This is a genomic window from Lysobacter sp. SCRH-1R (genome assembly GCF_057747855.1).
The window spans coordinates 1,873,485-1,988,827 of sequence record NZ_CM173227.1 but is presented as its reverse complement, the minus strand read 5'-3'; the positions used below and the strand labels follow the sequence as shown (position 1 = coordinate 1,988,827).

Here is a 115,343-nt window from a genome sequence, read left to right as displayed (position 1 = left end):
TGCCTGGGCTCGACCGGCTGGATGATCAAGAACGCGGGCTACCCGATGTACGCGATGGCGAAATCCGCCGTGCACGGACTGGTGAACGGACTGGCGCGCGAACTCGGCCGCGACCGCATCCGCATCAACGCGCTCGTGCCGGGCTGGGTGATCACCGAGAAGCAGCAGCGCCTGTGGCTCGACGCCGAAGGCGAGGCGCAGATCGCGCGTTCGCAATGCCTGCCGGGCCACCTGAAGGCGGAGGACCTGGCGCGCATGGCGCTGTTCCTCGCCGCCGACGACAGCCGCATGTGCACCGGCCAGGACTTCATCGTCGACGGAGGCTGGGTTTGAACAGCGGCGTCCGCGTCGCGGTGCAGACGGGCAACCGGCTCGGCGAAGGCGTCGTGTGGTGCGACCGCGCGCAGGCGCTGTACTGGACCGACATCCACGCCTCGATGCTGTGGCGCTACGTGCCCGCCGACGGGACGGTGCGCAGCTGGCCGATGCCGGAGCGCCTGGCGTCGTTCGCGTTGTGCGTCGCCGATGGCTGGCTGCTGCTCGCACTGGCCTCGCGGCTTGCGTTCTTCAATACGGTCAGCGGCGAGGTCCGCGACATCCGCACGCTTCCCATCGCACCGGACACGCGCGCGAACGACGGCGCCTGCGACCGCCAGGGACGTTTCGTCTTCGGCACCTTGCACGAACCCGCGCAGGGGCCGAAGCAGGCGGTCGGTACGTTCCTGCGACTCGACGCGGACCTTCAGCTGCACGAGTTGCCGCTGCCGCGCGTCGCGATCGCCAACTCGGTCGCCTTCAGTCCCGACGGCGCCACGATGTACTTCTGCGATTCGCTGCAGAAGAAGATCCTGCGCTGCGAGTATGGCGATGAGGTCGGCAGCGTCTCGACCTTCGTCGATCTCACCGCGCTGGAAGGCGGCGAGCCCGACGGCTCGTGCGTCGACCGCGAAGGCGGCGTGTGGAACGCGCAATGGGGCGCGTCGCGCGTCGTGCGCTATCGCACCGATGGCGTGGAGGATCGCGTCGTCGCGATGCCCACCGTGCAGCCCACGCGCCCCGCGTTCGGCGGCCCGGCACTGTCCACGCTGTACGTCACCAGTGCGCACGACGGCCTGACCGACGTTGCGCGCTCCATCGATCGCCATGCCGGCGACGTGTTCGCGTTCGAGCCCGGCCTCAAAGGCCTGCGCGAGCCGCGTTTCGCCGGCGACCCCGATGCCGCGCCGCGTCGCTGACGCCGCGCCCCACCCTGCGGAGATTTAGCGGATGAGCCTTTCCCCCCTCGACGTCGGCATCGTGCTGGCCTACCTCGCAGGCATCTTCGTGCTGGCGCAGTGGGTCTCGCGCGAGAAAGGCGGGCACCAGAAGTCGGCGCAGGACTACTTCCTCGCCAGCCGCGCCCTGCCCTGGTGGGCGATCGGCGCGTCGCTGATCGCGGCGAACATTTCCGCCGAACAGATCATCGGCATGTCCGGCTCGGGCTATGCGATCGGCCTTGCCATCGCGTCGTACGAATGGATGGGCGCGGTGACGCTGCTGATCGTCGGCAAGTGGTTCCTGCCGATCTTCCTGCGCAACCAGGTCACGACGATGCCGCAGTTCCTGGAGGAACGGTACGGCAACCGCATCCGCACGCTGATGGCGGTGTTCTGGCTGGGGCTGTACGTGTTCGTGAACCTGACCTCGATCCTGTGGCTGGGTTCGATCGCGGTGTCGCAGGTCGCCGGCCTCGACCAGACGGTGGCGCTGGTGCTGCTGGGCCTGTTCGCCCTCGCCTACCAGCTGTATGGCGGACTCAAGGCCGTGGCGCTGACCGACATCGTGCAGGTCACGCTGCTGGTGCTGGGCGGATTGCTGGTCACCGGCATCACGCTCGGGCAGATCGGCAACGGCAGCATCGTCGCGGGCTTCCACACGCTGTGGACCACGCATCCGGCGAAGTTCGAGATGATCCTCGACCCGTCCAACCCCTTCTACAAGGACCTGCCGGGCCTGTCGGTGCTGCTGGGCGGCTTGTGGATCGCGAACCTGAGCTACTGGGGCTTCAACCAGTACATCATCCAGCGTGCGCTGGCGGCCAAGGACATCCGCGAGGCGCAGAAGGGCGTGGTGTTCGCCGCGTTCCTGAAGCTGCTGATGCCGGTGATCGTGGTGCTGCCGGGCATCGCCGCGGTGATGCTGGCGCCGTCGCTGGAACGCCCCGACGCGGCGTATCCCACGATGATGCGCCTGCTGCCCAGCGGCGTGCTGGGGCTGGTGTTCGCCGCGCTGGTGGCGGCGATCGTCGCCTCGCTCGCATCGAAGATCAATTCGGTCGCGACGATCTTCACCCTCGACTTCTACGCCAAGCGCAACACGGACGCGTCGCAGCCGAAGCTGGTGCGCGTGGGCCGCATCACCGCCGCCGTGTCGATCATCGTCGCCGTGCTCACCGCGCGTCCGCTGCTGGGCAGCTTCGACCAGGGCTTCCAGTACATCCAGGAGTTCACCGGCTTCTTCACGCCGGGCATCGTGGTGATCTTCCTGCAGGGCCTGTTCTGGAAGCGCGCGAACGAGGCCGGCGCGCTCGCCGCCGCGATCGGCTCGTTCGTGCTGTCGCTGGTGTTGAAGCTGTGGTGGCCGGACCTGCCCTTCATGGACCGCATCGGCATCGTGTTCCTGCTGTCGTTCGTGCTGGCGACGGTGGTCGCGCTGATGACGCCCGCCAGCGGCGCGCGCGACCGCATCCGCACCGACGACGTGAGCTATGCGTCGGCGCCGTCGTTCAACGTCGCGTCGCTCGCGGTGCTGGCGATCCTCGTCGCGCTGTACGCGACGTTCTGGTGATCATGATGATGCGCACGCTGCACCGAACCCTGCTGGCACTCGCCGTCCTCGCCTTCGCGCCCTGCGCGACGGCGACGGTGAAGTGGACCGACACCGCCACCGTCGCCGAAAGCAGGGCTGCATGGGGCCGGCTCGCACGCCTTCACGACGGCCGCTGGCTCGCGGTGACCACGCGCTTCCACGACGATGCGCCGAGCACGCTGGCGATCTCCGTGAGCGACGCGCGCGGTCGCGAATGGACGCCGCTGTCGAGCGTCGCCGAGCCGGGCCGGAAGATCGACAACGGCGAGCTGTTCGTGCTGCCGGGCGGGCGCGTGCTGCTCGGCATGCGTTCGCTGATCGACGGCGAGTCGTACCGCCTCAACGTGCACGCCAGCGACGACGGCGGCCGGACCTGGCGTTTCCTGAGCACGATCGACCGCAACGAAGACCCGCGCGGACGCAAAGATCGCGGCGTGTGGGAGCCGGTGTTCACGCAGCTCGCGGACGGCACGCTGTCGGTGCTGTACGCCGACGAGACGCTCGCCGACGGCACGCCGTCGTACAACCAGGTCGTGTCGCAGCGGCTCTCGCGCGATGGCGGCAGGACCTGGGGCGCGAAGTCGATCCTCGTGAAGGAACCCGGCGGTGGCAAGCTGCGTCCCGGCATGCCGGTGATGTCGCGAATGCGGGACGGCCGCTACCTGCTCGTGTTCGAGACCTGTGGCGACGACCCACAATGCCCCGTGTCGACGAAGACGTCGAAGGACGGCGTCACCTGGCCCGAAGGCCTGGGCACGCCGCTCGCCGGCCAGCGTTGCGGCCCGCAGCTGACGACCACCACGCGCGGCACCGTGTTCGTCACCTCGTGCCAGAACGAAGTCACCTTCAGCGACGACGATGGCGCGACCTGGCAGCGCGTGACGCAGCCCGCCTGGCCGTTCGGCTTCCGTCATACGTGGCCGGCGGTGTACCAGTTCGGTCCGGACGAGATCGGCGTGATCAACGGCGTGCCCGGCGGCGGCGTGAAGATCCGCTTCGGCACGTTCTGATGGCGCGGCCCGGCGATGCAGCCGGGCCGGCTGAACGGATCGGCCCTCCACACGCGACAATCCGCTCCAGGCGGCCGATAATGCGCGCCCTGCCACGCGCGTTCGCGACGGCAGCACGGAGATCCCCACGCGTCATGTGATCGCACGACCCCTTTCGCAGAACCCGTAGCCGGTCGACGCGCCCGCGTCCACCGCCGTTCTGATCGCCGCGCGGAACCGTCCGCCGGCCGATGGAGGTCGCCCATGACGCACGCGCACGTTCGCGTTTCCAATCTCTGCTTCGCCTGGCCGGATGGCACGCCGGTCTTCGACCATCTCGCTTTCACGCTCGGCGCCGGGCGAACCGGCCTGGTCGCGCCCAATGGCGCGGGCAAGAGCACGCTGCTGCGCCTGCTCGCGGGCGAGCTCGCGCCCGCGTCGGGCACGATCGAGCTGTCCGGCACCGTCGGTCATCTGCCGCAGCAACTGGTGCATTCCGGCGAACTGCGCGTGTGCGAGGTGCTGGGCGTGGCGAAGCGGCTCGACGCGCTCGCCGCGATCGCTTCTGGTTCCGTGGAGCCGCAGCTGTTCGACATCGTCGGCGACGACTGGGATCTGGAGGAGCGCACGCGCACATCGCTGGCGCGACTCGGGCTCGATCACCTCTCGCTCGATCGCCGCCTGCACACGCTCAGCGGCGGCGAGACGATGGCGCTCGCGCTGGCCGCACAACAGTTGCGCGCGCCGCGCATCCTGCTGCTGGACGAGCCGTCGAACCATCTCGATGCACGGGCGCGCGAACGCCTGTACCAGGCGATCGAGGCGTGGGACGGGTGCCTGATCGTGGCCAGCCACGATCGCGAACTGCTGGAACGCATGGACCGCATCGCCGCGCTGGAGACGTCGGAGCTGTCGTTGTACGGCGGCGGCTTCGGTTTCTACGACGAGGCCGTGCGCGGGGAAGCCGAAGCGGCACAACGCGACGTGCGCCAGCTTCGCCAGGCAGTGAAGCGCGAACAGCGCGAACGCCAGCAGGCGCGCGAGCGCAACGAACGACGCACCGCCAATGCGAACCGCAACGCGCCCGATGCGGGACTCGCGCGCATCGTCGCGGGCAATCGCAAGCGTGCCGCGCAGGTATCGGCCGCGCGCTCCGACGAAATCCACGCGGACCGCATGGCGGATGCCGGCGAACGCCTCGCGACGGCGCGACGTTCGCTGCGCGAGGAACCGGATCTTTCCATCGAGCTTCCCGCCACGCAGGTTCCGTCCACGCGCCTGATGTTCTCCGGGCAGGGATTGCAGGTGATGCACGACGGCCGTGCGCTGTTCGCCGGCGACGGCATCGATCTGCATATCCGCGGTCCCGAGCGCATCGCCATCGAAGGGGCGAACGGCTCGGGAAAGACGACGCTCGCGCGGCTGATCAGCGGCGACCTCGCGCCGCACGCCGGCCGCGTGCGACGCGGCGAAGGGCGCGTCGCGCTGCTTTCGCAACGGCTGGAGGCGCTGGATGCGTTCGATGGCGCGGGCACGCTGAGCGCCTGCTTCGCCGCATGCACGCCGCAGCTGGGCGAAGTCGAACGCGCGAACCTGCTCGCGCGGTGGCTGTTCCGTGGCGCGCAGATGCACCTGCCCATCGCCGCGCTGTCGGGCGGACAACGGTTGCGCGCCTCGCTCGCCTGCCTGCTGCACGCCTCGCCCGCGCCGCAGTTGCTGGTACTCGACGAGCCGACGAACAACCTCGACCTGTGGGCTTCACGCGAGCTCGAACGCGCGTTGCGGGGCTATCGCGGCGCGCTGGTGGTGATCAGCCATGACGCGGCGTTCCTGGAGGCGTTGGGGCTTACGCGGCGACTGGTGTTGCGCGATGGGGTGCTGGTGGCGTGATGCCGGTGTGCCCGGAGGTTGCGGGCCTGGGTCCCGGCCTTCGCCGGGACGACGGGTGGCTGATGCGTTGAGGTGATGGCGCGCGGATCAGCGATCCGCGCCCGGCGCCCTCACCGCTTCCAGCTTCACTTCGACGCGACGGTTCGGCAGCAGGCACTCGTGCAGCGCGGCCCGGTCGCGGAGGCCTTCGCACGACTGCACCTGCTCGGTGTCGCCCCGGTATTCATAGGCGATCAGCGCCGGATCCACGCCCTGCCCGACCAGATACGCCTTCACCGTTTCGGCACGGTCGCGCGACAGCGACTGGTTGTAGTCGTAGCCGCGACCCTGCATGCGATCGGCGTGGCCGACCAGGCGCACGGCAGCGATCGACAGGCCTTCCTCGCGCACGCGCCCGAGCGCGCGATCGACGGTGCCGAGCGAATGCTCGCGCGCGTCGGCCAGGCCGCGACGGTCGAACTCGAACAGCACGTTCGCCGTCAGCTGCACCGGACCCGCCGGCGCGACGCCGCCGCAGGTGCGCGCCATCGCCTCGGCATCGGCCACCCTGTCCTCGGCGATCTGGATGTACGGTTTCGCGTGGCGCCACTGCTGCTGGTTGTATTCGTTGCCGGCGTGGACGAGTTCGACTTCGCCGCACGCCACCGCCTGCTGCGCGCACGCGAAACCCGGGGTGCCGTGGATCGCGCCCAGGCGCTTCCACAGGTCCTCGCGCACGCGCGCGGCGCCGTTCACCAGCGGCGTTCCGGTCGGGATCGGCGACACGCCCTGCTCCATCGCGACGATCAGCTTCTCCGACTCGGCCAATGCTTCCTGCGGGAAATCGCTGCGATCGTTGCGCGTGTACTCGTGGAACGACACGTCGAGCCAGCACTGCGCCTTCGACAGTGCATAGTCGCGCACGGGACGCCCCGCGTCGTTGAGCGCCTGGATGCGGTCCTGCGTCTGCTGGTAGGTCGTGTGGTCGCTGTAGATCGCCTCGTCGCTGATGCGCGCCTGCTGCGGCGTCAGTTCGGCGGCGTGCGCCAGGCCCGTGAGCGCGAGCGTCAGCGCGGCCACGGTGAGTGCGTTGGTGTGCTGGGTCATGGCCTTCATCTCAATGCTGGGGTTCGCGGTAACGGCGGTCCTCGCGGCGGAACAGGTCCTCGTCGAACTTGAACCGCAGGCGCAGGAACAGGCCTTCCTGTGTGTATTCGTATCCGCTCAGATCGTCGTCGCCGCGGAAGCCGGTCCAGTTGTAGCCGGCCGACAGCCACAGGTTCTGGCGCAGCAGGCGACCGACTTCGAAGCCGGCGGCGTACTGGTTCGCGCCGTCCTGCCCGCGGAACGACGCGGCGAGCACGCCGACGTCCCACTTCTCGGTGATGTCGTACACCGCGCGGCCGGAGACGAGCACGCCGCGGAAACGGCTTTCCACGCGCTGGCCGTCGGCGTAGATGAACTCGTCGCGCTGCCACTTCGCGGCGACGCGGCCGGTCAGCCACCACGGACGCGACGGATGCCAGTCCGCATGCGTGCTGACGATGTGCGCCGCCACGCGCAGGTCCTGCCCGCCGTCACCCGAACTCGCGCTGCCGGTCACCAGCCCGCTTTCGTCCTTCTCCAGCTTGTACTCGTAGCGGGCGAGCGCGTTGACGCGGTTGCGATCGGTATCGCGATACGCCACGCCGAGCTGGAACCGGTCCTGCAACACATCGCCACGCGCGGCGTAATCCGTGCGCAGCAGGTAATTGCGGGCGAGCAGCGTCCAGTCGCGATTGAGCTTGCGCGCGGCCATCAGCTGCACCAGCGTGGTGTCGAAACGCTCGTCGGTGTCGGTTTCGCGGACGTCGCCGGAGATGCGGTACTCCACGCGCGCCGCACCGCGCCACAGCGGATTAGCGCTGTAATCCAGCGCGAACGCCAGGCCGGTCGCGTCGCCGGTCTGCCCGTCGTAGACCTTCACGTGTTCGGCCGAACTGCTCAGGCGCAGGCCTTCGCGGATGTCCCACTGGTTGCGGATGCCCGACGCGGCCTGCAGGTCGCGGCCGGAGATCGCATCGCGCATGCGGTATTCGGTGAACGCCTGCGTGTCCCGCAGGTAGCTGCTGTCCACGCCGAGCACCAGCGCATCGCTTTCGCCATGCGCCTGCGCGATGCCGTACTCGCTGGTCAGGCCGGTCTGCTTCTCGTAGCGGCCATACAGTCGCGTGCGTTCGCGCCACTGGTAATCGGCGCCGAGCGCGACGCGGTTGCGATCCTCGCCGCGCACGTCCTGCTCGGCTTCGCCGCCGATGACGATGCGGTCGGTGATCTTGTAACCGGCACCGAGGCGCACCGTGTCCGACGACAGTTCCGTGCCCACCGGCAGGTCGCTCGTCGGCACCGTGCCGTTGCTGCGGATCACCGGCAGGCCGCTCAGCGGATCCAGCGGCTGCTGGCCGTAACCGAGCGCACCGCCTCCCGCGCCGGTCGCATAACCGCCGCTCAGTCCGCCGGTGTCGCCGAACGGCATCTGGCTCGACCACGTCGAATACGCGCCCACGGTTTCACGGATCGCGCGATAACCGCCGTCCAGCGTGAGCCGTTCGGTCGCCTGGTAGCGCACGCCGGCGCCGGCCGCATCGCGTTCGCCGCCGTCGGGGTTGCGGTCCTCGCTGCGCAGCGCCTCGACGTACAGCTCGGTGCGCTCGCCCGCGCGGTACGTCGCCTCGGCGTTGTATTCGCCACGGCCGCCGTACAAGGGCGATGCCGCATTGTTGAACGCCGGATCGGTCTGCGCCGCGAACACGCGCGCGTCGAACGGCTCGCCCGTGTGCGCGAACTCCAGGCGGTACGCATCGCCTTCGACCTCACCGCTCAGGTCCTGCAGCGCGGGCGTCGAGTACTGGTTGATCGGGTTGGTGTTGACGTCGCTGCGCGTACGCGCGGCTTCCAGCGCAAGATACGTGTTCTTGCCCAGGCGGACGCCGACGTTCGCGCTGCCCATCTCGAACGACGCGAATGGATTGCGGTCGTCGACGTAGCTGCCGCCGATCTCGAAGCGGTCGGTGATGCGGACCTGCCCGTCGGCGCCGACGACCCAGAACTTCTCCGTGCCCTGGTCGAGCTCGTACGTCACGCGCAGCGACACCGGATTGAGCCCGCTGTCGAACGACGGCAGGAACTGGTTGAGCAGGATGCGTCCGGAGAACGGCTCGAAGCTGTAATCGACCAAACGCGCGAGCGGACGCACGGAAACGATGCGCGAAGGCTGGTTGCGATCGCGCACGATCACCTCCACGCGCTCGCTGCCTTCCAGCACGGCGTTGTTGCTCAGGCCGTACGGGCCGCTGCCCTGGCTCGGCAACTCGTCGATGACCTGGCGCAGCGAGTCCTCGATCGCGAACACGTTGGTGCGCGCGCGATCGTTCTCGTAGTGCCAGCCCAGGCCGGTGGCCGTGCGGTTGTACGTGCCCAGGCTGCGTTGCGGGATCGCACCGCCGCGCGTGCCCACGCCGGTCGTGTTGGCCAGGCCGTCGCCGGTCTGGAAATCGCCGTACAGCAGGTAGCTGCGCTTGTTGTCGATGCGCACGTACAGGCGCTCGGCCGAGCGCGCATCGAAGCCGCGCAGCGACGAATCGCCGTACACCGGATAGAACTCCTCCGGATCGATGTCGCGCAGCAGGCGGCCACGCACGTCCTTGTCCGAATCGTAGGCCGCGGTGAGCAGGTACTCGCCCTTGATACGACCCTTGACGAAGAACGCGGTGCGCGCGGCGGCGTTCGCCTTGCCGTTGTTGAACTGCTTTTCCCAGCGGCGGATGTCGCGCTCGAAACCGTCGTCGCTGCGCACCGGATCGATGACGCTGTTGCGGTCGCGCTTGAAGTTGACGATGCCTTCGATCAGGCCCGTCGCGATCATCTCGCGCATTTCCGGGAGGAAGCTCACCACGCCTTCGGCCGTTTCGCCGCCGGCGGTGATGCGCAGCAGCACGTCCTGCGGATCGTGTGGCGCGAGCAGGTCGAACTCGGCGACGCCGTCGACCACGCGCAGCTGCACGCCGGGCGTCGCGCGGTCGGCGTCCAGGTGCGCGGGACCGAGTTCATCGGTGCGCGCGCCGGGCAGCTTCACGCGTCCGCCGGAATGTTCGATCGTCGCGAAGCTTTCGCCATGCAGCGGTTCGCCGCCGTTGCCACGGATGCGCACGGTGACGTGCACCGGCGACTGGCCGTCGGCCGGCACGCCGTCGCGATCGAGCTCCACTTCGACCAGCGCGGCTTGCGCGTTGACGGCGTAATCGACGTCACCGGACGCGACGGCGGTGACGCGCGGCGGCGCATCGGTGGCCTGCGGCGCGCGCGGATACAGCGCTTCGGCTTCGCCCAGCACCGGCGTGAAGCGGCCCGGCTGCCCGACGGTCTGGGCGAAGGCCGGCAACGCCAGCAGCGCGCAGGCGAGCGTGGTCATGCGCAGCTTCGGTGCGCGCGGATGTTGCATGCGTGCACGGCTCATGGCTGCGCCTCCGGGTTGCGCGCGTCACTCGTGGTCGATGGCTCCGTCGATCGCGGCTCGACGATGCGCGGCGTCTGCTTCGACGAATCCGTGCCCTGTTGCGGCCAGCGCGGCGACTTGCTGTCGAAACGCAGCGGCTTCTGGTCGGTTTCGGTTTCCGGCGCGCGCACCTCCCCCTGCGTGCGACGTGCCTTCACCTGTTCGAGCACCGGGTTGGAGCAGCTGCCCTCGATGAAGTCGGCGCGATGCAGCTCGCCGTTCTTCAGGTCGATGAAAAGGCTGTCCGCGTCGCCGAGGTTGCGGTTGCTGCTGGTGGTCAGGCGCGAGCCGACCGGCAAGGTCGAGCCGTCGACCTTGAGCGTGTGGCTCTTCGGCGGCAGGCCGCAGTAGCTGTACTTGCCTTCCGAATCCGACACCATCCAGGTGCCGTCCTCGAAGTACATGCGCACGCCCGGCACGCCCAGTTCCTCGCGGTCCTGCACGTGGTTGTTGTTGCAGTCCACGAACACCTTGCCGAGCACGCAGCCTTCTTCGGTGAACACGCCGCCGGTGACGCGCACGCGGTACTCGGCGCGGTTCGATGCCACGGCGCCCGCGCGCGGCTGCAGCGAGTTCGCATCGACGCAACCGCCGGCGATGTTGCAGCCGTGCGCCTGCGCGCGGTTGATGCCGTCGCCCTGCTGGCTGCCGACGCCAACGCGCACGCGGTAGTTCAGGACGATCTGCTCGCCCAGGCGGATGCCGCCGGCCTGGAACGACAGCAGCGGGCCGGGCTTGCCGAGCGGTTCGGGGATCGCCGCCGCGTTCGCGCGCGCCGTGCCTTCGATGTAGGTGAAGCCCGGCGGCAGGCGGTCGAGCACGTTCACCGACGCCAGCGCGTTGCCCGCGGTCTGGCGGATGGTGATCGTGTACAGCAGCGTGTCGCCGACCTCGACCGTCTGGCGGTCGCCGGTCTTGCTGATCGCCAGGCCCGGCGCGACGGCCGGATCGAGCGGGATGTGGTTGTGGATGATCCCCGCGGTGCCGGAACCGCCGACCAGCGTCAGGTAGTAACGCGTCGCATCGCCCACCGCGCCCGACGGCGGCGTGGACTGCGGCTGCACCGGGTACGTGGTGCCCACCCCGCCCGGCGGCGCGAGCGTGCCCGACTGCGGCGCGATCATCTGCGACTGGAAGGTGTAGCCCGACGGCGGCGTGACGGTGAGGCGGAATTCGCAGCTCGCCGGCGCGGCCGGGCCGAACAGGAACTGGTAGAAGCCGTCGTTTCCGACGGTCATCGAGACGCGGTTGCCTTCGACCTCGTACCCGCCCGCGGCCACGTTGAGCAGCGCGGTTTCGGGATCGAACGCCGGGCACACGCCCGCCGGTTCCAGCGTCACCACCGAGTTCGGCACCGGATCGCGCGTCACCGCGTCGTAGACGACGCCGCTCGGATCGATCGGCAGGCTCTGCTGCGGCAGGTTCTCGCCGGAGACCAGCACCACCTCCAGCTGGCTCACGCCGCCGGCGGTGTTGCGGCACGAGGACGCGTGATGGTTCGCCAGCGCGCCGGCGGTGTCGCACTTGGCGACCGGGCCGCGCGCGGTTTCGCCGGTGACGGGGAAGCCCCACAGCGCGCCGGAATCCGGATCGCGGAAGCGCACGTTCCAGCGCACGCCCGGCACGAGGTCGGCCACGCGATAGCTGCCGTCGGCGGCGGTGGTGGTCGTGGCGACGACGCGACCGCTCGCCGGATCGACGACTTCCACCGTCCAGCCCTTCAGGCGGCGATCGCCGCCGTCGAGCCGCACGTCGTCATCGCCGATGTCGAACCACACCGTGCCCGACAGCGAGGCCGCGGCCTGCACCGGCGTTTCGATGCGGCAGGCGTTCTGCGAGATCGCCGGATCGCACACCGGCAGCTTCGAACCGTCGCCTTCGAACGCCGCGCGCTCGGCGGCGGTCGGCACGTGCTGCGCGTCCTCGCCACCGCCCTGCACGATCACCGCGTTGCGGATCGGCGAGGCCGCCGCCGCGCTGGCGGAGACCTTCACCGGCACGGTGATCGCGTCGCCCAGCGTCGCGCCCGAGGCGATCGGCGCGCGGTTCACGCAGCGCAGGCGCGATTCGCCCGCCTTGCCCGTGCACGTCCAGCCGTTGCCCGTCGGCGTCGCCGACAGTGTCACGCCGGTCGGCAGGCGATCCTCGACCGCGTATTCGCCGACGGTCGTCTTCGGGCCGATGTTGCGGACGCGGATCGAGTACGTCGCGGTGTTGTTGACCGTGAAGCGCTCGGGCGTGGCGGACTTGGTGACGACCAGGTCGGGCGAATCGGCGACTTCGCCGAAGTTGTTTTCGATGGAATCCTGACCGGCGGCGACGGCAATGGCCGAGATCGCGGACGGCACGACGGTCTTCGCCGTCGCCGTGCCCACGCTCGCGCCATTGATCGTGCCCGCGGTGGTGATGCCGTTGGTGCTGCCCGGCGGCTGCGTCGGTTCGGTCACCACGTACGTGCCCGGGCGCAGGTTGGGGAACGCGTAGCGGCCGTCGGCGTCGGTGGCGACGGTGACGTTCACGGCGTTGCCGAGTTCGTCCGTGCCGGTCAGCACGAGGTCGATGCCGGCGATGCCGACTTCGTCCGCGGCGTCGATCACGCCGTTGTCGTTGTTGTCGTAGAACACGCGGCCGGCGATGGACGCGCCGCGCTGCACCGGCGTTTCGATGCGGCACGCGTTGTGCGCGATGGCCGGATCGCACACCGGCAGCGTGTCGACGTTGCCAGCGAACGCGTCCTCCTCGGCCTGCGTCGGCACGCGCGCCGGCGTCTCGCCACCGCCGCGCACGATCACCGCGTTGACGATCGGCGACGCGGCGGCTGCGGCGGCGGACACCTCAACCGGCACCGCGATGTCGGCCGGATGCGTGGTGCCCTGCGCGAGGACTACCGTGCTGGTGCAGCGGAAGCGGTTCGCGCCGACGGCACCAACGCAGGTCCAACCCGTGCCTTCCGGCGTGGCGGCGAGCGTCACGCCGGTCGGCAGGCGGTCCTCGACCTCGTACTCGCCGGCGGTCGGCGCGTTGCCGGCGTTGCGCACGCGAACGGTGTAGGCGCTTTCGGTGCCGACGGTGAACGTGCCCGGCGTCGCCGACTTGCTCACGCGCAGGTCCGGCGAATCGGCGATCTCGCCGAAGTTGTTCTCGACCGAACTCTGTTCCGGCGCGAGCACGATGCCGGCGATCGCCGACGGCACGACCGTGCGACCGGTCGCCGTGCCCATCGGCACGCCGCCGATGTTGCCCGGCGTGGTGAGGCCGTTGGTGGTGTTCGCCGGCTGCGTCGGCTCGGTCACCGTGTACGTGCCGGGGCGCACGTCGAGGAAGGCGTACGCGCCGTTCGCGTCGGTGACCGTGGTCAGGCTGACCGGACGGCCGTCGTCGGCGTTGCCGGTGAGCGTGATGGTCACGCCCGCGATGCCGGTTTCGCCCGCATCGATGCGGCCGTCGTCGTCGTGGTCGTGGTACACGCGACCGCTGACGGAGGCCGGCTGGATCTCGCCGAAGTTGTAGCCGGTCGCGGCCTGGTTCACGCCCAGCGCGATGGCGTTGATGGTCGAGGGCACGACCGCCGGTGCGCTCGGCGTACCGGCCGCGGAACCTGCGACCGTGCGGCCGTTGAGCGTGCCGGTCGGCTGCGTGGGTTCGGTGACGGTGTAGTTGCCCGCGACGAGACCGGTGAACGAATACGTGCCGTCCGGACCGGTGGTCGTGGTGAGGTTCACCGGCGCGCCGGTCTGGTCGGTGCCGGTGAGCACGACCGACACGTTCGCGATGCCGGTTTCGCCCGCGTCGACGACGCCGTCGTTATCGACGTCCAGCCACACGCGGCCGGCGATGGACGCGCCGTTCGCCGCTTCGCCGAAGTTGAACTCGGTGCCGCTGGCGCCGGAGGACAGATCGATCTGCGCGATGCGGTCGGTGGTCGGCGCATCGGGCGCGACGCCGGTGCCGACGACGCAGCCGCTGGTGCAGGCCGCGCCGTTGATCAGGCCCGGATTCACCGCGCCCGGACGGTTGACGAAGCTGCCCGCCGGCAGCGGCTCGCGCAGCGTGTAGGGGATGGTCGGGTCGAGGTCGGTGAACTGGTAGAAGCCCGACGCGTTGGTGGTCCGGGTCGCGATCACCGCGCCCGTCGTCGCGTCGAGCAGCTCGACGGTCGCGCCGGCGATCGGCGCGTCCACGCCGGGATTGCGCACGTCGTCGAAGTTGTCGTCGGAGTAGACGAAGCCGGACAGGCTCGGTCGGCGCACTTCCGGGAAGTGGTAGCGCTGGCCCGTGTCCTCCGCGCCCACCACCACGGCGGTGTAGGCCGAGTTCGGCGCGCCGGCGTCGTAGGTGCCGCCCAGCGACGGCGCGCTGGCGCCCGACGCCGGCGGATTCACCGGGCCGTTGACGTAACCGGTCGGCTGCGTCTGGGTGATGGTGTAGCCGGTCGCATTCGACGGCGCGAGATTGGCGAAGCGGTAGTTGCCGCTGGCGTCGGTCGTGGTCGTGCGGTTGACCGCGTTGCCGTAGGCATCGGTGCCGGTGAGGCGGATGGTCACGTTCGCCACGCGCGGTTCGCCGGTGGCGGCCTGCGGCGTGCCGCCGTTGGTGCCGTCGCGCTGGCGGTCCTCGAACACGGTGCCGGCGAGCGAGGAACTGGTGATGTCCAGCCGCACGGTCACACTGTCGTTGGACGGATCCGGATCGACCTGCTCGCTGTCCACGCTCGCGCGGTTGTTGCTGGTGTTGCCCGCGGGCACGTTGTCCCAGCGCGCCGGCACGAGGATGCGCACCCGGCCGGCTTCGGACGGATCGAAGGTGACGTCGCCCAGGTTGCAGGTCACCACGTTGCCCGACCGCGTGCACTGGCCGGTGCCGTTGGGCTCCTGGCCACCGGCGTTGACGCCGCGCTTGCGCCAGGTGATCGGACCGGTGATTGCCACGCCGGCCGGCAGCGTATCGGTGACGACCGTGCCGGTGCCGTTCAACGGATTGGAGCCGCCACGGTCCAGCGACAGGCTCGAACCCGGGCCCTCGTTCACCACGTCGATGACGTAGAAGAACGGCTGCAGGATCGACACCTTCGTCACCGTCGCGGGCAGCGGGACGTTCGGGTCCTGGTCGGCGGCGAGCACCATCGTCTTGCTCACGGCGACGTCGGCGCGCGAGCGGATCGAGGTGTTCTCGCCCTCGCTGTTGTTGCCCGGCTGCGTGTCGGCTTCGTCGGAGCTGGCGACGGCGACGCTGGTGATGGTGTCACCGGTGGCGCCCGGCGGCGTGTCGTAGCGGAAGCGCAGGAAGACCGTGCTGGTCTGGCCCACGCCGACCACGCCGTCGAGGTTGGTGCCGAAGCCGGCGCCCGGCATCACGCAGTCCAGTTCCAGCGGCGCGCCCGTGGTCGGATTGCTGCCGCCGACGACACTGCAGCGCGACGGAGATTCGATCGCGCCATCGGGCGTGAGCGAGGTGCCGAGGAACGTGACCGTGCGCCCCGGCAACGGCGTGATCGTCTCGCGGATGCGCACGTTGTTGGCGACCGACGGACCCTGGTTGGTCACGCTCGTGCGATAGCTGATGACGTTCGCCGACGGCGTGTTCGGGTCGTAACCCAGCGGGTCCTGCCCGCTGGGGCCGAAGCCGGTGTCGACCTGGTTGGTCAGCAGGTCCACCGCGTTCGCCTGGAAGGTGAGCGTGGCGGTCTTCTCGTCGTCGGCGGCGGTGTCGACGGCGTTGTAGTCGAATTCGCCCAGGCCGTCGGTGCCGGTCGACGCGCCGGTGAAGGTGAAATCGGCGACGTTGTCGAAACGACGGCCCGCGCTGCCGCCCGCCTGGTTGTTCGGACGGATGGTGATGGTGACGCTTTCGCCGACGCCGCTGCCCATGTCGAGCGCGGGGCACGTCACGGTGACGGTGCCCGACGAGCCGGACGTCGAATACGAATCGCCGCCCGCCGCGCCGACCACGTTCACGCCCGGTCCGGCCGCGACGGAACACGCGGTTTCGCCGTTGCCACCGGTGGTGCGGTGCGCGCCGATCATCACGAAGCCGGCGTCGTTCGCCGCCAGCGTGAACACGTCGCGGAACACCACGCCCACCGCGGTGGACGGACCCTGGTTGTCGTAGTCGATGCGGTAGACGCTCTCCACGCCTTCGCGGCCGAGCGCGCCGCTGGTGATTTCCTTCTCCAGCGTTCGCACGTTCGCCATGCGCGGGATGCGGACCCAGTCGGACGCCGAGTTGTTGGTCGTGTCGACCTCGCCCACCGCGCCCTCGATGGCCGCGTCCACGCCCACGCCGGCCCGGCCGCAGCGGATGCCGCTGAGCGTGCCGCCCGCGCAGGTCGTCGGGCCCTGGTTCGCGCTGTCGTTGAGCGGACCGGTCACGTGCACGACCAGCGCGACCGACGCACCGGGCACCAGCACGGTGTTGTTCGAACGGCACTGCACGCTGCCATTGCCATCGACGTTGCAGTTCCAGCCGGACGGCGCATCGACGCTCGCGCTGGAGGTGCCGGAGATGAAACCCGGAATCTGGTCGTTGACGACCACGCCGGCGGTCCCGTTCGGGCCGTCGTTGGTGACGGTGAGCGTGAAGTCCACGCCGGTGTAGCCCAGCGGCAGCGTGTTGTCGGTGTTGCCCAGGCCGTTGGTCTGCCTGGTGATGCGAAGGTCGGCGCGTTCGGCGGTCGTGCGCACGCCGGCGCCGGTGCAGTCGTTGGCGGTGTTGCCGTCGACGTCGATGCCGTTGCCGGTCAGCGGTTCGGCCGTGCCGCCGCTGCCGCCGGTGCACGCGTTGTTGATCAGGTCGCCCGCGGCACGCGCGCGCGTGACGATGGTGAGCGCGGGCGCGAGCGGATTGCCGCCGCCGTCGGCGACGGCCAGCGGCAACGTCCCCGGATCGAGCGAGCACAGCACGGTCTGCCGCGTCGACACTCCGGTGTACGGCGGCGCGGTACAGGTCCACGGGCCGCTGGAGGACAGGAACTCCTCGCCCGCCGCGAGTTGATCGGCGACCTGCACCTGTCCCGTCGCCGGACGCGGGCCGAGGTTGCGCACGCGGATCGTCGAGGTCATGCGGCTGTCGCTGTCGTCGCCGCTGCCGCTCCACGTGGTGACGATGCCCGGCGACTTGGTCTTGCTCGCCAGTTCCAGGTCCGCGCCGTCGGCGAGCACGGTGAAGGTCACGCTGTCGGTGTTGTTGGCCGCCACCGGATCGGCGGTGCCGCTGGCGATCGTCGCGGTGTTGGTCTGGTCGCCGCTGCTGCCCTGCCCGGTCGACGGCACCATCGCCTCGATGGTGAAGGTGTCGCTTTCGCCGGCGGCATAGCTGCCCGCATGCGTGCAGGTGCGCGCGGTCTGGTCGACGGTCGTGGTGCAGGTCCAGCCGGCGGGCTGGGTGCCGCCGGTGATCAGGAACCCCGCCGGCATCGTGTCGGTGAGGCTCACGTCCGCCGCGACGCTCGGGCCGCGGTTGAGCGCGGTGAGGGTGAAGGTGATCGGCTGTCCGCCGGTCGCCGGCGTCGGCGATGCGGACTTGGTGATCTCCATGTCCGCGCCCGGCACGACGGTCGCGCCGACGTCGTCGGTGTTGTTGGCGATGATCGGATCGGGCGTGGCGCCCGCGTGCACCGCCGCGCTGTTGACGACGGTGCCGCCGGCGGCGGTCACGCGCGCGCGGAACTGGTAGCTCGCGCTCGCGCCGACCGCCAGCGTGCCGGGATGGGTCGCGTTCGCGCCGTCGAAGTTCCAGCCCGAACCGGTCGCCGGGCCGACGAAGGTCGCGCCGCTGGGCAGCGTGTCGACCACGTTGAAGCCGCTGCTCGCGCTGGGACCGTTGTTGCGCACGGTCAGCGTGTAGGTGATCAGCGCGCCGGCCACGACCGGATCGACGTCGGCGGTCTTGGTCAGCTGCAGATCGCCCGCCGTGGTGAGCGTGGTGGTCTGGCTTTCGCGGTTGTTGTCGACGTTGGTGTCGCTGATGAAGGGCGCGCCGAGCTCCGGCACCTTCACCGACGCCGGCGGCGCCTCGCCGCTGCCGACCGCGCCGTCGATCGAGATCGTCCCGACCGGCATGCCCTGCGTGCTCACCTGCAGCTGGAAGCTCACCGCGTTGCCGCCGCCGAGCGTGCCGAGCACGTCGCCGTGGCTGCACACCACGCGCGTGGCCTCGCCCGCATCGACCGAGCAGAACGCCGGCAGGTTCACCGCCGTGCTTCCGGCCGGCAGGTCGAACACGCTGCGCACGTTGCTGGCGGTGTCGCCGGCGATGTTCTCCAGCGTGACGCTGTAGTTCACCACGCTGCCGGCCGGCGAAGGATCGGAACCGTCGTCGGAGAGGTTCGTCAGCTGCAGGTCGACCGCCCACGCCAGCGGCGACCACGACGCGAGCAGCGCCGCGCAGGCCAGTGCGCGCATGAAACGGCGCGTACGGCCGCGCGCACTCGTCGCGTCGGCTTTTTCGAGCGTGCACAACCTCTCCCCGCGCGCGAAGCGGCGGGCGGAACGGACCGGATCCATGCGTAATCCCCTGGTTTGTCGCAGCGCCGGCATTCGGCCGGCCTGTCTGCTCAGCTCACGGCGTGGCCATGCGGCGGCCCGGTGAACGGGCGCGTTCGCTGCAAGGGATGTGCCAGGAAAAGCGGATCTGGAACGCGACGCGAGGTCGCCATGCAGGCATGGCCGACTCCGCCGGTCGCTGAGCGGGCGGCACTGTAACTGTGACGCAGCGCACGCTCAATGACGAAATCTTTTCGAATCTATCGAATTCTTCCGAACCGACAGATCGCGCCAAGCGTGCGGCCGGTCGTGCGGCCGTCGCGTCCGGATCAGCCGATGAAGTCAGGCCGGGTCGACCTGGAACACGTATCCGCTGCGATACAGCGTGCGCAGCGGCAGGCGATGCCCGGCCTGCGCCACCTTCTTGCGCAGCCGGTGCACGAGCATGTCGAGCCGTTGCGGATCGATCTCCTCGCCCGTGCGGTCGAAGCGTTCCAGCAGCGTTTCGCGCGAGACCACGCTGCCGGGCGATTCCATCACGACCTCCAGCAGCAGGCGTTCCTGCGCGCTGAGTTCGACGATGCCGCCGCGCGGCGTGCACAGCGACCAGCCGTCGGCGGTCAGGCGCCACGCGATCGTGGGCGCCACCGGTTTCATGCGCCGCACGACGCTGCGCAGCGTGGCTTCGAGCACGTGCAGGTCGACCGGCTTGGACAGGAACGCATCGGCGCCTTCCGACAGGCTCTGCGCGTGGTCGGCCGGCAGCATGCGCGCGGTGAGCACCACCACGCCAATGCCCGAACTTTCTCGCAGGCGCCGCAGCACCGACATGCCGCTCTCGCGCGGCAGGCCGAGGTCGAGCACGACCAGGTCGAACGCGGTGTGGGTGCTGGCGAGCCAGAAGGCTTCGGCGCTCGCGCAGGCGCTCACCTCGAAGCCGGCGTCGCGCAGGCCGTCGGCCAGTTCCTCGAGCAGGTCCGGGTCGTCTTCGACCAGCGCCACCCGGAGGTTGGCGAGTTCGCGCGGGGCCGTGTCGATGGCGGCAGAACGGTTGGGCATGCGCTCCATGTTACGACCGGAGCCGGCAAGGCGGTCTTTGCCGATTGTGCGGGTTGGATGTGGTATCGATAGCGCCACGGTCCGATGAGGGGTGCCGCGCGGGACGAACCGCAGGCGGCCATCGGACCTCCTTCCGTGCACGTACCGTCATCCATGTCCTCGCGTCTGCTGTTGACGTTGCTCCTTGCGCTGGCCGCGTGCGCGTGGCCGGCGGGCGCGCGTGCGCAGGCGCATGCTTCCGGCGGGATCGACCTGGCGCCGTACGCCTCCCACCTTGCCGATCCCACCGGCCGGCTCACGTACGACGCGGTACGGCGCATGCCGGCCGAGGCGTTCTCCGGCGGCGGCCCGTTCGAACGCGCGACCTACCGCGACGGCGCGGTGTGGGTGCGCATCGCGCTGCCGGACGACCTCGCGCCGGGCACGTGGTGGTTCGTGCCCTGCCCCGCGCGGATCGGTTCGGTGCGGCTGTACGCGGACGGCATCGGCGACGAGGGCCGCGAGCTCGGCGCGTCGACGCCGTTCGTCGAGCGCGACGTTGCGTTCCGCAAGCCGGTGTTCGCGCTGGACGTGCGCGACGACGATGCGCGACCGCGCGTGCTGTTCGTGCGCGTCGCGAGCCAGGGGGCGATCCTGGTCACGCCGCAGCTGTGGCGGCCCGAGGCCTTCGCCGCGATGGCCGGGCGCGAGTACGCGATCTGGGGCCTGTACTTCGGCGCGCTCGGGCTGCTGGTGCTGCTGAACGTGTATTTCTGGTTCGACCTGCGCCGGTCGCTGTACCTGTACTGCGCGATGTACCTGTCGCTGTTCCTGGCGCTGTTGCTGCTGCTGGAAGGCTTCGCCGCGCAGTGGTGGTTCCGCGGCCAGCCGGGCAGCGTCGTGTACCTCACGCGCGCGCTCGCGCTGGTGACGATGGGCTACACGCTGTGGTTCGGCGTGCAGCTGATCGAGATCGGCCGCCGCCTGCCCTGGGCGTACGCGCTGGCCTGCGCGCTGTCGCTCGCGCTGGTGTCGGGCACGGTGCTGCTGCTGTTCCTGCCCGATGGTGTGGTACTGGTCGCGATGCTCTGGCTGCGCGTGCTGTGGCAGCCGGTGTTCGCGTGCCTGCTGGTCATGCAGTGGCGCGCGCGGCCGGACCTGCGCTGGGTCGTCATCGCCTTCGCGGTGCAGGTGGCCGGTTCGTCCGCCGCGATGAGCCACACGCTCGGGCTGCTGCCGAGCAACGAATGGACGCGCCACAGCCTGGATTTCATCGGCCTGGTGCACATGGTCATGCTGAGCGTCGCGCTGATGTCGCGCCTGCGCGATTCCGAGCGCCGCGCGCTGGAGATGTCGATCCGCGCCGAGGCCCGCCTCGACCAGAAGGTGTCCGAACGCACCGCCGAACTCGCGTCGATCAACCGCCTCCTGGAAACCGAGATCGCCGAACGCCGCGCGGCGCAGGCCGAACTCGACGCGGCGCTGCGCTCCGAGCGGACGACGCACGAGACGCAGCGCGAGTTCGTCGCGATGGTCTCGCACGAATTCCGTACGCCGCTGTCGATCATCAAGGCGGTCGCACAGCGCCTGCGCACGCATTCCTCGCTGGCCGGGGCGGACCTTCAGCAGCGGCTCGCTCGCCTGGATCGCGCGACGCAACGCATGACGGCGATGATCGAAACCTACCTCGCCGACGATCGCATGCGCGAACCGGAAGCCGCGCGCGCCGCCACGCGCTTCGCGCCGCGCACGCTGATCTCCGCGGCGGCCGAACTGCATTCGGCGATGGACGAGCGCCTGGACGCGGTCTGCCACGTCGAACTGCCGGTGGTCGAAGGCGACCTGCCGCTGCTGACCATCGCGCTGTCGAACCTGATCGACAACGCGCTGAAGTACTCGCCGCTGGAAACCACCGTACGGGTGCGCGCGTACCACGCGGGCGACCAGGTGCGCATCGATGTCGGCGATCGCGGCGGCGGCGTCCCCGAGGCCGACCGCGAGCGCATCTTCCAGCGCTACGTGCGCGGCTCCGACGGCAGCGGCCGACCCGGCGCGGGCCTCGGCCTGCATCTGGCGCGCGAGATCGCCCGCCGCAACGGCGGCGACCTGGTGCTCGCCGACGCGGGGCCGGAGGGATCGACGTTCTCGCTGCGGATCCCGTGCGCCGCGCCGCTCGCGGAGGAGGCGCCGGTGCGGGTGCCGGAGCGCGGGGACGAGGTGGTGGCCTGAAGAAGTCGGGATTCGGGATTCGGGACTGACAGGAGCGCGCCCGCATCGCCCGTCGCACACCCGCGAGCGCCTAGAATGCGCGCTCCGCTTTTCCCGCAAGGTATCCCCGCACATGGCGCTCAAGGCGACCGTGGTCAAGGCCGAGCTCCAGCTCAGCGACCTCGACCGGCATCACTACGCGACCTACCCGCTCACCCTCGCCCAGCATCCGTCCGAGACGGACGAGCGGCTGATGGTGCGCGTGGTCGCCTTCGCGCTGTTCGCCAGCGAACGGCTGGAGTTCGGCAAGGGCCTGAGCACCGACGACGAACCCGATCTGTGGCGCCGCGACTACACCGGCGACATCGAGCTGTGGATCGATCTCGGGCAACCCGACGAATCGCGCATCCGCAAGGCGTGCGGACGCGCGCGGCAGGTCGTGGTGGTCAATTACGGCGGACGCGCCGCCGACCTGTGGTGGGACAGGCACGCCTCCGCGCTGGCGCGGCTGGACAACCTCACCGTCATCGACGTCGACGCCGCATCGGTCGAGGCGCTCGGCGCGATGATCGAGCGCAGCATGCGCTTCAACGCGATCGTGCAGGACGGCGAGCTGCAGCTGATGGGCGACCGCGCCTCGGTCGCGCTGCGTCCCCGCACGCGCATGGCGCCGGCCGCGCACGCGGCCTGAGATGGCCCGTCCGGCATGAACGCGCATTTCGACGTGATGATCGTCGGCGGCGGCGCCGCCGGGCTGATGTGCGCGCTGACCGCCGGCCAGCGCGGCAGGCGCGTGCTGGTGGTCGAACACGCCAACCGCGTCGGCAAGAAGATCCTGATGTCGGGCGGCGGTCGCTGCAATTTCACCAACACCGGCGCCACGCCGGCGAACTACCTGTCGGCCAACCCGCATTTCTGCAAGTCGGCGCTGGCGCGCTACACGCCGTGGCATTTCATCGACATGGTCGAACGCCACGGCATCGCGTACCACGAGAAGGAACTCGGGCAGCTGTTCTGCGACGAATCGTCCAAGCTGATCGTGAAGATGTTGCTGGACGAATGCGCGCAGGCAGGCGTGCGCGTCGAGACCGGTTGCAGCATCGAGAAGCTCGCACACGGCGACAGTGACGACGCGCGCTTCCGCCTGCACACCACGCGCGGCAACTTCGCGGCGCCCGCGCTGGTGGTGGCGAGCGGCGGGTTGTCGATCCCGAGCATGGGCGCGAGCGGTTTCGGTTACGACCTCGCACGCCGCTTCGGCCACGCCGTGCTGCCCACGCGCGCGGGACTCGTGCCGCTCACCCTGAGCGGAAAGCACCAGGAACGCCTGGCGGACCTGAGCGGCGTCGCGCTGCCGGTGACGGCGCGCTGCAACGGCGCGGCTTTCAGCAACTACATGCTGGTGACGCATCGCGGCGTCAGCGGTCCGGCGATCCTGCAGATCTCCTCGTACTGGCAACCCGGCGACGACCTGCGCCTGGACCTGCTCCCCGGCCGCGACGCGCTGGAAACCCTGCAGCAATGGCAGCGCGAACGGCCCGCCGCCGAACTCAAGACGCTGCTCGGCGAGGCGATGCCGAAGCGTTTCGCGCAGCGGCTGTGCGAGCACTGGCTGCCCAATCGTCCGATGAAGCAGTACAACGTGCCGCAACTGCGCGAGATCGCGCAGGTGCTGGGCGACTGGGCGCTGGTCGCCAGCGGCACCGAGGGCTATCGCACGGCCGAAGTGACGCTCGGCGGCGTCGACACCGACGAACTCTCGTCCAGCACGATGCAGTCCCGGCGCGTGCCGGGGCTGTATTTCATCGGCGAGGTCATCGACGTCACCGGCTGGCTCGGCGGCTACAACTTCCAGTGGGCGTGGGCGTCGGGGCATGCGGCGGGGAATGCGGTGTAACGACATCGCCGCCGTCGCCGCGCGCCCTCAGCGCATCGCATCGCCAAGCAACGCCTCTGCGCTCTGTATGCCGGACAGGATCGCGGACGGCACGCCATAGCCCGGAAACGTGGTCTGTCCGCCCAGGTACAGGCCACCGATCCGCGTGCGATGCGGGAAGAACCGGTTGGGCGCGACACCCGGCGCGATACCGTAGAGGGCGCCTTCGTACAGGTTCCGCCCGCGCGCGAAATCCCGTGGGTCGAGCACGCGGGTGGTGTCGATGGACAAGCCCGGCAATCGCCGCTGCAACGCTTCGAGATACCGGCCGACCACCGCGTCGGTCATCGCCCTGTCCCACTCCGATGCACGCCGGATACCGTTAGCGGGCGCATACAGTTCGATGATCTGACGCCCCGATGGAGCGAGTTCGGGAAGCACCTGCGTCGGCCGCGTGTACGAGAGCCATTGCGGCGTTGCGGCCCCGAGCACGTGCATCGCGCCCTGTTCGCGCATCGACGGGACGTGATTGACGATGAAGGCGTCCGGCGCATGCAGGCCCGAGCAGCCGAGCTGGATCGACACGGCCCGATGCGACAACGGTGCCGCTTCGGCCTTCGCCACCAGCGAGCGAGGAACCGCATCCGCCGGCAGCAGGCGTTCGAGCACATCGAAGCCGGCGCATGTCGCCACGACGTGGGACGTCCGGATGCGTTCTCCGTCGGCGAGGACGACGCCGCGCACCTGTCCGTGCTCCACCGTGATCTCGCGCACCCACGTGCCGGAACGCACGGGAATCGAGCGGCGGCGAAGCTTGCGCTCCAGCGCGGCGGAGATCGCGCCCATGCCGCCGCGCGGCAGGTGGAAGCCTTCCTCCAGCAGCGCCAGCAGTCCGATGATCTGCGTCGAAGGCAGGCGTTCCGGCGGCAGCCCGGTGTACAGCAGCGTGGACGCGACCGCGGCCCGCAGGTCGTCGTCGGAAAAGTACGACGCGATGAGATCGCCAGCATGCCCGCCCATGCGCGGCAGGTATCGCCAGAGCCTCGCAAGCGTGCGCAGCAGCGAAGGCTCTTCGGGCAGCACGTCGGCGACCAGCGTCCGGTAGATCGGACCCCACTGCTCGCGCAGCCTGCGCAGGCCGTCGCGGAGTTCGCGCGTCCGCGGCCCATCGCGCACGCCGTCGACGAACGAGTCCTCCACCGTCCACAGGTGCACCGCCGTTCCGTTCTCCAGGCAGGCGACATGCGGCCGTTCGATCGCGGCGAGCGCAACCTCGTCGTCGAACTCGAGCCCAAGCCGCTGGAACGCCGCACGCAGCAGTGAAGGCACGGCGACGTAGACCGCGCCGTTGTTGAACGTGTAACCGTTCGCGTTCGTGGTCGAACAGCATCCGCCGGTGGCGTCCTGCGCCTCCAGCACGATCACGTCCCTGCCCCGGCGTGCGATGGCGAGCGCCGCCGCCATTCCCGACAGCCCCGCCCCGATGACGATCACCGGAAGTCCTTCTGGATTGCGCATGGATCGGCCCGTTGTGAAATTGGACATTGTCCATTATTGTACGCCGTACAAATTCAGTGCAAGACACACATGACCGGCAACGACCGACCCGCCCGCAAACGCAGGCAGACCCGCGACCACATCGCCAGCACCGCGCACGCGCTGTTCGAACGCGACGGATACGAGGCCGTCACCATGGAGCAGATCGCCGCGCAGGCGGACGTCGCGCGCGGCACGCTCTACAACCACTTCCCGGTGAAGGAAGCGGTGCTCGTGCACTGGATGCATGGGCAACTGGGCGCCGATCTCCACTCGGTGCTGCAGGATGTCCTGAGCCGGCGCTCCTTCGTCTCACGCGTGGCGACGCTGCTGGAGGCGTCGGCGCAATGGTGGGAAGCGCATCGGCAGTACGCGGCGCCGTACATCCGTCATCGGTTCCAGCAGGTGCGCGACGGCGCGGACGAACAGCACGCGTCCGGCATGATTCCCCTGTACGTGCAGCTGGTGACGCACGCGCAGGAGACCGGCGAACTCAAGGCCGACGTGCCCGCCGAACGCCTTGCGGTGTACCTGCATTTCCTCTATCTGTGCGCCGTCATGACATGGCTGGGCAAGGCGGACGTCGCGCTGGCCGACGAGTTCTCGCACGCGCTGGACTTCTTCATGCAGGGCGCGGCCCACGACGGCCCGGCGGCGAGACGCCCCCGGGCACGCACGCACCGTTCCCCAACCACCCCCACCTGATCGCGAACAGGAGCGACATGATCCATCCCCAGACATTGCTGATCCGCGACGAGCGCCCGGACGACGCCGCCGCGATCGCGCAAGTGACGCGCACCGCGTTCGCTACCGCCGAGCACTCCAGCGGCACGGAGGAATTCATCATCGCGGCCCTGCGTTCGGCCGGACAGCTGTCGCTGTCGCTCGTCGCGCAGATGGACGGTGGCATCGTCGGCCACGTCGCGATCTCGCCCGTGGAAATCTCCGACGGCGCCCGCGACTGGTACGGACTGGGCCCGGTATCGGTGCTGCCGGACTGCCAGGGCACCGGCGTGGGCAGCCGGCTGATTCGCGCGTCGCTGGATCGCCTGCGCGCGTCCGGCGCGCGCGGATGTGTCGTGCTCGGCGAACCGTCCTACTACGGCCGCTTCGGCTTCTCGGCGCACTCCGCGCTCACCCTCGCGGACGTACCGCCCGCCTACTTCCAGGCGCTCGGCTTCGAAGGCCCGGTGCCCGCGGGAACGGTCCGGTATCACGCGTCGTTCGAAGCGACGTCGTAATCCACGCGAACCAGCCGCACCGGGATGACGTCGTGCATCGAAGCGTCATCCCGGCTGCGACCTTTGCCGGTCACGACATGCGGATCGCTCAGCCGCCTTCCGGCGCGCGGAACGTGACCTTTCCATCCGCGTCGAGGACTTCGATCCTCGCCTGCCCCTTGCGATCGACCATGAGCCGGATGCGGTCGCGCCCCTGCGGATCGGCCATCAGGATCTGCGCGTCCTCGTTCTGGTTCTGGATGGCGATGCGCGTGTGCGCCACCTTCCCCGCCGCGATCGGGTCCAGGTTCGCCGGCGGACGCGCGTTGATCGCCAGTCCGGCGAGTGCGTCGCTGCCGTCCGGGCTGATGCGGGTGAGAAGCCCGATCGCGTCGTAGTTCGGGTAATCGAACGCCATCACGTTCATCTTGCCGAAACTCGCATCGCTGGCCGCGACGCCGCCGACTTCGTTCCCCTTGGAGTCGTAGAGCACCAGCCCCGCCGGCGCCATCGCACGCGGGAGCTCGCGTCCTTCGACCTTGGGCAGGGGGAAGCGCTCGGCATTGGAAATCACCATGCGTTTGACGCCGGTCGGATCGACGATGTTGATCCGTTCGACGGTGATCTCCGCGTCCGGATCCGGCGTCTTAGCCGCGGTCAATGCCAGCGCGGCCAGCGCGAGCGTGGTCGCCCCGGCGTACAGCTTGAGGATGCGCACATCGCGCACCAGCCGGGCGTTTACGGCAGTTCCTTCCTGAGTCGTAGTCATGCATCCATCCTTTGGTCACATCACTGGGCGCATGGCGGCGACGACTGCCATGCCGTGGGACTGCGATCGTCTGGTGCAACGGACGCGCGGCGGGCGATGCCCGCTCACGTCCGGAGCGGACATTAGCATTGCGCGAGGGTGGCCCGGGCGGTCCGCGAACGCCCCCTCAACGCTCGATCGCCCCGATGTCCGGGAAGGCGCCCTTCACGCGCGGGAATCCCGGCCCACGCTGGTCGTACGCGCGGCTGAGGAAATTGTTGCCGTGATCGATCGCTGGACTGCCGGACAGCAGCATGTGCGTGCGCGACGGACCGCCGTTGCTGCTCAGCGGCGCCAGGCGCGGATCGGCGGTGATCGTGTCGGCGGGCACGGCGACGTTCGCGCGGACGATCAGGTTGTCGGCGCCGAGGATCGCCGGCGCATCCATGCCCACGTCGTAGCCCACCCCGTTCGTGCAGGGGTTGTTCGCCACGATCGTGCTGTACAGCGTCAGCGTATCGGCCCAGAGCGCGCCGCGCTCCTCGCACGGCGGCGTGGGCGGATCGTCGCCCCATTTCGCGATGTTGAAGGCGATGGTGCTGTTGTTGATCCGCGCATCGCCCTCGATGTAGGCGGCGCTGGCGATCACGGCTTCGTTCCCCGAGAAGGTGCTGTCGACGATCGTGCGCGCGCCGACGCCATCGGCATACAGCCCGCCGCCGAGCGGCCATTGCGACCACGGCGGATCCTGATGGAGGCGATTGTTCGAGAACGTGGATTTGTTGACGAGCAGGTCGCCTGTTTCGAGCAGCAGGCCGCCGCCTTCCCTGCCGCCGTCGTTGTCGCGGATGGTCGAGTAGGTCACGCTCGCGCCCTGCCCCGCGCGCACGCCGCCGCCGTAGAAGGCGTAGTTGTCGAAGACGTGGCTGTACAGCAGCGTCACGCGGCCTTCCGCATCGATGCCGCCACCGGTCGAGTTCGACGTGGCGACGTTCAGGAACACCGAACTGTGCGTCACCGTCACGTTGCCGAGCGCGTTGATGCCGCCGCCGGCCGCCGCCGGCGAATCTAGCCAGCCGCCGGCCGCGTTGCGGCAATGGTGGATGCGGGTCAGGTGCAGTTCGACGTTGCCGTCCGAGGCGATGCATCCGCCCCGGCTCACCTCGCCCGGAACGGGATCGAGATCGCCCCACGCGACGGTGAGGTCCTGGAGGCGCAACGTCCCCGTGCCGGTGTGCCGGAGCACGCGCGACGACTGGCGCGCATCGAGCGTCATCGCATCGCGGCTGCGGCCGATCAGGGTGAGGCTGTTCTGCGCGATCGCGATCTCGCCGCTGGTCAGCGCGATGCGCGTGCACGCCAGCGAACGCAGGTCGATGACGTCGCCGCTCAGCGCGCCGGCGATGACGCCGCGCAGGCTGCCGGCGCCGCTGTCGTTGCAGTTGGCCACCACGCGCGTGGCGGCCTGCGCGCCGGCGACGGGAAGGAATGCGCCGGCCGCGAGCGACGCGGCGCACAGCAGCATCGAAGTGGATGCATGGCGGGACATGAGCGGACTCCTCGTGTGCCATCGGCGGTTGCCAAGCGCGGCGTCACGGTCTCGGCGCGGGTCTCTCGACGGCGCCGATCTCGGCGAACGCACCCTGTACGCGCGGGAATCCCGGACCGCGCTGGTCGTACTGGAGATTCTGCGGATTGCTGCCGCGATCGATCGCGGGGCTGCCGTGCTCGGGCGCATGGGTCGGCGTCGGGCCGCCGTTGTTGAACAGTGGCGTGAGCAGCAGATCGCTGCTCACGATGGTGTCGGGCGGCAGCGGCGCGAGCGACACTCCGACCAGGTTGTGGCTGCCGGTGACCGGCGCGTCGTCGAACATCGCGCCGATGTCGACGCCGCCTGACGGGCACAGGTTCCCGGAGACGATCGTGCTCTCCATGTGCAGTTCGAGCGTCGGATCGAGCGCACCGTTGCATTGCGGATTGCGTTCCTCGTTCGCGGTGATCGTGCTGTTGAGGATGCGCGTGCGCGCGGGCAGCGAAGCGCCGCTGTAGTAGCCGATGTTGCCGGAGATCGTGCTGTCGATGATCAGCGCCGGATCCGGCGCGCCTCCGGCGTCCACCCCGCCGCCCCAGCCGGTGGAATGGTTGGTCGCCACGGTGCTCTTGTTCAGCAGCAGGCTCAGCTCCGCCGGTTGCTGTGCGGAGATGTAGATGCCACCGCCGCCGCTCGCCACGTTGTTGCGCACCAGCGAATAGGTGGCCGCCACCGAATTGGCGTACACCCCGCCGCCGAAGTACGCCGAACTGCCCAGCACCTGGCTGTAATGCAGGTTGATGTGTCCCCACGCATGCAACGCGCCGCCGTTGCCGGCTTCGGCCAGGTTCGCGTGGGCCCGGCTGTGCGCGAGCAGCACGTTGCGCGCGCTCACCGCGCCACCATAGGCCCATGGATCCAGCCCGCCGCTCGCGATGGCCTGGCAATGGTGGATCGCCGAACTGATCAGCTCGACCGTGCCGGCCGACGCGATGCATCCGCCCTCGGCGACGCTCGCGGCGATGCGGCCATTGGCCACCGTCATGCGATACACGCGCAGCGTGCCCGTGCCGGTGTGCCGTATCGCGCGGCCGTTCGCGTTGGCGTCCAGCGTGAGCGCGTCGCGGTTGCGTCCGAGCAACGTCAACGACGCCTGCGGAACCACCAGCTGCCCGGAGGTCAGCAGGATGCGCGTGCACGCGAGTCCGAGCAGGTCGATGTTGTCGCCGCTCTGCGCAACGGAGATTGCGTTGCGCAGGCTGCCCGCGCCGCTGTCGTTGCAGTTGGCGACCACGCGCGTGGCGGCGTGGGCGGGCGACGGAAAGCCGCCGGCGGCGATCAGCGCCGCGAGCGCGGCGAGCGCGAAACGGAGTGGATGCGCGTACATGGTCCCCTCCCGGGCAGTGGACGACGCACCGGCCGAGTATCGTCCCGCTCGAGGGGAAAGGCACGCTTGTTCATGGTGAACAGCGGCGCTGTCGCGCAGTGTTCACGAGGCTGAGTGATGGAGGTTTCGTGATTTGCGGTATGGACGATGTGCGGAGCGGTTGAGCTCGCCACGTCGCGGCAGATGCACGATGCGGGCCTTTGCATGGGGCAGCACCCACGCGCTGCTTTCGGCCAGAGGCGGACTTCCTGCGAGCCCCTGCGCAACGGCAAGGCGCCACCTCAATCGCGCATCCCGATCTGCTGGAGAACGAACGCCACCCGCGCTTCGACCGACACCTGGGGATCACGCAGCAGCGGTATCCCTTTTCCGTATACGCGGTCACGGTGCGTTCGAACGATCGTTGCGCACGCTCGAAGTCCACCCGTCGCCAGCGATCGCGCGTGTGGATCGCAGGCCACGGTTGCGCGACAAGCGCGGTATCCGCATGGCGGCGGCGTTCCGCTTCCTCGTCGAACCCGCAATGATCGGCGGTTCGTCGCGCTCGACTCGTGCGGGCACGCGTTGCCGCGTATCCGCGCGCGACCGGCTCACCGGCGGGCGTGATGACGCACACCAGAAGCCCTCACTCCAGAACACGACGCGCGATCCTGTTCACGTCCGTATGCCCGGTCTTCACGCAGGACGATGCGACTATGCGCGGCGTGGCGCGCCGTCGCTACGTAAATCGGGCAAATATTCCCGCCTGTCCGGAGAAGGCATGGTCGGCCTTGTCTGTTCCGAATTCGACGAGTTCGCCGATGCGCCGCGGGCGTGGACGGGCGCTACCTGCCCGTCCAGGCCGCGAGCCAGCCGTGGCGCCTGCGCGCGGTCGAACCGGGCGCGGTCATGCTGATGCACGGCGACGATGTCGCTGGAAACTTCGATCGAGCCGCGTGCCTGGCGGACGTCGGCGCGCTGTTCGTTCCGTTGGGTTCCTCGCACGCGTTGACCGTCAACGGCGTCGACCCGGGCCAAGGCACGGCTGCGAGGCTGGCGCCAGGTGCGGGCTTCGGCATGCATGCGCATGGCCACAGCGTGACCTTCCCGGCGGGCCGGAAACCGCCGGTGAACGGCTGCTGGTCGCTCACGCGCTACAACGACAAGCACCTGTTCCATCGCAACGCGCTCAACCGTTGTTCGGTGGGCACCAGGAACAAGAACCTCAAGCGCAAGGACGAGCGCACGTAACCGCGCGCGGCGAAGTTCCCCCATCGCGCACTACCGAGCGTGCGTGAACAACTCAGGAGGCAGGATCATGGCGAGGAAACCGTTCAAGGGCGTCATCAAGCTCGACGTTCGCGATTCCACCCCGGACTGGGACCCGTACACCCCACCGAAGGCGCCGGACGGTGCGCCCAACATCCTGATCATCCTGTACGACGACACCGGCCAAGCCGCGTGGGAGCCGTATGGCGGGCGCATCCACATGCCGACGCTGCAGCGGCTCGCCGATGGCGGGCTCACCTACACGCAGTGGCATACGACGGCGTTGTGCTCGCCGACGCGCTCGACGTTCCTCACCGGACGCAACCACCATCTCAACGGCATGTCGTGCATCACCGAAGGCGCGCAGGGCTATCCCGGCTGGAGCGGGCGCACGCCCGAGGAATGCGCCACCATCGGCCAGGTGCTGCAGGAAAACGGCTTCAGCACGTTCTGGCTGGGCAAGCAGCACAACGTGCCCGAGCAGGACATCTGCGCCGGCGGCAACCGTTCCGAATGGCCGGTGCAGAAGGGCTTCGACCGCTTCTACGGATTCATCGGCGGCGAGACGAACCAGTGGTATCCGGACCTGGTCGAGGACAACCGGTTCATCGACCAGCCTTACGGGCCGGAGGACGGCTATCACCTGTCGAAGGATCTGGTCGACCAGGCGCTGCAGATGATCCGCGACCAGAAGGCGAGCAATCCGTCCAAGCCGTGGTTCATGTGGCTGTGCCCGGGTGCGAACCACGCGCCGCATCATGCGCCGAAGGAATACGTCGACAAGTACAAGGGCAAGTTCGACGACGGCTACGAGGCGTACCGCGAATGGGTGATGGAACGGATGATCGAGCGCGGCATGCTGCCGGCCGGCACGAAGCTCACGCCGATCAATCCGGTTCCCGACGGCGTGGCGAACGTCGCCGATGCGGTGCGGCCGTGGGATTCGCTCAACGATGAGGAAAAGCGCCTGTTCGCGCGCATGGCCGAGGTGTATGCGGGATTCTCCGAATACACCGACACGCAGATCGGCCGCATCATCGATTACCTCGAACAGAGCGGCCAGCTGGAGAACACGCTGGTGTTCTATTGCGCCGACAACGGCGCATCGGGCGAAGGCAGCCCGTCGGGCTCGGTCAACGAGAACAAGTTCTTCAACAACTATCCCGACGAGTTGTCCGAAAACCTGAAATACCTCGACGTGCTCGGCGGACCCGAGACCTACAACCACTACCCCACCGGCTGGGCCGTGGCGTTCTCCACGCCCTACCCGATGTTCAAACGTTATTCGCAGTACGCCGGCGGCACCGCGTGCCCGATGGTCATCCACTGGCCCAGGGGCATCAAGGCCAAGGGCGAGGTGCGCAACCAGTACCATCATTCGGTGGACCTGGTGCCGACCATCCTGGAAGCCTGCGGACTGGAAATGCCCAAGGTCTACCGCGGCGTGGAGCAGTATCCGCTGTCGGGCATCTCGATGCGCTATACCTTCGACGCCACGCCCGAAGCGCCGACCCGGAAGAAACGCCAGTACTACGCCATGCTCGGCACGCGCGGCTTGTGGGAAGACGGCTGGAAAGTCGCGGCGCTGCACGCACCACTCACCGGCAAGGGGCATTTCGACAAGGACCAGTGGGAGCTGTTCCATGTCGACAAGGACCGTTCGGAATCGACGAACCTCGCCGACCAGCATCCGGAGAAGGTCGAGGCGCTGGTGAAGGCGTGGTTCGAGGAAGCCGAGAAGAACAAGGTGCTGCCATTGGACGATCGCAGCGCGGCCGAACTGCTGGGCGTGGAGCGCCCCACCGAAGAGCCGCCGCGCGAGCGCTACATCTACTATCCGGGCACCTCGCCGGTGCCGGAAGGCGTGGCGGTGAACACTCGCGGGCGTTCGTACAAGATCCTCGCGGACGTGGAGATCGACGACGCCGACTGTTCGGGCGTGATCTTCGCGCACGGTTCGCGCTTTGGCGGGCACGCGTTGTTCATCAAGGATCGCAAGCTCTACTACGTATCGAACTTCCTGGGCATCAAGCCGGAGCAGAAATTCGTGTCCAAGACGCAGCTCAAACCCGGCCGCTATACGCTGGGCATGGAGTTCACCCGCGAGGAGGCCGGCCCGCACGGCGAATCGCTGGGCTCCACGCGCCTGTACGTCAACGACCAGGTGGAAGCCGAGGGCAGGATGAAGACGCAGCTGGGCAAGTTCACGCTGTCGGGCGATGGCCTGTGCATCGGCCGCGACAGTGGCGACGCGGTGAGCGAGGAGTACATTACGCCGGGTGACTTCAAGGGCGGACGCATCCAGTTCGTCGGCGTCACGGTCGAGAAGGCGCAGTACCTGGACCTGGAGAAGCTCGCGGCGGCGGCGATGGCGGCGGACTGAGCGTCGGCTCTCGCATCGGCGCGTTCCTGTCGCACTGCGCTGCCCAGGCGGCGCAGTGCGTTCGTCAAGCTGTCGGGAGGCTGGATGGGCACGTACTCCTCGTCGTTCCCCTATGCGCCGCTGTGGCTGCTGGCGCTGGTGTTCTTCGCGAGCCTGATCGTCGCGCGCGAGGTCGGCGCCTACGTGCGACGGCGCCGCGGTTCTTCCGCGACGGACACCGACGCCTTCGCGATGACCTCGGTACTGGGCCTGTTCGCGCTGCTGATCGGCTTCACCTTCTCCATCGCGCTGTCGCGCTACGAGGAGCGCCGCGTACTGGTGGTGAAGGAAGCCAATGCGCTCGGCACGACGTGGCTGCGCACGCAGCTGCTCGATTCACCCGACCGCGAGCGCATGCAGGCGCAGCTGCGGCGCTACGTGGACGCGCGGCTCGCCTTCGGCAAGGCGCGCAATGCGGACGAGGAATTGCAGCAGCAGCGGCGTACCGAAGCCCTGCAGAACGAGCTTTGGACGACGCTGATGTCGGCCACCGCGTCCTTCCGCGACACGCCGCGCGCATCGCTGCTGGTGAGCACGACCAACGACTCCATCGACCTGGCCGCCGAACGCTTCGCCACGCGCCAGGCGCACGTCCCGCCGCGCATCCTGCGCATGCTGTGGCTGTTCGCGCTGCTGGCCGCGGCGATGGCCGGCTACGAACGCGCTTCGCACCGCAGGTCCACCACGTTGCTGCTTGCGCTGTTCACGCTGGCGGCGGCGTTGGTGATCGATCTGGATCGGCCATCCACCGGGATGATCAATGTGCCGCAGCAGCCGATGCTGGATCTGCGGGACTCGATGGGGCCTGGGCGGCCGTAATGCTGTAATCACGCGGGCTGGCGCGTTGGCGCTGCCGGCTATCCGTCCGGCGGCGGCTTCGCGCTGCCGTCCGGCTCGCGAAGCCCCGCCTCGATTTCTTCCACGACCCTGGCGCCAGACGAGGGCCACCCGCTTTCCATCGGACCGACGCATCCCCAGCAATCACCGCCGCAATCGATCGAAAGCGGATCCGCTGCAATTCCGAGCGTGCGACCGCAGATGTTGCAGCGGGAATTCAACGTCGATCCATCCTCGAGCAAGAGACAGCCAGACGACCCGGAAGCATGCGCGGCATCGGTCGGAAGCGGACATTAGCATCAACATCCTCCTTGCCGGCGTTACCCTTCCGCAGGCATCGCAGCAACACGCTTGCGGACATCTTCCAGCATGCCATCCAACGCCTCGCGGTCGTGGACCTCGCCTCGCAGAATGACGGTGTCGATGCGGCGGATCGCGCCGATGTCCTTCATCGGGTCCGCATCGAGCAGCACCACGTCGGCGGCCTTGCCTTCCACCAGGGAGCCGTGCGTCGCGTCCTTGTGCAGGAAACGCGCGCCGTTGATCGTCGCCGACTGCAACGCCTGGAGCGGCGTGAGGCCGTATCGCACGAACAACGCCAGTTCCTCGTGCAGCGCGATGCCCGGGTAGTTGAACGAATTGAGGAAGCCGTCATCGGTGCCCGCGAGGATCGTGACGCCGGCCTCCTGCAACAGCGGCAGGATCGCCGCCTGCGTTTCGAAGCGCCGGTGGCGACGGGCGATGGCCGCCGCATCGTCCTTCGATGCGCGCTCCACGCGCCACGCGTACGTGGCCTGCAGGCCGGGGCCGATGTACTTGAGGTAGTCGTCGCTGGCGTGGTCGTTCTGGTCCAGGTACGCCGTGACGAGACTGCCGTTGAGCGTCGGCGTCACCGCGGTGCCGATGCGGGCGAGCCGGCGATACGCCACGCGTGCCGATTTCTCGTCGAACGTCGCGTCGACCTGGTCCCAGACGCCGCGCGAATCCAGTTCGCCCGCCGCGAAACGCCGGCTCAGTTCGGCCTCGCCCGGGGCGCCCGCCTTGTACGCGTAGGCGATGTGCTCGATGGACCCCAGGCCCGCGTCGCTGGCCTGCGCGACCGGAACGGCCATCGGAATGTGCGCGGAACTGATCATGCCGCGCGCCTTCACCTTCTCCAGCGCCTTCAGGAACAGCGCCGGGCTCAGCGTGTTGTCGGTGATCTTGATGAAATCCACGCGCTCGGCGGCGAGGCGGTCGAGGGCCTGGTCGAGTCCGGCTTCGCTGTCGATCTCGATGTCGCCGGGCCAGATCGAGTCCTTGCCTTCGATTTTCGGCCCGGAGGTGAAGATCGTCGGCCCGGCCTCGCGCCCGGCGGCGATCGCGTCGCGCCACTGGAAGACGCTGGCGCTGAGATCGCCGGCGGCGTCGCGCACCGCGGTGATGCCATGGGCGACGTACAGCGGCAACAGGGCGCGGTTCTCCTCGATCAGCTTCTCGCCGCCGCCGAAGTGGACGTGCATGTCCCACAGGCCGGGGATCGCGTACTTGCCGCGGCCGTCCACGATCCGGCGCGCTTTGCGGTCGGGCTTCGCGGCGGTTCCGGTGATGGCGACGATGCGCCCGTCGCTCAGCGCGAGGTCGCGGTGCGCGTGGCGTTTTCCGTCCACCACGTCGATGAGGGTCACATCGCGCACCAGCACGTCGACCGGTTCGGAGGCCGCTTCGCGCGCCAGCAGCGGCCCTGCCGCGAGCATCGACAGGGTGAACGCCAGCAGCCCGCGGGCACAGCCCCGCAGGGCATGATCGATGGATGTCATGGCGCGACTCATCGCGTGCCCTCCTCTGCCAGGATCGCTTCGATCCCGGTGTAGCCCAGCCGGCGCGCATGCTCCATCGGCGTCACGCCTTCGCGATCGGCGATCGCCTGATCCGCGCCCGCCTCCAGCAGCAAACGCACGATCGCCTGATGACGTTCGCCTCCGTCGCCGAGGATCACCGCCTCGAGCAGCGCCGTCCATCCCAGCCGGTTGACGTGGTCGACGTCGACGCCGATGTCGATCAGCCTGCGGACGGTTTCCACGTGGCCGCGTTCCGCAGCCGGAATCAGCGCCGTGCCGCCATAGCGGTTGGTGCTGTGCAGGTCCGCGCCGTGCGCGAGCGTCAGTTCGAGGATCTCCAGGTGCCCGCGCGCGCCCGCGTACAGGTACGGGCTGTCGTCGATCGCGTCCTTCGCATTCACGTCGGCACCGGCGCCGATGAGCACACGCGCGGTCTCCACGCGGCCGCCGTGCGTCGCGGCGAGCAGCGCCGTGCGTCCGCGCCAGTCGCGCTGCTCGATATCGGCGCCATCGCGCAGCAGCCGCTCGACCGTGCGCGTATGGCCCGACTCAGCGGCCTCCACCAACAGCGTGTCCTTCGACAGGGCGAACCCCGTCGCCATTGCCGCCACCGAGGCGACGCCCACCATCGTTGCCATGATCTTCGCTCCCGAACGCATGCGTGCTCCAGTCGTGCCGACTGCGACCATGGAGCAAGCCTAGGAGTCGTCCCGCACCATTGTAAAATTGAATAAATCCATCCAGATCAGTGGAGAATCGAATAGCCATGTACGATCCCACGCTGCTGCGTGCCTTCGTCGCCGTGGTCGAACAGGGGGGGTTCACCCGCGCGGCCGAGACGCTGCACCTGACCCAGTCGACCGTCAGCCAGCAGGTGAAGCGCCTGGAACAGGACGCCGGGCACGTCCTGCTGGACCGCAGCGGCCCGCAAGCGACCACGACCGAAGCCGGCGAACGCCTGCTGGGCTACGCGCGACGACTGCTGGCGCTGGGCACGGAAGCGCGCGCCGCCATGGGCCAGGCGCCGCGGCAGGAGGTCATCCGCATCGGCCTTCCGGAAGACCTCGGTGGACGGGCACTGACGCCCACGCTCGCGGCGTTCTCACGGCGCCGCGGCGCGGTGGTGCGGCTCGAAGTCACCAGCGGCCTGAGCAACGACCTGATCGCGCGGTACGCACGCGGCGAGTTCGAACTGATCCTGGCGAAGCAGCGTCGTCCCGGCGGCGTCCGCGCGTGGCCGGAGAAACTGGCGTGGGTGGACAGCCTCCGCCACCCCTGCCTTGACCGCGATCCCGTGCCGGTGGCCGTGTTCCCGGAAGGCGGCCTGTACCGCGAGGAGATCTTCGGCTGGCTCGATGCGCAGCGCCGGAACTGGCACGTGGCCTACAGCAGCCCGAACCTCGCGAACCTGCAGGCGGCCGTCGGCGACGGCCTCGGTCTCAGCCTGCTGCCGCTGCGCGCGGTGCTCTCTTCCCATCGGCTGCTTGGAAAGAAGGAAGGCTTCGCGCAGTCGCCCGCGCTCTGGCTGGCGATGCACCATCCCGCCGGCGCGTCTCCCGCGACGCTCGAACTGGCGACGAGCCTTGCGCTGAGGTGCGATGAGCTTGCGAAGGTGGGGGATTGAGGCGGCCAGGGGCGACACCTCTTCAGCATTGTTGCGCCGACGATCGAGGCGACGTCGGCTATCGGCCCGGAGCGGACGCCTCACGTTCGAAGCGTTCGCCGGCAGTGCGGTCCTGCCGGCATTCGTCCATCGCCGCAGGTCGATCCTTCCACTCGTGGTAGACGTTGTAGCCGAAGCACACGTGGTCGCAGCCGCCTCCCACGTTCCGGCCGTCCGGGCTGGCCAGGCAGGTCAGCACGCAGTCGACAGCAGGCGTACATTGCGCAGCGCCCAGCCTTGCCGCGAGACAGGATTGATACGGATTTAGCTCATGCTGTGGTCGTTGCCGGCATTGGTGAAAGTGCCCGATGTCCCCGACGTCCGGAGGGGGCGGGAAGTGCTGTGCTGAAGTGATCGATTGCTCCGGTGCCTTTCCCGTCACCCTCGAAGTATCCCGCGAGCACCCGGCGCACAGGAACGCAACCAGCGTGAACAGCACCGCGGCCGAGGCTCGTCCTGCGGATGTTTCAGCGCGCTCCATCGGTCATCCTCCATGAAATACGAATGTCCGGTATGCGTCGACCACGAACATTGGCACTGCTCGCCCGCCCGTCCTGTCCCGCATGTCCGCTATCGGCCAGCAGCCGTCATCGGATCACCATTCGTTCCAATACCGAAAGCCTATCTTGCAGTTGCTGTTCGGTGTCGGCCATCACCCAAATATGCGCGACATACCCGTTCTTTCTATCCAGCATCAATAAGGTCTGCCGGCCCCACGGCTGCTCGCCCTCTGTCGCGTCCAGGTGATACCACGCGACGCGCCTACCCGCGACCCGGCCCTTGCCGCTACGGACAGCTCCGTCCGAATGAAAGCTGGGATGGTTGCCGAGATAGGCGCCGAAGGCGGTGGCTTCCGAACCAGGTTCACGGGCGTAGCAAACATCGAAGTCCGGTCCTTCTTGGTAGGACCAAGCCAAATTGGAGTAGCCAGGCAACTCGGGACACACTTCAATGGATCGCGCCGCTGCCGACGCGGAGAAGGCCATCGCAGCAGCAAAGACAACGAGGTGTTTCATGTGAACTCCAGATCGACGAATGCATTGCCGAAAGACCTCGAATAATGTCCGCTTAGGGCCGAAAGCGGACATCAACACCGCGCCATGCTCCATGACCCGCCACCGCCCGCAATCACGAAACCGGACGCTTCCGCACACCAACCCCATGCTCGTACACGAGCTTCCCGCCCATCCACCCCGCTAGACCCATGGCGACGAAGCCCAGTGTGCTCAGTCCGATGCCGAGCGCGTCGGGGCGGGCCAGCGTGGTTCCGTCCAGGCGGAAGAACAGGCTCGCGGCGTAGCAGCACCAGGTGGTCATCATGAGCAGCATGTGGCGCGTGGCGTCCCGGTTCGCCGCGCTGTCGGCGTCCAGTTTCAGCAGTTCGACGAAGCCCGTCGCCATGGCCGCGAGGGCGGTGACGACGCCGACCACGATCGACACGCCCGCGAACCGCCACGCGGGCTCTCCCCACAGCAGGCTCGCGAGGTCGCCCGCGGTGCCCAGCGACCACGTCGCGATCGGGAAGTGGACCAGCGCGGGATGCAGCGGATGCTTCATATCCCCAGCACCGCGCTGAGCAGCGTGAGAAACCCGACCACGGCGACGCCCGCGTGCAGGAAAACCACGCCTTTCGGCGCGACCTTCTTGCGCAGGTGGATCGACGCGAGATAGAAGCCGCCCAGCGCCGCCAGGACCAGCAGACCCAACGCCGCGGTGACGCGTCCGGCCGCCGAACCCTGCAGCACGACGACGACCAGCAACACCAGGCCGCTGGCCCCCAGCAAGGCGTGCAGCAGCGAGATCGCCCAGAGCGCCAGTCGACCCCTCAGCACGCTGGCGGCCAGCACCAGCCCGCCCAGCGCGGCGATGGCGAAAATGCACAGTGCATAGATCAACATGTCGATCCTCCGTCGGGTTCTGGAAGCAACGGCGCGGTGATGTCAGTCGCCACGCGAATCGGTGTCCTGCATGCGAAGCCGTTGCATCACCGCGTCGGTCATGCGATCGCAGCGCGCCCCGAGGAACGGGAACGCGTCGTGCAAGGTCTCCGACAAGGTGTCGTGCAGCGCCGCACGCAACAGGCGACGCGCGCGGTGCAGGCGCGTCTTCACCGTTTCGGGGCGCAGGTCGAGGCTGGCCGCGGTTTCCTCGACCGTGCAGTTCTCGATTTCGCGCATGACGAACACGATCCGGAACGGCTCGGGCAGATGATCGATGGCCTGTTCGATCAACCTGCGCGCCTGGTCGCGCGCCGTCGCGGCGGCGGGGTCCTCGTCGCCGAACTTCGCGGGAAACGGAAGGATGCTTGCGCTGTCCATCTGCGATGCCTCGATTTGTTCAACACCCACGACAAGGCGAAGCCCGCGCAGTCGCCCATAGGCTTCGTTGAGCACGATGCGCGTCAGCCAGGTCAGCAGCGCGGCGTCGCCCCGGAAGGTCGGGAGCTTCTCGAACGCATGCGCATACGCCTCCTGGACCACGTCCTCGGCTTCGGCGTCGTCGTTGACCACGCCGCGCGCCACGCGGAACAGCCGCTGGTTGCTGCGCCGCATGATGTGGCGGAACGCCTCGCGGTCGCCATTACGCACCGCTCCCACCAGCGCGGCGTCGTCCATCGAGGCGTAGTCGACGGAAAGCATGTTGCCTGGCCTGGCCATGGTGTTTTCCCTCCTTCTACTCATCGGATGCGGCAGCGGGCGTGAGGTTCCCGGGTTCGCACCGCTGAGGCTGGCAATCCCTCAAGAGGACCAGCCTGCCTGCATCAGTGCGTGCGCATGGCCACGAACCTGGCACTGGCCCGCGCCCCTCATCCCACATGCTAAGTTCGCAATCAAAGTCGCAGGAGCGACCAGGGGGACAGGGGCATGATCAAGCGATGGACGGCCTGCGTGCTGCTGGCGTGCGCGATGGCGTTCGGTGCGCACGCCGCGGCGCCGAAGGTCGACAGCGGCGACGTGCCGCCGGACCTGTTCGGCAAGGACGAATCGGGCCAGCCGATCTCGCTGGAAAGCTAGCGCGGCAAGGTGGTGATCGTCACCTTCTGGGCGACATGGTGCCCCTACTGCCTCAAGGAACTTCCTGTCCTGGAGAACATCCAGAATCTCGCCGGAAAGGACCGCATCGAAGTCATCGCGGTCAACTGGAAGGAAGACCGCAACACGTACCGCGCCATCAAGCGCAGGCTCAAGGACCTGACGCTGACCCTCACCAGCGACGCCACCGGCCGCATAGGCGAGGCCTACGGCGTCCAGTCGATCCCGCACATGCTGATGATCGGGAAGGATGGACGCGTGGACAGCGTCCGTCGTGGCTACACCGAAGACGACCTGGACGAGATCGCCGCCGATCTCAACCGGCTGTTGAAGGCCCCTGCTCCCGATGCCACGACGGCAGCGTCAGCTGCGACGAGTCCGCCGGCTGCAACCGGACCTGCGCCCTGACTCCTGACGGACGCCGCTGCGCGCGGCGCCCTCAATCGTCTGCCGATGCAGGAGGCGCGACAGGCGCTCTGGCGTCATGGATCACCTCCCCGCCCCGCACGGTCATCCGCACGTCGGCGTACGCGTCCGACGCACGTTGCGGATCGGTGCCGAGCACGACCAGATCGCCCGCGTATCCCTCCTCCAGCCGGCCGCGCACCTTCGATTGACCGAAGCGCTGCGCCGGCGCGGTGGTCAGGCTGGCGAGGATCTGCCGCCAGTCCAGGCCGGCGCCGGCCATCAGGCGGTACTCCGCACGCGTGTCGTAGGTCTCGATGTAACCCGCGTCGGTGCCGAACAGGATCTGCCCGCCGCCGCGCGCCATCGCCCCGAGCTGCTGCTGCGCGCTGCCGACGAAACGCTTCACCACCGATTCGGGCGCGTTCTCGCGACGCAGCTCGGATTCGAACAGCGTCAGCGTGGGCACGAAGGCCACGTCTTCGGACTTGAGGCGCTCCACGAACGCCGGCGACCACTCGCCCGCATCCGGCGCCGCATGCACCAGCACGTCGACGCCGCTGTCGAGCGCAACCTCCAGGCCCGCCTGATCGGTCGGATGCGCGAACGCCGGCTTGCCGTGCGCGTGCGCTTCGTCCACCGCGGCGCGGGCGATCTCGCGCGACATCGGCAACACGCCTTGCGGTGGCCCGACGATCGCGCCGGTGAACAACTTCACGCCGTCCGCGCCCGCTTCGAGCTGCGCCGCCGCGCGCGCCCGCGCCTGTTCGGCGGTGGCAACCTCGCCGCTGGGCGTTTTCGTGCGCTGCCACAACTCGCGCACGTAGATCGGCGTGCCGTGCTCCGGGAAGAACGGCATGTCGACGGTCAGCAACTGCGGCCCGACGACTTCGTCCCGCTCGATGCGCGCGCGCAGGGCGCGCACGTCGCCCGGAAGCGAGGAGATGTCGAACAGCGTCGTGAAGCCCCAGCGCGTGAAGCGCTCGCGCAATGCGTCGTTCAGCGCCTGCGCGGGTCGTTCGTCGGGATCGAGGAACGGCGGCGAGGTCAGGTGCACGTGGCTGTTCCAGAAACCCGCGGTGACGCTGTTGCCGCGGCCGTCGATCACGCGCACGCCGTCGGGCACCTTGATGCTCCCGCGCGGACCGACCGCCGCGATGCGGCCGTCGCGGATCCACACCGTCGCATCGTCGATCGGTGCGACATCGGGCGCGGGATACACCCGTGCGCCCACCACCGCCAGATCCTGCGCCAGCGCGGGACTCGCCAGCGCGAGGAGCACGGCGCCAGCGAGTGCGTGAATTCCTTGAACGACGTTCGCCATTGGGCGCTCCTCATGTGGAAAGCCGCATCGTGCAACACGCGGCCTGCGCGGTGAACCGCCAGAAGTCAGGAAATCGATCCGCATCTCCGCACCGCACGCGAGGCGGTCATCCACTGTCTGGATGCGCCGCATGTTCGACCAGTTGCATGGCGAGCCTGGCCCACGGCGGACGCTGCCCGACGAAGAGCGCCTCGCGCGGCTCGAACAGCGTCGGATCGTCCAGGCTGCCCGCGTAGATCGTCACGAACCCTGGCGCCGACTGCGGCGTGCCGAACAGCAGGCTGCCGCATTGCGTGCAGAAATTCCGGATCGCGGGCTGGCCGCTGCCGCCCTGCGTGATCGACTGCCTGATCGGCCCCGATGACGCGAACGACGTCTTGTCCACGCCGAGCACCGGCACGCCGCCGGTGCCCGATGCGCGCTGGCAGTCGCGGCAGTGGCATATGCAGGAAAACAGCGCCGGCCCCGGCGACCGGTACTGCGCCGCGCCGCACAAGCATCGACCGGTGATCATCGACCGCCTCCGGTGTATCCGCTGTCGGGCGAAGACTACTCTGCTATCCAGGCGCGCGCCCGCTCTGGTAGCCCGGGTAAGCGAAGCGCACCCGGGGCCGACACCGCTGCAGCCCTATCCGGCCCATCGATACGCACGCGCGCTCGCCCCCTTGGCCGCTCAAGGCAACGCCATTACGTTCGGCTGTAATACAAGGCCGAACCCTGCCCGCCTTCGGGCAGTGCACTCCGCAACCGCACCTCGCCCCACGCGATCAAACAGGAGAGAACCGATGACCAGGTGGACGACGTTGGGAAGCATCGCGGCGCTGGCCTGCGGCTACGCGGGGTGGTCGGATGCGCAGACGGTCGCCGCCGCGACGTCGGCGCCTACACCCGCAACCGGCACGGCCACGCAGGGCGATCGCCTGGTGCTGGCCGACAACGAGTCGTTCCTGCTCCCGCTGGACGACATGAAGAACGTCCACCCGAGCTATCCGCAGGACCTGCTTGGCCGCAACCTGCCGCCGCGCACGGTGTGCCTGAAGGTGGGCATCGACGAGAAGGGCGCCGTCACCGTCGTCTACAAGGCGCCGGTCACGGAGTTCTGCCCCGCGGGTGCCGAGCCCGAGTTCCTCGCCGCATCGGAACAGGCTGCCCGGACGTGGAAGTTCGACCCCGCGCTGCGATGCGTTTTCCGCAATGTGGCGGACAAGGAGCGCGCCGTGGCCAGTTGCGACGGCGGCAAGTCGGTTCCGCAGGCCGTCACGCTGGTGTATCGATTCCGCTTCGAACAGACCGACGGCAAGCCCAAGGTGCATGTGATCGGCGGATAGCGTGCGGTAGCGCCGCCTACCCCGTCGTTCCCTGATGCAGCGTCAGCCACTCGCGCGGCGACGAGCCCGTCCTCCTGCGGAACGCGCGCGATAACGACGGCGCATCGACGAATCCCAGGTCCAGCGCGACCTGCTTCACCGATCGCCCGGCGCGCAGCAGCGAGGTCGCCACGTTGAGTTTCCAGTCCAGCGAATACGCGGCCGGCGTCGTGCCGGTGGCCGCCTTGAACGCGGCGGCGAACGCGCTTCGCGACATGCCCGCGGTGGCGGCCATGCGTTCGAGCGACCAGTCCGCATCCGGCGCTTCATGCAGCGCGATCAGCGCCTTGGCGAGCCTCGGATCGGACAGGCCCATCATCATTCCCTGCGACACCCGCGCTTCCTCCGGATGGTCGAGGATCCATCGCAGCACCTGGATCAGTACCACTTCGAACAGGCGGTTGACCAGCAGCCTGGAACCGCATCGCACCTGATCGGATTCGGCGAACAGCAGGTCCAGCGCGGCGCCCAGTCCCGCGATCCGTTCCAGCGGCAGCGCGACGAGATCGGGCAGCGACTGGACGATCGGGTTGCGCACGCCGCCGTCGAAATCGAGCGTCGCGCAGGTGAAGTCCGAGCCGTCGACCGGCGGGTTGATGAACTCGTGATGCACCGCGCGCGCAAACAGCAGCAACGTCGGCTCGGAGAGATGCGTGCGCGACTTTCGCGGTCCCTGCCCGTGCAGCATGTCCATCTCGCCCCGGCGCAGCACGTGCAGGAAACCGCGACCGGGTGTCGCGTCGAACACCTGATGCCCGCACAACGGGCCGGAATGGAACAACGAGGCCTGGACGCGGAAGCGTTCGAGCACCGGCGTGAGCCGGTCGATCGGAGCGCCGGCCGTTTCCGCAGTGGTCGCGGATTCCTTGGACGGAATGCCATCTTTCAGCGACATATCGCCACCAATCGTCCCATTCGGGTCCCTAGTATGCCCCTCAACCGGCCATCCCGGACGGTCCAACAGGAGCCCGCTCTCATGTCCCGCATTCCCCTCGTCAACCCGCAAGACACCCACGGCGAACGCCAGGCCCTCCTCGGCCAGATCCACTCGGCGTTCGGCGCCACGCCCAACATGTTCCGCGCGGTCGCCAACTCCACGGCCGCATTGAAGAGCATGTGGGGCGCGTTCGGCGCGCTCGGCGGCGGCGTCATTCCGGCGAAGCTCGGCGAGCAGATCGCCGTGGCGATCGCCAATCGCAACGCGTGCGGATACTGCCTCGCCGCGCACACCGCGCTGGGCCGCAAGGCCGGCGCCAGCAGCGAGGAGATGACCGCCGCGCAAGGCGGCGAATCGCAGGATCCGAAGACCGCCGCCGCGCTCCGCTTCGCGCTGCGCGTGGTCGAAGGTCGCGGCGAGATCGCGGACGCCGACGTCGCGGACCTGCGCGCGGCCGGCTTCAACGACGAGGAAATCGTCGAGATCCTCGCGCACGTCGCGCTGAACCTGTTCACCAACTACGTCAACGTGGCGTTCGCGGTTCCGGTCGATTTCCCCGGCGTCAAACTGCGTTGATGCCACATCGCTCCAGCGCTGGCCGGGAATGCGCCCGGCCAGCCATTCGAGGACGACTCCGATGTCACAGGCCTACGTTCCCATCAATTGCGAATTCCACGACGTGCTGGAAGCGACTGCCGTGCGCCGGCAGCCGGCGACCATCCGTTATCTCGATGAAGAGGGACACCTGCGCGTCGTTCAGGCGCGGATTCTCGATCTCCATGCGGCCGATTCGGTGGAGTACATGCGCCTGGACGATGGCGGCGTCGTGCGGTTGGATCGGATTGTCGGCGTGGACGATGCGGAACGCGGAGCCTTCGAGGCTTGAGACCCACGGGGTGATCCAGCTCGATCTCCGCTGTCGGCCAATAGCAGACATGGGCCAACGCCTGATCGAGCTGGCCAGCGAAGCGGGCTCGGCTTGAATGAATTGTCAGCCATCATCGGGCGAACCCGAAGAGAGCACCTTTCTATATCCGCCAGGTGTTCGAACGCGGCGGACGCACGCAGGCCACCGCCTATGTGCGTGCGACGTTCCCCGGGCGGGATGGCGCCGTTCCTCCCGCGACGGTACTGGCGAGCGCCGGGCAATCCAGTCGAACCTGCACGCATGCCATTGCTGGTGTCGCATCTGCAGGCCCCCGCCCGCACGATGCGACTTGAACAGATGGAAGGCGATGGGGTCCGAACGCCGTTGGCCGTCAAGAACCAGCAAGCGCTGAGGTCCTGTTCGACCCCGGCATCCTTCGAGGCTGCGTCTTCACGGAGCTACAAACCCGTCATTCCCACCGGAAGCGTACTATCGCGACCAGGCACAAGCCGACCAGGGAGCGGAACCTCATGAAGACGAAGATGCACTGGCTTCTTTCCACCGCGATGTTCTGCTGCGCGACGTCGGCAGCGGCGGGATCGACGGATACCTCGCCGCTGGTGGGCCGTTGGGCGCTCGACGTGTCGAAGCTGGCGATGCCGCCGGATGCGCGTCCGAGAAGCGTGACCATGGAATTCCGCGATGCCGGCGACGGGAAATGGACGACGCAGGTGGTCATCGTGCATCCCAGCGGCGAGCAGATGCATGCCGAAACGTCGCTGTCGCTGGACGGCAGCCCCGGACGCATCGGCGGCAACTACTGGGCCGACGTATCCGCGGTGAAGATGCCCGCGTCGAACGTGCTGGTGATGCAGCTGGCCGACGACGGCAAGCCGGCGTCGACGCGCATCTATTCGGTCGGCGGGGATCGCGCCACGATGACCGAAACCAAAGCCATCTTCGGCGACGACGGCACGCCGATCCTGCAGACCAACACCTTCACGCGCCTGCCATAGCGCGCCAGGGGCGCACCCGCCGCGCAGCGCGGGTGCGCCGGATTCCGTTCAAGATCCGGTACGGATCGACAAGGGCCGCCGATCGCGAAAGCTCCCATCACGCGGGGTTCGATGCGCACCTGGATAAGCCGCTTGAGAACGCCCTACCCGCTGCACCCGCCACAACACACCGAAGGCAGCCGCTGCACGTCCGACGCGGACACGTCGCACCCCGCATCGCGCAGGACGGACACGAGCGTCGGTATGTCGAACACGCCAGCGATGCGGAGCGAACCGCCGTCCGCATCGACCAGCGCGGCGGGGTCCACTTCGCGGAGGGCTTCGTCGATCCGCGCGAGATCGACGGAACTCAGATCGAGGGCGACGGCGAATTCCATGCGGTGTTCCTTTGTGGTGTGGAGCCTGCGCGCGAGCCGCTGCCGATCGATCTCAGCGCAACGGCTCCGCAAGGAAAGGGCCGCCCGCTAAGGCGGCCCGGTGGCCTTACCGGGTGACGACCAGCTTGCCCTTCATCAGCATCGAATGGCCCGGAAAGCTGCAGAAGAAGCTGTAGTCGCCGCCGGCGGTGAGCTTCTTGCCGGGGAAGGAGACCTTCGTCTTCTGCCCGCCGCCGACCAGCGTGGTCGCGGCGATCACGCGCGCATCGGCCAAATTGACGTAGTGGCCGGCGACGCCCGCCTTGAAGCCGTCGCGTGCGACGGCGTCCAGGTCCTTCGTCGCGGTGACGACGACGTTGTGCCCCATCGCCGCGGCCGGCAGCTTGCCGGTGTGCGTGAGTTCGACGGTGATGGTCGGGCACGATGCGGAGACGGTGGCCTCCTTCAGATCGAACTTCATCGCATCGTCGCCCTTGAGCGCGACGGTGCAGTTGCCGGCGGCCTGGGCGAATCCGGCAGCGCCGAGCAGGCCGGCGAACAGGAGGGAACGGGTGACGAACTTCATGGCGACTCCTTTGGATGGAAACGTGTGGGTGAAAAGCGAAGCGACGGTCAATGCGCGACCATCGGAACGGACAGGTGATCGCGGACCGTCTCGACGAAGCGCGGATCGGGTTGCAGGCCCGTCACCTCGCTGCGCGCGACGATGCGTCCGTCGCGGTCCAGGAGGATCAGGACGCTGGTGTGATTGAACGTGCCGTCGGGCTGCGCGCGATAGCGGATGCCCAGCGCCGCCGCGAGCGTGCGCACGTCGGCGTCGTCGGGGCGGAGCAGCCGCCAGTGCGCGTCGTCGAGGCGATGCGCCTGCGCCACTTCCCGCAGCGCGGCGGGCGTATCGCGCGCCGGGTCGATGCTGATCACCGCGACGTCGAGCGCGTCGCGCTGCCGCGGTTCAAGGCGCGTCTGCAGCGCCTTTCCGCTGGCGACGATCAGCGGACACATCAGGTGGCAGTTGGCGTAGAACATCGAGACCATCGTCGGCCGGCCGCGCAACTGCCGCCACGCGAGCGGGCGACCGTCCTGGTCGACGACGTGCGCGTCCACCTGGTAGACCGAATCGCCGGGAAGCGGCGTGTCGTCGGCGATCGCGGGCATTGCCACCGCGAACAGCAGCGCGATGACGTGAATTCCTCGAAGCAGTCGTTTCATGGCGAACTCCGTGCGCAACGGAAACCCAGGTTGCCCAGCGTGCTGCGCGGCTCCATCGCCGACAGCAGGGCGACCCGTTTGAGAATGGCGTAGTCGTCGCGATTGGCGAACGACAGCCCGGTGGCGCCGCAGAACTGCAGGCGGTCGCCGTCGTCGGACCCGCGCTTGTCGGCGTCGCCCAGCAACGTGGCGTAATCGCCGACCCACTCCCACGCCGCGCCGTGCGTGCCGGACACGCCGCACGCATTGGGCAGCGCGCCCGGACGTGCGTCCATCGCGCGCGGCGTGCCGTCGTCGAAGGTGCGTGCGCGCCATGCGGCGTCGCCGCGGGCGTCGTGGCGGGCGGCGTCCGCTGCGGCGACGTACTCCCATTCGGGCCAGTCGGGCAGGCGCGCGCCGTTCGACTTGCAGTACGCATCGGCGGCGAACCAGCTCACGTGCGTCACCGGCGCATCCTCGGGAACGGCATCGCCGGCGTCGTCGGCATCGCGCCAGTTCGACAGATAGCCCGCATCGGCGAGCAGCGAAGGCACCTGCCCGCGCTTCCATTGGGGATGCGTGCGCACGAACGTCTCGAACTCGGCAACGGTGACCGCGCGGACGGACAGTTCGAAGGCGGCGACATCACGCGTGCCGTCGTCGCCTTCGTAACGAACGGTGGATCGGATTTCGCCCGCCGGAATCTCGACGAACCGCCCGGCGGGCTCCGCTTGCACTGCCGGCGGCGTGGCCGCCAGCAGTGCGGTTGCGAGGATGGAAGCGGCAAGCATGCGATTGCCCTCCTCTCGTTTCGTGCTTCAGTGACCGGCCTGTGCCGGCGCCGTGTATTCCCCGCTGGCCTGCTGGCCGGTGTAGATCGACGCGTCCTTCTCGCCGTCCACCTTGAGGATGCCGAGCGTGCCCTTGTGGAAGGTGCGGAAGATGCTGTGGTCGACCAGCACGAAATTGCCCGGCACGTCCGCCTTGAACTCGACGATCGCCGAACCACCGGCGGGCACCAGCGTGGTCTGCACGTTCTCCTGGTACTTCGAACCGCCTTCGGTGTAGACCTTGTCGAAGATCTCGCCGATCACGTGGAAGCTCGACACCAGGTTCGGACCGCCGTTGCCGACGTACATGCGGATCGTCTCGCCCGCCTTCGCCGTCAACGCGTTGTCGCCCGTCAGCGCGCCTTCCGAACCGTTGAACACCACGTAGGTCGGATGCTCGTCGATGGCCTTTTCCAGGCTGAAAGGCTGCAGTCCCGGATCGCCGTGCTTGCCTTCGGTGTAGAAGTCGCCCTGCATGACGTAGAACTCCTTGTCCACCTTCGGCAGGCCTTCCGGCGGCTCGACCAGGATCAGGCCGTACATGCCGTTGGCGATGTGCATGCCTACCGGCGGCATCGCGCAGTGGTAGACGTACAGGCCGGGATTCATCGCCTTGAAGGTGAACTTGCTCTTGTGGCCCGGCAGCGTGAACGTCGCTTCGGCGCCACCGCCCGTGCCTGTCACGGCATGCAGGTCGATGTTGTGCGGCATGTGCGAGTCGTGCGCGTTCTTCAGCGTGAACTCCACCGTGTCGCCCTGGCGCACGCGGATGAAGCTGCCCGGCACGGTTCCACCAAACGTCCAGAAGTTGTAGGTGACGCCGTCGGCCAGGCGCATGTCCTTCTCGATCACTTCCAGATCGACCACGACCTTCGCCGGTTTGTTGCGGTTGGTCGGCGGCGGCACCAGCGGCGGTGCGGTGAGCACGGCCTGGATGGTGTCTTTCGGCGCCGGGGCTTCGTTGTGGTCCGCGGCGACCGCCACCGGCACGCCGAAGCCGAGCGCGCATGCCAGTGCGTAATGCAGCAGCACATTCCCCTTTCCCTGTGTTGCACGAATCATGGGTTGCTTGCCTTGCGAATGGCTTTCCAGCCGTTGGGCGCACATTAGGTACGCCACCGCATGCCCGCCTTGATATAGGTCAAGCCTTTCGCCGGCCTGTTCAGCCGATTCGGCACGATTTGATCAGGATCATTTTTGCGGTGATCCGGCACGCGGAGACTTCGCTCCGACACGCGACCTGCGCGCAGGTCGCCAGCGAATTCCTCGACACGACCGGTGACTTCCATGCCCTGCTCCACTGCGTTCCGCCGTCGCGACCGCATCCCCGTCGCGCATCCGCTCTGCGTCGCCCTTTCGCTGCTGATCGCCGGCACGTGCGCGGCGGCCGACGGCACCGCTCCACATCACGCGGGCGACGGCATGGTCACGCTCGACACGCTCGTGGTGACCGACGTGACGCCCACGCTGGCGATGACCTTCGTCACCGACACCAAACTGCCGCGCCAACCGGTTCCGGCCAGCGACGGTGCCGACTACCTCAGGACGGTGCCGGGCTTTTCGCTGATCCGCAGCGGCGGCACGAACGGCGATCCGGTGCTTCGCGGCATGTTCGGTTCGCGCCTGAACCTGCTGACCGATGGCGGCCACATGCAGGGCGCGTGCCCGGCGCGCATGGACAACTCGCTCTCGTACGTGTCGCCGGAAACCTACGACCGTCTCGAAGTCATCAAGGGCCCGCAGACGGTGCTGTGGGGGCCCGGCGCTTCGGCGGGCACGGTGCGTTTCGAACGCGACATCCCGTTCTTCGACGCGCCCGGTGCGCAGTTCAACGGCAGTCTCACGTTCGGCAGCTTCGACCGCAACGACCAGGTGATCGACACGGCTTTCGGCAACGCCGATGGCTACGCGCGCGTCACGGCGAACCGTTCCGAAGCGGACGACTACGAGGACGGCGACGGACGCACCGTGCCGTCGGCCTGGAAGAAATGGAATGCCGACGTCGCGTTCGGCTGGACGCCCGACGCGGATTCGCTGGTGGAAGTGAGCACCGGCAGGGGCGACGGCGAAGCGCGATACGCCGGCCGTGGAATGGACGGATCGCAGTTCGCCCGGACCACGTACGGCCTGCGCGCGGAACGCCGCAATCTGGAGGGCGCGTTCGACAAGATCGAGGCGCGGCTTTACTACAACGACGTCGACCACGTCATGGACAACTACACGCTGCGCGATCCCGACCCCGACAGCAGCATGCCGATGCCGATGGCGAGCAACGTCGCGCAACGAACGCAGGGCGGACGCCTCGCGCTGGCGTGGAATACGGACGCGTGGGATCTCAACGCCGGCCTCGACGTGCGCGACAGCCTGCATCGCAAGCGCAGCGCGATGGGACGCGATGCGTACCGCAGCCAGCCGTGGACCACCGACGCGCGTTCCGACAACATCGGCGTGTTCGCGGAACTGGGCTGGAACTTCGCCCCGCGACAGCGGCTCGTCGGCGGCCTTCGCGTCGATCGCGCATCGGTGCAGGACGAACGCGCGAGTACCGGCGGCATGATGCCGCAGCCGAATCCGACGCACGGCGTGACGCGCCGCGAAACGCTCCCGTCCGGGCTCATCCGCTGGGAAGTCCAGCCGCAAGGCTCGGCGACGATGTGGCATCTCGGCCTGGGCCACGTGCAGCGCATGCCGGACTACTGGGAACTGTTTTCCCCGACGCTGGGCCCGGCCGGTTCGATCAACGCGTTCGCGGGTATCGAACCCGAACGCACCACCCAGCTCGACATCGGCATGCACTACCGCGAAGGCCGCTGGGACGCGTGGGCGTCGCTGTACGCGGGGCGCATCCAGGACTACATCCTGTTCGAATACGCCGAAGGCACGATGGGCTCGATCACGCGCGCGACCAACGCCGATGCCGACACGCGCGGCGGCGAACTCGGCGTCGAGTTCCGTCCGAACGGCGAATGGAAACTCGGCGGCAGCCTCGCCTATGCGTGGGGCGACATCGACGGCATCGGCGCGATGCCGCAGACGCCGCCGCTGGAAGCGCGCCTCAACGCCGCCTACGACAACAAGCGCTGGTCGCTTGGTGCGCTGCTGCGCGTGGCCGCCGCGCAGGATCGCGTGAATCCGGGCTACGGCAACGTGGTGGGACAGGATCTCGGCACGACGCCCGGCTTCGCGGTGTTCTCGATCAACGGCGGTTACCGCTTCACCAAGCGGCTCCAGCTCGCCGCCGGCATCGACAACCTCTTCGACCGCACCTACGCCGAACACCTGAACCTGGCCGGCAACAGCGCGTTCGGTTATCCCGGCGAACCGGTGCGTATCCACGAACCGGGTCGCAGCGCGTGGCTGAAGCTCAACTACAGGTTCTGAACGCCGCGTGCGTCGCGCGGGCAAAGTGCCGCGCCCTTGACTTCGGTCAAGGGCAGGCACCCGGGTGCGGACCTAGCCTGAGCACCCGACCTGCAGAGAACACCTCGATGATCGCCGTGCACAACCCGCAACCGCTCGACGAGCGCGAAGCGCGCATCACCCGCGCACTGCGCGAATTCGATCCGGACGCCGTCGTCGATTTCGAATCCGAAAACGGACAGCTGAGCATCTCGACCGTGCTCGACGAACTGGAGGTCATCGCCATCCTCGGCGGCCTCGGCGTGGACGCGGCGCCCAAGCGCGTCCGTGGCGAGGACGAGGACGCCCATCGCGAGGGCGGATGCTGCGGCGGCTGTGGCTGCGGCTGATCGCCACGCCCCTGCATCACGATGAGTTTCCACGATCTGCGCCAGTTCCTCGATCTGCTGTCCGCACGCGGCCAGCTGCTCGAGATCGACGCACCGATCGATCCGGAACTGGAAAGCACCGCGCTGAGCCTGCGCGCGCTTCGCGCCCGCGGGCCGGCGCTGCTGATGCACAACCCCACCGGATCGGCGCATTCCTTACTGGGCAATCTGTTCGGCCATCGTTCGCGCATCGAACTGGCGATGGGCGACCGGCCGATCGCATCGCTGCGCGAACTCGGCGAGCTGCTCGCGGCGATCAAGGAACCGCGCTGGCCGTCGAGCCTGCGCGGCGCGCTCGCGACGTGGCCGGAACTCGCGCAGCTGGCGCATGTCGCGCCGAAGCGCGAGCCCGATGCGGCGTTCGATGAGGAAGTGCTCGAAGGGGCGGACATCGATCTGCGCCGCCTTCCGATCCAGCGCTGCTGGCCCGAGGACGTGGACCGCCTGATCACCTTCGGTCTGGTGATCACGCGCGGCACGCGGCAGGAGCGGCAGAACGTCGCGATCTACCGGCAGCAGCCGATCGGCCGTAACCGCGTGATCATGCGTTGGCTCGCCCATCGCGGCGGCGCGCAGGATTACGCGAGCTGGCAGGCGGCGCATCCACAGCGGCCGTTCCCGGTGCTGGTGGCGATCGGTGCGGACCCCGCGACAATGCTCGCCGCCGTGGCGCCGGTGCCCGACACGCTGTCCGAATACGAATTCGCCGGCCTCCTGCGCGGCGCGCGCACGCGCGTGTGGCACAGCGAACTGACCGGACTCGATGCGCCCGCCGGTGCGGAAATCCTGCTGGAAGGCTTCATCCATCCCGACGACACCGCGCTGGAAGGCCCGTTCGGCGATCACACCGGCTACTACAACGTGCAGGCGCCGTTCCCCGTGCTGACCGTGGAACGCATGCGCCTGCGGCGCAACGCGATCTACCACGGCAGCTACATGGGCCGCGCGCCGTTCGACGAGCCTTCGGTGCTGTCGATGGCGCTCAACGACATCTTCGTGCCGATCCTGCGGCGCGTGTTCCCGGAGATCGTCGACTTCTACCTGCCGCCGGAAGCCTGTTCGTACCGCGTGGCGGTGGTCAGCATCCGCAAGCAGTACGCGGGCCACGCGCGGCGCGTGATGCTCGGCGTGTGGTCGTACCTGCGCCAGTTCACCTATACCAAGTTCGTGATCGTGACCGACGAGGACATCGACGTGCGCGACTGGGGCGCGGTGATCTGGGCGATCTCCACGCGCGTGGACCCGGCGCGCGACAGCGTGCTGATCGAGAACACGCCGATCGATTACCTGGATTTCGCGAGTCCAGGTTCCGGCCTGGGTTCCAAGCTCGGCCTGGATGCCACGCGCAAATGGGCCGGCGAAAGCGACCGCGAATGGGGCCGGCCGATCACGCTCGATCCGCGCGTGGAACGCCGCATCGATGCGATCTGGGAGCAGCTGAGCCGCTCGCGCAGCGGCGAAGGCGACTACGGAGGCGACGACGCGCGTTGAGGCGTCACGCCGTCCTTCCCCACGCGACTGGAGTTCCCATGCAACTCGTCTGCCCCGCCGGCAACCTGCCGGCGCTGCGCGCGGCCATCGACGCCGGCGCCGATGCGGTGTACCTCGGCTTTCGCGACCAGACCAATGCGCGCGCGTTTCCCGGACTGAACTTCAGCGACGATGAGATCCGCCAGGGCATCGCCTACGCCCACGCGCGTGGCGCCAGCGTCTACGTCGCGCTGAACACCTATCCCGACAGTGCGCGCCTCGCGCACTGGCATCGCGCCGTGGACACAGCCGCCGGGCTCGGCGTGGACGCGATCATCGCGGCGGAAATGGCGGTGCTCGATTACGCCTGCAAACACCATCCCGCCCTGCCCCGGCACCTGTCCGTGCAGGGCTCGGCGACGACCGCGCCGGCGCTGCGTTACGCGCACGAGCGCTTCGGCATCGCGCGCGCGGTGTTGCCGCGGGTGCTATCGGTGCAGCAGGTGGAACGCCTGTGCCGGACCGCGCCGGTGCCGCTGGAGGTGTTCGCGTTCGGCAGCCTGTGCATCATGGTCGAAGGACGCTGCCAGCTGTCGAGCTACGTCACCGGCGCATCGCCGAACCGGCACGGTGTGTGTTCGCCCGCGAAGTTCGTGCGCTGGGAGGAGCACGCCGGCGGCGAGCGCAGCGTGCGGCTGAACGACGTGCTGATCGACCGTTTCGAACCCGACGAACCGGCGGCGTATCCGACCGTCTGCAAGGGCCGGTACGGCGTCGGCGGCGAGATCTTCCACGCGCTGGAGGAACCGACCAGCCTCAACACGCTGGAACTGCTGCCGCGTCTCGCGCAGGCGGGCGTGGCCGCGCTGAAGATCGAAGGCCGCCAGCGCGGCGCCGCGTACGTCGAAGCGGTCACGCGCACCTGGCGGGCCGCGCTGTCGCGTTATCGCGACGCACCCGCCGGATGGACACCGCAACCGCAATGGCAATCCACCCTCTCCGCCCACGCCGAAGGTCGCCAGACCACGCTCGGCCCCTACCACCGCGCCTGGCACTGACATGCGACTGACCCTCGGTCCACTCCAGTATTTCTGGCCGCGCGAACGCACGCTGGCCTTCTATCGCGAAGCCGCGAAGTGGCCGCTGCACACGATCCATCTCGGCGAAACCGTGTGCAGCAAGCGACGCGAGCTGCGCACGCGCGACTGGATCGCGCTGGCGGAGGAACTCGCATCGAACGATCGCCAGGTCGTGCTGTCGTCGCTGGCGTTGATCGAAGCCGAATCCGAACTCGGCGTGCTGCAACGCCTGGTCGATCACGGCGGCTTCTGGATCGAGGCGAACGATCTGTCCGCCGTGCAGCTGTGCCGCGAACGCGGCGTGCCCTTCATCGCGGGCCCCAGCCTGAGCGTCTACAACCACGTGGCGCTGGCGATGCTCATGCAGGATGGACTGCGTCGCTGGGTGCCCGGGGTCGAACAGGGCCAGACGCTGGTCGACGAGCTGCTTCGCGCGCTCGACGCGCAGGGTTCGACGCGGCCCGAGGTGGAGGTGATCGCCTGGGGCCGGCTGCCGCTGTCGTATTCCGCGCGATGCTTCACCGCGCGGGCACTGGACGTCGGCAAGGACCAGTGCGGTTTCCGCTGCATCGAACATCCCGACGGCCTGCCGCTGTCCACGCGCGAAGGCCGGCCGTTCCTGCGCATCAACGGCATCCAGGTGCAGGGCGAGGAACTCACCGACCTCAGTCCGGAACTGCCCGCGCTGCGCGCGATGGGCGTGGACCTGCTGCGGCTGTATCCGCAGGCCGAAGGCATGCGGGCGGTGGTCGAGCATTTCGTCGGGGCGCTTGCAACGCGTGACGCGGTCGCACCGCTGGGCCACCGCAACGGGTACTGGCACGGCGAGCCCGGCATGAGCGGCATGGCGGCGGACGCCTGATGCGCTTCACGCATCCACGCGCCAGTGCGCGCCGAGGCTGGCCGGTCGCTGCAGCGCCGCTTCCAGCACGGCCTGCGCCACTCGCGCCTGCCATCCCGACGATGCCATCGCCCTGATCTCGCGGATCGCACTGGCGAGGGCGAGCTTCGTCCGCACCGGTCCCGCCGCGCGCCACAGCGTGCGTCGCACCGTGGCGAGCGCGGACGCGCCCAGGCCCTCGCCCAGTGCCACGGTGCGGAACGCGTCCTCGTGCGAAACCCGCGTCGGCGCCAGGCGCAGGTGCGCGCCGAGCCAGCGACCGCAGACCACGCCTTCGAGCAGCGAATTGCTCGCGAGCCGGTTGGCGCCGTGCAGGCCGTTGCAGGCCACCTCGCCCACGGCGAAGAGATTCGGCACCGACGTGCGGCCGAGCGCGTCGGTGGCGATCCCGCCCATGTGGAAATGCGCGGCGGCGGTGACCGGAATCGGCTGCGTGCGCGGGTCCACGCCGTGCGCACGGCAGGTGCCGGCGACGGTCGGGAACGCACGCTCCCAGCCAGGGGTCAGACCGGTCGCGTCGATCCATACCGGGCCATCGCGCCCGGCTTCCCAGACGCGGCGCGACACCACGTCGCGCGGCGCCAGATCGCCCAGCGGATGACGGCCGCGCATCAGCCGCCGGCCGCGATGATCGCGCAGCCGCGCACCGGCGCCGCGCAACGCTTCGGTGATCAGCGGCAGTCGCGGGCCGTCCGCATCGAGTGCGGTCGGATGGAACTGCACGAACTCCAGGTCGCGCGTATGCGCGCCGGCGGCCATCGCGAGCGCGAGCCCCGAACCGCTCGTCGTTTCAGCATTGGTGCTGCGTTCGAACAGCGCGCCGAGCCCGCCGGTGGCGAGCACGACGGCGCCGGCCTCGATGACTTCGATGCGCCCGTCGTCGCCGCGCACCTCCACGCCCGCCACGTTGCGGCCCCGCATCAGCAACGACTGCACGCTCGCGCCCGTGCGCCGATGCACGTGGGCCGCGCGCGCAAGGCGGGCCTGCAGCGCGGCGACGACGCATTCCCCGGTGCGGTCACCACCCGCGTGCACGATGCGATGCACGCCGTGCCCGCCTTCGCGCCCGAGCTGCAGGCCCTGGCCATCGCGATCGAAACCCACGCCCATCACCTGCAGCCACGCGACCGCATCGGGCGCCGCGCCGATCACCGACCAGGCGATCGCCGCATCGTTGTGGAACGCGCCCGCCTGCAAGGTGTCGGCCACGTGCGCGCGGACGCTGTCGCCGGCCGCGAGCGCCGCCGCGATGCCGCCCTGCGCGAGGCGGCTGCTGCCGATGCCGCCGGGGTCGAGCAGGATCACCTCGCGCGGCGCGGCCGACAACGCCACGCTCAGGCCCGCGACGCCAGCGCCGACCACGACGACGGGCGGCGTCGCGGGCCGTCTCACACGTGCTCCTGCCGGCCGGCGTCGAGCATCCGTTCCAGCGCCCGGCGCGCGCGTGCGGACACGTCCGCCGGCACCGTCACTTCGTGCCGCAGCTCCTTCAGGCAGGCGTGGATGTTCGGCAGCGTGATGCGCTTCATGTGCGGGCACAGGTTGCAGGGCTTGATGAACTCGACGTCGGGGAACCGCGCGCGCAGGTTGTCGGCCATCGAACATTCGGTGATGAGCGCGACGCGCCTGGGCCGTGCCTTCTCCAGCCAGCGTCCCATCGCGGTGGTGGAGCCGACGAAGTCGGCTTCGGCCTGCACGTCGGGCGGGCATTCCGGGTGAGCCACCAGGGCCGCGTCGAAGCGCTCGCGCGCATGCCGCGCCTGCTGCACGGTGAACTGCTCGTGCACCTCGCACCGGCCGTTCCACAGCACCAGTTCGACGTCGACCTGCGCGGCGACGTGCGCGCCGAGGAAGTTGTCGGGAAGGAAGATCACCTTCTCCGCGCCCATCGCGCGCACCACCTGGACGGCGTTGGCCGACGTGCAGCAGGCGTCGGATTCGGCCTTCACCGCTGCCGACGTGTTGACGTAGGTGACCACCGGCGCGCCGGGATGGCGTTCGCGCAGCGCACGCACGTCGTCGGCGGTGATCGACGAGGCCAGCGAGCAGCCGGCTTCCAGGTCGGGAATCAGCACCGTGCGTCCGGGCGCGAGGATCTTCGCCGTCTCGGCCATGAAGTGCACGCCGCACAGCACGATCAGTTCGGCGTCGCACGTGGCCGCGGCCTGCGCCAGCGCGAGCGAATCGCCGGTGACGTCGGCGACGCCGTGGAAGATCTCCGGCGACTGGTAGCTGTGCGCCATGATCACCGCGCCACGCTCGCGCTTGAGGCGTTCGATCGCGTCGATCCACGGCAGGTGCAGCGTGAGTTCCAGGCACGGCACCAGCGGCGCCAGGCGCTCAATCAGGTCGGCATGCCGCGTTTCGAGTTCGGGATGCCAGTACGGCATCGCGTCGTCCGCGCTCATGCGATGGCCTCATGCGTCGCGCGATGCGCCGCGCGCGCGGCGCGCAAGGTCCGGGCGGTGCGATGCAGCGCGATGCGTACGCCGAGCGGAAGCGTGTCCCACGGCAGGCGATCGAGCAGGTTGCGCACGGTGAGGCCGAGTTCGACGTCGCCGGTCAGCTTCAATCTTCGCTGGAAGAACAGCGTGTCCGCGTCCTCCTGGCGGCTGCTGAGCAGCAGCAGGTCGGTGGCGCTGCCGTGCACCACGGCTTCGGCGGGCTCGTTGGTGCGATGCAGGCCGCCGTCGCGCAGTTCGAGCACCCAGCGCAGGTCGAGGTCGGTCACCTCGATGCCGAGTCGCCGATGGGCGACGACGGAGAGATCGTCGCCATCGAGCGACCCGGCCAGCGCGTTCGAGAGCACGTGTTCGGCGAGCAGGTCGCGCAGGTTCCGCGGCACCAGCGACAGCGGCAGGCGCCAGTAACGCGGCGGTGGAAGCAGCCGCAGCGCCGAACGGCGCGTCGGTCTGCGGGCCGACTTCCGTGCGCGCGTTCCGGCAACGTTCGCCTGCTGCTGGCAGGCGTCCGTCACGAGCGCTTCCATCAGGTGATCGGCGGACGCTGCCGGCACGCGCAGGCGCCCCGCGAGCCGGCGCGCGCGTTCGTGCACCTGTTCCTCGCGCAGGAGGTCGCGCATCGGAACCTCCAGCGCCCGCTTCGCCGGCGCGACCGCCGAGACCAGCCGCCTGCGCGCGGCCAGCAGCACGATCATCGCGTCGTCGACGCGGTCGATGCCGAGCCGCGCGCCATGCAGCGCCAATCGCGCGACGTGTTGCGTCGAGCCGATCCGGATCATGTGGCCCCTCCCCGTGGAATCGAGCGCAGATGCTAGGCGCGCGGGATGGGCGCGCCATTGACGCAGGTCAAGTCGGGTGGTGGCGCGGGGCGAGCGATGCCCGCTCAGCCAGGGAAGCGCATTCTGCGACCGGGGTCATGCGCTGCCACGGTCATCCTGCCTCACAAGGCCGGATGAGTTCGAAGGAACTGGTGCCGCGCGTCAGGACGCCAAGCGCCTAACGGAGTGCGTCCGGAATCCAATGCGCAGCTCAGGAAGAGCTGCGCGATGCCAGCATCGCGGTCAACTCGCCCGCACGAGGCGCCATGTCACGTCACGGTCGTCGATCTGTGGGAAGAAATGGCCGTGGCTCATCAACCGTGCGCCGGTGGGCACGTCTTCGTTGGCCCAGGCGCCGGGCCATGGGCATGGCTCGCCGGACTTGCATCTGGCACCTGGCAGTTCGGTTGGGAGCCACTTCCAATGCACCGCCTGCTCGTTGAACATCGGCAGCACCTGGCCGCGTTCGCTCACGCGGAAGAACAAGCTGTCGTCATCGCGTCCGCGCCAAAGGCCGATGCGAGGTGCCGGTTGACCGCTTTGCAGTTCGGTGGCCGGAGGCGGCGGCAAGGGACAGCGTTGGTCGATGTCGGGGAAGGCCTTGCCGGGCTCTTCGTCCTGTTCGCTGCGCATCTGGTTGTAGCACGCCGCGCGCACAGGATCCTTAGCGAGGCCGTAGTCACCCTCATCGAACAACGCATAGAGCATATAAAGGCTTTGACTATGGCCGAGTGCTGCCGCCTTCTGGAAGTACGGTAACGCCCGACCGACGTCAGCCTCTGCGAAGTGCATTCCGAGCGTATGCCCCGCTTCTGACAACCCTTGTCCGAGCGCACATTCCAGCATCTGAATGCCGATGGCTTCGCCACGTGACTTGTCGGGCTCGGGCTCCAGCGCGAAGGCCGTAAGAATTTCATCGCCAGTAGCCCACATTCCATAGCGATACCCAAGATCTGCCGAACGGCGGAAATAGGCCAGCGCGGCCGCCTTGTCCGGCTTTACGCCGATGCCTTGCTGCAAATGTATGCCCATTCCGTAATAGCCCATCGGCACATTCATCTGCACCAGACGCTCCGTGAGTTCAAGCGCCTTCTCATCATCCTGTGGGACGCCCGTGCCCTCGGCGTACAGTATCGCCAGGTTATTGATCGCCTTGTAGTGACCACGCTCCGCCGCCTGCTGGTACAGCCGGACCATCTCCGCGTCGTTGCGTTCATCATCCAACTTATGTAGCGCACGAGCGCGCTTGAACCACACGTCCGCCTCCGGATCCATAGCTGGATTCCGCTCTTCGGTGCACGTGAACTGCAGGGCCTTCCAGTCGACCTTTGCCGCGATACTGTTGTCCACCGCATCCAGAAGCCCTTCGCTGGGGCCGCTCTCGGGCGACAAGCCCTGATGTTGACCTGCGGTTCCGGTCAGCGTTCTGATGAGGTCGACCAACGCCGTGGCGCACTCCAGCAGTTCGCGCTGATCGAGCTGGCCGCTGCCCGCGTTGGCGCGCTCGAACGCGGTGAACAGCAGGCCTCGCGCGGCACGCACCGCGCCGGCCGCGTCGGTGCGCAGTTCGAACCCCTCGCCGCGTGGCTTGCCGCGCCCATCCGGCTCGCGCGGATGCGTGATGTATCCCATCGTGAGTTGCGTCGACGCATGCGTGCTGCGGAGTTGCGTCTTCAACTCGCCAGTGGTGTCGTCGATCAGCAACTCGTTGTAGCCGCCGCCCTTGTGTTCCTTGCTTTTCAGCGTGCTGAGCGTCTTCAGCGCAGGAAGTCTGTACGGGGGCAGGTTGCGCTCCGTGTAGGCTCTCCCGGTAACGACCGGCTGATCGGGGTCTCCGTCCATGAAGCTGACGATGACCTGATGTCCGACTCGCGGCGGAAGCATGCCTCCGTATCCGGCACCGGCCCAATCCTGGCTTACGCGAATCCAGCAGCTCGCCCCATCGCGTTCACCCGCCCGGTCCCAAGGGAACCACACCATGATTCTGCCTTGCGGGTCGACGTGCACCTCCTCATTCGCCGGACCTACGACCAGCGCGACCTGGGGCCCGTCCATGACAGGACGCGGCAGCGGCGCCGGTCGCCACTCCATGTCGCCGGGAACCGCTTGCGCGGTGTAGGAATAGTGAGTGCCGGTGCTCGCGGCAGCGCTTTCCTCTTCCTGCGAGACCGCCTGTTCGCCACTGTGGTGCATCGCGATCACGCGCCAATCGCGGTTGATCGCGTCGCTGGTGTGGTCCTCTAGCAGGAAGCTCAGTCCGGGCCAGAGGCGCGCGTCGTCGCCCTCCAGCGTCGCTATCGTGGATCCGGTACGCAGTTGTTGAAGCCTGGTAGCGGTGAAGGGTTTACCAACTTCGTCCCTTTTGTACCTCCCCGGTGCGTCGTAGTGCTCGAACTCACCTACTCCATCCCGCGCATCGCTGCGATGTTCGAGCGAGTACTGGGGATTGCGGAACGTCGTGTCGCGCTGCACGGTCCGCGTCGGCGCGAGCTGGCGGCGCAGGCCGAAGTGCCAGAGTCGGGGCTCACCGGCATCGCCGCCGGGGTTCGGCTGGTATGCCACGGTACCGATATCGTCCGCTCCGGGCAGACGCGGACCCGAGATCAGCTGATCGGTCAGTACCAGCTGCGAATGCTGGCGCGGATCGAAGTAGTAGACGAAGCCCTCTTCAGCCGCCAGCCGCGACACGAATCCGAGTTCGGTTTCGCGATGCTGGACGCAGTACTCGCGGGTTTCGTGGGATCGCAACGCAGTGATGCGGGCTTGCACACCACGTTGCGCCAGCCGTTCACGCAGGATGTCCGGGACGGTCTGTTGCTGATGGATCTGGCTGCCATGCCATAGCCCGAGCCGCGCAAGCGCGGGTTCGATCACCGCACGATAACGGGTGCGCTTGAAGCCGGTCTCGCAACGCTCGAACATCGTGCAGACACCGAGGAGATTGCGGATCGGATGGCTGTCGCACTCGATGGCGAAGGTGGCCTCGGTGTCGAGCAGCGCGTCGAGGTCGATGTCATCGGATTCGCTCGACAGTTCGAGGCTGAGCCGAAACGGCCTGGAGAGGCCTTCTTCGAGATCGAAACGGACCACATCGAGCGCGACATCTGCGTCGAAGTGAATCCTGAACCGCAGGTCCGAGCGATTTGCCATCGGTACGTCTTCCATGAGTGGGCCGCGGCAAGACTCGGCCCACACACGGTGGTCAAGCAATGGGATTAAGCCTCAGTCACAACTGGCGATTGTGTCCTCGCAATCCCGATGCGCCACTCGCACGCGCTGGCCGCAACGCATCCACGCGGCGAGCGTGACCAGCCACGCCGATGCGAAGGCGAGTCCAGCCGCCGCGTGCCACCGATGCGACGACATCGCAGCGATCAACGACGCCCCCGAAAGCACGTGGGCGAGCAGCACGCGGCGCTTGTCGCGCTCTGGCATCAGCGTGCCGACGCCGGGAACGCGGCGGCCGCGTGGCACGACGCGGCGCAGGTGGATCCAGGCGAGGAAGCCGGCGATTTCCAGCATCATCCCGACGACGAGGAACGGGAATCCGATCGCCAGTGCAAGCGTGCCGACCAGCATCGCGCGATCGGTGCCCGCCGGCAGCGGCGCGGCCATGCACACGGCCGCGGCGAACAGCGCGATCGTTCCGAGCGCCCAGAACACCGCGAGCGTCGGATTGCGCCGGAGCCGCGCCTGCGCCTGCAGCCACAGCGACGTCGCGACGAGCGTGCACGTTGCCGTCGTCGCGGTGAATGCCAGCACCACACCGTTACCTTCTACGCGCCGCCACGCGCCGAAAGCCAAGCCGAGCGCGACGGAGCACATCCACGCGGGCAGCATCCACGGCGGTGGACTGCGTGTTCCCTGCAGCATCGGCAGCGTGACGGCACCGATCGCCGCAATCGACGCAAGCACCGCGCCGATCGCACCGAGCGACGCGTGCACGTCCACGAGCCCGCCCAGGTCGAACGCGAACCGCCCCGCCAGCGTCAGCAGCGCCACGACGCCGAGCGTGGCGGTGATCGCAAGCGCGCACATCGACCCGCCGATGCCGGCACGCAACCAACGCGCCCCTGTTCCGCGCCACAACGAGACGCACGCGAGGGCGGCGAACGCGATCAGCGATCCGCCCAGCAAGGCCGCCGCGACGTGCATCATCGACGTCGACATGCGCGTCATCGCGAACGCGAATGCCGCCAGCCCCGCGTTGAAACAGACGTGCAATGCGGGCACGAACCGCGCGCCGACGAAGCGGCTCGTCGCCGCCACCGGCAGGAACTGCGTCAGCGCCCCGAGCATCGCGTTGCCGATCACGCCCAGCGTGAGCAGATGCACCAGCACGACCGTCGCCGGCGTCCAGCGCGACGCGAATCCGTCGCCGCCGTGCCATGCGATCCACGCGCCCGCGACGATGCCCCACAGCACGGACGCAACCAGGAAGCGCAGCGGCGTGCTCGCCGTCGGCGCCTGCGTGATGGCCAGTCCGCTCACGCGTGGTCGCGTCCCCTGCCCCGTTCGCCGGGATCGTGCGCTTGCGCGCGGGTGATGCGCACGCGGAAACCGCCTTCATCCGGTGCGACATCGGTGTGGAAACCGTCTGCCTGAAGGATCGCCAGGAGCGGCGTCGGATACAGCGGCGTCAACGCTTCGATCGACTCGCCGATGCCCAGCGATCCGACGGCCGCGAGGATGCGCTCCATCGGTTCCGGCGGTGCGAGGTGGCGCAGGTCGAGGGTGGGCATGTCGGAGATTCGGAATTCGGGATTTGAAGAAGCATCGCGTGTGCCGTCCTTTCCCGACTCAGTCCTCATCGATCCCATCGCGCGGATCCGCCTCCAGCGACACGCCCGCCGCTTCCAGCGATTCCACGATCATCGCGAAGCCCTCCGACGCCGGTTCGAAAAGTTCGAGCGATTGATCCATGGCTCACCTCAGGTCCAGAAATAGAGAACGCCCAGCGGGTGATGCGCACGCGCGATGGCGTACACCTGCGCGTACGTCAGCAGCGCCAGCACGAACATCGCCACGCGCGTGCGTGTGCGCCGCGATCGCATCGCGAGGATGCCCAGCACGACATACGCGATGACCAGCGCGACCTTCACCAGCAACCAGCCGTTCGCGAACAGCGCGCCGGGCAGGATCGTCAGCAGCATCATCGCGGCGGTGAGCAGCACGGTGTCGATGGTGTAACTGAGGTAACGCACCGGCGCCGTCATCGGCCAGCGCAGGCCGGCCAGCGCGGAGGAGCCGCGCAGAAGGAACAGCGCGCCGCTGCACGCGATCGCCGCGATGTGCGCCAGCTTGATCTGCGGATAGAACTCGATCATCGAAGCGTCCTCATCCCGGCTTGCCGTCCACGCGCGGCGACAGGTAGATGCGCCCCAGGCGCGTCACCCACGGCACGAACGCCACCAGCCAGCCGATCGCCGCCGCCACATGCCACGCGTACGCATCGGGCGCGAGTTCAGCTGCCACGCGCATCGCCGCGACAACCTGCACCGCGACGAACGCGAACCACGCCACCGGAGGCATCACCAGCGGCCGGCCCGAATGTCCCTGCGTCACGCGCGTGACCATCGCCACCAGCAGGCTGCCGAAGAAGCCGATGAACAACGCGTGCGCCGGTGCGCGGCCCAGTTCGAAAGCGCCGGTCGTCGCGTAGAGCAGGCTCTGCACCGAATACAGCGCGAAGGTGACAGGCAGCCACGCGGTGCCGATGAACAGCACGGCGAGCAGCCCCGGCATGCGACCACGCGGCCACCAGCGCCATAGTGCGTAGGCGCTCGCGCCGAGCAGCGGCAGATCGGCGAGCCACAGCCACGCGTAGGCGTGGGTGAGTTCCAGCACCAGATGCGCCATCAGCAGCGCCCACACGATCGCCAGCCATCCCATCGGACGCCACGGCTTGTAACCGGGCACCGCGTTGCCGGCGAAGAACGGGAACATCCGGTGCGCGACGGTCACGTACACCGGCAACAGCAGGCCGACCGTGCCGAGCTTGATGCTCGCCATCGCCCACATCGGCGAGGCGCCGAGCACGAAGCCGGCGAACGCCACCAGGCCCAGCCATCCCAGCACGAGCGCGGCGAAGCAGGAGCGCGCGTGCCACGTCGCTCCCTTCTCCCGCACCAGTTGCGTGCCGAGGATGACGACGCCGGCGGTCCAGCCCGCCGTCGCCATCAGCAGGCCGACAAGGAAACCGACGTCCCAGCCGCACGCGCCGACGAGGATGGCGAGCTGCCCGCCCATCAATCCGGCCCCCACCGGCAGGTAATGCCAGCGCGACAGGTCCGGCAGGCCCATCCAGCGCGGGAAAACGGTGAGGAGGAAGCCGAAGATGAAGCTCGGCAGCACCAGGTACTGCATCACGAATGCATGCAGCCAGCCGGCGGGCACAGGTGGCGTCATGGTGAAGGTGTCGGGCCAGCGCGTGGACACCAGCCACAGCGCCCACCACAGCATCGCCAGCAGGACGTTCCCCGCCCCGATGAAGAACATCAGCCGATGCGGCGCCTGCGCCAGGCGGCGGGGAGAGAGGGCGGTTTCGGCGGTTTTCTGGAGCATGGGGACAGTCTCGGCGTGGCGATCTGTTTTCGCCTTGACGCAGGTCAGGCGGATGCGCAATCCGAGGCCGTCGTCCCCGGCGAAGGCCGGGATCCACGCTGTCACGTGTTTCGCGCCTTGTTCGTCCTTCCAGCTGCAGAAACCACTTGCTCTTGGTCGCGCGAAAAGCAACGGCGCAGTTTGGATATGCAACGGCAGATCGGCGGTATCCCTCCGTTGCCCATCGCCCCAACCCGCTTTCGCTCGGAGAGGGGCTCAAAAAAACCTGAAAAAAGCCCGGCCGAAGCCGACCGGGCGAACCGATGAACCCACTCCGGATCAAGCCCGGGCCGGCTCCACCGCGGGTGCCGCGACTCGCCGCGGCGCCACCCAGAGGCGGAAGACGAACCACGCCAGCGCGAGCGCACCCACGCTGAAGATCGTGTCGGCCGGAACGCGCATCCACACCAGCAGGTCGACGATCGGCTGCTGCATGAACTCGGCCGAACGCGCGTACCAGTAACCGTGGTCGAGCGCCGCATTGAGCTGCAGGATGCCCAGCGGCAGCAGCGTGAACGCCGCCATTCCGGCCAGGCCGATGTTGAATGCCCAGAAGCTGGTGCGCAGGACCTTCTCGTTCCACTCCACGTCCGGCTTCAGGCCGCGCAGGCAGAACAGCATCAAGCCGATGCCGAGCATGCCGTACACGCCGAACAGCGCGGTGTGGCCGTGGGTCGGCGTCAGGTTCAGGCCCTGCATGTAGTACAGCGACAGCGGCGGGTTGATCAGGAAGCCGAACAGCCCCGCACCGACGAGGTTCCAGAACGCCACCGCGATGAAGAACATGATCGGCCAGCGGTAGCGCTGCATCCACGGCGTGGCCTTGCCCATCTTGTAGCTCTGGTAGGCCTCGAAACCGACGTACGCCAGCGGCACCACTTCCAGCGCGGAGAAGCTCGCGCCCAGCGCGATGACCGCCGTCGGCGTGCCGGTGAAGTACAGGTGGTGCAGCGTGCCGAGCACGCCACCGGCCATGAACACGATGGTCGCGAACAGCACCGCGATGGTCGCCGTCCTCACCTGCAGCAGGCCCAGGCGCGTGAACAGGAACGACATCACCGCGACCGCGAAGACCTCGAAGAACCCTTCCACCCACAAGTGCACGACCCACCAGCGCCAGTATTCGACCATCGACAGCGAGGTGTGCTCGCCCCACATCAGGCCGGCCGCGTAGAACAGGCCGATCGCGACGGTGGACAGGAACAGCAGCACCACGATCGAACGCGACTCGCCGCCGCCCCTGATCGCCGGCCACAGCGAGCGGCCCACCAGCGTCAGCCACAGGCCGAGGCCGATGAACAGGAACCACTGCCAGAAGCGGCCCAGGTCCACGTATTCCCAGCCCTGGTGACCGAACCAGAAATTGCGTTCCAGGCCGAGCTTCTGCATCACCGCGAACCACTGCCCGGCGAACGCGCCGACCACGATGATCAGCAGGCACACCCACAGCAGGTTGACGCCCAATCGCTGGAATCTGGGCTCATGCCCGGAAATCGCCGGCCCGATGTACAACCCCATGCCGAGCCACGCGGTGGCGATCCACAGCACCGCCAGCTGCGTGTGCCAGGTGCGCGTGAGCGAGTACGGCAGCACGTCGGCCAGCGCGAAGCCGTACGCCTGCTGGCCTTCGACCTGGTAGTGCGCGGTGATCGCGCCGAGCAGGATCTGCGTGAGGAACAGCGCGATCACCACCCAGAAGTACTTGGCGGTGGCCTTCATCGACGGCGTCACCTTGATCGACGCCAGCGGATCGGTCTTGGGCAACGTCGGCGCCAGTTCCTCGCCATGGTTGACCGCGTAATGCCAGCCCAGCAGCGCGATGCCGGCGATCAGGAACAACACGCTGAACACCGTCCACACGAACGCGCCGGTGGTCGGCTTGTTGCCGACGAGGTCGTCGGCCGGCCAGTTCGCCGTGTAGGTGATGTCCGAACCCGGGCGCTCCGTCACCGCCGCCCACGACGTCCACCAGTAGAACGCGGTCAGCTTGCGGCGATGTTCGGCGTCGGGAATCGTGTCGTTGCGCATCGCATACGCTTCGCGCAGTTCCGCCGTGGCCGGATCGTTGCCGAACAGGCTGGTGTAGTGCGACGCGACGGCCTGGATCGCCTCGATGCGATCGGCATCCAGCTGGATCGTCTTCGTCGCCTCGTCGTAGGTATTGGGCCGCAGCAGCGCCTGCACGCGCGCCTCGTAGGTCGCGCGGATGCCGGGCTCGAGCTTTCTGTAGCTGTCGACGCCGCCTTCGCGCTTCGCCCAGACGTCCATCACCGCCTCGGCTTCGCGGTGCAGCCAGTCGGCACTCCAGTCCGGCGCGACGTAGCCGCCGTGGCCCCAGATCGAGCCCAGCTGCTGCCCGCCGATCGACTGCCACACCTGGCGGCCGGTCTCGATGTCCTTGCGCGTGAAGACCACTTCACCCTCCGGACCGACCACCTGTTCGGGCATCGGTGGCGACTGGCGGTGGATTTCGCTGCCGACCCATAGCAGGACGGCGAACGAAGCGATGAGCAGGGTCGCCAGCCCCACCCACAACTTTCGGGTCGAATTCATGTCAGCACTCCGTGGAAAACGGAGGCATGTTCGGCCGGCGGCACCCGCCTACGACATGACGCAGATCAAGCGCAATGCGAATGTTTCGCGGTCGGCGGAGATCGACGCGGGACCGCGTTTGTAGCCCGGGTAAGGCCGAAGGCCGCAGCCGGGATTGCCACGTCACCGCGACGCACACCTTGACGGCCCCCGGGTGCGCTTCGCTTACCCGGGCTACAACGGCCCCGCAGTGCGCCGCTTTTGTAGCCCGGGTAAGGCCGGAGGCCGCACCCGGGTCCCCACGTCACCGCAAGGCAAACCTTGACGGCCCCCGGGTGCGCTTCGCTTACCCGGGCTACAACGGCCCCGCAGTGCGTCGCTTTTGTAGCCCGGGTAAGGCCGGAGGCCGCACCCGGGTCGCCACGTCACCGCAATGCGAACCTTGACGGCCCCCAGGTGCGCTTCGCTTACCCGGGCTACAAGTGCCCTGTCAGTGCGCCGCTTTTGTAGCCCGGGTAAGGCCGGAGGCCGCACCCGGGATTGCCACGTCACCGCGAGGCAAACCTTGACGGCCCCCGGGTGCGCTTCGCTTACCCGGGCTACAACGGCGACCGGCGGTCAGTGGCGCAGGACGGTCAGCGCCATGGCTTCCAGCCGCGCCATGTCGAGGATTTCGACGTCCCGCTGCTTGATCGATACCAGCCCGTCGCGTTCGAACCGGCGCAGCACGCGGCTCACGGTCTCCGGCGCCTGGCGCAGGTAGTTGGCGATGTCGGTGCGCGACATCGTCAGCTGGAAGCGCCTGGGCGAAAACCCGCGCTGCGCGAGGCGGCGCGAGAAACCGATCAGGAACGCCGCCATGCGCTCGTCGGCGGAATGATCGCCGGCGAACAGCGACGCCACACCGATGTCGCGGCTCATCAGGCGGAACAGGTGCCGCTGCAGGTTCGGCAGGCGCGTGGCCAGCATCGCGATGCGCGGGAACGAGAACCGGCACAGCATCACCGTGTCCAGCGCCACCGCGTTGCACGGGTAGCGATCGTCATGCACGGCGTTCAACCCGATCACCTCGCCCGGCAGGTGGAAACCGAGCACCTGTTCGCGTCCGTCCGAATCGAGCATGTAGGTCTTGACGGTGCCCGCGCGCACGGCCGCGATCGCGCCGAACGCATCGCCTTCGCGGAACACGTGCTCGCCCGCGTGCAGCGGGCCGACGTGTTCGACCAGCACGTGCAGGTCCATCAGCGCGCTCTTGTCCATGCCTTCGGACAGGCACGCCTGCGAGAACGCGCAGGTGGAACAGAAGGTCAGCGAGTCGCCGTCGTCGGCGATGATCGATGAATCGGTGCGCGGAAAAACGATCCCGGAACTCATGCCCTGCCCGATCGCGACGTCAGACGGTCCTGGAGAACTGGGTCACCGCCCCGTCCTGCGGGACGAGGTAGCGGTCGAAACACGCCGCCAGCACCCGCAATAGCAGCCGGCCCCGGGGCGTGGCCCGTACGGCGCGTGAAGACAGTTCCACCAGCCCGTCCCTTTCCAGCGTCTCCAGTTGCGGCCAAGAGTGTGCGAAATAGTCTCGGAAGTCCATCAGGTGCCGACGCTCGGTCTGCCGGATGTCGATCTCGCCAAGGCACATCAACTGCTGGATGACGTCGGCCCGCACCAGGTCGTCCTCGTCCAGATGCATGCCGCGCCACACCGGCAGGCGTCCTTCGTCGATGGCGCGCTCCCAGCTCGGCAGGTCGCGCGGGTTCTGGCTGAAACTCGCGCCGACGTGGCTGATCGCGCTCACGCCCAGGCCGACCAGGTCGGTGTCGGCGCAGGTCGTGTAGCCCATGAAATTGCGATGCAGATCGCCGCGCGACTGTGCCTGCGCAAGGTCGTCGTCCGGCAGCGCGAAATGGTCCATGCCGATGTAGACGTACCCGGCCGCGCCGAGCCGCTCGATCGCCCGCTGCAACAGGCGCAGCTTCTCGTGCGGCGACGGCAGGTCTTCGGCGTTGATCTGCTGCTGCGGCCGGAAGAGCTTCGGCAGGTGCGCGTAGCTGTAGATCGCGAAGCGGTCCGGCCGCGCCTGCAGCGCGATTTCGAGCGTGCGGTCGAAGCCGTCCAGTGTCTGCAACGGCAGGCCGTAGATCAGGTCCACGTTCACCGAACGGAAGCCGTGCGTGCGGCAGGCGTCGATGATCGCAAGCGTCTCCTCCACGCCCTGGATGCGGTTCACCGCCTTCTGCACCACCGGATCGAAGTCCTGCACGCCCAGGCTGGCGCGATTGAACCCGGCCTGCGCCAGCGTGTGGATGTCGTCGGGGCTGACGAAACGCGGATCGAGCTCGATCGAGCATTCGCGCCGTTGCGCATCGGCGAAGGCGAAGTGGTTGCCGATCACGTCCACCACCTCGGCGATCTGCCCCGCCGCGAGGAAGTTCGGCGTGCCGCCGCCGAAGTGCAGCTGCACCACCTGGCGGTCGCGGTCGAACAGCGTCGACATCATGCCGACCTCGCGGTACAGGCGCGTCAGGTACGCCTCGCCGCGCGCCTTGTCGCGCGTGATGATGCGATTGCAGCCGCAGTAGAAGCACGGACTGGTGCAGAACGGCACGTGCACGTACAGCGACAGCGGGCGCGGGATCGGATCGCCGTTGGTGAGCGCGGCGGCCTCGCGCAGCTGGGTCGCGCCGAAATCCGCGCGGAACTGCGGCGCGGTCGGATACGAGGTGTAGCGCGGCCCCGGCCGGTCGTAGCGGGCCAGCAGCTCGGAATCGAAAAGGATGGACGAAGTGGCCATGGACACAGCCTAGCGGCGCCATAAAGCCGTGCCTTGATTTCGGTCAAGGAGAACGTGTCGCCCCTCGCGGGAGGCCGCTCATGGCCCCCGGGGCAGCATCCGATGCGGAGATCGCATCCGGCTTGACCTGGATCATGTCCGCCTGAACAGGGCGCGCGGATGCTGTCGCCGTCGCGGACCGGCGCCCATCGGCGCATCGCGGGCCGCCACGGGGAAACGCGATGCCATGCCGTACTACGTGATCCTGACGATCCACCTGCTGTGCGCGTTCGTGTTCGTCGGCACGGTGTTATTCGAAGTGCTGGTCATGCACGCGGTGCGCCGGAAGTTGCCGCCGGATGTGTTCGCCGCGATCGAACGCGCCATCGGCGACCGCGCGCGCCAGCTGATGCCCTGGGTGCTCGCGCTGCTGTACGCCGCCGGCATCGCGCTGGCGTGGCAGTACCGCGCGCTGCTCGCGCACCCACTGGACTCCGCGCCCGGCACGTTGCTGTGCATCAAGATCGCGCTGGCGATCAGCGTGTTCGGCCACTTCCTGTGCGCGATGCGGCTGCGTCGCCGGGGACGATTGCGCGGACGCACGTCGCGCCGCCTGCACCTGAGCGTGTTCGCGCACGTGGTCGCGATCGTACTGCTGGCGAAGGCGCTCTTCCACGTCGGCTGGTGATCCATTCCCGTTTCCGCCCGCGCGCCGCGTCGATGCGGCGCCGTGGCCACGATTCCACCTCACGAGACTTCGCCATGCTCCACGCGTCCCGCTTCGCCGCCGCGCCGCTCGCGCTCGCGGTATTCCTTGCGCTGCCCGTGCACGCGGAATCCGACCGCGACCAGCCGATCTTCGACATGCGTTACCGCTTCGAGCACGTCGATCCCGACAACGCGCTGCGCAATGCCGACGCGCAGACGCTGCGCACCCGCATCGGTTACCGCAGCGCACGCGTCGCGGGCTGGTCGGGCCTGGTGGAAGTGGACAACGTCAGCCACCTCGGCGCGGAACGCTTCAACAGCACGCGCAACGGGCGCACCGCGTACGCGGCGGTGCCCGACCCCGACGGCACCGGCTTCAACCAGGCGCTGCTGCGTTTCGACAGCGACGCCGCCGCGGCGATCCTCGGCCGGCAGCGCATCAACCTCGACAACCAGCGCTTCATCGGCGGCGTCGGCTGGCGGCAGAACGAACAGACCTTCGATGCGGCATCGCTGCAGTTCAAGCCGGCGGACAAACTCGCGTTCTGGTACAGCTACGTCGACGACGTGGACAGCGTGTTCGGCCCCGACGACCGCCACGCCAACGCGACCAACCCGGCCGATTACGAAGGCCGCAGCCATCTGTTGAACGTGCAGGCGAAGCTGTTCCCTGCGCTCGCCTTCACCGCGTATCAGTACCGGCTCGAACTGGACAACGTCGCCGTCACCGCGAACGCGCCGCTCGGCACGCTGTCCAGCATCACCACCGGCCTGCGCGCCAGCGGCCGCGCGGGCGCGTGGAGTTATGCGGTCGAGTTCGCCCGGCAGAAGGACAACGACGGTAATCCGTGGCACCTCGACAGTCGTTACGCGCTTGCCGAACTGGGCCATGCAATCGACGAGGTCCAACTCCGCGCGGGTTACGAAAAGCTCGGCGCAGGGCGCGGAACGGGCAACGGAAACCGCGCGTTCCAGACGCCGCTGGGCACGCGGCATGCATTCCAGGGCTGGGCGGATCAGTTCCTCACGACGCCGGCCGGCGGCATCGAAGACCGCTACATCGGCGTCACCGCACCGCTGTGGGGCGGCAGCGTGCAGGCGTGCCTCCACGACTTCATCGCCGATCGTGGCGGTGCGGACTACGGGAGCGAACTCGATGTCTCGTACCAGCATCGCCTGCCGTGGTCGCCGCGCCTGACGGTGCTGGGGAAGCTCGCGCGTTACCGCTCGGACGATGTTGCCTTCACCGTCGATACCGACAAGGCGTGGTTGCAGCTGCAGTACAGCCATTGACCTCGGCCAATCGCAAGCGCTTGACCTGCGTCAAGGCCCGGCGCTCCGCGCGATGCGCGAATTACCTCTCCATCCCAGACGGATCCGATCGATGAACATGTATCCCTTCGACGCGCGCGGCATCGGCAAGCGCTTCCGCCATGCGGCGATCTTCGGCGCACTCGACGCGCTGACCCCCGGCGAAACCATGCGCTTCTTCAACGACCACGACCCCGTTCCGCTGCTGCGCCAGATGGAGCAGCGCTACGGTGAGGCGGTGCGCGTCGAATACCTGCAACGCGAACACGGCGTGGTGATCATCGACTTCACGGTCGTGGCGCAGAACGATGGCGCGACGCGGGCGTTGCCGCCTGCGGGGTGTGGGTGAGGCGGGCTTCGCGATGAAGCGTTCGCCCTTGTAGCCCGGGTAAGGCCGAACGCCGCACCCGGGGGAACGCAGGATGGCACCTCTCGCGAAAAGCCCCGGGTGCGCTTCGCTTACCCGGGCTACAAATGCCGGCTAACGATCACCCGAGCATGCCGGCGCCAGCCCGCCGCGCGTTCGCGGACGTGCCGGCAGGCCGACACCATCAGTCCCACGAGCACGTCCGGGAGTGTGGATGGCAACAACCAATCCGAAGGCAAGGGGCGCCAGATACGCAAGGCTCGCCGCCATGATCGGGACGACAAGCACGTTGAACGTCAGCGCCTGGCCGGGCGCCGGCCAGACGATGATGCAGGCCACCACGAGCATGAGCGCTGCGATGGCATGAAGCTGCAACCAGCTGTTGAACAGTCGTGGCGCCGTGCGCCTGAGCCGCGCTTCGATGCGCTCGATGCTCCACAGGAGCAGCATGACCAGGCCGATCAAGGCGAGGAAACAAGAGAGGCCGACTACAAATTCCATTTGCGTGTCTCTCGAAGACATCGTGAAGCGCGATCCCGGATTGCATACGCCGCGCAGTATTCCCCTCGCGAACGCCACCACAGGATACCGCTGGACATGTCCGCTGGCTTTCCACGACGCAGCGGCGAACGAGGCTCAACCATTCACGCCCGCATAACGCGAGTGAGGGCATCACGTATGCCACCTCAGGAGAGACGGCCATGGCTTGCCGTCGGGCAAAAGGATCGCGCATGAAAGCCGAACTCCGTCGCGGTGCCGTCGCGATGATCGCCTCGCTCCTGGTCATCGCCAGCGCCGCCTGCCAACGCGAGCAAGCCACGACGACGACAGCCAGCGCGCCTGAGCCATCCAGGCCCGCACCAGCGCCTTCCGATTCCACGGACGTCGCCGATGCCAGCAAGGTGCCCGGTCCGGTGGAGAACACCCGCCTCACCGAGCCGTACGTGCGCATGGCCGCGCGCGACGTGTATTTCTGGGCGTGGCCGATGGTGAATATCTACAACCGCCGCCTTGGCTTCAAGGACCTGCCCGGTCCCGGGAAACTCGGCGGCGTACTGCCGGCCGCGCCTCCGAACCGCATGAGCATGCTCACCGACTACGTCGCTCCATCGGAACGCGAGGTGGCCTGTCCCAACCAGGACGTCGTGTATGGCGGCGGGCCGCTCGCGTTGGACATCGAACCGGTGGTGGTGCAGGTGCCGGATTTCGGCGATCGCTTCTGGGTCTACCAGATCGTCGACTCGCGCACGGACAGTTTCGTCAGCCTGGGCAAGATGTACGACACGAAACCGGGCTTCTACCTGCTGGTGGGTCCGGACTGGAGCGGCACCACGCCGCAGGGAATCGCGCAGGTGTTCCGCGCGGGGACCAACACCGGCTACGCCATTCCACGCGTGGCCCTGCTCGACACGCCGGAGGATCGCGCCGCCGTGCAGCCGCTGGTCGCGCAGATCGACATGTACCCCCTGTCCGAATTCGACGGGAAGATGAAGCGGCACGACTGGGCGGCATCGCCGTCGTTCCCCGAACCGCCACGGCCGGCGGGCGGCGGTGAAGCGCCAAAGGTGGTTCCGGAGAAATTCTTCGACGAACTGCCGGTCGTGCTCAAGGACGCCAAGCCCCTACCCGGCGAGGAGGCGCGCTACGCGAATGCGCTCGCACTGGTGGCCGCGCTGCAGAAGGACCCGAAGCTGAAGGCCGCCGCGATAGACGAAGCCCGCAAGACGGAACAGGACGTGATCGCGCCGCTCCTGCAGTTCCGCAACTTCGGCGTGCCGCTGCCGCACCACTGGACGACCGTGCGCAACGGCGCCGGATTCGGCAGCGACTACTTCACCCGGACGGCGGTGGCGCGTTCGAACATCTACGTGAACAAGCCCAACGAAGCCACCTACTTCTACCAGGACCTCGACGACACCGGCGCGCGTCTGGACGGCAGCAAGCGCTACACCGTCACCTTCGACAAAGGCGGCCCGCCGGTCAGGGGATTCTGGTCGCTGACGCTGTACGACGCGGACCACTTCTTCGCGCCCAATGCGATCAATCGATATTCGGTCGGGACGAAGAACAAGGATCTGAAACCCAATCCCGATGGTTCGCTGACGATCTACGTGCAGGCCGACGAGCCGACCGACCCCGTGCAGCGCGCCAACTGGCTGCCTTCGCCTGATGGCGCGGAGTTCTCGCTGTACGTACGCACCTATTGGCCCGAGCAGGCGATCCTCGACGGAACTTGGTCGCCGCCGGCGGTCAGGCCGGCTTCGTGATCGGGTGGGTGACGTTTCGGAATGTCCGCTAACGGCCCGAAGCGGTCACCCAAGAGGTGACAGCGCTTTGCGAACTCCATGGATCGTCCGCTGACGCAATGGCTCGACAATGAGGAAGAAGCCCGGTGATACAGCGGAGCTTGTGGGGGCCGGAAAAACCCTGCAGCAACGGGATTCGTAAGCGCTCGACCACACCAGAGCCAACACGCCACAGCGCCCATCACTGCTGGGCGGACCGTCCTCGTTTCCTGTCGTCGTGCTGCGCGGTGGCGCGACTTTGCACGAACTCCGGAAAGGTCTCCGCCAGCGACGCCGTGTCCGGCAGGATGTAGAACAGCCCGCCCCGTTCGAATGTCGGCGCGATGATCTGCGTGTAAAACTCCGGCGCGACGTTGATGCAGCCGTGGGTGACGCGGTTGTCGTCCGGCGAGGGCGATGCAAGGCGTTCGGGGCGCTTCTCGGCCGGCACGCCAGTCGCCGTGGGATGCATGGAGACCGCGGAATCGTAGTCCACCCACAGGACGCGCCCGGCGTCGATGGAAGGGCCGAAACCGCCCACGAAGCGACCGGCGGGCGTGGTGCGATCACGGCCCGGAATTTCGCGAAGCGCCAGACCGGCAACGCCGGGGGCGGCATGATCGCCGACCGCCGAGCCGAACAACCCGGGCGCCGCGCCGCGAAGCCGGCCGTCGCCGCCGAACACCAGGATCTGTGCGGCGGCCTTGTCGATGATCGCGAACGGATAGCCTTCGCTGTCCCTGGATGCGACAACCCAGCCCGCAAGCTCGGTCACCGTGTCGGACACTTCCTGGCCTGGCGGTAGCAGGTCGATGGGGGCCACCGGTTGCTCGGTGGCGGCTTCCTCGGCGCTGGCCACGCCGAAACTGGCGCACGCCAGCGCCAGCACTAGCACGCCGGAAGCGGCGCGGATCGCAGGGTGTAGGCGCGTAATGATGGGAAATTCCTTGGAGCGACGACTAGAAACAGCAAAGATAAGAGACCGGTGGCCAGCAAGGCCACCGGATCCCGGGTTTTACAACGTTCGTCACAAATTGCGGCGCGATCAACCGCGCGGAACGCGGCGCGGCGCCGCTTCGAGCTGCTGGACGCGGCCTTCGATCTGATCCAGTCGCTGGTTGGCCTGCTGCGCCGACTGGTTGGCGGATTCGGCGCTCTGGGCTGCGCTCTGCACCCTCGTGTCGAGCTGATCGAGGCGTGAGTTGATCGTTGCAAACTCGTCGGTATAGGTGGCGCAACCACCGAGACCCAGGGCGGCGACGATCGCCACGCCGAGCGTACGCGCCATCGTCAGGTTTTGCTTGGTCAGAAACATCCCAATCCTCCTTCGTCTTGGATATCGGAAATCGCGGCCTTTTTGTTGGTGCCAAGAGCGGCTTCAGCTTGCTTCGGAATATGTAGATGGATTGTGAAGATGCGTCAACCCGCGAGGGTGCGGATTGGTTCCAGCCGTGCCCCGCACCGCGCCTACTTGATCCGCCGCTTCTCCAGCTTCCGCGCCAGCGTGCGGCGATGCAGGCCGAGGCGGCGCGCGGCTTCGGAAATGTTGAAATCGCTCGCGGCGAGCGCTTCGTGGATGTGTTCCCACTCCAGCGTCTTGATCGAGGTGGTGCGTTGCGTGAGCTCCACTTCGGTGTCGCCCGCGGCGCGATCGAACGCCGCCTCGATGTCGTCGGTGTTCGAAGGCTTGGCGAGGTAGTGACGCGCGCCGAGCTTGATCGCTTCCACCGCGGTGGCGATGCTCGCGTAGCCGGTCAGCACGACGATGACGAGATCGGGATCGAACGCGTGCAGGCGCTTCACGCTCGACAGTCCGGACGCGCCGCCGGCGAGTTTCAGGTCGACCACCGCGTGCGTCGGCACGAAGTCCTCCAGCAGCGCGGGCATGCCCTCCTCGCCCGCGAGGTGGCGCACCTGGTAGCCGCGGCGTTCGAACGAACGCACCAAGGTGCGCGCGAAAGCCTCGTCGTCCTCGACGATCAGCAGGCGTCGGTCAGTCTTCGTCGTCATCGTGTTCGTCCTCGATGGCAAGGGCCGACAGCGGGAGCGTCATCGTGACCACCGCCCCGCCCTGCGGCCGGTTCTTCGCCGTGAGGCTGCCACCCAGCGTACGCGCAACGTTCACCGAGAGGAACAGCCCCAGGCCGCCGCCCGGGCGCCCCTTGCTGGTGTTGTACGGCGAGCCCAGCCGCTGCAGGATGCCGCCCGCGAAGCCGCCTCCGGCATCGCTGACTTCGATGACGAGCTGATCGTCGTCGCAGTCGGCGTCCAGCGCGACCCATTGCGGCGAGGCTTCCAGCGCGTTGTCGAGCACGTTGAAGACCATCTGCCGCAGGCTCGTGTCGGAGACGATGCGCGGGTCCACGCTGCAACGATTGGCATAGCTGAACGACGCCGGATTGCGCGCTTCGCGCCACTCGCGCGCCAGGCCGTCGAGCATCGCGTGCAGGCCCATTTCGGTGGGCGCTTCCGCGCGCGGGCCGCCGGCGGCGAGCAGGATGTTGGTGACGATCGATTTGCAGCGCGCCACCTGCGCCTGCATCTCGACCACGTCGTGGTGCAGCTCGCCATCGGAGGCGATGGTCGGCAGGTGCTGCCAGTCGCCGAGGATCACCGACAGCGTCGACAGCGGCGTGCCCAGTTCGTGCGCGGCGCCGGACGCGAGCAGGCCCATGCGCACGATGTGTTCCTCTTCCGCCGCACGCTGGCGCAGCTCGGCCAGGCGTGCGTCGCGTTCGCGCAGGATGCGGCTGATGCGGGTGAGGAACACCACCAGCAGCCCGGCGATCAGCAGGAAACAGATCAGCAGGCCCTGGACGTAGTAATCGGCCAGTCCGTGCGAGGGCTCCATCGTCAGCACGATGGGCGTGCGCGCCAGCGCCAGGCCGGTCACGCACAGGGCTGCGGCGACGGCGATCACCCAGCTCCACGGCGAGCGCAGCACGACGGTGCTGAGCACCACCTGCAACAGGTACAGGAACACGAACGGATTGGTGATGCCGCCGGAAAGATAGAGCTGGATCGTCAGCGAGGCGACGTCCACCAGCAGCGCGACGAGCAGCGCGTTGCTCGATGCATGCTCGCGCCGGCGCCACCAGAAATGGCTGGCGATATTGAACAGCGCCAGCGCGGCGATCACCGCGAACATCGAGGTCAGCGGCAGGGCGATGCCGAGCCCGTAATGCACGACGAGGATCGTGGCGACCTGCCCGATCACCGCGATCCAGCGCAGCTGGATCAGCTGCTGCATGTTGCGGAGGCCGGCGGTGCCGCGCGGGCCGGTCGCGGCGGAGATCCTGCGTTCCGCGTCGACGGACGGGTCGGCGGACGGATCGGCTTGCAGCGACGGTGCGGGCATGATCGGGGCGCGGTGGTTACCGGCGTCGATCATGGCGCAACCTGCGTTCGGACGCGATCAGGAACACCCCGGCCGCCAGCGCCAGCAGGGCCATGCCGAACCAGGTCACGGCGTAGGACAGGTGCGAATCGCGGAACTTCACCACGGTAAGGCCGCCGCGCGGCCACGCGTCGGAAGCGGCGCCGGCTTCATCCGCCAGACCTTCGTCCATGAAGAACGGCGCCACGCGATCGGCCGGAAGTCCATGTGCCTGCGCGATCGCCGCGACGTCGCGCGAATGCCAGCGCCCCTGCGCCGGATCGTTGCGTCGAAGGAAACCGCCGCCCGGTTCGCTGATGCGCAGCAATCCGGTCACGACCACCCTGCCCTGCGGCGGCTCGCCGGCGGTCTGGCCCATCGGCACGAAGCCACGGTTGACCAGCACGTAATCGCCTGCATCGGTCTTCAATGGCGCCAGCACCCAGCTGCCCGCACCGTATGCGGTGACGGCCTGCGTGCGCGTTTCCTTGCCGGGTACGAATTCACCGGCGACCGACACGCGCCGATAACCGTCGGACGCGTCGGTGACCCGTGGCCACTGCGCGCGCGACGGCGCGGGAACCGGTTCGGCGTGCACGCGCGCATTCACGCGTGCGATGAGGTCGTGCTTCCACGCCATGCGCTGGACCTGCCACACACCCAGCGCGAGGAATCCGACGAACGCGACCGCCAGCAGCGCCACGAACGTCACCAGCACGCCGGCACGTCGCGGCCGGGGAACGGAGCGCGCGTCGGCGACGGGACCGGTCATGGCGCGGTCTTCAGCATCTCCAGCATCTCGTGCGCGCCCGGCATCATGTTGGTGTTGAGGTGGTGCATGACCCACAGCGAGCCGGTCAGCACGATCACCACCAGCACCAGCGTGAAGATCAGCGCGAGCGCGTTCCAGCCGCCTTCGGACTTCGCGTTCATGTGCAGGAAGTACACCATGTGGACGACCACCTGCACGGCGGCGAACGCCATCAGGATGATCACCAGCAAAGGCGTGGCGACGGCATTGGACTTGCCCATCACCAGCGCGAACGGAATGGCCGTCAGGATGACCGACAGCACGAAGCCGGTCAGGTACTCCTTCTTCGAGACGTGCGGGATGCCGTCCTCGAGGAAGTCGTCGTCGTGGTCGTGGTGTGCGTGGTCACTCATCGCAGCGAGCCCATCAGGTAGACGAAGGTGAAGACGCCGATCCAGACGACGTCGAGGAAATGCCAGAACATCGAAAGGCAGGCCACGCGGCGCGTGTTGGCGCGCGTCAGGCCGTGCTTGCGCACCTGCAGGCACAGCACCACCAGCCAGATCACACCGAAGAACACGTGCAGGCCGTGTGTACCCACCAGCGCGAAGAACGAGGACAGGAACGCACTGCGCTGCGGGCCCGCGCCCAGGTGGATCATGTGGTGGAACTCGTACAGCTCGATGCCGAGGAACGCCGCACCCAGCAGGCCCGTCACCACCAGCCAGCCGATCACGCCGGCCTTGCGGCGGGCCTGCATCGACAGCATCGCGAAGCCGTAGGTGATCGACGACAGCAGCAGCACCGCGGTGTTCACCGCGACCAGTTTCAGGTCGAACAGGTCCGCGCCCGACGGGCCGGCCGCGTAGCTGCGGCCCAGCACGCCGAAGGTGGCGAACAGGCACGCGAAGATCATCAGGTCGCTGAGCAGGTAGATCCAGAAGCCCAGCAGCGTGCCGTTCTGCGGATGATGATGGCCCTGCGTGTCGAGGAACACCGGCGCGCCGTCCTCACGGGTCATAGCGATGGAATCAGCCACGGAAGGTCTCCAGCTGCAGGGTGCGCGCGTGTTCGGTCGCAGCCACCTCATTGGCGGGGATGTGATAGTCGCGGTCGTAGTTGAACGTGTGCCAGATCGCGTAACCCACCACGCCGACCAGCGAGGCGATCGCCAGCCACCACACGTGCCAGATCATCGCGAAACCGCCGATGGTGCTCAGCACCGCCAGCACCAGGCCGGCCGGCGTGTTCTTCGGCATGTGCACGGGCAGGAAGCCCGACCGCATGCGCGTGAACCCGCGCTGCTTCATGTCCCACCACGCGTCGGTGTCGTGCACGACCGGCGTGAAGGCGAAGTTGTACGCCGGCGGCGGCGAGGACGTGGACCACTCCAGCGTGCGGCCGTCCCAAGGATCGCCGGTGACGTCGCGCAGCTGCTCGCGCTTGCGGAAGCTGACGTAGATGCAGATCAGGAACGCGGCGATGCCGATGGCGATGAGCACTGCGCCGAACGCGGCGATCTGGAACCAGATCTGCAGCGACGGATCCTCGAAGTGGCTCATGCGGCGGGTCACGCCCATCAGGCCCAGCACGTACAGCGGGGTGAAGGCGAACCAGTAGCCGGCGAGCCAGAACCAGAACGAGACCTTGCCCCAGAAGTCGTCGAGCTTGAAGCCGAAGGCCTTCGGGAACCAGTGCGTCATCGCCGCGAACAGGCCGAACACCACGCCGCCGATGATCACGTTATGGAAGTGCGCGATCAGGAACAGGCTGTTGTGCAGCACGAAGTCCGCCGGCGGAACGGCCAGCAGCACGCCGGTCATGCCGCCCACGACGAAGGTGATCATGAAGCCGATCGTCCACAGCATCGGCACCTCGAACCGGATCCGGCCGCGGTACATGGTGAACAGCCAGTTGAAGATCTTCGCGCCCGTCGGGATCGAGATGATCATCGTGGTGATGCCGAAGAACGAGTTGACGCTCGCGCCCGACCCCATCGTGAAGAAGTGGTGCAGCCACACCAGGTACGACAGCACCGTGATGCACACCGTCGCATACACCATCGACGAATAGCCGAACAGGCGCTTGCCCGAATACGTGGACACGATTTCCGAGTACACGCCGAACAGCGGCAGGATCAGGATGTAGACCTCCGGATGGCCCCAGATCCAGATCAGGTTCACGTACATCATGGCGTTGCCGCCAAGGTCGCTGGTGAAGAAGTTCGTGCCGACGTAGCGGTCCAGCGCCAGCAGCGCCAGCACGGCGGTCAGCACCGGGAACGACACCACGATCAGCACGTTGGTGCACAGCGAGGTCCAGGTGAAGACCGGCATCTTCATCATGGTCATGCCGGGCGCGCGCATCTTGATGATGGTCACCAGCAGGTTCACGCCCGATAGCAATGTGCCTACGCCGGCTATCTGCAGCGCCCACAGGTAGTAGTCGACGCCCACGCCCGGACTGAACGCCAGGCCCGACAGCGGCGGATACGCCAGCCAGCCGGTCGCGGCGAATTCGCCGAAGAACAGCGACATCATCACCAGCACGGCGCCGGAGACGGTCATCCAGAAGCTGAAGTTGTTGAGGAACGGGAACGCCACGTCGCGCGCGCCGATCTGCAGCGGGACGAGGTAGTTCATCAGGCCCGTGACCAGCGGCATGGCCACGAAGAAGATCATGATCACGCCGTGCGCGGTGAAGATCTGGTCGTAGTGGTGCGGCGGCAGGTAACCGACGCTGTCGCCGAACGCGATCGCCTGCTGCAGACGCATCATCAGCGCGTCGGCGAAGCCGCGAAGCAGCATCACCAGACCGAGCACGATGTACATGATGCCGATCTTCTTGTGGTCGATGCTGGTGAACCACTCGTTCCAGAGGTAGCCCCACAGCTTCTGCTTCGTGATCACCGCCATCAGCGCGAGGCCGGCGATCACGGTGCCGATGAAGGTCACCAGCAGGATCGGCTCATGGAACATGGGAATGGCATCCCATGACATGCGTCCGAAGATCGGTGAGGTCGGGAGGGTGCTGCTTTCGAGGGACATCGCAGGAAATTCCGGAATGAGGTCTGGCCGGTCGGGAGGCGGTCGGGCGCGATCAGGGCGCCTTCATGCCACCCACCGCACCGGTCAGCGAGCGGGGCGCGGCATCGTCGATCGAACAGACTTCGGCCGACACGTACGCGCCCAGGCGCGGGTCGCCGCGGCGCGGCGTGGCGAGCGGCTTCAGGCCGTCCAGGCCGAGGCCGCCGGCGGCGTCGATCGCCATCATCTGGTTCATGCACAACCGGTCCAGGTCGACGCAGCGGTTGAGCACCGCATCGAACAGGCCGCTGTCCACGCTGGCGAAGTGGCGCACGGGCTCGCGCTCGGACGGCTTCTCCAGCTCCAGATACGCCGCGCGCGTAAGCGACAGTTCGCTGCCGCGCACGTCGTTGAGCCAGCGCTGGTACTCGGCTTCGGACCGGCCATGGAACTTGAAGCGCATGTGCGAGAAACCCGCGCCGCTGTAGTTGGCCGAGAAGCCGTCGTACACGCCGGGCGCATTGATCACCGCGTTCAACTCGCTCTCCATGCCCGGCATGCCGTAGATCATTCCGGCCAGCGCGGGCACGTAGAAGGTGTTCATCACCGAGGAGGCCGTGATGCGGAAATGCACCGGGCGATCGACCGGCACGACGACTTCGTTCACCGTCGCCACGCCCTCTTCGGGATAGACGAACAGCCACTTCCAGTCGAGCGCGACGACCTGGATTTCCACCGGCTTCACGTCCGCCGGTACCGGGCGCCCCTCGGAGAGGCGGTCGAGCGGACGGAACGGATCGAGCAGGTGCGTGCTGATCCAGGTGATCGCGCCGAGCGCGATGATGATCAGCAGCGGAACGCCCCAGATGACGAGCTCGAGCTGGGTCGAATGATCCCAGTCCGGCTTGTAGGTGGCGCTGCGGTTGGAGGCGCGGTAACGCCAGGCGAACAGCAGCGTGAGCGCGATCACCGGGACGATCACGATCAGCATGAGCACGGTCGCCACGACGATCAGCTGCCCCTGGCGGGCGGCGATGTCGCCGGCGGGATTGAGAACCAGCAGGTTGCATCCCGACAGCGCGACCGTGGCGAGAAGCAACACGGCGGCCTGCAGGAATCTGCGCGCGATGGACATGTGGGATGGGGGCTTACGGATTGAGCAGGATCAATGTATTCCGGCCGTCGCGCGGGGAGAATTGGACGTTTTGTCCTATCGTCCAGGCCGGTTGTCTCTGTCAGGCTATCGTCGCATCCTCCTTTGTCCAACCGGCTTCGGACGTTCCGGGCCGGTATTCCGAGTGTCCCGCGCGATGTCATCCGCCAGCCCCACCGCCGCAAACTCCACCGTTTCGACCCACGACCACGGCACCAAGGCGCACACCGACGTCGCGCCGGGCGAAATCGCCGTCGGCGTGGTCATCGGGCGCGCGTCCGAATACTTCGACTTCTTCGTCTTCGGCATCGCCGCCGCGCTGATCTTCCCGTCGGTGTTCTTCCCGTTCACGGGCCGGCTGGAAGGCGCGCTGTGGTCCTTCGCGGTGTTCGCGCTGGCCTTCATCGCGCGCCCGCTGGGCACGATCCTGTTCATGTCGGTGCAGGAACGCTGGGGCCGCGGCATCAAGCTGACGCTGTCCCTGTTCATGCTGGGCACCGCCACCGCCGGCATCGCCTTCCTGCCCAGCTACGCCACGCTCGGCGGCGCCTCGATCGTGCTGCTGGCCGGCTTCCGCATGCTGCAGGGCGTGGCGCTGGGCGGCTCGTGGGACGGCCTGCCCTCGCTGCTGGCGATGAACGCGCCGAAGGAACGCCGCGGCTGGTACTCGATGCTCGGCCAGCTCGCCGCGCCGGTGGGCTTCATCGTCGCCGCCAGCGTGTTCGCGTTCCTGTACGCCAGCCTGGGCGAGGCCGACCTGCTGTCGTGGGGCTGGCGCTATCCGTTCTTCGTCGCCTTCGCGATCAACGTCGTTGCGCTGTTCGCGCGACTGCGCATCGTGGTGGCCGACGAATACCAGAAGAAGATGAGCGAACTCGAGCTCGAACCGACGCCGATCCGCGAACTCTTCCGCGCCAAGGGCCGCCACGTGGTGATCGGCGCGTTCGCCGCGCTCGCCAGCTACGCGCTGTTCCACATCGTCACGATCTTCCCGCTGTCGTGGATCCTGCTGTATTCGCAGAAGTCGATCGTGGACTTCCTGCTGGTCCAGATCCTCGGCGCGTTCATCGCCTGCGGCGGCGTCGTGGCCTCGGGCCTGATCGCCGACCGCGTGGGCCGTGCGCGCACGCTGGGCGGCCTCGCCATGGGCATCGCGATGTTCAGCGGCTTCGCGCCCACGCTGATGGGCGGCGGCGACGTCGGCCAGGCGGCGTTCGTGCTGATCGGCTTCGCGCTGCTCGGCCTCTCGTACGGCCAGGCAGCCGGCGCGGTGACGGCGAACTTCGGCCGTCGCTACCGCTACACCGGCGCGGCGCTCACCTCCGACCTCGCCTGGCTGATCGGCGCCGCCTTCGCCCCGCTCGTCGCGCTGGGCCTGTGCTCGCAGTTCGGCCTGGCCTGGCTGGGCGCGTACCTGCTCTCCGGCGCCATCGGCACGCTGGCCGCGCTGGGCATCAACCGGGCGATGAACTACAAGAGCTGAGGCGCGGCGGCTGTTCGCCCCGCTGCACCGGTCGAAACGCAACGCCCGCGGTTCATCCCCGCGGGCGTTTTCGTTGGATGCACCGCATGCGGCGAACGGATCAGCGTCGCACCAGGTCCAGATGCGTCAGGTACAGACGCAGATCGAACTCGAGCTGGTGGTAGTCCGCCTCCATGTGCGTGCACAGCTGGTAGAAGGCCTTGTTGTGCTCGGGTTCGCGCATGTGCGCAAGCTCGTGCACGACGATCATCTTCAGAAAGTCCGCAGGCGCATCGCGGAACACCGTGGCGATGCGGATCTCGCGGCTGGCCCTGAGTCGTCCGCCATGCACGCGCGAGATGGCCGTATGCGTGCCGAGCGCGTGCTTCATCACCTGCAGCCTGCTGTCGTAGACCACCTTCCCCAGCGGCACGGATTTGCGAAGGTGACGGTCCTTCAGCGCCTGCACGTAGTCGTACAGCTGCGCGTCGTTGCGGACGGTATTGGGCTGGTCGTACCTGTTCGCGAGCATCGCGCCCAGCCGGTCCTCGTCGATCAGCCGGCGCACCCGCGCCAGCAGGTGTTCGGGGTAGCCGGAAAGGTATTTCAGCGTGTCCATCGGCGGGCAAGTGGCGGCAACGGCAGTATCATGGCCCCGAATCCACCGGCACGAAACCGCGACATGGCGAAGGCGAATCCCCTCCAGGAACAGTTGCTCAAGGCGGGCCTGGTCAAGAAATCCAAGGTGGCCGAGGTCGCGCGCGAGCAGAACAAGGCCCGGCACGCCAAGTCGCCGTCCGACATCCAGCTCGACGCCCAGCGCGCACGCGCGGAGAAGGCCGAGCGCGATCGCGCGTTGCAGGCGCAGCGCAAGGCGCAGGCGCACGCGGCGGAGCTTCGTGCGCAGGCGCGGCAGATCGTCGAGGACCGCAAGGTCCCGCGCACCGGCGAGAGCGAATACCGCTTCACCGAAAACGGCGCGATCCGCACGCTGCTGCTCAACGAGGACCTGCGCGGGAAACTGGCGTCCGGTGCCCTGGCGATCGCCCGCATCGACGATCGCCATGAGCTGATCCCGCGCGCGGCTGCCGACAAGGTGCGTGAGCGCGACGCGACCATGATCGTGCTCGATCACGGCGCGGACGCCGGCACCGACGCCGACGTCCCCACGTCCGAGGACGATGCGTACTACGCGCAGTTCAAGGTGCCGGACGATCTGATCTGGTGATCGATGCGGTGACCGCGCCCGGGTGGATCGTGCGCATGGTCACCCGATCCCGGATGCGCTTCGCTTACCCGGGCTACGAAGGCTACAAGGGCGCGGTGTCGCGGGTAGCCGACGCCAGCACCGCATCCGTGTCCTGTCCGAGCACCGGCGCGGCGAATGGCGCCGGGCCAGGCGTGCGGCCGAAGCAGATCGGCTCGGCGACGCCGCGATAGCGACCGACCACGGGATGCTCGATGCTGGTCATGATGCTCTCGGCCAGCACCTGCGGATGGTCGAACATGTCCTCGACCTTGCGCGCCGCCGCGCACGGCACGTGGTCGGCGAGCAACGCCTCCCACTCGGCCGCGGTGCGCGAGGCCAGCGCGTCGTGCAGCAGCGGCACGATTTCGGCCGCGTGCTCGGCCCGCTTGCGCACGGAGTCGTAGCGCGGATCGTCGGCCAGCGCGTGCAGGCCGGTTTTCTCGCACAGGGCGCGCCAGAACCGCGGCGTGTTCGCCGAGATGTACAGGTGCCCCTCGCGCGCCGGATGGATGCCGGTCACGCCGCCGGAACGCATGTCGCGTCCGATGTCGAGCGATTCGCCTTCGACGTAGATCAACCGGGCCGACTGCATCGTCAGCGCGCTGCGCAGCAGCGAGATGCCGACATACTGGCCGAGTCCGCTTCGTTCGCGCTCGTACAGCGCCGACGACACGCCCGCCGCGAGCAGCGCCGCCGCGTAGTAGTCCACGACCGAGCCGTACACGATTTCCGGCGGCCCGCCGCGCTTGCCCTGCAGCGAGCAGATGCCGGTCATCGTCTGCAGCACCTGGTCGTAGCCGGCCATGTCCTTCATCGGGCCGGAGTCGCCGTAACCGCTCACGGCGCAGTAGATCAGGCGCGGATTGATCGCGCTGAGGCGATCGAAATCGATGCCCAGCCGTTTGGGAACGGAGGGCCTGAAGTTGTGCACCAGCACGTCCGCCTCGCGCACCATGCGCAGCAGCGCGTTCAGTCCCTCGGCGCTTTTCAGGTTCAGCGCGATGCCGAGCTTGCTGCGGTTGACGCCCATGAACGCGCGGCTTTCGTCCTGCAAGGTCGAGGGATACTGGCGCAGGTTGTCGCCATCGGGCGGCTCGACCTTGATCACCCGCGCGCCCTGGTCCGCCAGCAGCGTGCAACCGTAGGGGCCGGCGATGTAGGCGCTCAGGTCCAGCACCTTGACCCCGCTGAGCGGGCCGCCGCCCTCACGCCGGATCAGGTCGAAAGGCGAGGAAGATTCCATGGAACGGGTGACTCCTGCATTACGTGGGCCTGCAACGCGCCCAGTCTGTGCAAACGCCGGGACGCCGAACAGCCGCGAACCGTATGTTCAATTACCAGAATTTGTTGCGCCCGCATCCGTCTGCGGAGCGAGCGACATCCACGCCAGTCGCCATGCGCCATCGACGCGACCACCGGCACGGTAATACGGAACGAACCGCAGCGGCGCGCGATAGCCCAGGCGCACGTCCAGCTCCATGCCGTCGGCGTCTTCCGCGGCGATTTCCGTTATCCATTCGGATGCGGGCGTCCCGGGAAGCCGCATGCTCTCCTCGATCTTGAAGCCGTCGATCAGCCCCGTCGCGTAGACCAGCGGCCCGCGCGTCAGCGCCGCGTAGTCGAAGCGCAGCACCTGCTGGGCGATGGGGCTTCCATCCGGCGCGCGGAATTCCTGCACGTTGCGCATGCTCCGGCGATGCAGCTGCGGCGCCATCGGCAGGTGCAGCGCGACGGTGTCGCCGGCGGTCCATTGGCGATCGATGCGCAGCCATTCGCCGGCTTCGACCGCAGCCTCGACGCCCGCACCGTTCACTTCGACGCGAACGTCCTTCGCCCATTGCGGAATGCGCACGCGCAGTTCGAAACGCGATGCCTGCGGCGGATCGACGCGGATCTCCACGCGATCGCCGAACGGATACCGCGTGGATTGCGTCAGCGCCACCTCGCCCGCGCCGTCCAGCCGCACGCGTGCGGCGCCCGGGCCGAGCAGGTTCACGAACACGCCCTGCCCGTCCGCCCCATAGGCGAGGCCCGGCAGTTCCTCCCATGCCATCGCGCCGCTGGACTTGCAGCAGCGCCAGTACGTGGTGTGCACGCGCTGCCCGTTCGGGAACGAGTAGTAGCACCAGTCCTCGCCATTGGGATCGGCCGCGCCGAGCAGGTCGTTGTACGCGGTGCGCTCGATTTCCTCGGCGAACCGCGCCTGCCCGGTGATGCGCAGCAACTCGCCATTGAGCTGCAGCCACGACAGCATCGAACAGGTTTCCACGTAACCGAGCGGGCTGAACACGTGCGGCGGATTGAACACCTCGCGCGAACGGTGCGCGACGCCGCCCCACGGGCCGCCGCCGAGGGTCAGGTGATGCTCGCGGATGCTGCGCCACAGCGACTCCACGGCGGCGAGGAAGCGCGAATCGCCCGTGGCGCGATACAGCTTCGCGAGGCCGACCAGGTTCCAGCACAGCTGGTACGCCTTGCCGGTCGCGATCTCCGATGCATCGACGCCTTCCAGCGCACGACGCAGCAGCGCCAGCTGCGGATGGCCATCGGCCTGCGCGGCGATGAGTTCCGCGAGTTCCAGGTAACGCGCTTCGCCGGTGGCGACGTACAGCTCGACCGCCGGATCCATCAGCACCGTCGCCGACATGCCGAAGTGGTTTCCCAGATCGGTGATGTCGACGTCGGTGTCGCGCAGCACGTGCAGGCACAGGTCGCCGATGCGCCGGGCGGCGTCGAGATACCACGCATCGCCGAAGCAGCGCCAGGTCTCCAGCAATCCCAGCACGAGGTAGCTGTGCGTCCAGATGTCCCACGTGCGCAGCGCCGGCGCGCCGTCCCAGCTCACCGGCTTGGGCGGCTGCTTGTGCATGAAGCGACGTTCCGGGGCGTAATTGCCCAGATAGCCGCTTTCGTCCTGCCGCGACACGAGGAAGTCGGCGACGCGCCGCAGCTGTTGCGCGAGCACCTGGTCGCCGCTGCGCGCCACCGCCTTCGCGGTCGCGATCAGCCACTTTCCGGCGTGTTCGCCGTACCAGTCGCCTTCGAGGTTCCCCTCGACACGCGCGGGCTGGAACAGCGCGATCGCCGGGCTGTCCTCGTCGGTGATGAAACGGCTCAGCCGTCCGCGACGGCTCGCCTCGATCGCCTCGCCCAGCACGCCGTCCAGCCGCACCGCATCGGCGGCGGTGCGCTGTTGCGCCGCGCGCAGGTTCATCGCAATCGTCTCCACGGCGTCACTCCGCATCCACGACGCATCGGAAGCCCAGCATGCCGGAGCGATCCTTCGACGGCGCCATCAGCAGGTACTTGCCGTGCTGGTCGAGGCGATACGCCTGCGGGAAATACCAGTGCGAGGTCTGCGGCTGGTACGCGCTGCCGCCGCGCAGGATCGCCGCGCGCGTGTGTTCGTCGGCGAATTCGTCCGTCCACTGCCAGACGTTGCCGACCAGGTCCATCACGCCGAACGGACTCGCACCCTGCGGATGCGCATCGACGTCGGCCGGCGGCGCCAGGCGGCGTTCGCGGTTGACCGGCGGCACCGCGTCGGTGCGCCATTCGTTGCCCCACGGATACAGGCGGCCGTCGCTGCCCTGCGCGGCGTACTGCCATTCCCACTCGTGCGGCAGGCGCTTGCCCGCCCACGCGGCGTAGGCGCGCGCGTCCTCCAGCGCCACCCACGTCACCGGCTTGTTCTCCCAGCCCGGCCGCGGCGCGCCGTCGCGCCAGTCGCGCAGGAAGTTGTGCGCGTCGCGCGGCACATAGCCGCTCTCGTCGATGAAGCGCTTGAACTGCGCGTTCGTCACCGGATGACGATCGATGTGGAACGCCTTCATCGTCATGCGGCGGCGGTGGTTGCGACGCGCGCTCGGCTCCCACGGATACTGCACGTCCAGCCCGTCCCAGGTCTGGCCTTCGATCTCCACGCCACCGACCGCGAACACGAACTCGCCCGCCGGAATCGTCACCATGCCCTCGGGCGCCCGTGCGACCGGCTTGGTCGGTGCGATGTCGGTGATGCGCTGCGGAAGCGACGTCCACTGCGACGACAGCGACGCCAGCGGCACGCGCGCGTAGTTCGCCATCAACGCGAGGAGCGCGTCCACGCCCTCGCACGACGCCGCATCGCAGGCGAGCAGCGCGCCGAAACCCTTGCCTTCCATGTGCATCTCGACGACGGCCGAACCATCGACGATGCGCGGCGAAAGCTCGACGCCGTTCCACAGATCGAAGTAGCGCACGCCCTCGCGGTGCGGCACGGCCAGCTGTTCGCCTTCGATGGCGTACTCATGCCGGTTGACCATCGTCCACAGCACCCGCCCTTCGCCCGGGAAGCGGCTGGCGAACACGCCGGCCTGCAACGTCGGGAAGTACGGCGTCCAGTCGGCGCTCACCATCAACGGCGCGTACGCTCGGTAGATCGTGCTGATGCGACGCAGCGACTCGGCATCGCGCGGGGTGAACTGGTTCCAGATGCCCCAGATGTTCTCCCACGCGTTGTAACCCACGCCATTGAAGAAGATGTACTGCAGGTCGTGGTTGCGATCGCGGCCCCAGCGGTTCTCGTAATTGATCATGTGGCGCGGTTCTAGCCACTTGAACTTCGCCACCGGCGGCACGACCTCGTTCGGCGCCTTCTTGCCCCAGCTCTGCACGTTCCAGATGAGGTGCTCCTCGGCGCTGATCGTCGACTCGGGCTGCACCACCACCGGCTGCCCCAGCGCGTCGCAGGCATCGAAGAACGCGCGCGGCACGCCGTTGTAGGTGTCGCCGTTGATGCCGTCGGCGCCGACCTCCTTCACCAGTCGCGCGATGGCCTTCCAGTCCGCCTCGCCCTGCTCGCGCGTGCCGTTGTCCCACGGCATGGTCGGCAGGAACACGCGAACGCCGCGGCGATGGAAATCCGCGACCGCCGAGCGCAGGCCTTCGATACCGCCGGGCAGGTCGGCGGCCATGTCGAACTGGTTGCGGTCGTCGATGCCGATGTTCGGGTACACGTACCAGATCAGCACGCTGTCGAGGCCGCCGTAGCGCTGTTCCAGATCGTCCAGGTAGCGATCGACCGTGTAGCGCCCCTCTACCGGATCGTAGAAATAGCGGTCCTCCGCCATCATCTGCGCATGCACGAAGTTGCGCTGCGCCCATTGCAGTTCCGGACGGCGGTAGTTCGCGTCGTCGAAGCCGATGCGCGTGAGATGTTCGCGGCGCCAGTCGCGCAGCTCGGAAATCCAGTCCGCCGACGTCGCGTTGACGTCGATCTTCCAGTGGCCGATCTCCGCGAACGGCCAGCCCGGCGCCTTGCCGGGCGTGGGCAGGTAGCGCTGCGTGGTGACGTGGGAGAACTTGTATTCGGTCTTCGGAACGTGGCGCGGGCGATCGTCCGAGGGCAGCTCGTGGTCTTGGCGGTTCATGCGGGGGTGTTCCGGAAGTCAGCAGGAAGATGCGGCCAGGCCGCAATGCGCGGCAAGCGCGTCGTGGTCGTTCGAGTCTTGGTCGTTCGAACCGGACAGCATGGCGACGACCTCCTCGCGCGTCGGCACGCTCGATTGCGCGCCGGCGCGCGTGCACGCCAGCGCGGAAGCCGCGGCCGCGTAGCGCAGCGCATCGGGCAATGCATCGCCCGCGCCCAGTCGCGCCACCAGCGCACCGCAGAACGTGTCCCCGGCAGCGGTCGTGTCCATGGCCTGCACGCGGAACGCCGGCTGCACGTGCATGACGCCGCCACTGCGCGCGATGCAGCCGCGCGCGCCGAGCGTCACCACGACGTCGTCCACGACGATGCGTTCGAGCCCGCCTGCGATGTCGTCGGTGCCGGCGAGCATCGCCAGTTCGCCTTCGTTGACGATCAGCAGGTCCACCAGCGCCAGCAGCGAGGCCGGCAATGCACGCGCGGGCGCGGCATTCAGCACCACGCGCACGCCGGCGTCGCGCGCCGCGCGCGCATAGGCTTCCACCGACGCCAGCGGGGTTTCGAGCTGCAGCAGCAGGTGCGTCGCCTCGCCGAGCGGTGGCAGGTGATGCGGCGCCAGCGCGTCGTTTGCGCCGGGCGCGACGGTGATCGCGTTCTCCGCGTCGTCGCTGACGCAGATGAACGCCGTGCCGGTCGCGGTGCCCTGCGCCCGCACGATGTGCAGGTGCACGCCGGCATCGCGAAGCGAGGTCTCCAGCGTCGCGGCGAACGCATCCTCGCCCAGCGCCAGCAGCATGTGCGTCGCCGCTCCGCCGGCCCGCGCGCACGCGAGCGCCTGGTTGGCGCCCTTCCCGCCCGGATGCAGTTCGAGCCCGCGCCCGAGCACGGTTTCGCCCGGCGCGGGAACGTGCGCGGCACGCACGACGAAATCGAGGTTGGCCGATCCAGCAACGAAGACATGGCCCTGCGCCGGCTTCATGGCACCGCCTGGTAAACGAGGTTGAAGAAGGGAACCGACAACCGCGGCAGGTCGCCAGGGGCGTCGTCGGGAAGATGCTGGCACAGCAGCAGCGCGACCAGGCGCTCGCTGCGGTCGATGGTGAAGTACGTCGACGCCGCGCCGCTCCAGCCGAACTGGCCGACGCTGCCCAGGCGCCCGCGACGGGCGACGTCGGTAACGACGTAACCGCCCAGCCCGAAGCCCTCGCCCGCCGCCGGCCCTGCAAGCGGCGGATCGAAGGTCGCGAGCTGGTCGCTCATCATCAGCTCCACGCTCTTGCGCGAGAGCAGCCGCGTCGCGCCGGCCCGGCCGTCGTCGGCGAGCATCTGCGCGAAGCGGAAGTAATCGCGTGCGGTGGAGTACAGCCCGCCGGCACCGCTGTCGTAGGCGCGCAGGCGTTCGCCCGGCGTGCGCGCGTCGGCGCTGCCGGCCAGCGCGAGGCGGCCGTCGGCGTCGCGCGTGATGATGTCCACCACCCGGTCGCGCTGGCCCGGCGCCACCTCGAATCCGGTGTCGCGCATGCCCAGCGGCGCGAGAATGCGTTGCTGCAGGAGGTCGGCGAAGCGCTGCCCGCTCGCCACTTCGATCACCCGCGCGAGCACTTCAGTGTTGACGCCGTCGTAGCGGAACCGCGTGCCCGGATCGTCGGCCAGCGGCGCGCGCGCGACGCGCCGTGCGAACTCGGCCAGCGTCGGCGCATCCTGCGGGTGCTGCTCGTCGAGCAGGCGCACGGCTTCCCCGTTCCCGCCCGTCGCGAACCCCGCGGTGTGCGTGAGCAGATGGCGGATGGTGATCGGGCGCGTCGGCTCGACCCGTTCCGGCGAGCGCGCGGTGCCGCCGGCGAAGCGCTTCATTCCGGCGAATTCCGGCAGGTGGCGCGCGACCGGGTCGTCCAGCCCCAGCCGCCCTTCCTCCACCAGCATCAGCGCGGCGACCGAGGTCAGCGGCTTGGTCATCGAGTACACGCGGAAGATCGCGTCGGGCCGCATCGGCCTGTTCGATCCAAGGTCGGCATGACCGTACGCGCGCTCATAGGCGATGCGCCCGTCGCGCGCGACCAGCGCCACCGCGCCGGTGTAACCGCCGGGCGCGGTCGCGCGTTCGAGGAACGCGTCGATCCGTTGCAGGCGCGACGCGTCCATCGACGCTTCATGCGAAACGTCCGCCGCCACCGCCTGCGCGGACGCGACGGCGATCCACGCGGCGAGCAGCACGCGGAACCGCGCCCGCCACGCACGGGGCGTGGCGGTGCGGTGCGCGTCGCGCGCGGGATGGCGGCCCCGCTGGGGCCGCGCGGCTTCAGAACGTGACTTCATACGTCAGCGAGGTCATGCGACCGCGACCGGCCCAGTAATTGCGCCAGCCCGGCACCTGCGACCAGGTCAGGATGTACTGCTTGTCGGTCAGGTTCTCGATGCCCAGCGAAATGCGGCCGTTCTTCGGCAGCGTGTAGCTGGCGGTGAAGTCGAACAGCGTGTAGCCGGTGGTGCTTTCCTCGTAGCTGAACTGCGCGCCGTCGTACTCGCGCACGTCGCTGCCGCTCAGGTCGCGCGAGAGCAGCGTGGTGGAGCCCAGCACCAGTTCCATCTGCTGCACCGGCCGGTAGCGCAGGTTCAGCGCGATCTTGTCCGGGTTCACGTCCAGCGCGCCCATCGGCTTGTTCAGGTCGCCCGCACCGAAGCGGCCTTCCGGATCCTCGCTCCAGAACGAGGTCTTGCCGCGGATGCGCGAGTACACGCCGCTCAGGCGCCACTGGTCGCCGAAGCGGTAGTCGCCGCTCAGCTCGATGCCCTTGATGCGCGTCGGCGCGCGGAACAGCACGTAGTCGTCGGTGGCCGGATCGATCACGAACGAGGTGCCGTACTCCGACTCGGAGTCGTAGTACGACGCACCGAACGAGGCGCGATCACCGATCCAGTTCACGCCGATCTCGCGGTTCTCCACCACGACCGGCTGCAGGTCGAAGATGTCGCCGACGGAGATCGACGGATCGCCCGGGCAGCCGTCCGGCTTGGTGTCGTCCGGATCGTCCGGGCACGAGATGTTGCGCAGCGGGATGCCCACGTTCGGCAGGCCGAAGCCTTCGCCGTACGCCACGAACGTCGACCAGCCGTTGCCGATGCGCCAGATCGCGCCGAGGTTGGTCAGGTTCTCGGTGTATTCCAGGGTGCCGCCGTTGACGAAGCGGCGATCGCGGAAATACGTGGTGGTGTAGTCGTCGACCTTCAGCTCGCCGTCCTCGCGGCGGATGCCGCCGCTCAGGGTGACCGGGCCAATGTCGTAGCTCAGCTGCATGTACGGCGCGACGCTGGTGTATTCCATCGGCGGCACCCACAGGCGGTCGGTCAGCGCCAGGCGCTGCTCGGCCGTGTCGCGCACCCAGTCCACGCCGGTGCGCAGTTCCAGTCCGTCCACGTTGAACAGCATCGGGCGCGCCCACGCCAGGCGCAGGCCTTCCTTCTCCGACAGGATTTCCGACTGGTCCCACATCTGGCCGTCGGGCCCGTTGACCGGGATCAGCGGGTCGTAGCGATCCTCGCCGGCTTCCGGCGGATAGCGCATCGCCTGGTCGGCCCAGTAGCCGTTGATGCTCAGCGTGCCCTGCGCGAAGTCGCTGTCGGTGTAGATGACGTTGACCTGCTCGAAGTCGTTGAACTCGGACTTGCTGCCGAACAGGTGGCCCTTCTCCGACGTGTTCGTCGAGGGGTTCGGGCACTCCACCGGATCGTAGCGGCAGCCGTCGACCTGGATGTAGTCGCCGTTGCCCTCGATCTTGAAGCGGCTGTAGGAGGCCTGCAGGCGCTTCTCGCCGCTCTCGCCGAAGTTGATGCCGCCCTTCAGGAACACGTTCTCCGAGGAGGAATCGTGGGTCGAGCCGCTGGTGTTCATGCCCAGGCGGCGGCCGTCGCCGTCGTAGCCCATGCCGCGCTCCACGCGCGAGAGGCCGACGACCATGTCGTAGGCGTCCTGCTTGCGCATGAAGTTCATGCCGACCTTCCAGCCTTCGCTGTCGTCCTTGAACTGGGTCGAATAGCGCGTGACGAAACGGAACTCGTTGCCTTCCTTCGTCGGCGTGGCGGACAGGTAGTTGATGATGCCGCCCGCCGCGCCAATGCCTTCCGACGCGGACGGGCCGTTGATCACTTCCACGCGATCGACGATGCCCATGTCGGTGAAGGTCGCATTGCGGCTGCCGTCGCGCAGCGGCGAGCCCTGCGGCACGCCGTCGAACAGGCGCAGCGCGACACGGCCGCGCAGCGTCTCGCCGGAGTTGCTCATCGCCTGCGACGCCTCGGCGTAACCCGGGACGGTCTTCGCGAGCACCGCGGTCGCGTCCTCGGTGACCAGCAGCGTGTTCTTGATTTCTTCCTTGGACACCAGCGTGATCGCGCCGGGAATCTTGTCCACCGTCTTGGGCGTGCGCACGCCGGTGACGATGACGTTGTCCAGGTTGGTGGCTTCCTGCTCGCTGCCGGGGTTTTCTTCCGCGCCCTGCGACGGCGGGTTCATCGATTGCGCATTCGCCGGCAAGGCGGATGCGAGCAGCACGCAAGTTATCGCTGCGGTCAACGGTTTGATCATGACGGATCTCTATTTTTTGTTCTGGTGGCTGCGCCGGCCATTGCGGCCTGCGCTCTACGTTCGGTCCGCGCGTTCCGTGTGGCGGATCGCTCGGACGACGCCCCTCCCGGCGCCTTCAGAAACACCGTCTTTCAACGCATGTGTTTCGGGCACAGAACGTATGCCCTTGCAGGGCCTCATTGAACCGTCGCGCGGTATGTTCAGAGGCTAGTTTTTGTTTGCAGCGATGTGACGATTTATTGCGTCGCAGCAGAAAACCGGCGGAATCAGCACACTTTGCAGCTCTCCTCGAGCAGCACGTGCACCAGCCGCACGCGCACGCTCGATCGCGACCACACGATGCCGATGCGGCGCGGCACGCATTCGTTCGGCAGCGGCATGCGCACCAGGCGCAGGCCCTCGGGCCACGGCTGCGCCCAGTCGGGCACCAGCGACACGCCCAGCCCGCGGTCGACCATCACCGCGATCGCGTTCAGGGCGTTCAGTTCGAAGCGCTCGCGCGGCACGATGCCCGCGTTGCGCAGGTATTCGTCGGCCTGGCGACCGCCCCATTGATGCCGGTCGTAGCGGATCAGCGGCTCGTTCGCGAGCAGTTCGTGCGGATCGCGGTGCGCCATCGATTCCGGCGCCAGCACGACCAGCGGCTCTTCGCGAAGCAGCCGCCAGTCGCAGGTCTTGGGCAGGGAGAACGGCGCCTGGAGCACGATGGCGGCGTCCACGTCGCCCGCTTCCACCGCGCGGTACAGGTCGGCCGAATACCCCGGCTTGATGAACACGTTGATCTGCGGGAACTGCTGGACCATGCGCACCAGGATGTCCGGCAGCATGCCCGCCAGCGCCGTCGGGCAGGCGCCCAGGCGCAGTTCGCCGGACAGCGCCTTGTCGTTGGCGACGCTGCGCAGGTCGGCGACGTCGCGCAGCAGGTCGCGCGCGCGTTCCAGGATGCGCGCGCCCTCCTCCGTGACGCTCACCGTGCGGCCGGCACGCGCGATCAGCGGCGCGCCGAGTTCGCGTTCCAGCGTGCGGATCTGCTGCGACACCGCCGCTGGCGTGATGTTCAGCTCGCGTGCCGCCGCGGCCATGGAGCCGCGGTCGGCGACGATGACGAACGTGTTCAGGAACTGCGTGTCCACCGGCTACCTCGCTGTGCGGCGCAGAAGGCTACACAACGGGCGCGCGGGTGGAAACATCAGCCCGCGGCGCCTTCGGCGACGGCGGCCCCGGGCTTGACCTGGTCGCGCCGGTAGATCGTCAGTCCGGCCAGCGATCGCTGCGGCGGCGGGAAGAACAGGCTCGCCACGTAGCCGATCACGATGCACAGCAGGATCGAGATCGCCAGGTAGAAGTACGGGTGCACCAGGTCCATCGACCAGGCCAGCATGGTCAGCCCGATGCTGCCGGCGATGCCGATCGCCACGCCCTGCGAGTTCGCGCGCCGGGTGAACATCCCCAGCGTGTACGCGCCGGCGAAACCGCCGCCGAGCAGGCCGGCCAGTTCGATGGACACGTCGAACAGCGAATGGATGTCGAACCGCGCCAGCAGCAGCGCCGCGCCGATGCCGATCAGGCCGACGACCACGGTCATCACCTCGGCGAAGAACACGCTCTGCTTCGGCGTCGGGTTCTTCGCGAGTTTTTCGTAGAAGTCGACCGAGATGAGCGTCGCGACCGAGTTCATGATCCCCGACAGCGTCGCCATCGCCGCGGCGAAGATGCCGGCGATGATCAGTCCCGTTACGCCCATCGGCAGCTCGGCGGCGATGAACAGCGCGAAGGTCGCGTCCACGGGCAGCAGCGGATTCATGCGTTCCGGATGCGACTGGTAGTACACGTACAGCGCGGTGCCGATGCCGTAGAAGATGAAGCCGCCCGGGATCATGATGGCCGCGAAGGCCCACACCGAGCGCCCGGCTTCCTTGTCCGATTCGGTGGATAGCACCCGCTGCATCAGCACCTGGTCCTTCGGGAAGGTCAGCACCACATCGAAGATCACCAGGAAGATGAAGCCCCACACGGTGGCCTTGGTGAGGTCGAAACTGAAGTCCAGCAGCCTGGTCTTGTCGGCCGCCGCGGCGACCTGCGCGAATTCGGGGAAGCCGCCCTTCACGTGCCAGACGATGAAGGCAATGGCGAAGATCGCGCCGCCCATCTTCACGATGACCTGCACGAAGTCGGTCCAGATCACCGCCTTCATCCCGCCCATCGCGGTGTAGACGATGGTGAAGCCGCCCATCAGCAGCACGCTCCACACCACGTCGATGCCGGTGATGGTGGAGATGCCCAGCGCCGGCAGGAACAGGATCACGCTCATGCGGCTGCCGATCTGCATCACGATGCACAGGGCGCTCGCGAGCATGCGGATCGAGGGGTGGAAGCGCGTTTCCAGGTAGCTGAACACCGACATCAGGTTCAGCCGCCGCAGCAGCGGGACGATGACGATGGCCACGAACACCAGGCCCAGCACCGCGACGAGGTTGTTGGTGAGGTATTGCCAGTTCGTCTCGAACGCCTTGGCGGGGATCGCGATGAAGCTGATCGAGCTGGTGTTGGCTGCGTACAGGCTGACGCCGGCGGCCCAGAACGGGATCGAGCGCCCGCCGACGAAGAAGTCCGACGTCGATTTGCGCTTCTCGCGCAGGTAGAAGTACAGGCCGATGCCGATCATCGAGACCAGGTAGACCACGATGACCGCCCAGTCGAGCCAGCTGAGCAGCAGCTTGCGCGCCTGCACCTGCACGAACGACGCGAGCGCGCCGCCGGTGCCCGGCGCGACCTGCACCAGGCCGTCGCGCCACGCGGCGCTGAGCGCCGGACCGGCGACGCCGCGTCCCGGCAGCGTGGCCCACGCCTGCACGATGATCTGGAACGTCATCATCGACGGCGCCGCGTCCGGCGCGGCCGGATCGCGCACGAGATAGAGCACGTGCGCCTGGCCCATCGCGCGCGCCGAGCCGGGCTGGATCGTGCCGGGCACGTCGGGCATCGCCTGCCAGCCGTGTTCGCCGGACCAGCGCCACAGCCGATCCGGGCCGCCGTCGGCGGCGATCGTCGCCAGCAGCTGGCCGCGCTGCGCGACGAGCGAGGTGACGCGTCCCTGCGCGAGCCCACGCGGCCCGAGGCTCCACGAGGGCGTCGGCGATGCGGTATCCAGCTGCAGTACCGCTGTTTCGCCGGTGCTCTCGTCGGTGCCGGCGACGTAGACCCGGTTGTCGCCGAACGCGCCCTGCGCCTCGCGCAATGCGAACGGGAGCGACGGAAGGACCTGTGCCTGCAACCGATCGCCGGCGAGAGCAAGACGCGCGACACCCTCGATCCGCTGCGGCCCGGCACCGGTCAGCGCGAATGCCGCATCGCCGTTGCCGAACGCCGAACGCACCGGTGCATCGCCCGCCCACGCCAGCGGCGACCAGCCGCTGCGATCGGCGTTCAGCACCGAGGCACTGTTCGCACCGAGCACCACCGGACGCTGCGCGATGGTCGCCAGCACCAGCGGCGACTCGATCGAAGGCAGTGCGGGCAGGCTGTCGGCTTCGACCGACGCCAGGCTTTCCGCGGCGCACGGCGCGCTCGCGAACGCCAGCAGGCACACCGCCGCGACGCGTCGAAGCCATTGCGGCAGGTTCATCGATTCGGCTCCGTAACGTGCGTGGACTGGCGTTGCGCGGCGGCGATTATCGCTTCGGCGCGACGCAGGAACGGCGGATCGACCATGCGGCCGTCGACCGAGAACGCACCGCGCCCGGCGTCGCGCGCGACCCGCGCCGCCTCGACGACGCGCTGCGCGGCGGCCACTTCGACCTCGCCGACGCGGAAGATCGCGTTCGCCCATTCGACCTGGCGCGGGTGGATGCAACTCTTGCCGACGAACCCCAGGCTGCGCGCGAGTTCGGCTTCGGCCTGGAACTGCGCGCCGTCGCGAAACTCCGGATGCGCGCTGTCGCACGCGAACACGCCCGCCTGCGCCGCCGCGAGGCGCACGGCGAACATGGCCGAATGGACGTTCTCGCCGCGACGGCGATCGATGCCGAACGGTTCGAACAGGTCGCCCAGGCCCAGCTGCAATCCGGCCACGCCGGGATGCGCGGCGGCGATCCGCGCCGCATCGCGCAGCCCCTTGGGCGTTTCGATGTTGACCAGCAGGCCGGGCAAACCGCCGTCGCGATGCAGGTGGCGTTCGAGCGCTTCGATGGCGTGCAGCACGTCGTCTGCGCTTTCCACCTTCGGCACGTTCAACAGGTCCACGCGCGCGCCGGCGAGCGCCTGCAGGTCCGCTTCGAAATCCGCCGAATCCGGCGCATTGGTGCGCACGATCAGGGTCTTGTCGCTCGCGAGCGCGCGCGCCGAGCGCAGGAACGCGGCCAGGTCCGCACGCGCCTGCGCCTTGCCGGCCTGCGCGACGGAATCCTCCAGATCGAAGGACAGCGCATCGGCCGCACCGTCCATGGCCTTCACGAACAGCTCCGGCCGGCACCCCGGTACGAACAATTTGCTACGCATGTCCCCGCCTCGTCATGGACTGGAGTGTCGGCGAAGCGGAACCGGACAAGACCCACGCGAAGGGAGATTCAGACGATAGATTTGCTATCGAATTGGCGATGCGATGCGCACGCAACCATGACGCAGCGCAGCAGGGATCCCGACGACGTACGCACGCGTGCGGATCGCCGCCGCCGATCGACCGCATTCCCTTGACGCCCTGCATCCGACACTCGCGCTTCACCCGCACGGACGCCGGAACGATGACCACGCCGACCACGATCGAAGGCCTCGCGGTGCGCACGGCGGGCGATCGCAGCCGCTCCGCGTTGCTGCTGTTGCACGGATTTCCCGCGTCGTCGGCGTCGTTCCGCGACGTGATCGCGCCGCTGTCCGACACCTGTTTCGTGATCGCGCCGGACCTGCCCGGCTTCGGGCAGTCCGAACCGATCGAGCCGCCCTCCTTCGAGCGCCATGCCGACGCGGTCGAGCGCCTGCTGGCGAAACTGGATGTGGACTCCTGGTACCTCTACGTCCACGATTTCGGCGCGCCGGTGGCGTTGCATCTGGCCACGCGCGCGCCGGACGCGGTGCGCGGCCTGATCGTGCAGAACGCGAACGTCCACGCCAGCGGCATGGGACCGTCGTGGGAGGCGACGAAAGCGTACTGGCGCGATCCGACGCCGGAAAACGAAGCCGCCGCGACCGCGCATCTCACGTACGAGGGAACGCGTTACCAGTACGTGGGCGACATTCCGCCAGACATCGCCGCGCGGATCGATCCGGCGCAATGGGAGCAGGACTGGCGCGTCATGTCCCTGCCCGGCCGCATCGCGATGCAGCGCGCGCTGGTGTACGACTATCGCCGTCACGTGGCGCGCTTCGGCGAGATCGCGCGGTATCTGGAACAACGGCAGCCGCCCGCGCTGATGCTGTGGGGACGGCACGACGTGTTCTTCGACCTGGACGAAACGCTGTCGTGGATGAAGGCGCTGCCGCGCATGGAAGCGCACATCCTCGACGGGCCGCACCTGCTGCTGGAGACGCATGCGGCGCGGTGCGCGGGGTTGATGCGGGGATTCGTGCGAGGCGTCGAGGGCCTGGAATAGCTTTCGCGCGCTTCTCCGCCGTCATCCCAGCGAAAGCAGGAACCCGTTTTGATTTTCGTCGACGCGCGGATGGCATGCGCATTCCAGCGAAAGCGGACTACGGCGATCGTCGGAGCACCGCACGCCCCTGCCCTCACCGCAACCCCTCTCCCGGAGGGAGAGGGGCTCAAGCACCGCAGGTCCGCCTCTCACCCCAGCGGGGTTGAAGCACCGCGATGGCCCACGCTCACCACCGCACATTCACCCCCACCGTCGCCGAACGCTGCTCGTAATCGGTGCCGTCCAGCTCATGGCTCGCCGACAGCTGGCCGAACACGTTCACGTTGCGGCCGACCGCCGCCTCCACGCCCACGTCCAGCGTGGCCGAGGTGCCCAGGTCGTGCGTCGGGAACGCCTGCGGCGTCGCGGTCGAACCGGCCTGGCGCACGTCCAGCGCGCTGTCCTGTTCGCCGACGATGTTCTGCACGGCGAACTTCGCCCACGGCCGCACGCGCGAGCCGGCGTTCGTGGTGAACGCCTTCTCGATGCGCAACGCGGCGCGCGCGGTGCCGACCACGGCGTCGTCGATGTGCAACTCGCGATTCGCCGCGTCCACCAGGTCCTGCCACGACACCGCGCTGGCGATCAGTTCCACCTGCGGTTCCAGCGTCCAGCCGCTGTCGAGCGAGTACGCCTTGCCGGCGCGCGCGTCGAAGGTCAGGTAGTTGCCGACGATGCGCTGGGTGAAGCCGTCCGGCGTGCGGATGTCGGCCGACGGCCGGCTGCCGGCCAGGCTCAGGTCGAGGAACGCGCCGCCGTTCCACAGGTGGCTGGCGTACATGCCGACGGTGGGCGTGTCGAGTTCGATCCGCGCCTGGCTCATGCCGGCCAGCCCGCTCGAATTCGCGCCGCTGGACCAGTACACGCCGCGCGTGTAGCCGATGTAGCCGCCGGCGCGGAACGTGCGGTTCGGACGCTCAAGGTCGCCGTCGATACCCGCGTACATGCCGACGTCGTCGCCCGACACGGCGAAGCCCGGGTTCGCGCCGAGCTCCAGTTCGTTCGCGGTCGCGGCCACCCACGCGCCGTGGCAGTCCTCCACCACGCCCTCGCCCGCGCCGCCGGTGGACGCGTCGCGCACGCCCTGGTCGCACGCGGGACGGCCGATGTTGCGGATGTCGCCCAGGCGCTGCTGCGCCATGCTCGTCGCGTGCTGGCTCAACGCCGCGCCCAGACCCGGCAGCGCGCCGTAACCGGCGACTTCCGGCAGCAGCTGCGCCGACTCCGGCGTGAGGTACCAGTTGCGGTCGGCGTTCTGGTCGAAGCTCCACGGCGTGACGCTGCCGCCCACGCGCACCTTGCCGCCTTCCACGTCGGTCGGGACGAAGCGGCCCGCGGTCGCGGCGTCGTCGTTCGGGCTCGACACCACCAGCACCGGGCCGGCGTTGCTCAGGTCGCTGCCATCGCCCATGAACTCCACGCGCGTGTCGCCCGCGACGTCGCCGTCGACATCCATGCCGCCGGCCTGCGTCGCCGAGACGCCGATCCGCACCGTGCCGCCGTTGCTGGCGTAACGGCCGCCGATCGCCACGCGGTGCATGCCCAGCTCGATCGCGCCCGCGTTCTCGACGTCGCCGCCGATCGCCGCGCCCGCGTTGGCGAGCAGGGTCGAGGTGCCGTCGATGGCGAGCGTGCCGCCGCCCAGTTGCAGCGCGCTGGCGAGCGCGAGCGTCGTGCCGTTGCGCAGTTCCACGCGTTCCCAGCCGGTGAGCGACGGCGCGCCGCTCATCTGCATGCCGCTGAAGCCGACCACGTCGCGTCCGGCGCCGCCGTCCAGCGCGGTCACGCCGCTCGCATCGCCCGCGGCGAAATGCACCGCATCGTCGCCCGCGCCGAAGGAGAACGCGCCGGCGACCGTGCCCATCGAGGTGAACGTGTCGTCGCCGCTGGTGCCGGTGTACGTGCCGTCCACGCGCAGGCTCGCGCCGCTGGCGACGGTGGTCGTGCGCGCGGCGATGCTGCCGTTCGCGGTGACATGGACGGTGCCGGCGGCGATGTCGACGTTGGTGAGCTCCGAATCCGCCGGGCCATTGACGTCGAGCGTGCCGGCGCCGGTCTTGCGCAGGCTTTCGAAGCCCTGCACGGCGCCGAGGTCGGCGTGGGTCGCGATGTCGGTGTTCAACGTATCCACGCCCTGCCCCGCGTCGACGGTACCGACCAGGCGCGTGCCGTCGTGGATCGTCAGCATGTCGTCGCCCGCGCCGAGCGCGAGCACGCCGCTGCCGGTGTCCAGCGTACCGGTGACGTCGACGACGTCGTTGCCGTCGCCGAGGTCGCCCGCGAGCAGCGCCGTGCCCGACACGACGACGGTGTTCGCACCGGCGCTGCCGTCGATCGTGGCGACGCCGCCGCCCACGCTCCGCAGCGTGCCGGCCACGTCGAGCACCGTGCCGTCGCCCATCGTCACCGTGGCGGTGTCGAGCGCGCCGTCGATCGCCAGCGTGCCGCCGTCGATGTGCGTGCCGTGGCTGAAGGTCGCATCCCCGGTCAGCGTCGCCACGCCCGCACCGTCCTTGCGCAGCGTTTCGAAGTTGATCGTCTGCGCCGCGTCGAAGCTCATCGCCGTGGCATTGTCGAGCACCACGGTGTCGATGTCGGCGCCGCCGTCGATCACGGTGGCCAGCGTCGCGCCGTCCTGCAGGGTCAGCGTGTCGTCGCCGCCGCACATCGCGACGGTGCCCGAACCCGACACCGTACCCCCGACCGTCATGCGATCCGCGCTGGCGCCGCAGCCGAAGCTGCCGTCGACGGCGAGCGTCGCGCCCGCGGCGACCACCGTGTCCAGCGCGGCGCCGGCGATGGCGGCGATGCTGCCGGCCGCGCCGACATGCAGCGTGCCCTCCAGCACTTCCACGCTCTGCAGCGCGGTCGTGCCCGGGCCGCTCACGTCCAGGGTGCCGCCGCCGAGCTTGGTGACGCCTTCGAAGTTGAGCAGCGCGCCGAATTCGGCGGTGCGTTCGATGTCGTAGACGCGGCTGTCCATGCCCGCGCCGCCGTCGATGGTGCCGGTCACCACGGTGTCGTCGTGCACGACGAAACGGTCGTCGCCATCGCCCAGCGACAGCGCCCCGCCGGCGGTGTCGAGCGTGCCGACCACGTCGAGCACGTCCTCGCCCGCGCCGAGGTCGCCGTCGAGCGTGGCCATCCCGTTCACCACGACCGTGTTGGTGCCGGCGCTGCCGGTGAGCGTCGCCGCGCTGCCGCCGGACACCGCGCCGTCGATCCGCAGCGTGGTGTCGTCGGCCATGGCGATCGTCGGCGTGACCAGGTTGCCGGCGACGGTCAGCGTGCCGCCGTCGATGCGCGTGCCGCCGGTGAAGGTCGAAGCGCCGGCGAGGACCGCCTCGCCCGTGTTCCGCTTCTGCAGGACCTCGAAGTTCGACAGCGTGCCGGTCATCTGCAACCGCGCGGCGTTGTCGAGCACCACGCGGTCCGTGCCGGCCGCGCCGTCGATGCTGCCGCCGTGCGCGCCGAGGTCGGCGCCGTCGCGCAGCACCAGCGCGTCGTCGCCGTCGCCGAGCGCGATCGAACCGGCACCGGTGATCGCGCCGGCCACGTTCAGCGTGTCGTTACCGGCCGTGCCGGTGTAGGTGCCGTCGAGGTTCAGCGTCGCGCCGTTGCCGATGCTGCCGGCGACCACGCCGTTGAGCGAACCGGCCGGGCCGACATCCAGCGTGCCGCCGACCACGTTCACCGTGCTGAAGGTCGAGGGCGCGGGGCCGGCGACCACCAGCGTGCCGGTGTTGGTCTTGGTCAGCGTTTCGAAACCGGTCGCGCCGCCCAGCGTCGCCGTTCCGGCCAGGTCCGCCACCAGCGTGTCGGTGCCCGCGCCGCCGTCGATCGGATTCGCCAGGCCGGACAGGTCAGCGCCGTCCTGCAACGTCAGCGTGTCGTCGCCGCCGAGCAGGTCGAGGGTCGTGCCGGTCACGGCGCCGGCCACGGTGAAGGTGTCGGCATCGTTGGTGAAATCGAAGTTCCCGTCGATGTCGAGCGTCGCGCCGCTGCCCACCACCGCGTTGCGCACGCCGGCGACGTCGCCGCCCGCTGCCACGTGCAACGTGCCGCCGAGCACCTGCACGTCCTGCACGAGCGTGGCGCCGGGGCCGGCGATCTCGAGCGTGCCGGTGCCTGTCTTGGTGATGCCCTCGAAGTTGACCAGCGCGCCCAGCGTCGCCGTGCCGTCGATGTCGTACACGCGCGTGTCGAAGCCCGCGCCGCCGTCGACGGTGCCGGTGACGGTGGTGCCGTCGTGCACGGTGAAGCGGTCGTCGCCGCCGCCCAGGCCGAACATTCCGGGGCCGGTGTCGAGCGTGCCGGTGACGTCGAGCACGTCGTTGCCGCCGCCGAGGTCGCCGGTGGCGATCGCGCTGCCGGCGATGTTCACCGTCTCCACGCCCGCGCCGCCGGTGATCGTGGTCACGCCGGCGCCCGCCTGCAGGGTGCCGTCGACGTTCAGCGTCGTGCCGCCGGCCATGGCCACCGAGGACGTGACGAGGTTGTCCGCGATGGTCAGCGTTCCGCCGTCGATCTGCGCGGCGTCGAACGCCACGTCGCCGACCAGCGTGGCTTCGCCGGCGCCGTCCTTCTGCAGGAATTCGAAGTTGATCGCGTCGCCCAGGTCCGCCGTCATCGCGCCGGTGCTGGCGAGCACGATGCGGTCGCCGGCGCCGTTCGCGCCGCCGTCGATCACGCCGGTGAAGCCGGACAGGTCCGCGCCATCGGTGAGCGTCAGCGTGTCGTCGCCATCGCACAGGCCGACCGTGCCGCCGCCGGTGAGGTCGCCGGCGATCGACAGCGTGTCCGCGCCGAGCCCGCAACCGATGCTGCCGCCGGTCGTCACGTCGAGCGTCGCGCCGGCGCCCACCCGCATCGCGAGCGAATCGCCCGGCTTGGCCGTGACGCTGCTGCCGGCGCCGATGCTGAGCGTGCCGCCCAGCACTTCCACCTGCTGAAGATCGGTCGCACCCGGGCCGTTGATGTTGAGCCGGCCGGTGCCCTGCTTGGTCACGCCTTCGAAGTTCGCCAGCGCGCCGAGCGTCGCGACGCCGGCGATGTCGTACACGCGCGTGTCCAGGCCGTCGCCGCCGTCGATCGTGCCGCCGATGAAGGTGCCGTCGTGCACGATCAGGCGATCGTTGCCCGCGCCGAGGCTGAAGCCGCTGCCGGACGTGGTGAGCACGCCGCTCACGTCGAGCACGTCGTCGCCCGCGCCGAGGTCGCCGGTGGCGTTGGCGGTGCCGGCGATGCGCACGGTCTCCACGCCGTTGCCGCCGAGGATGTTCGCCGCGCCGCCGCCCGCGCCCTGCAGGAAGCCGTCCACGGACAGCGTCGTGCCGCCGTTGAGCACCACCGCCGGCGTGTTGAGGCTGGCGCCCGCCCCGACCGTCAACGTGCCGGCGTTGATGTCCACGACGTTGCCGTACGTCTGGTTGCCGGTGAGCGTGGCTTCGCCGGTGTTCTCCTTGCGCAGGATCTCGAAACCGACCAGGTTGCCGACGCCGAACTCCAGCGCCGAGGCGTTGTCCAGCAGCACGCGGTCGCCGACGGCGGCGTTGCCGCCGTCGATCACGCCGGTGAAGCCGCTGAAGTCGCCGCCGTCGGTGACGGCGAGCGTGTCGTCGCCGTCGCACATCCCGATCGTGCCGCTGCCGGTGACCGCGCCGGCGACGGTCATCGAATCGTTGCCCGCGCCGCAGCCGTAGCTGCCGTCGACCTGCAACGTCGCGCCATTCGACACCGTGGTGGTGATCGGCAGGCCCGGCGGCGCGATCACGTCGCCGTCCGGCGCGGTGATGCGCAGCGTGCCGGCGCGCACGTTGACCGTGGCGAAGTCCGAACCCATCGGGCCGTTGATGTTGAGCGTGCCGGCGCCGGTCTTGTCGAGCGTCTCGAAGCCCTGCACCGCGCCGAGGTCGGCGACGCCTGCGATGTTCGTGTCGAACGTGTCGTTGCCGCTGCCGGCGACGACGGTGCCGATGAGCGTGGTGTCGTCGTGGATGGTGAGGCGATCGTCGCCGTCGCCCAGCGCCAGCGACGCCGCGCCGGTGTCGAGGACGCCGGCGACGTCGAGCACGTCGTTGCCCGCGCCGAGGTCGCCGCTGGCGACCAGGCTCGCGCCCGCCGCGACCGTCACGGTGTTCGCGCCCGCGCTGCCGGTGAGCGTGGTCGCGATACCGCCGCCGGCCTCCACGCCGGCGCCGGCGATCAGGTTCAGCGCGGTGCCGTCGGCGAGCGCCACGGTCGGCGTGAGCAGGTCGCCGGCGACGTCGAGCGCGCCGCCTTCGATCGACGTGCCGCCCGCGAACGCCTGCGCGCCGGTGAACGTCGCCGTGCCCGTGTTGCGCTTCACCAGCCGCTCGAACGCCGTGGTCTTCGCGCCGTCGAACGTGATCGCACCCGCGATGTCGAGCACCAGCGCGTCGTCGCCGGCCGCACCGCCGTCCCCGCCCAGGCCGGCGAGCACCGCGCCGTCGCGCAGGGTGAGCGTGTCGTCGCCCGTGCCGAGGCTGAGCGCGCCCGCGCCGGTGTCGAGCGTGCCGGCGACGTTCACCGCATCCGCGCCGTCGTCCAGGTCGCCGTTCGCGCGCAGCGCGCCGCCGCTGGCGATGTCGATGGTGGCGCTGCCCGCGTCGCCGGTCAGCGTGCTGGCCACGCCGCCCGAGCCCTGCACCGTGCCGCCCACCGTGAGCAGCGAGCCGTCGTTCATCGCGATGGCTGGCGCGGTCAGCGTGCCGCTGATGGACACGCGCAGTTCGCCCGCATCGATCTCGGCCGACCCCGTGGTGAAGCCGCCGTCGATCTGCAGCACACCGGCGTCCACGCCGGTCACGCCGCCCATGGCGTTGTCCGCCGAGGTCAGCACCGTCGTGCCCGTGCCGACCTGGGCGATGTTGCCCAGGCCGCTGAGCGTGCCGGTGAAATCGAAGCTGTCGGACCGGTTGAACGACAGCGTCGAGGTCGGATTCACCACGATGACGTTGCCGGTGCCGGCGTTGCCCGAGGTGCCGCCGTTGCCGATCATCAGGTTGCCGTCGTTGATGACCGTGTTGCCGCTGTAGCTGTTGTTGCCGGTGAGCACCCAGGTGCCCGGGTCGTTCTTGGCGAGCGTGGTTTTGCCGGTGGTCGCGTTCTGGTCGACGATGGTGTTGCCCATCGTGTTCAGCCCGGTGTTGGTGCCGCCCAGCGCGAGCGTGCGCGCGCCGCCGCCGCTGTACGACGCCGAAGCGGTGTTGCTGAAGGTGATCGCGCCGGTGCCGGAGGATTCGATGAAGCTCACGCCGGTGGAGAGCGTGAACAGGCGGTCGGTCGTGTCGCCCGCACCGGTGTAGCGCAGCGTCGAGCCGTTGCCGATCACCAGGTTGGTCGCGGCCGAACCGGACATGCCGATCGAACTCGCCTGGCCGCCGTCGGCGAGCTTGTCCACCGCGAGCACGCCGCCGTTGATCGTCGTGCGTCCGGTGTACGTGCTTCCGGTGTTGCGCAGGACCCAGGTGCCGGTGCCTTCCTTGGTGAGCGCGGTCGTGCCACCGGCGGCGTTGTCGATGCGGGCGGCCAGCGCGTTGTCGTCGGTGCTGATGCCGCCGAGCGTCAGCGTGCGGTTGCCGGTGCCGGAGAACACCACCGGCGCGGTGCTGGTGAATTCGATCGCGCCCGTGCCGGAGGCGTCGAGCCAGACGTGGTTCTGGCCGACGGTGAACTGGCGATCGGTGCTGTCGCCCGCGCCGAGGTAGCGCAGGCGGCCACCGTCGAGCACGAGGTTGGCGGCGTCGCTGGTGGAGGCGCCAATGCTGCTGTCAAGGCCGCCGTCCGTGAGGCAATCGACCATGATCCAGCCGCCGTTGATCGTGGTGGCGCCGGTGTAGGTGTTGTTGCAGCCGGAGAACTGCTGCGACGAACCGCCGTTCTTGACGATGCCGCCCGTGCCGCTGATGACGCCGGCGTAGTTGACGACGGAGCCGTTGCCGAGCGCGGCGGCGCCGGTGGTGATCGTCAGGGTGTTGCCGCCCAGCGCGATGTTGCCGACGGTGGGGGCGTCGGCGTTGCCGACGTTGTCGTCGATCCAGCTGACGCCGATGTCGTGACCGCCCAGGTCGAGCAGCGTGCCCGCCGGGCCCATGCGCACCCCGCTGTTGCCCAGCGCCGTGTCCGAACCGGCGCGCAGCGTGCCATTGGAGATCAGCGTCGTGCCCGCGTAGGTGTTGTCGCCGGAAAGCACCAGCGTGCCAGCGCCGTCCTTCGCGAAGGTACCGCTGCCGACGACGGCGCCGGACATCGTCAGCGTCGTCGCGGCCTGGGTCACGTCGAGGATGCCGACACCGCTCACCGTGAGGCCGCGATCGATGTCGACCGAGCCGCCGGTGTAGTCCAGGCTCGCGCCGCCGGTGATCACCAGCCCGCCGGAGACGTCGGTCGAAGCGCCGATGCCGCTCGCCTGCCCCGCATCCGCCAGGCAGTCGACGATGAGCGTGCCGCCGCGGATCGTCGTCGTTCCGGTGTAGGTGTTGTTGCAGCCGGTCATCGTCTGCGTGCTGGTGTTCTCCTTGATGATCCCGCCGCTGCCGCTGATCGCACCGGCGTACACGCCGTTGTTGCCGCCGATGGTGAGCATCGCGTCGCCGAGCAGCACGTTGCCGCCGCTCGCGCCGCCGCCCTGCAGGCCGCCGACCTTGTTGTCGAAGCCGTCCAGGTCGAGCGTCACGCCCGCCGCGTCGGCCAGGTTCATCATGTTGGCGACGCCGAAGGCCGCGGTCGATCCGGCACGCAACGTGCCCGCGTCGACGAAGGTCTGCCCGCGATAGGTGTTCGTGCCCGACAGCACGAGGGTGCCGTCGCCCTGCTTGCGCAGCAGCGCGTCGCCCGTGGCGATGCCGCCGAGCGTGAGCGTCGTGGCCGCGTTGCTGACGTCGATGGCGCCACCCAGCCCGCTGGTCACGGTGAAGCCGCGATCGCTGCTCGCCGTCGCGCCGGTGTAGCGCAGCGTGCCGCCGCCTTGCAGCACGAGGCTCGCCGAATCGGCCGAAGCCGCGCCGATGCCGCTGGCCTGCCCGCCGTCGGCCAACGTGTTCACCGACAGCGTGCCGCCCGAGATCGTGGTCGCGCCGATGTAGTCGTTGCCGCCGTTGCCCAGGGTCAGCGTGCCGGCACCGGTCTTGGTGAAGCCGGCATCGTCCGGGCTGGTCACCTGGCCGGTGAAGGTCAGCTCGGTGGTGGCTTCGACGACTTCGATGTTGCGGGTGGAGCCGGCGTTGACCAGCGTGAAGCCGCGATCGGTGGTGGCCGTGGTGCCGGTATAGCGCAGCGTGCCGTTCTCGAGCACGAGGTTGGACGAATCGCTCGACGACGCGCCGATGGCGCTCGCCGTGCCGCCGTTGGCGACGCTGTCGAAGGCCAACGCGGCGCCGCTCACGGTGGTCGAACCGGTGTAGCGGTTGTTGCCGGTCAACGACACCGTGCCGCTGCCCAGCGCATCCGCGGTGCCGCCGCCGGTGCCGCCCACGACGAAGCCCACGGCGCCGCCGTTGTCGACGATGTCGGAGGAAACAAGGAACGTGCCCGCGCTGTTCTTCAGCACGCCCAGCGTGCCGCCGCCGGCCGCGCCGGTGAGCGAGCCGCCCTGGATCGTCTGGTTCGCCGATCCCGTGGTCGAGTTGACGATGATCGTGCCGTCCACGCCAAGCGTCTGGCCCGGGTCGATGGCGACGATCGAATTCGCCGCGGCGGTGTATTTCAGGCCGGCGATCTGCTGGCTGCCGGACACGGTATTGAAGAAGGCCGTGTTGGCGGTGCCGTCTTCGTCGCTGATGAACTGCCCGGACTGCCACTGGCTGGCATCGTCCTGGTTGGTGTAGGCGTTGAAGGCGACGATCTGTCCGCCGACGACCTCGGCGTAGTCGGTCGTCGTGCCGTTGGTCACCGTGGCCCAGCCGCCCAGCGCGCCGTCCGCGGTACTGGTGAGGAACGCACCGCTGCCGGGGGCGACGAAATTGAGGATGCCGCCGGTGTGCGAGATCGCCCCCAGGTTCACCGTCATGCTGCCGCCGGTGCCGGAGGCGGCACGCAACGTGTTGTTGCCGGCCGCGACGGTGACGCCGTCGAAGGCCTGGCTGTTCGCCTCGCCATCGGCGCCGATGAGGCTGACCGAGCCGCCGGCCAGGTTCAGGTGCGAATCGGCGGAAATGATGTTGGCGGCGGGCGCCGAGGCGCTGGCGAAGTCCAGCGCGAGCGTGCCGCCGGCGACGTTGGTGTCGCCCGTGTAGGTGTTGGCGCCCGAAAGCGTCAACGTGCTCGCACCGGTTTTCGTCAGACTGCCGCTGCCGGCGATGACGCCGCCGTATGCGGTGTTGCCGCTGTCCGCACCGATGGTCAGCGAGCCGGTGTCCAGGTCCACGGTGCCGCCCGTGCCGGCCAGCGACGCGGCGACGACGTCGAAGCCGCCCAGGTCCAGCGTGCCGCCGTCCACGACCAGCGCGTTCGCCGTGCCGAACGCGTTGTCGTGTCCGGCGAGCAGCGTGCCGTTCTGCACGGTGACATTGCCGGTGAAGGCGTTGTCGCCGCTCACCAGCCAGGTGCCCGCGCCGTTCATGGCCAGGCTGCCGGCGCCGGAAATCACGCCGGCATACGTGTTCGTGCCGGCGAAGCTGCCGCCCAGCGTGAACGTGTCGACCGGATTGCCCGCGACGAACGACGTCGGCCCGGTGAAGGCCAACCCACCGGTGCCGTCGTTGCGCAGCGCGCTGTTGCCCGAGACCGTCACCGTGCGGTTGGTGGACGTCGCGCCGCCCGTGTAGCTGAGCGTGCCGTTGCCGAGGGCGATGGTGCTGCCGCTGCCCAGCGAGCTGTTGGTGCCGGCATCGGCCAGCGTGCCGGCCCTCACGGTGATGTTCGAGATCGCCGTCGTGCCGTCGTAGGTGTTCGCATCGCCCAGCGTGATCGTGCGTCCCGCGCTGCCGGCGTAGTTGATCTGCCGGCCCGCAGCACCGCTGATGACGCCGAGCAGTTCCATGTCGGCCGACGTCGCGCTGAACACCATCTGCGTCCAGTTGGCGCCGGCGGCGAAGATGTTGCCGGTCAAGGTAAGCGTGCCGGTGCCCTGGTTCTGCAGCGAATTGCCGCCGCTGCTGGTGTTGTTGAACTGCCAGTTGCGATCGGACCGGTCGCCGTCGCCCGTGTACACCAGCGTGTTGCCCAGGCCACCGCCCGCGCTGGAGTGGATCGTGCCCAGCGTGGCGTCGGTCGCCGCGCCCAGCGCACTCGCCTCGCCCAGGTTGCCGACCGAGCTGAAACTGTGCGTGCCCGCGCCGAAGACCACACCGCCGGTGAAGTCGTTCGCATCGTTGGTGATCGCGCCGGTCACCTGCACGCCGCCCGCGCCGGTGATGCGCGCCGAAAGCGCGCCGCCCCCGACGACGGCCCGGCCGCTGGTGATCGTGATCACGCGGCTGCTGGCGAGCGCGCCGGTCGAATCCACGCGCGTGCCGTTGGCCAGGGTGATGCCGTTTCCGGCCGCGCCCAGCGCCGCGTCGCTGCCGAGCATCAACCGCCCGCCGGTGACGTTCACGTTGCCGGTGAAGGTGTTCGTGCCGGTCAGCGACAGCGTGCCGCCGCCGGACTTGGTGAGGTTCGCCGGGCCGGTGATGGTGGAGGCGATGGTCGCGGTGCCCGTCGTAACGTTGATCGTCGGCGTCGACCCGGTGAAGGCCAGCGAACCGCCGGTGAGCGTGAAGCCGTCAACCCCGAAGGTGAGGTTGTGCACGGTCATCGGACCGGCCAGCGTCACCGTGCCGGCGGTGCCCATGAAGAACGCGTTGTCGCCGCCGGGCGCGGCGTTGTTCCAGCCGACCATCGGGCCGGTCACGCCGTCGTTGAACGAGTTCCAGAACAGCGAACTTCCATTCCACGTGCCGGTGCCGCCCTGCCCGATCGCGGTGCCGTTGACGTCCCAGTAGCGGTCCGCCGCCCACGCCGGCGCATACAACGCGAACAGCACCGCCGCCACGCACGCGCGCATCGCCCAGTGGCCCGA

At 68.6% G+C, this 115,343-nt stretch carries 88 protein-coding genes and 1 pseudogene (2 of these 89 cut by a window edge); 32 read left to right on the top strand and 57 right to left on the bottom strand.

Translation table 11 applies throughout. The features are described 5' to 3' along the window. The 5 genes from AC3ANK_RS08890 to AC3ANK_RS08870 all read left to right on the top strand — a co-directional run. A protein-coding gene (locus tag AC3ANK_RS08890) for an SDR family NAD(P)-dependent oxidoreductase (RefSeq protein ID WP_484172779.1) crosses the window boundary here: on the top strand, positions 1 to 333 show its end. Its footprint begins 429 nt before the window's first position; 333 of the gene's 762 nt are visible here — the last part of the coding sequence; its start codon lies beyond the left edge, outside the window; its stop codon occupies positions 331 to 333. Then, positions 330 to 1,235 carry an SMP-30/gluconolactonase/LRE family protein gene (locus tag AC3ANK_RS08885; protein WP_484172778.1) on the top strand — a complete coding sequence of 302 codons (906 nt, stop codon included), beginning with the start codon at positions 330 to 332 and terminating at the stop codon, positions 1,233 to 1,235. Before AC3ANK_RS08890 ends, AC3ANK_RS08885 begins: the two co-directional genes overlap by 4 nt. 31 nt (positions 1,236 to 1,266) lie before the next feature. After that, positions 1,267 to 2,826, top strand: coding sequence for a sodium/sugar symporter (locus tag AC3ANK_RS08880; RefSeq protein ID WP_484172777.1), 1,560 nt, complete (start codon positions 1,267 to 1,269; stop codon positions 2,824 to 2,826). Continuing rightward, positions 2,823 to 3,857, top strand: coding sequence for a sialidase family protein (locus AC3ANK_RS08875; protein ID WP_484172776.1), 1,035 nt, complete (start codon positions 2,823 to 2,825; stop codon positions 3,855 to 3,857). Before AC3ANK_RS08880 ends, AC3ANK_RS08875 begins: the two co-directional genes overlap by 4 nt. 243 nt (positions 3,858 to 4,100) lie before the next feature. Then, a complete protein-coding gene (locus AC3ANK_RS08870) occupies positions 4,101 to 5,726 on the top strand; it encodes an ABC-F family ATP-binding cassette domain-containing protein (protein ID WP_484172775.1) in 1,626 nt (541 codons plus the stop codon). Positions 5,727 to 5,813: 87 nt separating this feature from the next. Here the strand turns inward: AC3ANK_RS08870 and AC3ANK_RS08865 are convergent, their stop codons facing one another. The 4 genes from AC3ANK_RS08865 to AC3ANK_RS08850 all read right to left on the bottom strand — a co-directional run bounded on the left by AC3ANK_RS08865 (position 5,814) and on the right by AC3ANK_RS08850 (position 19,778). Beyond that, positions 5,814 to 6,812 (bottom strand): OmpA family protein, encoded by a 999-nt coding sequence (locus AC3ANK_RS08865; RefSeq protein ID WP_484172774.1) that lies wholly within the window; start codon positions 6,810 to 6,812, stop codon positions 5,814 to 5,816. A gap of 10 nt (positions 6,813 to 6,822) precedes the next feature. Beyond that, entirely contained in the window at positions 6,823 to 10,200 is a 3,378-nt protein-coding gene (locus AC3ANK_RS08860; RefSeq protein ID WP_484172773.1) for an Ig-like domain-containing protein, read from the bottom strand. Further along, entirely contained in the window at positions 10,197 to 18,638 is an 8,442-nt protein-coding gene (locus tag AC3ANK_RS08855) for an SdrD B-like domain-containing protein (protein WP_484172772.1), read from the bottom strand. The genes AC3ANK_RS08860 and AC3ANK_RS08855 overlap by 4 nt, the downstream gene beginning before the upstream one ends. 423 nt (positions 18,639 to 19,061) lie before the next feature. Next, positions 19,062 to 19,778: a response regulator transcription factor gene (locus tag AC3ANK_RS08850; protein ID WP_206860459.1), complete on the bottom strand. Its 717-nt coding sequence runs from the start codon at positions 19,776 to 19,778 to the stop codon at positions 19,062 to 19,064. Between the two features lie 153 nt (positions 19,779 to 19,931). Here AC3ANK_RS08850 and AC3ANK_RS08845 point away from each other — a divergent pair, with 153 nt between their 5' ends. From AC3ANK_RS08845 to AC3ANK_RS08835, 3 genes are all read left to right on the top strand, one after another. Continuing rightward, positions 19,932 to 21,986: a sensor histidine kinase gene (locus AC3ANK_RS08845; RefSeq protein WP_484172771.1), complete on the top strand. Its 2,055-nt coding sequence runs from the start codon at positions 19,932 to 19,934 to the stop codon at positions 21,984 to 21,986. Between the two features lie 112 nt (positions 21,987 to 22,098). Beyond that, a complete protein-coding gene (locus AC3ANK_RS08840) occupies positions 22,099 to 22,656 on the top strand; it encodes a YaeQ family protein (protein ID WP_206860457.1) in 558 nt (185 codons plus the stop codon). 15 nt (positions 22,657 to 22,671) lie between these two features. After that, positions 22,672 to 23,862, top strand: coding sequence for a BaiN/RdsA family NAD(P)/FAD-dependent oxidoreductase (locus tag AC3ANK_RS08835; protein WP_206860456.1), 1,191 nt, complete (start codon positions 22,672 to 22,674; stop codon positions 23,860 to 23,862). Positions 23,863 to 23,889: 27 nt separating this feature from the next. Here AC3ANK_RS08835 and AC3ANK_RS08830 read toward each other — a convergent pair whose 3' ends face one another. Continuing rightward, positions 23,890 to 25,359 (bottom strand): phytoene desaturase family protein, encoded by a 1,470-nt coding sequence (locus tag AC3ANK_RS08830; protein ID WP_484172770.1) that lies wholly within the window; start codon positions 25,357 to 25,359, stop codon positions 23,890 to 23,892. 69 nt (positions 25,360 to 25,428) lie between these two features. On the opposite strand from AC3ANK_RS08830, the gene AC3ANK_RS08825 reads away from it, so the two are divergent. Further along, entirely contained in the window at positions 25,429 to 26,082 is a 654-nt protein-coding gene (locus AC3ANK_RS08825) for a TetR/AcrR family transcriptional regulator (RefSeq protein WP_484172769.1), read from the top strand. Between the two features lie 17 nt (positions 26,083 to 26,099). Continuing rightward, entirely contained in the window at positions 26,100 to 26,618 is a 519-nt protein-coding gene (locus AC3ANK_RS08820) for a GNAT family N-acetyltransferase (RefSeq protein ID WP_484172768.1), read from the top strand. 88 nt (positions 26,619 to 26,706) lie between these two features. Here AC3ANK_RS08820 and AC3ANK_RS08815 read toward each other — a convergent pair whose 3' ends face one another. The 4 genes from AC3ANK_RS08815 to AC3ANK_RS08800 all read right to left on the bottom strand — a co-directional run bounded on the left by AC3ANK_RS08815 (position 26,707) and on the right by AC3ANK_RS08800 (position 30,879). Further along, positions 26,707 to 27,366: a hypothetical protein gene (locus AC3ANK_RS08815; RefSeq protein WP_484172767.1), complete on the bottom strand. Its 660-nt coding sequence runs from the start codon at positions 27,364 to 27,366 to the stop codon at positions 26,707 to 26,709. Between the two features lie 166 nt (positions 27,367 to 27,532). Then, a complete protein-coding gene (locus AC3ANK_RS08810) occupies positions 27,533 to 28,894 on the bottom strand; it encodes a choice-of-anchor Q domain-containing protein (RefSeq protein ID WP_484172766.1) in 1,362 nt (453 codons plus the stop codon). Between the two features lie 43 nt (positions 28,895 to 28,937). Beyond that, a complete protein-coding gene (locus tag AC3ANK_RS08805) occupies positions 28,938 to 30,263 on the bottom strand; it encodes a choice-of-anchor Q domain-containing protein (RefSeq protein WP_484172765.1) in 1,326 nt (441 codons plus the stop codon). Between the two features lie 70 nt (positions 30,264 to 30,333). Next, positions 30,334 to 30,879 carry an AAA family ATPase gene (locus tag AC3ANK_RS08800; protein ID WP_484172764.1) on the bottom strand — a complete coding sequence of 182 codons (546 nt, stop codon included), beginning with the start codon at positions 30,877 to 30,879 and terminating at the stop codon, positions 30,334 to 30,336. Between the two features lie 197 nt (positions 30,880 to 31,076). Here AC3ANK_RS08800 and AC3ANK_RS08795 point away from each other — a divergent pair, with 197 nt between their 5' ends. From AC3ANK_RS08795 to AC3ANK_RS08785, 3 genes and pseudogenes are all read left to right on the top strand, one after another. Then, on the top strand, positions 31,077 to 31,493 hold the full coding sequence (locus AC3ANK_RS08795; RefSeq protein ID WP_484172763.1) for a DUF1214 domain-containing protein: 417 nt from the start codon (positions 31,077 to 31,079) through the stop codon (positions 31,491 to 31,493). A gap of 67 nt (positions 31,494 to 31,560) precedes the next feature. Continuing rightward, positions 31,561 to 32,868: pseudogene (locus tag AC3ANK_RS08790) on the top strand (sulfatase-like hydrolase/transferase); the annotation flags it as partial. A gap of 1,110 nt (positions 32,869 to 33,978) precedes the next feature. Continuing rightward, the gene (locus AC3ANK_RS08785) at positions 33,979 to 34,752 is read left to right on the top strand and encodes a bestrophin-like domain (protein WP_206860446.1); all 774 of its coding nucleotides are present in this window, start codon (positions 33,979 to 33,981) and stop codon (positions 34,750 to 34,752) included. 338 nt (positions 34,753 to 35,090) lie between these two features. Here AC3ANK_RS08785 and AC3ANK_RS08780 read toward each other — a convergent pair whose 3' ends face one another. Beyond that, positions 35,091 to 36,569, bottom strand: a complete 1,479-nt coding sequence (locus AC3ANK_RS08780) for an amidohydrolase family protein (protein WP_484172762.1) — start codon at positions 36,567 to 36,569, stop codon at positions 35,091 to 35,093. An 8-nt stretch (positions 36,570 to 36,577) separates the two neighbouring features. After that, entirely contained in the window at positions 36,578 to 37,228 is a 651-nt protein-coding gene (locus AC3ANK_RS08775) for an ankyrin repeat domain-containing protein (protein ID WP_484172761.1), read from the bottom strand. Between the two features lie 128 nt (positions 37,229 to 37,356). Between AC3ANK_RS08775 and AC3ANK_RS08770 the strand changes: the two genes are divergently transcribed. Then, a complete protein-coding gene (locus tag AC3ANK_RS08770) occupies positions 37,357 to 38,214 on the top strand; it encodes a LysR family transcriptional regulator (RefSeq protein ID WP_484172760.1) in 858 nt (285 codons plus the stop codon). A 626-nt stretch (positions 38,215 to 38,840) separates the two neighbouring features. On the opposite strand, the gene AC3ANK_RS08765 is transcribed toward AC3ANK_RS08770, so the two are convergent. The 4 genes from AC3ANK_RS08765 to AC3ANK_RS08750 all read right to left on the bottom strand — a co-directional run bounded on the left by AC3ANK_RS08765 (position 38,841) and on the right by AC3ANK_RS08750 (position 40,910). Beyond that, complete coding sequence (locus tag AC3ANK_RS08765) at positions 38,841 to 39,269, bottom strand: hypothetical protein (RefSeq protein ID WP_484172759.1); 429 nt, start codon at positions 39,267 to 39,269, stop codon at positions 38,841 to 38,843. A 112-nt stretch (positions 39,270 to 39,381) separates the two neighbouring features. After that, complete coding sequence (locus tag AC3ANK_RS08760) at positions 39,382 to 39,810, bottom strand: DUF2231 domain-containing protein (protein WP_484172758.1); 429 nt, start codon at positions 39,808 to 39,810, stop codon at positions 39,382 to 39,384. Then, positions 39,807 to 40,151: a hypothetical protein gene (locus AC3ANK_RS08755; RefSeq protein ID WP_484172757.1), complete on the bottom strand. Its 345-nt coding sequence runs from the start codon at positions 40,149 to 40,151 to the stop codon at positions 39,807 to 39,809. Before AC3ANK_RS08755 ends, AC3ANK_RS08760 begins: the two co-directional genes overlap by 4 nt. Before the next feature lie 42 nt (positions 40,152 to 40,193). Then, complete coding sequence (locus tag AC3ANK_RS08750; protein WP_206858236.1) at positions 40,194 to 40,910, bottom strand: RNA polymerase sigma factor; 717 nt, start codon at positions 40,908 to 40,910, stop codon at positions 40,194 to 40,196. A 207-nt stretch (positions 40,911 to 41,117) separates the two neighbouring features. Here AC3ANK_RS08750 and AC3ANK_RS08745 point away from each other — a divergent pair, with 207 nt between their 5' ends. Further along, positions 41,118 to 41,267, top strand: coding sequence for a hypothetical protein (locus AC3ANK_RS08745; protein WP_484172756.1), 150 nt, complete (start codon positions 41,118 to 41,120; stop codon positions 41,265 to 41,267). Between the two features lie 9 nt (positions 41,268 to 41,276). Beyond that, positions 41,277 to 41,693 (top strand): TlpA family protein disulfide reductase, encoded by a 417-nt coding sequence (locus AC3ANK_RS08740; RefSeq protein ID WP_484172755.1) that lies wholly within the window; start codon positions 41,277 to 41,279, stop codon positions 41,691 to 41,693. Between the two features lie 31 nt (positions 41,694 to 41,724). Here AC3ANK_RS08740 and AC3ANK_RS08735 read toward each other — a convergent pair whose 3' ends face one another. Together AC3ANK_RS08735 and AC3ANK_RS08730 are read right to left on the bottom strand one after the other, a co-directional pair. Next, positions 41,725 to 43,014, bottom strand: a complete 1,290-nt coding sequence (locus AC3ANK_RS08735) for an amidohydrolase family protein (protein WP_484172754.1) — start codon at positions 43,012 to 43,014, stop codon at positions 41,725 to 41,727. A 106-nt stretch (positions 43,015 to 43,120) separates the two neighbouring features. Beyond that, positions 43,121 to 43,528 (bottom strand): GFA family protein, encoded by a 408-nt coding sequence (locus AC3ANK_RS08730; protein WP_484172753.1) that lies wholly within the window; start codon positions 43,526 to 43,528, stop codon positions 43,121 to 43,123. A 271-nt stretch (positions 43,529 to 43,799) separates the two neighbouring features. Here AC3ANK_RS08730 and AC3ANK_RS08725 point away from each other — a divergent pair, with 271 nt between their 5' ends. After that, the gene (locus AC3ANK_RS08725; RefSeq protein WP_484172752.1) at positions 43,800 to 44,342 is read left to right on the top strand and encodes a hypothetical protein; all 543 of its coding nucleotides are present in this window, start codon (positions 43,800 to 43,802) and stop codon (positions 44,340 to 44,342) included. Positions 44,343 to 44,358: 16 nt separating this feature from the next. Here the strand turns inward: AC3ANK_RS08725 and AC3ANK_RS08720 are convergent, their stop codons facing one another. Next, positions 44,359 to 45,276 carry an AraC family transcriptional regulator gene (locus AC3ANK_RS08720; RefSeq protein ID WP_484172751.1) on the bottom strand — a complete coding sequence of 306 codons (918 nt, stop codon included), beginning with the start codon at positions 45,274 to 45,276 and terminating at the stop codon, positions 44,359 to 44,361. An 81-nt stretch (positions 45,277 to 45,357) separates the two neighbouring features. On the opposite strand from AC3ANK_RS08720, the gene AC3ANK_RS08715 reads away from it, so the two are divergent. From AC3ANK_RS08715 to AC3ANK_RS08705, 3 genes are all read left to right on the top strand, one after another. Continuing rightward, entirely contained in the window at positions 45,358 to 45,894 is a 537-nt protein-coding gene (locus AC3ANK_RS08715; RefSeq protein ID WP_484172750.1) for a carboxymuconolactone decarboxylase family protein, read from the top strand. A 61-nt stretch (positions 45,895 to 45,955) separates the two neighbouring features. After that, positions 45,956 to 46,204, top strand: a complete 249-nt coding sequence (locus AC3ANK_RS08710) for a hypothetical protein (protein ID WP_206858256.1) — start codon at positions 45,956 to 45,958, stop codon at positions 46,202 to 46,204. Between the two features lie 512 nt (positions 46,205 to 46,716). Then, the gene (locus AC3ANK_RS08705) at positions 46,717 to 47,202 is read left to right on the top strand and encodes a LuxR family transcriptional regulator (RefSeq protein ID WP_206858259.1); all 486 of its coding nucleotides are present in this window, start codon (positions 46,717 to 46,719) and stop codon (positions 47,200 to 47,202) included. Between the two features lie 143 nt (positions 47,203 to 47,345). Here the strand turns inward: AC3ANK_RS08705 and AC3ANK_RS08700 are convergent, their stop codons facing one another. The 6 genes from AC3ANK_RS08700 to AC3ANK_RS08675 all read right to left on the bottom strand — a co-directional run bounded on the left by AC3ANK_RS08700 (position 47,346) and on the right by AC3ANK_RS08675 (position 50,886). Beyond that, positions 47,346 to 47,579, bottom strand: coding sequence for a hypothetical protein (locus AC3ANK_RS08700; RefSeq protein ID WP_484172749.1), 234 nt, complete (start codon positions 47,577 to 47,579; stop codon positions 47,346 to 47,348). Between the two features lie 106 nt (positions 47,580 to 47,685). Next, positions 47,686 to 48,144: an azurin gene (azu, locus tag AC3ANK_RS08695; protein ID WP_484172748.1), complete on the bottom strand. Its 459-nt coding sequence runs from the start codon at positions 48,142 to 48,144 to the stop codon at positions 47,686 to 47,688. A 47-nt stretch (positions 48,145 to 48,191) separates the two neighbouring features. Next, the gene (locus tag AC3ANK_RS08690; protein WP_484172747.1) at positions 48,192 to 48,788 is read right to left on the bottom strand and encodes an SCO family protein; all 597 of its coding nucleotides are present in this window, start codon (positions 48,786 to 48,788) and stop codon (positions 48,192 to 48,194) included. Beyond that, entirely contained in the window at positions 48,785 to 49,558 is a 774-nt protein-coding gene (locus tag AC3ANK_RS08685; protein WP_484172746.1) for a formylglycine-generating enzyme family protein, read from the bottom strand. Before AC3ANK_RS08685 ends, AC3ANK_RS08690 begins: the two co-directional genes overlap by 4 nt. Positions 49,559 to 49,585: 27 nt before the next feature. Further along, positions 49,586 to 50,659, bottom strand: a complete 1,074-nt coding sequence (gene nirK, locus AC3ANK_RS08680; protein ID WP_206858269.1) for a copper-containing nitrite reductase — start codon at positions 50,657 to 50,659, stop codon at positions 49,586 to 49,588. Between the two features lie 44 nt (positions 50,660 to 50,703). Beyond that, positions 50,704 to 50,886 carry a hypothetical protein gene (locus AC3ANK_RS08675; RefSeq protein ID WP_484172745.1) on the bottom strand — a complete coding sequence of 61 codons (183 nt, stop codon included), beginning with the start codon at positions 50,884 to 50,886 and terminating at the stop codon, positions 50,704 to 50,706. Between AC3ANK_RS08675 and AC3ANK_RS08670 the strand changes: the two genes are divergently transcribed. The 5 genes from AC3ANK_RS08670 (at position 50,885) to AC3ANK_RS08650 (ending at position 56,796) form a co-directional block, all read left to right on the top strand. Then, positions 50,885 to 52,978, top strand: coding sequence for a TonB-dependent copper receptor (locus AC3ANK_RS08670; RefSeq protein ID WP_484172744.1), 2,094 nt, complete (start codon positions 50,885 to 50,887; stop codon positions 52,976 to 52,978). The two genes, AC3ANK_RS08675 and AC3ANK_RS08670, sit on opposite strands and share 2 nt — an antisense overlap. A gap of 107 nt (positions 52,979 to 53,085) precedes the next feature. Then, complete coding sequence (locus AC3ANK_RS08665; protein WP_206858274.1) at positions 53,086 to 53,346, top strand: hypothetical protein; 261 nt, start codon at positions 53,086 to 53,088, stop codon at positions 53,344 to 53,346. A 21-nt stretch (positions 53,347 to 53,367) separates the two neighbouring features. After that, on the top strand, positions 53,368 to 54,876 hold the full coding sequence (locus AC3ANK_RS08660; RefSeq protein ID WP_206858277.1) for a UbiD family decarboxylase: 1,509 nt from the start codon (positions 53,368 to 53,370) through the stop codon (positions 54,874 to 54,876). 38 nt (positions 54,877 to 54,914) lie between these two features. Then, positions 54,915 to 55,913 carry a ubiquinone anaerobic biosynthesis protein UbiU gene (gene ubiU / locus AC3ANK_RS08655; RefSeq protein WP_206858279.1) on the top strand — a complete coding sequence of 333 codons (999 nt, stop codon included), beginning with the start codon at positions 54,915 to 54,917 and terminating at the stop codon, positions 55,911 to 55,913. Position 55,914: 1 nt separating this feature from the next. Beyond that, the gene (locus AC3ANK_RS08650) at positions 55,915 to 56,796 is read left to right on the top strand and encodes a U32 family peptidase (protein WP_484172743.1); all 882 of its coding nucleotides are present in this window, start codon (positions 55,915 to 55,917) and stop codon (positions 56,794 to 56,796) included. A gap of 6 nt (positions 56,797 to 56,802) precedes the next feature. On the opposite strand, the gene AC3ANK_RS08645 is transcribed toward AC3ANK_RS08650, so the two are convergent. The 12 genes from AC3ANK_RS08645 to hemN form a co-directional block, all read right to left on the bottom strand. Then, positions 56,803 to 58,227, bottom strand: coding sequence for an L-aspartate oxidase (locus AC3ANK_RS08645; protein ID WP_484172742.1), 1,425 nt, complete (start codon positions 58,225 to 58,227; stop codon positions 56,803 to 56,805). Then, the gene (gene nadA / locus AC3ANK_RS08640; RefSeq protein ID WP_484172741.1) at positions 58,224 to 59,243 is read right to left on the bottom strand and encodes a quinolinate synthase NadA; all 1,020 of its coding nucleotides are present in this window, start codon (positions 59,241 to 59,243) and stop codon (positions 58,224 to 58,226) included. Before nadA ends, AC3ANK_RS08645 begins: the two co-directional genes overlap by 4 nt. Further along, positions 59,240 to 60,076 carry a ubiquinone anaerobic biosynthesis accessory factor UbiT gene (ubiT, locus tag AC3ANK_RS08635; protein ID WP_206858287.1) on the bottom strand — a complete coding sequence of 279 codons (837 nt, stop codon included), beginning with the start codon at positions 60,074 to 60,076 and terminating at the stop codon, positions 59,240 to 59,242. Before ubiT ends, nadA begins: the two co-directional genes overlap by 4 nt. 282 nt (positions 60,077 to 60,358) lie before the next feature. Beyond that, positions 60,359 to 63,265 carry a type VI secretion system tip protein TssI/VgrG gene (tssI, locus tag AC3ANK_RS08630; protein ID WP_484172740.1) on the bottom strand — a complete coding sequence of 969 codons (2,907 nt, stop codon included), beginning with the start codon at positions 63,263 to 63,265 and terminating at the stop codon, positions 60,359 to 60,361. Positions 63,266 to 63,337: 72 nt separating this feature from the next. Further along, positions 63,338 to 64,606, bottom strand: coding sequence for a hypothetical protein (locus AC3ANK_RS08625; protein WP_484172739.1), 1,269 nt, complete (start codon positions 64,604 to 64,606; stop codon positions 63,338 to 63,340). Beyond that, on the bottom strand, positions 64,603 to 64,857 hold the full coding sequence (locus AC3ANK_RS08620; protein WP_206858314.1) for a DUF2249 domain-containing protein: 255 nt from the start codon (positions 64,855 to 64,857) through the stop codon (positions 64,603 to 64,605). Before AC3ANK_RS08620 ends, AC3ANK_RS08625 begins: the two co-directional genes overlap by 4 nt. Before the next feature lie 58 nt (positions 64,858 to 64,915). Continuing rightward, the gene (locus tag AC3ANK_RS08615; protein ID WP_484172738.1) at positions 64,916 to 65,038 is read right to left on the bottom strand and encodes a hypothetical protein; all 123 of its coding nucleotides are present in this window, start codon (positions 65,036 to 65,038) and stop codon (positions 64,916 to 64,918) included. 8 nt (positions 65,039 to 65,046) lie between these two features. Continuing rightward, a complete protein-coding gene (locus tag AC3ANK_RS08610; RefSeq protein WP_206858316.1) occupies positions 65,047 to 65,442 on the bottom strand; it encodes a SirB2 family protein in 396 nt (131 codons plus the stop codon). 10 nt (positions 65,443 to 65,452) lie between these two features. Further along, positions 65,453 to 66,679, bottom strand: coding sequence for an NnrS family protein (locus AC3ANK_RS08605; protein ID WP_484172737.1), 1,227 nt, complete (start codon positions 66,677 to 66,679; stop codon positions 65,453 to 65,455). A gap of 318 nt (positions 66,680 to 66,997) precedes the next feature. Then, positions 66,998 to 69,271, bottom strand: a complete 2,274-nt coding sequence (locus tag AC3ANK_RS08600; protein ID WP_206858321.1) for a nitric-oxide reductase large subunit — start codon at positions 69,269 to 69,271, stop codon at positions 66,998 to 67,000. Between the two features lie 597 nt (positions 69,272 to 69,868). Further along, positions 69,869 to 70,624: a helix-turn-helix domain-containing protein gene (locus AC3ANK_RS08595; protein ID WP_484172736.1), complete on the bottom strand. Its 756-nt coding sequence runs from the start codon at positions 70,622 to 70,624 to the stop codon at positions 69,869 to 69,871. A gap of 19 nt (positions 70,625 to 70,643) precedes the next feature. Next, the gene (gene hemN / locus AC3ANK_RS08590) at positions 70,644 to 72,041 is read right to left on the bottom strand and encodes an oxygen-independent coproporphyrinogen III oxidase (RefSeq protein WP_484172735.1); all 1,398 of its coding nucleotides are present in this window, start codon (positions 72,039 to 72,041) and stop codon (positions 70,644 to 70,646) included. A 226-nt stretch (positions 72,042 to 72,267) separates the two neighbouring features. Between hemN and AC3ANK_RS08585 the strand changes: the two genes are divergently transcribed. From AC3ANK_RS08585 to AC3ANK_RS08575, 3 genes are all read left to right on the top strand, one after another. After that, the gene (locus AC3ANK_RS08585) at positions 72,268 to 72,708 is read left to right on the top strand and encodes a CopD family copper resistance protein (RefSeq protein ID WP_484172734.1); all 441 of its coding nucleotides are present in this window, start codon (positions 72,268 to 72,270) and stop codon (positions 72,706 to 72,708) included. 74 nt (positions 72,709 to 72,782) lie between these two features. Beyond that, positions 72,783 to 74,021 (top strand): alginate export family protein, encoded by a 1,239-nt coding sequence (locus AC3ANK_RS08580; RefSeq protein WP_484172733.1) that lies wholly within the window; start codon positions 72,783 to 72,785, stop codon positions 74,019 to 74,021. Between the two features lie 91 nt (positions 74,022 to 74,112). Further along, positions 74,113 to 74,388, top strand: a complete 276-nt coding sequence (locus AC3ANK_RS08575) for a DUF2249 domain-containing protein (RefSeq protein WP_206858341.1) — start codon at positions 74,113 to 74,115, stop codon at positions 74,386 to 74,388. Between the two features lie 132 nt (positions 74,389 to 74,520). Here AC3ANK_RS08575 and AC3ANK_RS08570 read toward each other — a convergent pair whose 3' ends face one another. Then, a complete protein-coding gene (locus AC3ANK_RS08570; RefSeq protein ID WP_484172732.1) occupies positions 74,521 to 74,907 on the bottom strand; it encodes a hypothetical protein in 387 nt (128 codons plus the stop codon). Positions 74,908 to 75,137: 230 nt separating this feature from the next. On the opposite strand from AC3ANK_RS08570, the gene AC3ANK_RS08565 reads away from it, so the two are divergent. After that, entirely contained in the window at positions 75,138 to 76,673 is a 1,536-nt protein-coding gene (locus tag AC3ANK_RS08565) for a DUF1254 domain-containing protein (RefSeq protein WP_206858345.1), read from the top strand. A gap of 220 nt (positions 76,674 to 76,893) precedes the next feature. Here AC3ANK_RS08565 and AC3ANK_RS08560 read toward each other — a convergent pair whose 3' ends face one another. The 9 genes from AC3ANK_RS08560 to cyoA form a co-directional block, all read right to left on the bottom strand. Next, complete coding sequence (locus AC3ANK_RS08560; RefSeq protein WP_242524944.1) at positions 76,894 to 77,577, bottom strand: hypothetical protein; 684 nt, start codon at positions 77,575 to 77,577, stop codon at positions 76,894 to 76,896. A 159-nt stretch (positions 77,578 to 77,736) separates the two neighbouring features. Further along, positions 77,737 to 78,006 carry a hypothetical protein gene (locus AC3ANK_RS08555; protein WP_206858347.1) on the bottom strand — a complete coding sequence of 90 codons (270 nt, stop codon included), beginning with the start codon at positions 78,004 to 78,006 and terminating at the stop codon, positions 77,737 to 77,739. A 152-nt stretch (positions 78,007 to 78,158) separates the two neighbouring features. Continuing rightward, on the bottom strand, positions 78,159 to 78,701 hold the full coding sequence (locus tag AC3ANK_RS08550) for a response regulator transcription factor (RefSeq protein ID WP_206858349.1): 543 nt from the start codon (positions 78,699 to 78,701) through the stop codon (positions 78,159 to 78,161). After that, positions 78,685 to 80,082 carry an ATP-binding protein gene (locus tag AC3ANK_RS08545; RefSeq protein ID WP_484172731.1) on the bottom strand — a complete coding sequence of 466 codons (1,398 nt, stop codon included), beginning with the start codon at positions 80,080 to 80,082 and terminating at the stop codon, positions 78,685 to 78,687. Before AC3ANK_RS08545 ends, AC3ANK_RS08550 begins: the two co-directional genes overlap by 17 nt. Beyond that, the gene (locus AC3ANK_RS08540; protein WP_484172730.1) at positions 80,066 to 80,839 is read right to left on the bottom strand and encodes an SURF1 family protein; all 774 of its coding nucleotides are present in this window, start codon (positions 80,837 to 80,839) and stop codon (positions 80,066 to 80,068) included. The genes AC3ANK_RS08545 and AC3ANK_RS08540 overlap by 17 nt, the downstream gene beginning before the upstream one ends. Further along, entirely contained in the window at positions 80,836 to 81,231 is a 396-nt protein-coding gene (gene cyoD / locus AC3ANK_RS08535; RefSeq protein WP_206858356.1) for a cytochrome o ubiquinol oxidase subunit IV, read from the bottom strand. Before cyoD ends, AC3ANK_RS08540 begins: the two co-directional genes overlap by 4 nt. Then, positions 81,228 to 81,839, bottom strand: a complete 612-nt coding sequence (gene cyoC / locus AC3ANK_RS08530; protein ID WP_484172860.1) for a cytochrome o ubiquinol oxidase subunit III — start codon at positions 81,837 to 81,839, stop codon at positions 81,228 to 81,230. The genes cyoD and cyoC overlap by 4 nt, the downstream gene beginning before the upstream one ends. 10 nt (positions 81,840 to 81,849) lie before the next feature. Continuing rightward, positions 81,850 to 83,829 carry a cytochrome o ubiquinol oxidase subunit I gene (gene cyoB / locus AC3ANK_RS08525; protein ID WP_206859157.1) on the bottom strand — a complete coding sequence of 660 codons (1,980 nt, stop codon included), beginning with the start codon at positions 83,827 to 83,829 and terminating at the stop codon, positions 81,850 to 81,852. Positions 83,830 to 83,917: 88 nt separating this feature from the next. Further along, a complete protein-coding gene (gene cyoA, locus AC3ANK_RS08520) occupies positions 83,918 to 84,979 on the bottom strand; it encodes a ubiquinol oxidase subunit II (protein ID WP_206858358.1) in 1,062 nt (353 codons plus the stop codon). Between the two features lie 175 nt (positions 84,980 to 85,154). Here cyoA and AC3ANK_RS08515 point away from each other — a divergent pair, with 175 nt between their 5' ends. Next, complete coding sequence (locus AC3ANK_RS08515; RefSeq protein ID WP_484172729.1) at positions 85,155 to 86,480, top strand: MFS transporter; 1,326 nt, start codon at positions 85,155 to 85,157, stop codon at positions 86,478 to 86,480. 100 nt (positions 86,481 to 86,580) lie between these two features. Here the strand turns inward: AC3ANK_RS08515 and AC3ANK_RS08510 are convergent, their stop codons facing one another. Continuing rightward, positions 86,581 to 87,078: a YgjP-like metallopeptidase domain-containing protein gene (locus AC3ANK_RS08510; protein ID WP_206858362.1), complete on the bottom strand. Its 498-nt coding sequence runs from the start codon at positions 87,076 to 87,078 to the stop codon at positions 86,581 to 86,583. 63 nt (positions 87,079 to 87,141) lie between these two features. Between AC3ANK_RS08510 and AC3ANK_RS08505 the strand changes: the two genes are divergently transcribed. Further along, the gene (locus tag AC3ANK_RS08505; RefSeq protein WP_206858364.1) at positions 87,142 to 87,687 is read left to right on the top strand and encodes a DUF2058 domain-containing protein; all 546 of its coding nucleotides are present in this window, start codon (positions 87,142 to 87,144) and stop codon (positions 87,685 to 87,687) included. Positions 87,688 to 87,769: 82 nt separating this feature from the next. On the opposite strand, the gene AC3ANK_RS08500 is transcribed toward AC3ANK_RS08505, so the two are convergent. The 9 genes from AC3ANK_RS08500 to AC3ANK_RS08460 form a co-directional block, all read right to left on the bottom strand. Beyond that, positions 87,770 to 88,951 (bottom strand): CaiB/BaiF CoA transferase family protein, encoded by a 1,182-nt coding sequence (locus AC3ANK_RS08500; RefSeq protein ID WP_484172728.1) that lies wholly within the window; start codon positions 88,949 to 88,951, stop codon positions 87,770 to 87,772. An 87-nt stretch (positions 88,952 to 89,038) separates the two neighbouring features. Continuing rightward, positions 89,039 to 90,937: a glycoside hydrolase family 127 protein gene (locus tag AC3ANK_RS08495; protein ID WP_484172727.1), complete on the bottom strand. Its 1,899-nt coding sequence runs from the start codon at positions 90,935 to 90,937 to the stop codon at positions 89,039 to 89,041. 4 nt (positions 90,938 to 90,941) lie between these two features. Further along, a complete protein-coding gene (locus tag AC3ANK_RS08490) occupies positions 90,942 to 93,116 on the bottom strand; it encodes a formylglycine-generating enzyme family protein (RefSeq protein WP_484172726.1) in 2,175 nt (724 codons plus the stop codon). 18 nt (positions 93,117 to 93,134) lie between these two features. Further along, the gene (locus tag AC3ANK_RS08485; protein WP_484172725.1) at positions 93,135 to 94,094 is read right to left on the bottom strand and encodes a ribokinase; all 960 of its coding nucleotides are present in this window, start codon (positions 94,092 to 94,094) and stop codon (positions 93,135 to 93,137) included. Then, positions 94,091 to 95,431, bottom strand: a complete 1,341-nt coding sequence (locus AC3ANK_RS08480; protein ID WP_484172724.1) for a serine hydrolase domain-containing protein — start codon at positions 95,429 to 95,431, stop codon at positions 94,091 to 94,093. The genes AC3ANK_RS08485 and AC3ANK_RS08480 overlap by 4 nt, the downstream gene beginning before the upstream one ends. Continuing rightward, a complete protein-coding gene (locus AC3ANK_RS08475) occupies positions 95,415 to 97,697 on the bottom strand; it encodes a TonB-dependent receptor (RefSeq protein WP_484172723.1) in 2,283 nt (760 codons plus the stop codon). Before AC3ANK_RS08475 ends, AC3ANK_RS08480 begins: the two co-directional genes overlap by 17 nt. 266 nt (positions 97,698 to 97,963) lie before the next feature. Continuing rightward, positions 97,964 to 98,830 carry a LysR substrate-binding domain-containing protein gene (locus AC3ANK_RS08470; RefSeq protein WP_206858387.1) on the bottom strand — a complete coding sequence of 289 codons (867 nt, stop codon included), beginning with the start codon at positions 98,828 to 98,830 and terminating at the stop codon, positions 97,964 to 97,966. Positions 98,831 to 98,886: 56 nt separating this feature from the next. Next, positions 98,887 to 101,322 carry a sodium:solute symporter family transporter gene (locus AC3ANK_RS08465; protein WP_484172722.1) on the bottom strand — a complete coding sequence of 812 codons (2,436 nt, stop codon included), beginning with the start codon at positions 101,320 to 101,322 and terminating at the stop codon, positions 98,887 to 98,889. After that, positions 101,319 to 102,194 carry an HpcH/HpaI aldolase/citrate lyase family protein gene (locus AC3ANK_RS08460; protein WP_484172721.1) on the bottom strand — a complete coding sequence of 292 codons (876 nt, stop codon included), beginning with the start codon at positions 102,192 to 102,194 and terminating at the stop codon, positions 101,319 to 101,321. The genes AC3ANK_RS08465 and AC3ANK_RS08460 overlap by 4 nt, the downstream gene beginning before the upstream one ends. Before the next feature lie 14 nt (positions 102,195 to 102,208). Between AC3ANK_RS08460 and AC3ANK_RS08455 the strand changes: the two genes are divergently transcribed. Beyond that, positions 102,209 to 103,282 carry an alpha/beta fold hydrolase gene (locus tag AC3ANK_RS08455; RefSeq protein ID WP_484172720.1) on the top strand — a complete coding sequence of 358 codons (1,074 nt, stop codon included), beginning with the start codon at positions 102,209 to 102,211 and terminating at the stop codon, positions 103,280 to 103,282. 226 nt (positions 103,283 to 103,508) lie between these two features. Here AC3ANK_RS08455 and AC3ANK_RS08450 read toward each other — a convergent pair whose 3' ends face one another. Then, positions 103,509 to 115,343: the 3' portion of an autotransporter-associated beta strand repeat-containing protein gene (locus tag AC3ANK_RS08450; protein ID WP_484172719.1), read on the bottom strand. 123 nt of this gene lie beyond the right edge of the window; 11,835 of the gene's 11,958 nt are visible here — the last part of the coding sequence; the start codon falls outside the window, past its right edge; the stop codon is at positions 103,509 to 103,511.

Bases quoted from the DNA above. Each gene is read 5' to 3' on its own strand.
- AC3ANK_RS08775 (WP_484172761.1), bottom strand. From the start codon at position 37,228: ATGGCAACGATGGTGGGCGTCGCCTCGGTGGCGGCAATGGCGACGGGG.
- AC3ANK_RS08615 (WP_484172738.1), bottom strand. From the start codon at position 65,038: ATGGATCAATCGCTCGAACTTTTCGAACCGGCGTCGGAGGGCTTCGCG.
- AC3ANK_RS08760 (WP_484172758.1), bottom strand. From the start codon at position 39,810: ATGAAGCATCCGCTGCATCCCGCGCTGGTCCACTTCCCGATCGCGACG.
- AC3ANK_RS08785 (WP_206860446.1), top strand. From the start codon at position 33,979: ATGGGCACGTACTCCTCGTCGTTCCCCTATGCGCCGCTGTGGCTGCTG.
- AC3ANK_RS08755 (WP_484172757.1), bottom strand. From the start codon at position 40,151: ATGTTGATCTATGCACTGTGCATTTTCGCCATCGCCGCGCTGGGCGGG.
- hemN (WP_484172735.1), bottom strand. From the start codon at position 72,041: ATGGCCACTTCGTCCATCCTTTTCGATTCCGAGCTGCTGGCCCGCTAC.
- AC3ANK_RS08610 (WP_206858316.1), bottom strand. From the start codon at position 65,442: ATGATCGAGTTCTATCCGCAGATCAAGCTGGCGCACATCGCGGCGATC.
- AC3ANK_RS08780 (WP_484172762.1), bottom strand. From the start codon at position 36,569: ATGACATCCATCGATCATGCCCTGCGGGGCTGTGCCCGCGGGCTGCTG.
- AC3ANK_RS08455 (WP_484172720.1), top strand. From the start codon at position 102,209: ATGGACTGGAGTGTCGGCGAAGCGGAACCGGACAAGACCCACGCGAAG.
- AC3ANK_RS08705 (WP_206858259.1), top strand. From the start codon at position 46,717: ATGAAGACGAAGATGCACTGGCTTCTTTCCACCGCGATGTTCTGCTGC.
- AC3ANK_RS08665 (WP_206858274.1), top strand. From the start codon at position 53,086: ATGATCGCCGTGCACAACCCGCAACCGCTCGACGAGCGCGAAGCGCGC.
- AC3ANK_RS08505 (WP_206858364.1), top strand. From the start codon at position 87,142: ATGGCGAAGGCGAATCCCCTCCAGGAACAGTTGCTCAAGGCGGGCCTG.
- AC3ANK_RS08870 (WP_484172775.1), top strand. From the start codon at position 4,101: ATGACGCACGCGCACGTTCGCGTTTCCAATCTCTGCTTCGCCTGGCCG.
- nirK (WP_206858269.1), bottom strand. From the start codon at position 50,659: ATGATTCGTGCAACACAGGGAAAGGGGAATGTGCTGCTGCATTACGCA.
- AC3ANK_RS08585 (WP_484172734.1), top strand. From the start codon at position 72,268: ATGCCGTACTACGTGATCCTGACGATCCACCTGCTGTGCGCGTTCGTG.
- AC3ANK_RS08830 (WP_484172770.1), bottom strand. From the start codon at position 25,359: ATGCGCAATCCAGAAGGACTTCCGGTGATCGTCATCGGGGCGGGGCTG.
- AC3ANK_RS08600 (WP_206858321.1), bottom strand. From the start codon at position 69,271: ATGAATTCGACCCGAAAGTTGTGGGTGGGGCTGGCGACCCTGCTCATC.
- AC3ANK_RS08765 (WP_484172759.1), bottom strand. From the start codon at position 39,269: ATGAAACACCTCGTTGTCTTTGCTGCTGCGATGGCCTTCTCCGCGTCG.
- AC3ANK_RS08850 (WP_206860459.1), bottom strand. From the start codon at position 19,778: ATGCCCAACCGTTCTGCCGCCATCGACACGGCCCCGCGCGAACTCGCC.
- AC3ANK_RS08815 (WP_484172767.1), bottom strand. From the start codon at position 27,366: ATGACTACGACTCAGGAAGGAACTGCCGTAAACGCCCGGCTGGTGCGC.
- AC3ANK_RS08865 (WP_484172774.1), bottom strand. From the start codon at position 6,812: ATGACCCAGCACACCAACGCACTCACCGTGGCCGCGCTGACGCTCGCG.
- azu (WP_484172748.1), bottom strand. From the start codon at position 48,144: ATGAAGTTCGTCACCCGTTCCCTCCTGTTCGCCGGCCTGCTCGGCGCT.
- AC3ANK_RS08835 (WP_206860456.1), top strand. From the start codon at position 22,672: ATGAACGCGCATTTCGACGTGATGATCGTCGGCGGCGGCGCCGCCGGG.
- AC3ANK_RS08710 (WP_206858256.1), top strand. From the start codon at position 45,956: ATGTCACAGGCCTACGTTCCCATCAATTGCGAATTCCACGACGTGCTG.
- AC3ANK_RS08805 (WP_484172765.1), bottom strand. From the start codon at position 30,263: ATGTACGCGCATCCACTCCGTTTCGCGCTCGCCGCGCTCGCGGCGCTG.
- AC3ANK_RS08675 (WP_484172745.1), bottom strand. From the start codon at position 50,886: ATGGAAGTCACCGGTCGTGTCGAGGAATTCGCTGGCGACCTGCGCGCA.
- AC3ANK_RS08685 (WP_484172746.1), bottom strand. From the start codon at position 49,558: ATGCTTGCCGCTTCCATCCTCGCAACCGCACTGCTGGCGGCCACGCCG.
- AC3ANK_RS08540 (WP_484172730.1), bottom strand. From the start codon at position 80,839: ATGACCGGTCCCGTCGCCGACGCGCGCTCCGTTCCCCGGCCGCGACGT.
- AC3ANK_RS08660 (WP_206858277.1), top strand. From the start codon at position 53,368: ATGAGTTTCCACGATCTGCGCCAGTTCCTCGATCTGCTGTCCGCACGC.
- nadA (WP_484172741.1), bottom strand. From the start codon at position 59,243: ATGAGCGCGGACGACGCGATGCCGTACTGGCATCCCGAACTCGAAACG.
- AC3ANK_RS08460 (WP_484172721.1), bottom strand. From the start codon at position 102,194: ATGCGTAGCAAATTGTTCGTACCGGGGTGCCGGCCGGAGCTGTTCGTG.
- AC3ANK_RS08730 (WP_484172753.1), bottom strand. From the start codon at position 43,528: ATGATCACCGGTCGATGCTTGTGCGGCGCGGCGCAGTACCGGTCGCCG.
- AC3ANK_RS08545 (WP_484172731.1), bottom strand. From the start codon at position 80,082: ATGATCGACGCCGGTAACCACCGCGCCCCGATCATGCCCGCACCGTCG.
- AC3ANK_RS08720 (WP_484172751.1), bottom strand. From the start codon at position 45,276: ATGTCGCTGAAAGATGGCATTCCGTCCAAGGAATCCGCGACCACTGCG.
- AC3ANK_RS08515 (WP_484172729.1), top strand. From the start codon at position 85,155: ATGTCATCCGCCAGCCCCACCGCCGCAAACTCCACCGTTTCGACCCAC.
- ubiT (WP_206858287.1), bottom strand. From the start codon at position 60,076: ATGATCCGGATCGGCTCGACGCAACACGTCGCGCGATTGGCGCTGCAT.
- AC3ANK_RS08770 (WP_484172760.1), top strand. From the start codon at position 37,357: ATGTACGATCCCACGCTGCTGCGTGCCTTCGTCGCCGTGGTCGAACAG.
- AC3ANK_RS08605 (WP_484172737.1), bottom strand. From the start codon at position 66,679: ATGCTCCAGAAAACCGCCGAAACCGCCCTCTCTCCCCGCCGCCTGGCG.
- AC3ANK_RS08650 (WP_484172743.1), top strand. From the start codon at position 55,915: ATGCGACTGACCCTCGGTCCACTCCAGTATTTCTGGCCGCGCGAACGC.
- AC3ANK_RS08620 (WP_206858314.1), bottom strand. From the start codon at position 64,857: ATGCCCACCCTCGACCTGCGCCACCTCGCACCGCCGGAACCGATGGAG.
- AC3ANK_RS08700 (WP_484172749.1), bottom strand. From the start codon at position 47,579: ATGGAATTCGCCGTCGCCCTCGATCTGAGTTCCGTCGATCTCGCGCGG.
- AC3ANK_RS08485 (WP_484172725.1), bottom strand. From the start codon at position 94,094: ATGAAGCCGGCGCAGGGCCATGTCTTCGTTGCTGGATCGGCCAACCTC.
- AC3ANK_RS08480 (WP_484172724.1), bottom strand. From the start codon at position 95,431: ATGAAGTCACGTTCTGAAGCCGCGCGGCCCCAGCGGGGCCGCCATCCC.
- cyoC (WP_484172860.1), bottom strand. From the start codon at position 81,839: ATGACCCGTGAGGACGGCGCGCCGGTGTTCCTCGACACGCAGGGCCAT.
- AC3ANK_RS08510 (WP_206858362.1), bottom strand. From the start codon at position 87,078: ATGGACACGCTGAAATACCTTTCCGGCTACCCCGAACACCTGCTGGCG.
- AC3ANK_RS08810 (WP_484172766.1), bottom strand. From the start codon at position 28,894: ATGTCCCGCCATGCATCCACTTCGATGCTGCTGTGCGCCGCGTCGCTC.
- AC3ANK_RS08840 (WP_206860457.1), top strand. From the start codon at position 22,099: ATGGCGCTCAAGGCGACCGTGGTCAAGGCCGAGCTCCAGCTCAGCGAC.
- AC3ANK_RS08715 (WP_484172750.1), top strand. From the start codon at position 45,358: ATGTCCCGCATTCCCCTCGTCAACCCGCAAGACACCCACGGCGAACGC.
- AC3ANK_RS08465 (WP_484172722.1), bottom strand. From the start codon at position 101,322: ATGAACCTGCCGCAATGGCTTCGACGCGTCGCGGCGGTGTGCCTGCTG.
- AC3ANK_RS08825 (WP_484172769.1), top strand. From the start codon at position 25,429: ATGACCGGCAACGACCGACCCGCCCGCAAACGCAGGCAGACCCGCGAC.
- AC3ANK_RS08750 (WP_206858236.1), bottom strand. From the start codon at position 40,910: ATGGCCAGGCCAGGCAACATGCTTTCCGTCGACTACGCCTCGATGGAC.
- AC3ANK_RS08725 (WP_484172752.1), top strand. From the start codon at position 43,800: ATGACCAGGTGGACGACGTTGGGAAGCATCGCGGCGCTGGCCTGCGGC.
- AC3ANK_RS08670 (WP_484172744.1), top strand. From the start codon at position 50,885: ATGCCCTGCTCCACTGCGTTCCGCCGTCGCGACCGCATCCCCGTCGCG.
- AC3ANK_RS08565 (WP_206858345.1), top strand. From the start codon at position 75,138: ATGAAAGCCGAACTCCGTCGCGGTGCCGTCGCGATGATCGCCTCGCTC.
- AC3ANK_RS08575 (WP_206858341.1), top strand. From the start codon at position 74,113: ATGAACATGTATCCCTTCGACGCGCGCGGCATCGGCAAGCGCTTCCGC.
- AC3ANK_RS08820 (WP_484172768.1), top strand. From the start codon at position 26,100: ATGATCCATCCCCAGACATTGCTGATCCGCGACGAGCGCCCGGACGAC.
- AC3ANK_RS08735 (WP_484172754.1), bottom strand. From the start codon at position 43,014: ATGGCGAACGTCGTTCAAGGAATTCACGCACTCGCTGGCGCCGTGCTC.
- AC3ANK_RS08845 (WP_484172771.1), top strand. From the start codon at position 19,932: ATGTCCTCGCGTCTGCTGTTGACGTTGCTCCTTGCGCTGGCCGCGTGC.
- AC3ANK_RS08500 (WP_484172728.1), bottom strand. From the start codon at position 88,951: ATGGAATCTTCCTCGCCTTTCGACCTGATCCGGCGTGAGGGCGGCGGC.
- AC3ANK_RS08595 (WP_484172736.1), bottom strand. From the start codon at position 70,624: ATGAGTTCCGGGATCGTTTTTCCGCGCACCGATTCATCGATCATCGCC.
- tssI (WP_484172740.1), bottom strand. From the start codon at position 63,265: ATGGCAAATCGCTCGGACCTGCGGTTCAGGATTCACTTCGACGCAGAT.
- AC3ANK_RS08570 (WP_484172732.1), bottom strand. From the start codon at position 74,907: ATGGAATTTGTAGTCGGCCTCTCTTGTTTCCTCGCCTTGATCGGCCTG.
- cyoD (WP_206858356.1), bottom strand. From the start codon at position 81,231: ATGAGTGACCACGCACACCACGACCACGACGACGACTTCCTCGAGGAC.
- ubiU (WP_206858279.1), top strand. From the start codon at position 54,915: ATGCAACTCGTCTGCCCCGCCGGCAACCTGCCGGCGCTGCGCGCGGCC.
- cyoA (WP_206858358.1), bottom strand. From the start codon at position 84,979: ATGTCCATCGCGCGCAGATTCCTGCAGGCCGCCGTGTTGCTTCTCGCC.
- AC3ANK_RS08855 (WP_484172772.1), bottom strand. From the start codon at position 18,638: ATGCGCGCACTGGCCTGCGCGGCGCTGCTCGCGTCGTGGTCGCCGCTG.
- AC3ANK_RS08475 (WP_484172723.1), bottom strand. From the start codon at position 97,697: ATGATCAAACCGTTGACCGCAGCGATAACTTGCGTGCTGCTCGCATCC.
- AC3ANK_RS08490 (WP_484172726.1), bottom strand. From the start codon at position 93,116: ATGAACCGCCAAGACCACGAGCTGCCCTCGGACGATCGCCCGCGCCAC.
- AC3ANK_RS08550 (WP_206858349.1), bottom strand. From the start codon at position 78,701: ATGACGACGAAGACTGACCGACGCCTGCTGATCGTCGAGGACGACGAG.
- AC3ANK_RS08860 (WP_484172773.1), bottom strand. From the start codon at position 10,200: ATGAGCCGTGCACGCATGCAACATCCGCGCGCACCGAAGCTGCGCATG.
- AC3ANK_RS08690 (WP_484172747.1), bottom strand. From the start codon at position 48,788: ATGAAACGACTGCTTCGAGGAATTCACGTCATCGCGCTGCTGTTCGCG.
- AC3ANK_RS08580 (WP_484172733.1), top strand. From the start codon at position 72,783: ATGCTCCACGCGTCCCGCTTCGCCGCCGCGCCGCTCGCGCTCGCGGTA.
- AC3ANK_RS08555 (WP_206858347.1), bottom strand. From the start codon at position 78,006: ATGTTTCTGACCAAGCAAAACCTGACGATGGCGCGTACGCTCGGCGTG.
- AC3ANK_RS08745 (WP_484172756.1), top strand. From the start codon at position 41,118: ATGATCAAGCGATGGACGGCCTGCGTGCTGCTGGCGTGCGCGATGGCG.
- AC3ANK_RS08880 (WP_484172777.1), top strand. From the start codon at position 1,267: ATGAGCCTTTCCCCCCTCGACGTCGGCATCGTGCTGGCCTACCTCGCA.